This window comes from Luteimonas pelagia (assembly GCF_054776035.1).
This window is the reverse complement of sequence record NZ_BAAHCG010000003.1, coordinates 166,498-277,448: the sequence shown is the minus strand read 5'-3', so window position 1 is coordinate 277,448 and position 110,951 is coordinate 166,498. Positions and strand designations below refer to the sequence as shown.

The 110,951-nt window shown below is 73.2% G+C and carries 114 protein-coding genes and 1 tRNA gene (2 of these 115 only partly in view); 52 read left to right on the top strand and 63 right to left on the bottom strand.

Annotated elements, in window-relative coordinates; genetic code table 11:
- The 37 genes from flhA to ACYU7H_RS10050 all read right to left on the bottom strand — a co-directional run.
- Positions 1-1,629 carry the 5' portion of a flagellar biosynthesis protein FlhA gene (flhA, locus tag ACYU7H_RS10230; RefSeq protein WP_460814451.1) on the bottom strand. The gene continues 456 nt to the left of window position 1, outside the view, so 1,629 of the gene's 2,085 nt are visible here — the first part of the coding sequence; it begins with the start codon at positions 1,627-1,629; its stop codon lies off the left edge, out of view.
- On the bottom strand, positions 1,626-2,783 hold the full coding sequence (gene flhB, locus ACYU7H_RS10225; RefSeq protein WP_460814449.1) for a flagellar biosynthesis protein FlhB: 1,158 nt from the start codon (positions 2,781-2,783) through the stop codon (positions 1,626-1,628). The genes flhA and flhB overlap by 4 nt, the downstream gene beginning before the upstream one ends.
- 16 nt (positions 2,784-2,799) lie before the next feature.
- On the bottom strand, positions 2,800-3,588 hold the full coding sequence (fliR, locus tag ACYU7H_RS10220; protein WP_460814448.1) for a flagellar biosynthetic protein FliR: 789 nt from the start codon (positions 3,586-3,588) through the stop codon (positions 2,800-2,802).
- Between the two features lie 10 nt (positions 3,589-3,598).
- Positions 3,599-3,868, bottom strand: a complete 270-nt coding sequence (locus tag ACYU7H_RS10215) for a flagellar biosynthetic protein FliQ (protein WP_460814446.1) — start codon at positions 3,866-3,868, stop codon at positions 3,599-3,601.
- Positions 3,869-3,872: 4 nt separating this feature from the next.
- A complete protein-coding gene (gene fliP, locus ACYU7H_RS10210; protein WP_460814444.1) occupies positions 3,873-4,691 on the bottom strand; it encodes a flagellar type III secretion system pore protein FliP in 819 nt (272 codons plus the stop codon).
- Entirely contained in the window at positions 4,688-5,326 is a 639-nt protein-coding gene (fliO, locus tag ACYU7H_RS10205; protein ID WP_460814443.1) for a flagellar biosynthetic protein FliO, read from the bottom strand. Before fliO ends, fliP begins: the two co-directional genes overlap by 4 nt.
- The gene (fliN, locus tag ACYU7H_RS10200) at positions 5,323-5,652 is read right to left on the bottom strand and encodes a flagellar motor switch protein FliN (protein ID WP_460814441.1); all 330 of its coding nucleotides are present in this window, start codon (positions 5,650-5,652) and stop codon (positions 5,323-5,325) included. The genes fliO and fliN overlap by 4 nt, the downstream gene beginning before the upstream one ends.
- Positions 5,649-6,647, bottom strand: coding sequence for a flagellar motor switch protein FliM (gene fliM, locus ACYU7H_RS10195; RefSeq protein ID WP_460814440.1), 999 nt, complete (start codon positions 6,645-6,647; stop codon positions 5,649-5,651). The genes fliN and fliM overlap by 4 nt, the downstream gene beginning before the upstream one ends.
- Before the next feature lie 10 nt (positions 6,648-6,657).
- Positions 6,658-7,173, bottom strand: coding sequence for a flagellar basal body-associated FliL family protein (locus ACYU7H_RS10190; RefSeq protein ID WP_460814438.1), 516 nt, complete (start codon positions 7,171-7,173; stop codon positions 6,658-6,660).
- Between the two features lie 108 nt (positions 7,174-7,281).
- A complete protein-coding gene (locus ACYU7H_RS10185) occupies positions 7,282-8,385 on the bottom strand; it encodes a flagellar hook-length control protein FliK (RefSeq protein WP_460814436.1) in 1,104 nt (367 codons plus the stop codon).
- Complete coding sequence (gene fliJ, locus ACYU7H_RS10180; RefSeq protein WP_460814435.1) at positions 8,385-8,846, bottom strand: flagellar export protein FliJ; 462 nt, start codon at positions 8,844-8,846, stop codon at positions 8,385-8,387. Before fliJ ends, ACYU7H_RS10185 begins: the two co-directional genes overlap by 1 nt.
- Positions 8,843-10,231, bottom strand: a complete 1,389-nt coding sequence (locus ACYU7H_RS10175; RefSeq protein ID WP_460814433.1) for a FliI/YscN family ATPase — start codon at positions 10,229-10,231, stop codon at positions 8,843-8,845. The genes fliJ and ACYU7H_RS10175 overlap by 4 nt, the downstream gene beginning before the upstream one ends.
- Positions 10,228-10,818 carry a FliH/SctL family protein gene (locus tag ACYU7H_RS10170; RefSeq protein WP_460814431.1) on the bottom strand — a complete coding sequence of 197 codons (591 nt, stop codon included), beginning with the start codon at positions 10,816-10,818 and terminating at the stop codon, positions 10,228-10,230. The genes ACYU7H_RS10175 and ACYU7H_RS10170 overlap by 4 nt, the downstream gene beginning before the upstream one ends.
- Entirely contained in the window at positions 10,815-11,822 is a 1,008-nt protein-coding gene (gene fliG, locus ACYU7H_RS10165; protein ID WP_460814430.1) for a flagellar motor switch protein FliG, read from the bottom strand. The genes ACYU7H_RS10170 and fliG overlap by 4 nt, the downstream gene beginning before the upstream one ends.
- Entirely contained in the window at positions 11,815-13,542 is a 1,728-nt protein-coding gene (gene fliF, locus ACYU7H_RS10160) for a flagellar basal-body MS-ring/collar protein FliF (RefSeq protein ID WP_460814428.1), read from the bottom strand. The genes fliG and fliF overlap by 8 nt, the downstream gene beginning before the upstream one ends.
- A 64-nt stretch (positions 13,543-13,606) precedes the next feature.
- The gene (gene fliE, locus ACYU7H_RS10155) at positions 13,607-13,984 is read right to left on the bottom strand and encodes a flagellar hook-basal body complex protein FliE (protein WP_460814426.1); all 378 of its coding nucleotides are present in this window, start codon (positions 13,982-13,984) and stop codon (positions 13,607-13,609) included.
- 78 nt (positions 13,985-14,062) lie between these two features.
- Positions 14,063-15,520, bottom strand: a complete 1,458-nt coding sequence (locus ACYU7H_RS10150; RefSeq protein ID WP_460814425.1) for a sigma-54 dependent transcriptional regulator — start codon at positions 15,518-15,520, stop codon at positions 14,063-14,065.
- Positions 15,517-15,897, bottom strand: coding sequence for a response regulator (locus ACYU7H_RS10145; protein ID WP_460814424.1), 381 nt, complete (start codon positions 15,895-15,897; stop codon positions 15,517-15,519). Before ACYU7H_RS10145 ends, ACYU7H_RS10150 begins: the two co-directional genes overlap by 4 nt.
- A 9-nt stretch (positions 15,898-15,906) precedes the next feature.
- Entirely contained in the window at positions 15,907-17,307 is a 1,401-nt protein-coding gene (rpoN, locus tag ACYU7H_RS10140) for an RNA polymerase factor sigma-54 (protein ID WP_460814422.1), read from the bottom strand.
- 182 nt (positions 17,308-17,489) lie between these two features.
- Positions 17,490-18,116 (bottom strand): response regulator, encoded by a 627-nt coding sequence (locus ACYU7H_RS10135; RefSeq protein ID WP_460814421.1) that lies wholly within the window; start codon positions 18,114-18,116, stop codon positions 17,490-17,492.
- A 70-nt stretch (positions 18,117-18,186) separates the two neighbouring features.
- Positions 18,187-18,777 carry a PilZ domain-containing protein gene (locus ACYU7H_RS10130; protein ID WP_460814419.1) on the bottom strand — a complete coding sequence of 197 codons (591 nt, stop codon included), beginning with the start codon at positions 18,775-18,777 and terminating at the stop codon, positions 18,187-18,189.
- Positions 18,774-19,058 (bottom strand): hypothetical protein, encoded by a 285-nt coding sequence (locus ACYU7H_RS10125; RefSeq protein ID WP_460814418.1) that lies wholly within the window; start codon positions 19,056-19,058, stop codon positions 18,774-18,776. The genes ACYU7H_RS10130 and ACYU7H_RS10125 overlap by 4 nt, the downstream gene beginning before the upstream one ends.
- The gene (gene fliS, locus ACYU7H_RS10120) at positions 19,055-19,453 is read right to left on the bottom strand and encodes a flagellar export chaperone FliS (RefSeq protein WP_460814416.1); all 399 of its coding nucleotides are present in this window, start codon (positions 19,451-19,453) and stop codon (positions 19,055-19,057) included. The genes ACYU7H_RS10125 and fliS overlap by 4 nt, the downstream gene beginning before the upstream one ends.
- A 7-nt stretch (positions 19,454-19,460) precedes the next feature.
- The gene (fliD, locus tag ACYU7H_RS10115; protein WP_460814415.1) at positions 19,461-20,792 is read right to left on the bottom strand and encodes a flagellar filament capping protein FliD; all 1,332 of its coding nucleotides are present in this window, start codon (positions 20,790-20,792) and stop codon (positions 19,461-19,463) included.
- 302 nt (positions 20,793-21,094) lie between these two features.
- The gene (locus ACYU7H_RS10110; RefSeq protein ID WP_460814413.1) at positions 21,095-22,327 is read right to left on the bottom strand and encodes a flagellin; all 1,233 of its coding nucleotides are present in this window, start codon (positions 22,325-22,327) and stop codon (positions 21,095-21,097) included.
- 163 nt (positions 22,328-22,490) lie between these two features.
- On the bottom strand, positions 22,491-23,693 hold the full coding sequence (gene flgL, locus ACYU7H_RS10105) for a flagellar hook-associated protein FlgL (RefSeq protein WP_460814411.1): 1,203 nt from the start codon (positions 23,691-23,693) through the stop codon (positions 22,491-22,493).
- A complete protein-coding gene (gene flgK, locus ACYU7H_RS10100) occupies positions 23,690-25,567 on the bottom strand; it encodes a flagellar hook-associated protein FlgK (protein WP_460814409.1) in 1,878 nt (625 codons plus the stop codon). Before flgK ends, flgL begins: the two co-directional genes overlap by 4 nt.
- The gene (flgJ, locus tag ACYU7H_RS10095) at positions 25,567-26,649 is read right to left on the bottom strand and encodes a flagellar assembly peptidoglycan hydrolase FlgJ (RefSeq protein ID WP_460814407.1); all 1,083 of its coding nucleotides are present in this window, start codon (positions 26,647-26,649) and stop codon (positions 25,567-25,569) included. The genes flgK and flgJ overlap by 1 nt, the downstream gene beginning before the upstream one ends.
- A gap of 25 nt (positions 26,650-26,674) precedes the next feature.
- On the bottom strand, positions 26,675-27,784 hold the full coding sequence (locus tag ACYU7H_RS10090; RefSeq protein WP_460814406.1) for a flagellar basal body P-ring protein FlgI: 1,110 nt from the start codon (positions 27,782-27,784) through the stop codon (positions 26,675-26,677).
- Positions 27,785-27,794: 10 nt separating this feature from the next.
- A complete protein-coding gene (locus tag ACYU7H_RS10085; RefSeq protein WP_460814404.1) occupies positions 27,795-28,550 on the bottom strand; it encodes a flagellar basal body L-ring protein FlgH in 756 nt (251 codons plus the stop codon).
- Between the two features lie 8 nt (positions 28,551-28,558).
- A complete protein-coding gene (gene flgG, locus ACYU7H_RS10080; protein ID WP_460814403.1) occupies positions 28,559-29,344 on the bottom strand; it encodes a flagellar basal-body rod protein FlgG in 786 nt (261 codons plus the stop codon).
- Between the two features lie 49 nt (positions 29,345-29,393).
- Complete coding sequence (locus ACYU7H_RS10075; protein ID WP_460814401.1) at positions 29,394-30,140, bottom strand: flagellar basal body rod protein FlgF; 747 nt, start codon at positions 30,138-30,140, stop codon at positions 29,394-29,396.
- Positions 30,141-30,210: 70 nt separating this feature from the next.
- The gene (gene flgE / locus ACYU7H_RS10070; RefSeq protein WP_460814400.1) at positions 30,211-31,431 is read right to left on the bottom strand and encodes a flagellar hook protein FlgE; all 1,221 of its coding nucleotides are present in this window, start codon (positions 31,429-31,431) and stop codon (positions 30,211-30,213) included.
- Positions 31,432-31,460: 29 nt separating this feature from the next.
- The gene (locus ACYU7H_RS10065) at positions 31,461-32,135 is read right to left on the bottom strand and encodes a flagellar hook assembly protein FlgD (protein WP_460814398.1); all 675 of its coding nucleotides are present in this window, start codon (positions 32,133-32,135) and stop codon (positions 31,461-31,463) included.
- Between the two features lies 1 nt (position 32,136).
- Positions 32,137-32,544, bottom strand: a complete 408-nt coding sequence (gene flgC / locus ACYU7H_RS10060) for a flagellar basal body rod protein FlgC (protein WP_460814396.1) — start codon at positions 32,542-32,544, stop codon at positions 32,137-32,139.
- An 11-nt stretch (positions 32,545-32,555) separates the two neighbouring features.
- Complete coding sequence (gene flgB, locus ACYU7H_RS10055) at positions 32,556-32,951, bottom strand: flagellar basal body rod protein FlgB (RefSeq protein ID WP_460814395.1); 396 nt, start codon at positions 32,949-32,951, stop codon at positions 32,556-32,558.
- 79 nt (positions 32,952-33,030) lie between these two features.
- Complete coding sequence (locus ACYU7H_RS10050) at positions 33,031-33,951, bottom strand: chemotaxis protein (protein WP_460814393.1); 921 nt, start codon at positions 33,949-33,951, stop codon at positions 33,031-33,033.
- A gap of 91 nt (positions 33,952-34,042) precedes the next feature.
- On the opposite strand from ACYU7H_RS10050, the gene flgA reads away from it, so the two are divergent.
- From flgA to ACYU7H_RS10030, 4 genes are all read left to right on the top strand, one after another.
- Positions 34,043-34,714, top strand: a complete 672-nt coding sequence (gene flgA / locus ACYU7H_RS10045) for a flagellar basal body P-ring formation chaperone FlgA (RefSeq protein ID WP_460814392.1) — start codon at positions 34,043-34,045, stop codon at positions 34,712-34,714.
- Between the two features lie 82 nt (positions 34,715-34,796).
- Positions 34,797-35,105 (top strand): flagellar biosynthesis anti-sigma factor FlgM, encoded by a 309-nt coding sequence (flgM, locus tag ACYU7H_RS10040; protein WP_460814390.1) that lies wholly within the window; start codon positions 34,797-34,799, stop codon positions 35,103-35,105.
- A gap of 10 nt (positions 35,106-35,115) precedes the next feature.
- Entirely contained in the window at positions 35,116-35,445 is a 330-nt protein-coding gene (locus tag ACYU7H_RS10035) for a flagellar protein FlgN (RefSeq protein ID WP_460814389.1), read from the top strand.
- Positions 35,442-36,656 carry an ATP-binding protein gene (locus ACYU7H_RS10030; RefSeq protein WP_460814387.1) on the top strand — a complete coding sequence of 405 codons (1,215 nt, stop codon included), beginning with the start codon at positions 35,442-35,444 and terminating at the stop codon, positions 36,654-36,656. Before ACYU7H_RS10035 ends, ACYU7H_RS10030 begins: the two co-directional genes overlap by 4 nt.
- 1 nt (position 36,657) lies before the next feature.
- Here ACYU7H_RS10030 and ACYU7H_RS10025 read toward each other — a convergent pair whose 3' ends face one another.
- A complete protein-coding gene (locus ACYU7H_RS10025; RefSeq protein ID WP_460814386.1) occupies positions 36,658-38,385 on the bottom strand; it encodes an EAL domain-containing protein in 1,728 nt (575 codons plus the stop codon).
- A gap of 81 nt (positions 38,386-38,466) precedes the next feature.
- Here ACYU7H_RS10025 and ACYU7H_RS10020 point away from each other — a divergent pair.
- Positions 38,467-38,542 (top strand) — tRNA-Ile (locus ACYU7H_RS10020).
- Here the strand turns inward: ACYU7H_RS10020 and ACYU7H_RS10015 are convergent.
- Positions 38,543-38,791, bottom strand: a complete 249-nt coding sequence (locus ACYU7H_RS10015) for a hypothetical protein (RefSeq protein WP_460814384.1) — start codon at positions 38,789-38,791, stop codon at positions 38,543-38,545. It lies immediately after the preceding tRNA gene.
- A gap of 182 nt (positions 38,792-38,973) precedes the next feature.
- Between ACYU7H_RS10015 and ACYU7H_RS10010 the strand changes: the two genes are divergently transcribed.
- The 4 genes from ACYU7H_RS10010 (at position 38,974) to hemC (ending at position 42,537) form a co-directional block, all read left to right on the top strand.
- Positions 38,974-39,666: an alpha/beta hydrolase gene (locus ACYU7H_RS10010; RefSeq protein ID WP_460814382.1), complete on the top strand. Its 693-nt coding sequence runs from the start codon at positions 38,974-38,976 to the stop codon at positions 39,664-39,666.
- Between the two features lie 2 nt (positions 39,667-39,668).
- Positions 39,669-40,754: a histidine kinase gene (locus ACYU7H_RS10005; RefSeq protein ID WP_460814381.1), complete on the top strand. Its 1,086-nt coding sequence runs from the start codon at positions 39,669-39,671 to the stop codon at positions 40,752-40,754.
- Positions 40,751-41,470: a LytR/AlgR family response regulator transcription factor gene (locus tag ACYU7H_RS10000; RefSeq protein ID WP_460814379.1), complete on the top strand. Its 720-nt coding sequence runs from the start codon at positions 40,751-40,753 to the stop codon at positions 41,468-41,470. Before ACYU7H_RS10005 ends, ACYU7H_RS10000 begins: the two co-directional genes overlap by 4 nt.
- Positions 41,471-41,619: 149 nt before the next feature.
- Entirely contained in the window at positions 41,620-42,537 is a 918-nt protein-coding gene (hemC, locus tag ACYU7H_RS09995; protein WP_460814377.1) for a hydroxymethylbilane synthase, read from the top strand.
- On the opposite strand, the gene ACYU7H_RS09990 is transcribed toward hemC, so the two are convergent.
- The 5 genes from ACYU7H_RS09990 to ACYU7H_RS09970 form a co-directional block, all read right to left on the bottom strand.
- Positions 42,531-43,484, bottom strand: coding sequence for a dimethyl sulfoxide reductase anchor subunit family protein (locus ACYU7H_RS09990; protein ID WP_460814375.1), 954 nt, complete (start codon positions 43,482-43,484; stop codon positions 42,531-42,533). The genes hemC and ACYU7H_RS09990 overlap by 7 nt on opposite strands.
- A gap of 147 nt (positions 43,485-43,631) precedes the next feature.
- Positions 43,632-44,429, bottom strand: a complete 798-nt coding sequence (locus ACYU7H_RS09985) for a 4Fe-4S dicluster domain-containing protein (RefSeq protein WP_460814373.1) — start codon at positions 44,427-44,429, stop codon at positions 43,632-43,634.
- A gap of 10 nt (positions 44,430-44,439) precedes the next feature.
- Complete coding sequence (locus ACYU7H_RS09980) at positions 44,440-46,344, bottom strand: SLC13 family permease (RefSeq protein ID WP_460814371.1); 1,905 nt, start codon at positions 46,342-46,344, stop codon at positions 44,440-44,442.
- Positions 46,345-46,351: 7 nt separating this feature from the next.
- Positions 46,352-49,417: a molybdopterin oxidoreductase family protein gene (locus ACYU7H_RS09975; RefSeq protein WP_460814369.1), complete on the bottom strand. Its 3,066-nt coding sequence runs from the start codon at positions 49,415-49,417 to the stop codon at positions 46,352-46,354.
- Between the two features lie 48 nt (positions 49,418-49,465).
- Complete coding sequence (locus tag ACYU7H_RS09970; RefSeq protein ID WP_460814368.1) at positions 49,466-50,179, bottom strand: LolA-like protein; 714 nt, start codon at positions 50,177-50,179, stop codon at positions 49,466-49,468.
- A gap of 78 nt (positions 50,180-50,257) precedes the next feature.
- Here ACYU7H_RS09970 and ACYU7H_RS09965 point away from each other — a divergent pair, with 78 nt between their 5' ends.
- Both ACYU7H_RS09965 and ACYU7H_RS09960 read left to right on the top strand, forming a co-directional pair.
- On the top strand, positions 50,258-51,229 hold the full coding sequence (locus tag ACYU7H_RS09965; RefSeq protein WP_460814366.1) for a helix-turn-helix transcriptional regulator: 972 nt from the start codon (positions 50,258-50,260) through the stop codon (positions 51,227-51,229).
- Positions 51,230-51,231: 2 nt separating this feature from the next.
- On the top strand, positions 51,232-52,128 hold the full coding sequence (locus ACYU7H_RS09960; protein ID WP_460814365.1) for a patatin-like phospholipase family protein: 897 nt from the start codon (positions 51,232-51,234) through the stop codon (positions 52,126-52,128).
- Positions 52,129-52,132: 4 nt separating this feature from the next.
- On the opposite strand, the gene ACYU7H_RS09955 is transcribed toward ACYU7H_RS09960, so the two are convergent.
- Positions 52,133-52,732 (bottom strand): lipocalin family protein, encoded by a 600-nt coding sequence (locus ACYU7H_RS09955; RefSeq protein WP_460814363.1) that lies wholly within the window; start codon positions 52,730-52,732, stop codon positions 52,133-52,135.
- A gap of 96 nt (positions 52,733-52,828) precedes the next feature.
- Between ACYU7H_RS09955 and ACYU7H_RS09950 the strand changes: the two genes are divergently transcribed.
- From ACYU7H_RS09950 to ACYU7H_RS09890, 13 genes are all read left to right on the top strand, one after another.
- Positions 52,829-53,176 carry a hypothetical protein gene (locus ACYU7H_RS09950; protein ID WP_460814362.1) on the top strand — a complete coding sequence of 116 codons (348 nt, stop codon included), beginning with the start codon at positions 52,829-52,831 and terminating at the stop codon, positions 53,174-53,176.
- A 74-nt stretch (positions 53,177-53,250) separates the two neighbouring features.
- Positions 53,251-55,413 (top strand): prolyl oligopeptidase family serine peptidase, encoded by a 2,163-nt coding sequence (locus tag ACYU7H_RS09945; RefSeq protein ID WP_460814361.1) that lies wholly within the window; start codon positions 53,251-53,253, stop codon positions 55,411-55,413.
- Positions 55,414-55,568: 155 nt separating this feature from the next.
- Positions 55,569-57,752 (top strand): S9 family peptidase, encoded by a 2,184-nt coding sequence (locus tag ACYU7H_RS09940; protein WP_460814359.1) that lies wholly within the window; start codon positions 55,569-55,571, stop codon positions 57,750-57,752.
- Positions 57,753-57,828: 76 nt separating this feature from the next.
- Entirely contained in the window at positions 57,829-58,071 is a 243-nt protein-coding gene (lptM, locus tag ACYU7H_RS09935) for an LPS translocon maturation chaperone LptM (RefSeq protein WP_460814358.1), read from the top strand.
- Positions 58,064-58,924, top strand: coding sequence for a diaminopimelate epimerase (dapF, locus tag ACYU7H_RS09930; RefSeq protein ID WP_460814356.1), 861 nt, complete (start codon positions 58,064-58,066; stop codon positions 58,922-58,924). Before lptM ends, dapF begins: the two co-directional genes overlap by 8 nt.
- Positions 58,921-59,595, top strand: coding sequence for a DUF484 family protein (locus tag ACYU7H_RS09925; protein WP_460814355.1), 675 nt, complete (start codon positions 58,921-58,923; stop codon positions 59,593-59,595). The genes dapF and ACYU7H_RS09925 overlap by 4 nt, the downstream gene beginning before the upstream one ends.
- 29 nt (positions 59,596-59,624) lie before the next feature.
- A complete protein-coding gene (gene xerC / locus ACYU7H_RS09920) occupies positions 59,625-60,515 on the top strand; it encodes a tyrosine recombinase XerC (protein ID WP_460814353.1) in 891 nt (296 codons plus the stop codon).
- 240 nt (positions 60,516-60,755) lie between these two features.
- On the top strand, positions 60,756-61,307 hold the full coding sequence (hslV, locus tag ACYU7H_RS09915; protein WP_460814352.1) for an ATP-dependent protease subunit HslV: 552 nt from the start codon (positions 60,756-60,758) through the stop codon (positions 61,305-61,307).
- A 169-nt stretch (positions 61,308-61,476) separates the two neighbouring features.
- A complete protein-coding gene (hslU, locus tag ACYU7H_RS09910; RefSeq protein ID WP_460815038.1) occupies positions 61,477-62,835 on the top strand; it encodes an ATP-dependent protease ATPase subunit HslU in 1,359 nt (452 codons plus the stop codon).
- 29 nt (positions 62,836-62,864) lie between these two features.
- A complete protein-coding gene (ubiE, locus tag ACYU7H_RS09905; RefSeq protein ID WP_460814350.1) occupies positions 62,865-63,629 on the top strand; it encodes a bifunctional demethylmenaquinone methyltransferase/2-methoxy-6-polyprenyl-1,4-benzoquinol methylase UbiE in 765 nt (254 codons plus the stop codon).
- A gap of 65 nt (positions 63,630-63,694) precedes the next feature.
- Positions 63,695-65,680 (top strand): M1 family metallopeptidase, encoded by a 1,986-nt coding sequence (locus tag ACYU7H_RS09900; protein WP_460814349.1) that lies wholly within the window; start codon positions 63,695-63,697, stop codon positions 65,678-65,680.
- Entirely contained in the window at positions 65,664-66,389 is a 726-nt protein-coding gene (locus tag ACYU7H_RS09895; RefSeq protein ID WP_460814347.1) for a hypothetical protein, read from the top strand. The genes ACYU7H_RS09900 and ACYU7H_RS09895 overlap by 17 nt, the downstream gene beginning before the upstream one ends.
- A gap of 183 nt (positions 66,390-66,572) precedes the next feature.
- Entirely contained in the window at positions 66,573-67,040 is a 468-nt protein-coding gene (locus tag ACYU7H_RS09890; protein WP_460814346.1) for an aminoacyl-tRNA deacylase, read from the top strand.
- A gap of 33 nt (positions 67,041-67,073) precedes the next feature.
- Here the strand turns inward: ACYU7H_RS09890 and ACYU7H_RS09885 are convergent, their stop codons facing one another.
- The gene (locus ACYU7H_RS09885; RefSeq protein WP_460814344.1) at positions 67,074-68,006 is read right to left on the bottom strand and encodes a carbohydrate kinase family protein; all 933 of its coding nucleotides are present in this window, start codon (positions 68,004-68,006) and stop codon (positions 67,074-67,076) included.
- 280 nt (positions 68,007-68,286) lie between these two features.
- Here ACYU7H_RS09885 and ACYU7H_RS09880 point away from each other — a divergent pair, with 280 nt between their 5' ends.
- From ACYU7H_RS09880 to yedA, 13 genes are all read left to right on the top strand, one after another.
- Entirely contained in the window at positions 68,287-69,330 is a 1,044-nt protein-coding gene (locus tag ACYU7H_RS09880) for a rod shape-determining protein (RefSeq protein ID WP_460814342.1), read from the top strand.
- A gap of 102 nt (positions 69,331-69,432) precedes the next feature.
- The gene (gene mreC / locus ACYU7H_RS09875) at positions 69,433-70,410 is read left to right on the top strand and encodes a rod shape-determining protein MreC (RefSeq protein ID WP_460814340.1); all 978 of its coding nucleotides are present in this window, start codon (positions 69,433-69,435) and stop codon (positions 70,408-70,410) included.
- A 23-nt stretch (positions 70,411-70,433) separates the two neighbouring features.
- Complete coding sequence (gene mreD, locus ACYU7H_RS09870) at positions 70,434-70,889, top strand: rod shape-determining protein MreD (RefSeq protein ID WP_460815036.1); 456 nt, start codon at positions 70,434-70,436, stop codon at positions 70,887-70,889.
- A gap of 12 nt (positions 70,890-70,901) precedes the next feature.
- On the top strand, positions 70,902-72,869 hold the full coding sequence (mrdA, locus tag ACYU7H_RS09865) for a penicillin-binding protein 2 (protein ID WP_460814339.1): 1,968 nt from the start codon (positions 70,902-70,904) through the stop codon (positions 72,867-72,869).
- Entirely contained in the window at positions 72,866-73,975 is a 1,110-nt protein-coding gene (gene rodA / locus ACYU7H_RS09860) for a rod shape-determining protein RodA (protein WP_460814338.1), read from the top strand. The genes mrdA and rodA overlap by 4 nt, the downstream gene beginning before the upstream one ends.
- 96 nt (positions 73,976-74,071) lie before the next feature.
- The gene (gene mltB / locus ACYU7H_RS09855) at positions 74,072-75,211 is read left to right on the top strand and encodes a lytic murein transglycosylase B (protein ID WP_460814337.1); all 1,140 of its coding nucleotides are present in this window, start codon (positions 74,072-74,074) and stop codon (positions 75,209-75,211) included.
- Positions 75,208-76,449, top strand: coding sequence for a septal ring lytic transglycosylase RlpA family protein (locus tag ACYU7H_RS09850; RefSeq protein ID WP_460814335.1), 1,242 nt, complete (start codon positions 75,208-75,210; stop codon positions 76,447-76,449). The genes mltB and ACYU7H_RS09850 overlap by 4 nt, the downstream gene beginning before the upstream one ends.
- Before the next feature lie 106 nt (positions 76,450-76,555).
- Entirely contained in the window at positions 76,556-77,788 is a 1,233-nt protein-coding gene (locus ACYU7H_RS09845) for a D-alanyl-D-alanine carboxypeptidase family protein (RefSeq protein WP_460814333.1), read from the top strand.
- A gap of 55 nt (positions 77,789-77,843) precedes the next feature.
- Positions 77,844-78,122 (top strand): DUF493 family protein, encoded by a 279-nt coding sequence (locus tag ACYU7H_RS09840; protein WP_460814331.1) that lies wholly within the window; start codon positions 77,844-77,846, stop codon positions 78,120-78,122.
- Between the two features lie 17 nt (positions 78,123-78,139).
- Positions 78,140-78,790, top strand: coding sequence for a lipoyl(octanoyl) transferase LipB (gene lipB / locus ACYU7H_RS09835; protein ID WP_460815034.1), 651 nt, complete (start codon positions 78,140-78,142; stop codon positions 78,788-78,790).
- A gap of 55 nt (positions 78,791-78,845) precedes the next feature.
- A complete protein-coding gene (gene lipA / locus ACYU7H_RS09830) occupies positions 78,846-79,862 on the top strand; it encodes a lipoyl synthase (protein WP_460814329.1) in 1,017 nt (338 codons plus the stop codon).
- 164 nt (positions 79,863-80,026) lie between these two features.
- Positions 80,027-82,192, top strand: a complete 2,166-nt coding sequence (locus ACYU7H_RS09825) for a carboxy terminal-processing peptidase (RefSeq protein ID WP_460814328.1) — start codon at positions 80,027-80,029, stop codon at positions 82,190-82,192.
- Positions 82,193-82,353: 161 nt separating this feature from the next.
- Positions 82,354-83,283: a drug/metabolite exporter YedA gene (yedA, locus tag ACYU7H_RS09820; protein ID WP_460814326.1), complete on the top strand. Its 930-nt coding sequence runs from the start codon at positions 82,354-82,356 to the stop codon at positions 83,281-83,283.
- A 7-nt stretch (positions 83,284-83,290) separates the two neighbouring features.
- Here the strand turns inward: yedA and ACYU7H_RS09815 are convergent, their stop codons facing one another.
- The 14 genes from ACYU7H_RS09815 to ACYU7H_RS09750 all read right to left on the bottom strand — a co-directional run bounded on the left by ACYU7H_RS09815 (position 83,291) and on the right by ACYU7H_RS09750 (position 95,722).
- Positions 83,291-84,607: an ABC transporter permease gene (locus ACYU7H_RS09815; protein WP_460814324.1), complete on the bottom strand. Its 1,317-nt coding sequence runs from the start codon at positions 84,605-84,607 to the stop codon at positions 83,291-83,293.
- Positions 84,608-84,644: 37 nt separating this feature from the next.
- On the bottom strand, positions 84,645-85,802 hold the full coding sequence (locus ACYU7H_RS09810; RefSeq protein WP_460814322.1) for an ABC transporter permease: 1,158 nt from the start codon (positions 85,800-85,802) through the stop codon (positions 84,645-84,647).
- 10 nt (positions 85,803-85,812) lie between these two features.
- A complete protein-coding gene (locus tag ACYU7H_RS09805; protein WP_460814321.1) occupies positions 85,813-86,502 on the bottom strand; it encodes an ABC transporter ATP-binding protein in 690 nt (229 codons plus the stop codon).
- 67 nt (positions 86,503-86,569) lie between these two features.
- Positions 86,570-87,832, bottom strand: a complete 1,263-nt coding sequence (locus tag ACYU7H_RS09800; RefSeq protein ID WP_460814319.1) for an efflux RND transporter periplasmic adaptor subunit — start codon at positions 87,830-87,832, stop codon at positions 86,570-86,572.
- A gap of 76 nt (positions 87,833-87,908) precedes the next feature.
- Entirely contained in the window at positions 87,909-88,208 is a 300-nt protein-coding gene (locus ACYU7H_RS09795; RefSeq protein WP_460814317.1) for a transcriptional regulator, read from the bottom strand.
- Positions 88,205-88,780 carry a hypothetical protein gene (locus tag ACYU7H_RS09790; protein ID WP_460814316.1) on the bottom strand — a complete coding sequence of 192 codons (576 nt, stop codon included), beginning with the start codon at positions 88,778-88,780 and terminating at the stop codon, positions 88,205-88,207. The genes ACYU7H_RS09795 and ACYU7H_RS09790 overlap by 4 nt, the downstream gene beginning before the upstream one ends.
- 91 nt (positions 88,781-88,871) lie before the next feature.
- A complete protein-coding gene (locus ACYU7H_RS09785) occupies positions 88,872-90,272 on the bottom strand; it encodes a leucyl aminopeptidase family protein (RefSeq protein WP_460814315.1) in 1,401 nt (466 codons plus the stop codon).
- Positions 90,269-91,021, bottom strand: coding sequence for an HAD-IA family hydrolase (locus ACYU7H_RS09780; protein ID WP_460814313.1), 753 nt, complete (start codon positions 91,019-91,021; stop codon positions 90,269-90,271). The genes ACYU7H_RS09785 and ACYU7H_RS09780 overlap by 4 nt, the downstream gene beginning before the upstream one ends.
- Positions 91,022-91,045: 24 nt before the next feature.
- Complete coding sequence (locus ACYU7H_RS09775; protein WP_460814312.1) at positions 91,046-92,176, bottom strand: AI-2E family transporter; 1,131 nt, start codon at positions 92,174-92,176, stop codon at positions 91,046-91,048.
- On the bottom strand, positions 92,173-92,565 hold the full coding sequence (locus ACYU7H_RS09770; protein WP_460814310.1) for a hypothetical protein: 393 nt from the start codon (positions 92,563-92,565) through the stop codon (positions 92,173-92,175). The genes ACYU7H_RS09775 and ACYU7H_RS09770 overlap by 4 nt, the downstream gene beginning before the upstream one ends.
- A gap of 47 nt (positions 92,566-92,612) precedes the next feature.
- The gene (locus ACYU7H_RS09765; protein WP_460814309.1) at positions 92,613-93,230 is read right to left on the bottom strand and encodes a phage holin family protein; all 618 of its coding nucleotides are present in this window, start codon (positions 93,228-93,230) and stop codon (positions 92,613-92,615) included.
- Positions 93,231-93,233: 3 nt separating this feature from the next.
- Positions 93,234-93,638, bottom strand: coding sequence for a hypothetical protein (locus ACYU7H_RS09760; RefSeq protein WP_460814307.1), 405 nt, complete (start codon positions 93,636-93,638; stop codon positions 93,234-93,236).
- A 43-nt stretch (positions 93,639-93,681) separates the two neighbouring features.
- A complete protein-coding gene (locus ACYU7H_RS09755) occupies positions 93,682-95,127 on the bottom strand; it encodes a trypsin-like peptidase domain-containing protein (RefSeq protein ID WP_460814305.1) in 1,446 nt (481 codons plus the stop codon).
- A gap of 97 nt (positions 95,128-95,224) precedes the next feature.
- Complete coding sequence (locus ACYU7H_RS09750) at positions 95,225-95,722, bottom strand: hypothetical protein (RefSeq protein ID WP_460814303.1); 498 nt, start codon at positions 95,720-95,722, stop codon at positions 95,225-95,227.
- Between the two features lie 108 nt (positions 95,723-95,830).
- Between ACYU7H_RS09750 and ACYU7H_RS09745 the strand changes: the two genes are divergently transcribed.
- The 4 genes from ACYU7H_RS09745 to ACYU7H_RS09730 all read left to right on the top strand — a co-directional run bounded on the left by ACYU7H_RS09745 (position 95,831) and on the right by ACYU7H_RS09730 (position 102,119).
- Complete coding sequence (locus ACYU7H_RS09745; protein WP_460814302.1) at positions 95,831-97,750, top strand: winged helix-turn-helix domain-containing tetratricopeptide repeat protein; 1,920 nt, start codon at positions 95,831-95,833, stop codon at positions 97,748-97,750.
- A 353-nt stretch (positions 97,751-98,103) separates the two neighbouring features.
- Positions 98,104-100,266: an adenosylcobalamin-dependent ribonucleoside-diphosphate reductase gene (locus tag ACYU7H_RS09740; protein ID WP_460814300.1), complete on the top strand. Its 2,163-nt coding sequence runs from the start codon at positions 98,104-98,106 to the stop codon at positions 100,264-100,266.
- Positions 100,267-100,534: 268 nt separating this feature from the next.
- The gene (locus ACYU7H_RS09735) at positions 100,535-101,200 is read left to right on the top strand and encodes a hypothetical protein (RefSeq protein ID WP_460814298.1); all 666 of its coding nucleotides are present in this window, start codon (positions 100,535-100,537) and stop codon (positions 101,198-101,200) included.
- Between the two features lie 112 nt (positions 101,201-101,312).
- The gene (locus tag ACYU7H_RS09730; RefSeq protein ID WP_460814296.1) at positions 101,313-102,119 is read left to right on the top strand and encodes a TSCPD domain-containing protein; all 807 of its coding nucleotides are present in this window, start codon (positions 101,313-101,315) and stop codon (positions 102,117-102,119) included.
- Between the two features lie 45 nt (positions 102,120-102,164).
- On the opposite strand, the gene ACYU7H_RS09725 is transcribed toward ACYU7H_RS09730, so the two are convergent.
- Positions 102,165-102,497 (bottom strand): hypothetical protein, encoded by a 333-nt coding sequence (locus ACYU7H_RS09725; protein ID WP_460814294.1) that lies wholly within the window; start codon positions 102,495-102,497, stop codon positions 102,165-102,167.
- Positions 102,498-102,993: 496 nt separating this feature from the next.
- Between ACYU7H_RS09725 and ACYU7H_RS09720 the strand changes: the two genes are divergently transcribed.
- Together ACYU7H_RS09720 and ACYU7H_RS09715 are read left to right on the top strand one after the other, a co-directional pair.
- Positions 102,994-103,872 carry a L,D-transpeptidase family protein gene (locus ACYU7H_RS09720; protein ID WP_460815032.1) on the top strand — a complete coding sequence of 293 codons (879 nt, stop codon included), beginning with the start codon at positions 102,994-102,996 and terminating at the stop codon, positions 103,870-103,872.
- Positions 103,869-104,192: a thioredoxin family protein gene (locus ACYU7H_RS09715; RefSeq protein ID WP_460814293.1), complete on the top strand. Its 324-nt coding sequence runs from the start codon at positions 103,869-103,871 to the stop codon at positions 104,190-104,192. The genes ACYU7H_RS09720 and ACYU7H_RS09715 overlap by 4 nt, the downstream gene beginning before the upstream one ends.
- A 22-nt stretch (positions 104,193-104,214) precedes the next feature.
- Here the strand turns inward: ACYU7H_RS09715 and ACYU7H_RS09710 are convergent, their stop codons facing one another.
- A complete protein-coding gene (locus ACYU7H_RS09710; RefSeq protein WP_460814292.1) occupies positions 104,215-104,430 on the bottom strand; it encodes a hypothetical protein in 216 nt (71 codons plus the stop codon).
- Between the two features lie 100 nt (positions 104,431-104,530).
- Between ACYU7H_RS09710 and ACYU7H_RS09705 the strand changes: the two genes are divergently transcribed.
- Both ACYU7H_RS09705 and ACYU7H_RS09700 read left to right on the top strand, forming a co-directional pair.
- The gene (locus ACYU7H_RS09705; RefSeq protein WP_460814290.1) at positions 104,531-105,253 is read left to right on the top strand and encodes an HAD family hydrolase; all 723 of its coding nucleotides are present in this window, start codon (positions 104,531-104,533) and stop codon (positions 105,251-105,253) included.
- 130 nt (positions 105,254-105,383) lie between these two features.
- Entirely contained in the window at positions 105,384-105,848 is a 465-nt protein-coding gene (locus ACYU7H_RS09700) for a hypothetical protein (protein ID WP_460814289.1), read from the top strand.
- A gap of 129 nt (positions 105,849-105,977) precedes the next feature.
- Here ACYU7H_RS09700 and ACYU7H_RS09695 read toward each other — a convergent pair whose 3' ends face one another.
- Positions 105,978-106,313 (bottom strand): hypothetical protein, encoded by a 336-nt coding sequence (locus ACYU7H_RS09695; RefSeq protein ID WP_460814287.1) that lies wholly within the window; start codon positions 106,311-106,313, stop codon positions 105,978-105,980.
- Positions 106,314-106,345: 32 nt separating this feature from the next.
- Here ACYU7H_RS09695 and ACYU7H_RS09690 point away from each other — a divergent pair, with 32 nt between their 5' ends.
- The 7 genes from ACYU7H_RS09690 to ACYU7H_RS09660 all read left to right on the top strand — a co-directional run.
- Complete coding sequence (locus ACYU7H_RS09690) at positions 106,346-106,777, top strand: copper resistance protein NlpE N-terminal domain-containing protein (protein WP_460814286.1); 432 nt, start codon at positions 106,346-106,348, stop codon at positions 106,775-106,777.
- Between the two features lie 42 nt (positions 106,778-106,819).
- The gene (locus ACYU7H_RS09685; protein WP_460814284.1) at positions 106,820-107,227 is read left to right on the top strand and encodes a GFA family protein; all 408 of its coding nucleotides are present in this window, start codon (positions 106,820-106,822) and stop codon (positions 107,225-107,227) included.
- Entirely contained in the window at positions 107,224-107,736 is a 513-nt protein-coding gene (locus tag ACYU7H_RS09680; protein WP_460814283.1) for a GNAT family N-acetyltransferase, read from the top strand. The genes ACYU7H_RS09685 and ACYU7H_RS09680 overlap by 4 nt, the downstream gene beginning before the upstream one ends.
- Before the next feature lie 156 nt (positions 107,737-107,892).
- Positions 107,893-108,843, top strand: a complete 951-nt coding sequence (gene dusA, locus ACYU7H_RS09675; protein WP_460815030.1) for a tRNA dihydrouridine(20/20a) synthase DusA — start codon at positions 107,893-107,895, stop codon at positions 108,841-108,843.
- Positions 108,812-109,774, top strand: coding sequence for an arginine deiminase-related protein (locus ACYU7H_RS09670; protein WP_460814282.1), 963 nt, complete (start codon positions 108,812-108,814; stop codon positions 109,772-109,774). The genes dusA and ACYU7H_RS09670 overlap by 32 nt, the downstream gene beginning before the upstream one ends.
- 163 nt (positions 109,775-109,937) lie before the next feature.
- Entirely contained in the window at positions 109,938-110,336 is a 399-nt protein-coding gene (locus ACYU7H_RS09665) for a PepSY domain-containing protein (RefSeq protein WP_460814280.1), read from the top strand.
- 42 nt (positions 110,337-110,378) lie between these two features.
- Positions 110,379-110,951, top strand: the 5' portion of a protein-coding gene (locus tag ACYU7H_RS09660) for a response regulator transcription factor (RefSeq protein ID WP_460814278.1). The gene runs 117 nt beyond the window's last position; only the first 573 of its 690 coding nucleotides appear in the window; the start codon lies at positions 110,379-110,381; its stop codon lies off the right edge, out of view.

Here is a 110,951-nt window from a genome sequence, read left to right as displayed (position 1 = left end):
CACGCGCACGACCACCGACAGCGGCAGCAGCTTGGGCGTCAAATCCTCGACGAGCTTCGGCGTCGCCTTGCCGACGCTGGCCAGCAGCTGCTGGACCTCGTCGTGGCCGAGCAGCTCGCTGGCGCGCTCGCGTACCAGGTGGGAGAGGTGGGTGGCGACCACGGTCGAGGGGTCGACCACCGTGTAGCCCAGCGATTCGGCGTGCGCGCGCTGCGGCGCGGCGATCCACACCGCGTCCAGGCCGAAGGCCGGGTCCTTGCCCGGCAGGCCTTCCAGCGGGCCGAACACGCGGCCCGGATCCAGCGCCAGCAGCCGATCGGCGTGCAGTTCGCCGGTGGCGATGGGCACGCCGTGGAGCAGGACGCGGTACTGGCCCGGGGCGAGTTCCAGGTTGTCGCGGACGTGCACCGCGGGGATCAGGAAGCCGAGGTCCTGGGTCAGCTTCCGGCGCACGCCCTTGAGCCTCGCCAGCATCTCGCCGCCCTGGCTGCGGTCGACCAGGCCGATCAGCCGGTAGCCGACCTCCAGCCCGAGCGGCTCGACCGGCTGCAGCGCGTCCCAGCCCAGCTCGGCGGTCGCCGCGGGCGCGGCCTCGGCCGTGGCGTCGTCCGGGGCGGCCGCGGCCGCCTGCGCGCGCCGGTGCAGCGTCCACGCGGCATAGGCGAACACCGCGCCGAGGGCCAGGAACGGCACGTTGGGCATGCCCGGCACCATGCCGACCACCAGCAGCAGCACCGCGGCGACCGCCAGCGCGCGCTGCTGGCCGAAGACCTGCGCGCCGACCGCCGCGCCCATCTCCTGCGAGCGCGTGGCCCGGGTGACCAGCATCGCCACCGCGGTGGAGATCAGCAGCGCGGGCAGCTGCGCCACCAGGCCGTCGCCGATCGCCAGCAGGGTGTAGACCTGCGTGGACTCGCCGAAGCCCATGTCGTGCTGGAGCACGCCGATCAGGATGCCGCCGACCAGGTTGATGGCCAGGATCAGCAGGCCGGCGATCGCGTCGCCGCGCACGAACTTGCTCGCGCCGTCCATCGAGCCGTAGAAGTCCGCCTCCTCGCGCACCTCCTCGCGGCGGGCCCTGGCGTCCTCGCGGGTGAGCAGGCCGGCGTTGAGGTCGGCGTCGATCGCCATCTGCTTGCCGGGCAGGGCGTCGAGGATGAAGCGCGCCGAGACCTCCGAGATGCGCCCCGAGCCCTTGGTGACGACCACGAAGTTGATGACGGTCAGGATCGCGAACACCACGATGCCGACCGCGTAGCTGCCGCCGATCACGAACTGGCCGAACGACTCGATGACGTGCCCGGCGGCGGCCGGGCCCTCGTGGCCGTGCAGCAGCACCACGCGGGTGGAGGCGACGTTCAGCGCCAGGCGCAGCAGCGTCACCATCAGCAGCACCGACGGGAACACCGAGAAGTCGAGCGGGCGCTTCACGTAGACCACGGCCAGCAGCACCACCAGCGACAGCGCGATGTTGAGCGTGAACATCACGTCCAGCACCAGCGGCGCCATCGGCACCACCACCATCGCCAGCAGCGCGAGGACGACCAGCGGCGCGGCGGCGCCCGCGCGCACCGCGCCGGCGACCGCGCCCAGACCGCCCTGCGGGGCCTGCGTGCCCTGCGCGCTCATCGCGGCGTGCCCCCGGCCGGCGGCACGTCGTCGGCGAGCGCGGCGTCGACCGGCAGTTCACCCAGGGCGGGCATCGGCCCGCGCGACGGATGCCAGCGCTTGAGCTGGTAGATGTAGGACAGCACCTGCGCGACGGCCGCGTACAGCGCCGACGGGATCTCCCGGTCCACCTGTGCGTGCCGGTAGAGCGCGCGCGCCAGCGGCGGCGCCTCCACGATGCCGACGCGGTGCGCGGCACCGACCTTGCGGATCTGCAGCGCCAGTTCGTCCACGCCCTTGGCCACGACGGTCGGCGCGCGCATGCGTCCGGCGTCGTAGCGCAGCGCGACCGCGTAGTGGGTCGGGTTGGTGACGATCACGTCGGCGGTCGGGACCGCCTCCATCATCCGGCGCTGCGACATCTGGCGCGCGACCTGGCGCACGCGCGCCTTGAGTTCCGGGTTGCCCTCGGTTTCCTTGAGTTCGTCGCGCAGCTCCTGCTTGGTCATCTTCAGCTTGCTGCGCCAGTTCCAGTGCTGCCAGGGCACGTCGATCGCGGCGAGCACCGCGAGCGACCCGGCCATCGCCAGCAGCGCGATCATCACCGTGCGCGCGCTCGCGGCGGTGGCCACCGCCAGGTCCATGCGCGGCAACGCCACGAGCGTCGAGAACCCCTGGTGGATCACCAGCGCGCCCGCGCCGCACACCAGTCCCACGCGCAGCAGCGAGCGCAGCAGTTCGACCAGCGCCTCGCGGCCGTAGACGCGGGCCAGGCCCTTGATCGGATCGAGCCGCTTGAAGTCGGGCTGAAGTGCCTTGGTGGCGAAGCGCAGGCCGCCCATCGCCGCAGGAGCGACCAGGCACGCGAGCAGGGTGGCGGCGAACAGCGGCAGCAGCGGCAGCATGAGGCCGCCGGCGAGCGCGGCCGCGTGCGGCAGCAGTTGCGCCGGATCGCCGAGCAGCGCCCGGTCGAACCGAAGTGCGTCGCGCAGCCACGCCTGTGACGCGCGCCCGACCGCCGGCGCGGTGGCCAGCAGCACGATCGCCGCGACGCCGAGCACGGCCACGTTGCCCAGCTCCTTCGAGCGCGGGACGTCGCCCTTCTCCCGCGCCTGGCGCAGGCGTTTCGGGGTGGGGGCCTCGGTGCGGTCCTGGCGGTCTGCGGTCTCGCTCATCGCTCGCTGCGTCGGGTCATCCGGTCACGGCCCGCATGGCCGCGAAGGCCTGCTCGAACAGGCCCTGCACCGGCCCCTGCAAGTGGCGTACCAGCAGAGAGAGCAGCAACAGGCCGACCAGCAGCGCCACCGGCAGGCCGATCTGGATCGGGTTGAGCTGGGCGGCCGCGCGCGCGAGCACGCCGAAGGCGAGGTTCACCGCCAGCAGCGCCATCATCACCGGCAGCGCCAGCAGCACGCCGGCGCGCAGCACCGTGGCGAAGAACAGCGGGACCGTGGCCAGCATGGCGTGCGTGTCCGGCAACGCCGTGCCTACCGGCAGCGCGTGGTAGCTGTCGAGCAGCACGTGCACCAGCGCCAGGTGCCCGTCCAGGGTGAAGAACACCAGGCCGAACACCAGGAAGAACCACTGCGACAGCACCGGCGAGGACGCGTTGCTGAGCGGGTCGGCCATCGTCGCGAAGGACAGGCCCATGCCCTGCGAGGCCAGTTCGCCGGCCAGCCGGCCGGCCTCGAACGCCAGCCGCAGCATCAGCCCCATCGCCACGCCCACCGCGAACTCGCGCACGACGGCCAGCGCGGTGGCGGCGTCGACCGCCGCGGCGGGCGGTGCCGGCAGCAGGCCCGACAGCGTCGCGGCCAGGGCCAGCGCGAGGATCAGCCGGACGCGGGCCGGCAGCGTCCGTCCGCCCACCATCGGCAGCACCTGCAGCACGGCGCCGATCCGGATCACGTGCCAGAGCACCGTGCCCAGCATCCCGAACAGGTCCACGCCGGTGGCGGTGGCGAGCGTGACCGCGTCCATCCGCCGCGTCCTAGCCGACCAGGTGCGGGATGCGCTGGAACAGGTCCGTGGTGAACGACACCAGCCGCCCGAGCAGGAAGTGCCCGGTCAGCGCGATCGCCCCGACCAGCGCGATCGCCTTGGCCACGAACGCGATGGTGGGTTCGTTGATCTGCGTGGCGGCCTGGATCACGCCGACGACCACGCCGACCGCCAGCACCGCCAGCAGCGGCGGCGCGCCCATCATCAGCGCCATCTGCAGGCCGCGCGCGATCTCGGTGAGGGCGGTCTCCGGCGTCATCGCGCTACAACGGGTTGAAGCTGGCCGCGAGCGAGCCCACCACCAGCACCCAGCCGTCGACGAGCACGAACAGCAGGATCTTGAACGGCGCCGACACCAGCATCGGCGAGAGCATCATCATGCCCATCGACATCAGCACGCTGGCCACCACCAGGTCGATGATCACGAACGGGATGTAGACCAGGAACGCGATCTCGAACGCGGTCTTCAGCTCGCTGGTCAGGAACGAGGCGGCGAGCACGCCGAACGGCACGTCCTGCGGCGTCGCGTACGGCCCGCTGTTGGACAGGCCGGCGAAGGTCATCAGGTCGCTCTCGCGGACCTGCGCGAGCATGAACGCGCGGAACGGTTCCATCGTCGCCGCCAGCGCGGCGCGGAATTCCATGGTGCCGTCGAGGTAGGGCGCGATGCCGCCCGCCCAGGCCTGGTCGAACACCGGCATCATCACCATCGCGGTGAGGAACAGCGCCAGCGCGAGCAGGACCTGGTTGCCCGGCGTCTGGCCGGTGCCCAGCGCCTGCCGCAGCAGGCCGAGCACGATGATGATGCGGGTGAACGCGGTGATCCCGAGCAGCGCCGCCGGCAGCAGCGTGATCGTGGTCATCAGCAGGAGGACCTGCAGCGGCATGCTCACCGGCTCGTCGCCGATGCTGCCGACCTTGACCGCCGGCAGCGCGCGCGCGGGCGCGGCGGCGGCGCCCACCGGGTCGGGCGGGGTCGGTGCCGACTGGGCCAGCGCCTGCCCGGCGAACAGGAGCAGCAGCGCGAGCAGGCAGGCGCGGGCGACGGCGCGCGTGCGCGCGCGGAGTGCGGTGGTGCTCATGCGGAGGCGGTTCCGGCGGCGGGCTCGAGGCCGACCGATCGGCGGAGCTGGCGGGAGAGCAGTTGCGCGAACGCCGGGCTCGCGGGCGGCGCCTCCGGGAGCGGCGCGTCGAGCGTGTGCAGCGTGCGCGTGCCCTGGGCGCCGGTGGACAGCAGCAGCTGCGTGCCGCCGACGTCGACGACCACGATGCGCTCGCGCGGCCCGAGCGACAGCGAGCCGACCACGCGCAGCGCGGCATGGCTGCCGCCCGCCACGCCGGGCAGGCGCCGGGCGAAGCGGCCGAGGACGAGGATCAGCGCGACGACCAGCAGCAGCGCGGCGACGGTGCCGCCGATGGCGCCGCCGGCGCCGCCATCGGCGGGGGCGAACTTCGCCGGCGGGACGGTCGTGGTGGACAGCGTCGTCGCTTCGGCCGTCGTCGCCGGGTCGGCAGGCGACCCGGCGGTCGGGACGGGGTCCGGCTGCACCGGGTTGGCAACCTCGGTCGCATCCGCCGCGGGCGGCGCGGTGGCGACCGCGGTGGCGGGCGCCACGACCGGCACGCCGGCCTCGGGCAGCGGCGCGGCCGCGACCATCGCGCCGGCCGGCACCGGCCAGGTGGTCACGCCGGAGGCATGGTGCAGCGGGGTGTTCATCGCAGGCGCTTGATCCGCTCGGACGGGCTGACCACGTCGGTCAGGCGCACGCCGAAGCGGTCGTTGACCACGACCACCTCGCCCTGCGCGATCAGGGTGCCGTTCACGTACACGTCCAGCGGTTCGCCGGCGGCGCGCTCGAGCTCGACGACCGACCCCTGGTTGAGCTGCAGCAGGTTGCGGATCGGGATGCGCGTGCGGCCGACCTCCAGCGAAAGCGACACCGGCACGTCGAGGATGACGTCCAGGTTGAGGTCGGCGCCGAGCCCGGGCTCGGCGGTCAGCGGGTCGAATGCGGCGGGCGCCGCGGCTTCGGGAGCGGTCATGGCGTCGTGAGGTCCAGGGAAGGAGCGGTGCGCGGCAGGTGCACTTCTGAGACCTTGAAGGCGTTCCTGCCGTTGTGGATCCCGAACTCGCCGGAGAACAGGGGCATCTGCTCCACCTGCAGCGAGACGGTGCGGGACAGTTCGATCGGGATGATGTCGCCCACCTTCAGCCGCGAAAGCTCGCGCAGGCTGATGCGGCGGGTGGCGATGGCGCTGCTGAGCTCGAGCTCGGCGTCCTGCAGCTGCGTGCGCAGCGCGCGGATCCAGCCCTCGTCCTTCTCGATGCGGTCGCTCTGCATGCCGGCGTCGAGCAGTTCGCGGATCGGCTCGAGCATCGCGTAGGGCAACGCCACGTGGACCTCGCCGCCGCCGCCGTCGAGCTCGACGTTGAAGCGGCAGACCACGATGTAGTCGCGTGGGCTGATGATGTTGGCGAAGTGCGGGTTGACCTCCGAGTTCACGTACTCGAACTCGACCGGCATCACCGGTGCCCAGGCCTCGGCCAGGTCGGCGAAGGTCTGCCGGAGCATCAGCTGGATGACGCGCATCTCGGTCGGGGTGAACTCGCGGCCCTCGATGCGCGTGTGGTACTTGCCGTTGCCGCCGAAGAAGTTGTCGACCACGGTGAACACCAGCCGCGGCTCGAACACGACCAGCGCGGTGCCGCGCAGCGGCTTCATCTTCACCAGGTTGAGGTTGCTGGGCACCTGCAGCGAGTGCATGTACTCGCCGAAGCGCAGCAGGTCGATGCCGCGCACCGACAGGTCGGCGGAGCGGCGCAGCAGGTTGAACAGCCCGATCCGCCAGGTGCGCGCGAAGCGCTCGTTGATCATCTCCAGCGTGGGCAGCTTGCCGCGGACGATGCGGTCCTGGCTGGCGAAGTCGTAGGCGCGCGCCTCGCCCGGCGCGGGCGGCGGCTCGGTCTCCACCGCGCCGCTGTCCACGCCGTGCAGCAGCGCGTCGATCTCGTCCTGGGACAGCAGGTCGGCACTCATCGCGCGGGCCTCACTGGGTGACCAGGCTGGTGAAGTAGACGGCCTCGATGCCGTCCGGCGCCTGCTCGGCGGCGAGCGCCGCGCGCACCTCGGCCAGCGCCAGCGCCTGCAGGGTTTCCTTGCCGCGTCGCGCGGACAGCGTGCGCGCGGTCTGCTGCCCGAACAGCAGCAGCAGCCGGTTGCGCACCGCCGGGGCGTGCTGCTCGAGCGCCGCCAGGGTGGCGGCGTCGCGGGTCATCACCTGCAGTTCCGCCTGCAGGTAGCGCACCGCGTCCTCGTCGGCGAGGTTGACCACGAAGGCCGGCTCGAGGGCGAAGTACAGCGCCTTGCCGCGGGTGGGCGCCTTCGCTTCCTCGGGCGCGGGTTCCGCGTCCGGCGTCGCGAACCAGACCCAGCCGCCGACCGCGGCCGCGACGAGGACGAGCGCCGCGCCGGCCGCGATCAGCAGCGTGCGCCTGCCCGGCCGACGCTTGGGCGTCGGCGCGGCGGGCGCGGGGTCCTGCGGGGTGGGGTCTGCGACGGGCACGGGGCTCTCCAGCGAAGCGATGCCCCACCCGTGCAAGCCGCGTGCCGCGGCCCTGGCCTTCCGGCGACGGTGGATTGACGCCGCGTCGCGCCGGCGGGACGTCGCCGGTCAGGCGTACTCGTCGAGCAGCCCGCGCACCGTGCGGGCGGGGCCCGGCGCCGGGCGGTCGCCCGTGGCGAGCGTTCCGTCCGCATCCGGGGATGCGCCTTCGCCACGTCCCGAACCGCCCTGCCGCGCCTCGTGCTGCTGGCGCGCACCGACGTCGGCCTGGGCGAGCTGCAGGCCGTGCTGGCCGAGCAGGTCGCGCAGGCGCGGGAGCGTGGCTTCCAGCGCCTGGCGCACGTCGGCCTGCGCGCTGTGGAACTCGGCGTGCACGCGGTCGCCCTCCAGCCGCATGCGCACCTCGACCGGACCGAGGTGCTCCGGATTCAGGCGCAGCTCGGCGTGGCCGATGCGCCGTTCCGCCATCCACGCCAGGTTGGCGCCGATGCCGTCGTCGAAGCCCGCCCCGGGATCGGCGGGCTGGGCAAGCGGGAGGGGCAGGGTGGCCGGCTGCGGGCGGGGCGGCTCGCCGGGGGCGGACAATGCGGGCGGGGCGATGGGGAGCGGGGTGGCATCGACCGGCGCCGATGCCACGGACGCGGTGGCGGCCGGCTCGATGTCGGGCGTGGCGGTCCTGGGCATGGCGAACGCGACCGGCGCGATCGGCAGGGCGGCGCCGGCCAGCGGCGCGGTCGACGCCGTCGCCGGCGGCAGGGCGTGCGCGGCCGCGACGGGCGCGCGCGGTGGCATGCCATCCGGTGCGGGGGCCAACGCGACATCGACCTGGCGGGCCGGCGGCGCCGCCGGCGATCCACCGTCGTGGCTGCCGCCGACGCGCTGCAGTCCGAGCATCGCGAGCAGCTGCGCGGGCAACGTGGCGGCGCCCGAACCATCCCGCGGCGCGTCGACACCGATCGTGCGCGGTCCGCCCGCGGCGGCGTCAGCGGGCGGTGGCGGTACAGGGGCCGGTGGCGGCGGCACGGGCATGTCCATCAGCAGGGCGAAGGCGCCGCCGCCGTCCGGTGTCGTTCCGTCCGCGGGGTTGGACGACGCGCCGGCCGCGTCCGGACCGGCGGGCGCCGCGCCGGACGGGGCACCGTCGGCACCGCGACCGCGCGGCGCCTCGGGCGCCGCGGGCGGTGCCGTGGGCGGACGCGCGACGGGCGGCATCACGCGCCGTCACCCGGGGCATCGGACGCCCTGCGCGCCCGCGCGCGGCGGGCGCCGAGGTCGTCGAGTTCGCGCTGCACGCGCTGTTCCGCGACGCGGGTCTCCTCGGCGCGGTAGCTCGCCGCCAGCTGGTCCAGCACCTTGGCGTCGCGGCTGGCGAGCAGCAGGCGCGCGCGCTCCACGTCCGCCAGCTGGCGGTTGTCGTCGACGATGCGCGACTGCTGCGCCACCGCCGCGTCGAGCTTGGCGCGGAACGCCAGCCGGTTGGCGAGCAGGGCCGGCGCGATGGTGGTGGCGGTGTCCGGCGGGGCTGAATACTCGGCCGCGTAGCGCTGCAGCGCCTCCAGCCGGAGCGTGTGCTCGGCGAGGGTGCGGTCGCGTTCGGCCAGGCCGCGCGCGGCGTCGTCCTGGCGCTCCCGGGCCATGCGCTTGAGCGGGTCGAGGCGTTGCGAACGGGTCATGCGGGCTCCGGGACGGGCGGGGTCTTGGGATCGTCGAGCAGTGCGGCGAGGGCGTCGCGGCTCGCGGCGACATCGGCCGCCTCGGCCACGTCCTGGCCGAGGAAGTCGAGGATCGCCGGCCAGCGCGCCAGCGCCTCGTCGACCAGCGGGTCGTTGCCGCGCTGGTAGGCGCCGATGGCGATCAGGTCGCGCTGCGCGTTGTAGGCGGCCATCAGCTGCTTGAGGCGGCGGATCCGCGCGCGCCACGGCGCGTCGGTGATGTCCTGCATCACGCGGCTGACCGAGACCTCGACGTCGATGGCCGGGTACAGGCCCGCGTCGGCGATCCGCCGCGACAGCACGATGTGGCCGTCGAGGATCGCGCGCGCCGCGTCGGCGATCGGTTCCTGCTGGTCGTCGCCTTCGGTCAGCACGGTGTAGAAGGCGGTGATCGACCCGCGCCCGTCGGGGCCGTTGCCGGCACGCTCGACCAGCGCGGGCAGGCGGGCGAACACCGACGGCGGGTAGCCGCGGGTGGTCGGCGGCTCGCCCACCGACAGGCCGATCTCGCGCTGCGCCTGCGCGAAGCGGGTGAGCGAATCCATGAGCAGCAGCACGTGCAGGCCCTGGTCGCGGAACCATTCGGCGATGGCGGTCGCGCGCAGGGCGCCGTGCAGGCGCGCCAGCGGTGGCCGGTCGGCCGGGGTGGCGACGACCACGGAGCGGCGCAGTCCTTCCGGGCCGAGGGTGGTCTCGACGAAGTCGCGCACCTCGCGCCCGCGCTCGCCGATCAGCCCGACCACGATCACGTCGGCCGCGGTATGCCGGGTCATCATCCCCAGCAGCGTCGACTTGCCGACGCCGGAGCCGGCGAACAGGCCGACGCGCTGGCCGCGCCCGATCGGCAGCAACGCATTGATCGACCGCACGCCCACGTCCAGCGAATGGCTGATCGGCTCGCGCATCAGCGGGTTGATCGCCGTGCCCGCGAGGCCGACGCGTCCTTCCGGGCGGACCGGCCCGCGGCCGTCGAGCGGCGCGCCGTCGCTGTCGATCACCCGGCCGAGCAGGCCTTCGCCGACCGCCACCTCGCCGCGGCGGCGGCTGCCCACCACGCGTGCGTTCGGCAGCAGGCCCTCGAGGTCCGCGGTCGGCATCAGGTAGGTGCGGTCGCCGGCGAAGCCGACGACCTCGGCGTCGATCCAGTGCCCGCCGGCGGTCTCCACGCGGCAGCGCGCGCCCATCGGCGCGCTGCAGCCCGAGGCCTCCAGCGTCAGCCCGACGGCGCGCCGCAGCACGCCCTCGCGCGACAGGCCCAGCGCATCCGGGCGCGGGTCCGCCCCGGCCAGGCGCGCGGCCAGGCGCAGGTTGCGTGCCTCGCGCCAGTGTTCGGCGGGCACGCTCACGGCGCCGCCTCGTGCTGTTCCAGGATCGACTGCAGGCACGCGTGCAGCCGCGCCGACAGCGTGCCGTCGATGCGCACGCTCTCGCCGTGCAGGCGCAGTTCGCCGCGCGCCAGGGTGCCGTCGCCGGCCAGGCGCACGCCGTCGAGCGCGGCCAGGTGTGGCGCCAGCACGCCGAGGTCGTCGGGATGCAGGCGCAGCTCCACGTCGCGGGTGGTGGCGCCCATCGCGTCGAGCGCGCCGTGCACCAGGTCCGCCATCAGCGCGGGGTCGGCGACGTAGGCCCGGCCGAGCAGCGCGCCGGCGACGCGCACGGCGAGCGCGGCGAGCGCGTCGCCCACCTCGGCGTCGAGCCGCGCGAGCGGGCGGGTGAAGCCGTCGAGGATGCCCTCCATCTGCGCCACCATCCGGCGCACCTCGGCCTGGCCGCTGGCCAGGCCTTCGGCGTGACCGCGCGCGTAGCCCTCCTCGCGCGCGGCGCGCTCGATCGCCTGCAGCGACTCGACGCTGGGTCGCGGCTCGGCGGTGGACGGCGGGGGCGCGTCCAGCCCCGGCGCGGTCCAGCGCAGCACGTCGGGCGCCGCGTTCAAACGAACGCCTCGGCCTTGGCCGACAGCACGATCTCGCCGCTCTCGGCCATCTTGCGCACGATCGCTAGGATCTCCTTCTGCGCGGCCTCGACCTCGGCCAGGCGCACCGGGCCGCGCGCCTCCATGTCCTCCACCAGGATCTCGGCCGCGCGCTGCGACATGTTGCCGGTGATCTTCTCGCGCACCTTCGCGTCCGCCCCGCGCAGGGCGATCGCCAGCTTGTCCGAAGGCACGTCGCGCAACACCGACTGCATCGCGCGGTCGTCGAGCTCGGCGAGGTTGTCGAACACGAACATCTCGTCGCGGATGCTGGTGCCCAGCAGCTCGTCCACCTCGCCGATGGCGCCCAGGATCGTCTCGTCCTGGCCGCCGTCCATGAAGTTGAGGATGTTGGCGGCGACCTTCACCCCGCCGACCGACGAGGACTTGATGTTCTGCGCGCCGGCGAACTGGCGCGCCATGACGTCGTTGAGCTCGTTGAGCGCGTGCGGCGGGATGCCGTCGAGCGTGGCGATGCGCACCAGCACGTCCGCGCGCGCGCGGTCGGGCAGGCACTTGAGCACCTCCGCGGCCTGGTCCGGGTCCAGGTGCGACAGCACGATCGCGATGATCTGCGGGTGCTCGTTGCGGACCAGGTCCGAGATCGCGCGCGGCTCCATCCACTTGAGCGAATCCAGCCCGGAGGTGTTCCGCCCGAGCAGGATGCGGTCGATCAGGCTGCTGGCGCGGTCCTCGCCCAGCGCCTGCACCAGCACGGCGCGCACGTAGTCGTCCGCGCCCGAGCCGCCGAGCGCACCGGGCTGCGACAGCACGTCGACGAAGTCGTCGAACACCCGGGCCACCGCGTCGCGCGGGATGCCGCCGACCGAGGTCATGGCCACGCCGAGCTTCTGCACTTCCTTGGCGCTCATGTGCTTGAGCACCTCGGCCGCCTGCTGCTCGCCGAGCGAGAGCAGGACCACCGCGGCGCGCTGCACGCCGGTGAGCGGAGTGGGCTCAGGCATCGGCGTCCACCCAGTCGCGCACGACCTGCGCGACCCGCTTGGAATCGGTGCTCACCGCGTTGCGCGCCACCTGCAGCTTCTCGTCGAAGCTCAGCACCGGCGCCACGCCGCCCTGCACGGGGCCGGCACCCGCGCCGGCCCCGGCCCCCGCGCCCGCGGCGCTGGGGGTGGCGACCACGACGGGCACGTCCTCGTCGACCACCTGCGCCGGCGCGGCCGCGCGGCCGCGCGGCTGCAGCAACTGGCGGAAGGCGGGCCGCAGCACGAACCAGACCACCAGCAGCACGGCGATGCCGCCCAGCGCGATGCGCAGCAGTTCGCGCGCGCGCGGATCCTGCCAGGCCGGCGGGCCGGCGACGCCGTCTTCGGCCGTGGCCCCGGTGCGCGCGAAGGGCGCGTTGACGACCGAGACCGTGTCGCCACGCGCGGCGTCGAAGCCGATCGCCTGCTGCACGAGCGTCTCCACGTGGCGGACCTCGGCCTCGGTGAGCGGGCGCGAGGCCGCCTTGCCGTCGGTGCCGGCTTCGGCCGCGACGTGGTCGACCAGCACCGCGGCGGTGATCCGGCGGATGCGGCCGGTCGCCTGGCGGGTGTGGGTGAGCGTGCGGTCGATCTCGTAGTTGCGCACGGCGCTGCGCGAGGTCGGCCCGGTCATCGTGGTCCCGGCCGCGGCGTCGGCGGCGGCCGTCGTGGCCGCCTCGCCGGTCCCGGCCGCGGCGTCGGGCGCGTTGCTCGCGCTGCCCGGGACGCCCTGCGCGACCGCGCCGGCGCCGGCGCCCGCGGTCGCGCCGCCGGCCGAAGCCACCGCCGTGCCCGACTCGGACACCTGCTCGCTGCGGACGACGCCGCCCTGCGGCGCGTAGACCTCGCGCGCCTGCTCGGTCTGGTCGAAGTCCATGTCCACGCTGACCTGCGCGCTGACCCGGCCCGGGCCGGTCATCGGCGCGAGCAGGTCCTGGATGCGCTGCACGTAGACCGCCTCCTGGCGGCGCTGCTGCTCGAAGCGCTCGGCGCCCGCCTCGGCCTCGCCGCCCTTGCCGCTGGCCGACAGCAGCCGGCCGAACTGGTCGACGACGGTGACCCGCTCCGGCGCGAGGTCGGGGATGCTGGAGGCGACCAGGCGGACGATCGCGTCGACCTGCTGCTGCTCGAGCGACGCACCGCCCAGCAACTGCAGGACGACCGAGGCGCTGGCCGGTTCACGGGCGCGGGTGAACGCGCTCGGCTTGGGCAGCGCCAGGTGCACGCGGGCCTCGCGCACCGGGCGGAGGTTAGCGATGGTGCGGGCGAGCTCGACCTCCAGCGCGTGCTGGTAGCGCGCGCTTTCCACGAACTGGCTGGTGCCGAAGCCCTGGTCGCCCTCGATGGTCGCGAAGCCGCCGCCGGTGGAGCCGGTCAGGCCGGCGCCGGCGAGCGCCAGGCGGGCCTCGCCCGCGCGGTCGGCGGGCACCGCGAGCACGCCGCTGCCCGGCTCGACGCGGAACGGGATGTCGCGTGCGCGCAGCAGGTCGGACGCCTCGCCGGTGGACTTCGCGTCCAGCCCGGCCTGCAGCGGCACGAAGGCCGGTGCCTGGGTCCAGAAGAACAGCCACAGGCCGAGCGCGATCGCCGCGGCGGCCACGCCCAGCAGCGCCAGTTGCCTGACCGCGGGGATGTCCTGCAGGCGGCCGAGGTCCTTGAGGGAGGCGCCTGCGGATTTGGGGAGGGCGATGACGCTCATCGGTGGGGTCGGCTGCGTGGAATTGGCGGAGGGGGTCGTGCGGCAGGTGCGGTGGCGTCCGGCGTCAGACCGGCATGTTCATCACGTCCTGGTAGGCCTGGACGAGCCGGTTGCGGACCTCGACGGTGGCGCGGAACGCGACTTGCGACTGCTGCATCGCGACCATCACCCGGGCGAGGTCGGCGCGCGGGTCGCCCAGTTCGAAGGCCTGCTGCAGGTCGGCCGAGGCGCGCTGGGTGCGGCTGACGCCGTCGATCGCCTTGGACAGGGCCTGCTGGAAGCCGCCCCCGGCACCGGTCTCCGACACGCCGCCGACGCCACCCGCGGGGCCACCACCGAGCGGTCCGATCGCGTTGCCCGGGGCCGCGTCGCCGGCGACCGCCTGGGCGCGCGACTCGTAGGCGCGGATCTGGCTGAGGATGGAGGAGATGGCGTCGGTCATCGCGGCTTCGCCCCGGGCTGGCGCCCCGGTTCGATCGGGGACTGACGGGGATCAGGCAAGCGCCGTGCCAGCGCGCCGTCAGCTTTCCGCCGCGACCGCCTCGAGCTGGTCGCGCTCGATGCCGTACTTGCGCAGCTTCTCCACCAGCGTGGTCCGGCGCAGGCCGAGCAGGGGCGCGGCGTGCGCCACCACGCCACCGGCCTGGGCCAGCGCGGCGCGGATCAGATCCAGCTCGATGCCCGCCATGTGGCCGCGCAGGTCGATGCCCTGCGGCGGCAGCGACGTGGTGGGCGAAAGGGTCGACGGGTCCGGGCCCGCGTTGGCGGCCGGCGCCGCGTCGGCGGCGATGGAGGGGGCGGGCGCCGCGTCGTCGTTCGCGGGCGCGTTGGCGCGGTAGCGCGCCGGCAGGTCCGCCGCGCGGACCAGTGCGCCCGGGTGGAGCACGGCCAGGCGCTCGAGCAGGTTGGCGAGCTCGCGTACGTTGCCGGGCCAGGCGTAGTGCGCCAGCGTGGCCACCGCGTCGGCCGCCAGGCGCACTTCGCCGCGGCCGGACTCGGCCAGCTGGCGGCCGATCGCCGCCACCAGTTCCGGCAGGTCCTCGGCGCGCTCGCGCAGCGCCGGCATCTCCACCGGGAACACGTTGAGGCGGTAGAACAGGTCCTCGCGGAACCGGCCGTCGGCGATGTGCGCCTCCAGGTCGCGGTGCGTCGCGGCGATGACGCGCACGTCGCAGTCGATCGGCTGGTTGCCGCCCACGCGCTCGAAGCGGCGTTCCTGCAGCACGCGCAGCAGCTTGACCTGCATCGCCATCGGCATGTCGCCGATCTCGTCGAGCAGCAGGGTGCCGCCCTCGGCCATCTCGAAGCGGCCCTTGCGCTGGGTCAGCGCGCCGGTGAACGCGCCCTTCTCGTGGCCGAACAGTTCGCTTTCGAGCAGGTCGGCGGGGATCGCGCCGCAGTTGATCGCCACGAACGGCTTGCCGGCGCGCCGGGACCGTTCGTGGATGGCGCGCGCGGCGACCTCCTTGCCGGTGCCGGACTCGCCGAGGATCAGCACGGTGGTGTCGAACGGCGCGACCTGGTCGAGCATGCGCGACAGGCGCAGGGTCGCCGCGCTGCGGCCGGTCGGGCCGGGCGTGGCGGGGGCGCCGCGCGCGTCCTCGTCGATGCGCTTGAGGCTGGCGCGGCGCAGGCACTCCTGCAGCTGCGCGCGGCGCACCGGCCAGGCCAGCGGCCAGACCGCGTCCGGGTGCACGTTCGCGCGCCAGGCCGCGTCGGCGTCGTGCCCGGGCAGTTCAAGCACCGGCGGATGCAGCGCCTGCGCCGCCAGCCAGTCGGTGAACGCCGGCCAGCGCGGGTCGTCCTGGATGTCCCCGGCGACCACCGCGACCCAGTCGCCGGCGCGCGCGCGCGACAGGTCCACGTCGGCGAGGTCGTCGACGATGCGCGGGGTGAAGTCCATGAACTCCAGCAGCGTCGCGAGGCGCTCGGCGCGCGTCGCGTCCCGGTCCAGCAGCAGGATGCGCGACTCACTCACTGGCCGTCCTCCCCGGCGAGCCGCTCCAGGATCGGCAGCACGTCGTGCAGGTAGGCGAGCTTGCTGACGAACGCGTCGGCGCCGGAGCGCAGCGCGTGCTCGCGGTGCTCGGCGTCATCGAAGTGGCTGGCGATGACCACGAACGGGGGCGCGTCCTGGGCCTTGATCAGGCGCGTGGCCTGCAGGCCGCCCATCTCGGGCATGGCCAGGTCCATCAGCACGACGTCCGGGCGCAGCACCTCGCACTGGGTGATCGCCTCGATGCCGTTGCCGGCGGTGCCTGCAACGGTGATCCAGTCGAGCCGGCGCAGGTGGCGCAGGGCGGCGTTGATGAAGCCCGGGTGGTCGTCGACCAGCAGCAGGGACAGCGTCTTCATGTCGATTCCTCAGGCCGTGGCGGCCAGGCGTGCGGCGCGCCGTGCGGCGGCGGGCCCGATGTGGAGCTGGTCGCGGTACTTGGCGACGGTGCGCCGCGCGATGCGCACGCCCTGGCGGGCGAGCATCCCGGCGATGACGTCGTCGGCGAGCGGCGCGTTCGCCGGCTCGGTTTCGATCAGGCGGCGGACCATCGCCTTGACCGCGACCGCGCCGATCTGCGCGCCCTCCAGGCGCACCGCGAAGAAGCGCTTGAGCTCGAGCGTCCCACGCGGCGTCTGGATGTACTTGCCGGAGGTGATCCGCGAGACGGTGGACTCGTGCATGCCGATGGCGTCGGCGACTTCCTTCAGGGTGAGCGGCGCCATCGCCTCCTCGCCGCGCTCGAGGAACGCCGCCTGGCGCTCGACGAGCACGCGGGCGGTGCGCAGCAGGGTGTCGTTGCGCATCGCCACCCCGCGGACCAGCCAGCGGGCCTCGTCGAGCAGCCCGCGCAGCGCGGCGTGCTGCCCCGGGGCGTCGGCCAGCGCGCGCTCGCAGTGCGCGACGATCCGCACCCGCGACAGCGCGCGGTCGTCGAGGACCACGTGCCAGCGGCCGTCGGCCTTCCAGGCCACCACGTCCGGAACGAGGTGCGGTTCGGGCGCGCGGGCCTCGTCGAACGGGTGGGCGCGCAGCGTGAGCACCAGGGCGAGCGCCGTGGCCACCGCGTCCGGCTCGGCGTCGAGCGCGGCGGCGAGGCCCGGCAGGTCGTGCGCGGCCAGCAGGTCGAGGTGCCCGAGGACGATCCGCCGCGCCAGCGTGGTCGCGGCGTCGCCGGGCAGCGCGTCGAGCTGCGCGGCCAGGCATTCGCGCGGGTCGGCCGCGGCGACGCCCGGCCAGTCCGCGGCCAGCAGGCGCTCGCGCACGGCGAGCAGCTCGCCGGCGGTGACGTCCAGCGCCGCCGCGCCGTCGGCCGCCAGCGCCGCGGGCGCGCCTTCCAGGTAGCCGCGGTCGTCGGTGTGGTCCAGCCACCAGGCGGCCAGGGCGCGGTCGCGTGCCGGCCAGCCGCCCTGGTCGAGCAGGGCCAGCAGCGCCAGTCGCGGGTCGCTCGGGCCGCCGTCCACGATGCGCGCGGCGCGGTCCTCGCCGCCGTCCGCGGCATGGCCGCCGCCGGACAGGAACGCCGGGTCGGGCAGTTCGTCCCAGGCCGCGGCCTCGAGCGTGGCGGCGTCCGTCGCCTCGAGGGCCTCGTCTTCCGCTTCGGCCTCGTCGAGCTCGATCAGCGGGTTGCGGTCCAGCGCCTGGCGCAGTTCGAGTTCCAGCTGCGGGGCGGTGAGCTGCAGCAGGCGGATCGTCTGCAGCAGTTGCGGCGTGAGGTTGAGGCCCTGCTGCAGTTGCGGGCGCAGGGCGGCCCGTGGCGTGGCGTTCACTGGTGGACCCTCCCCGGTCGCGCAGTGGGAGGCCAGCATGAAGGCCGCGTGACGGAATCCGAATCGGGGTTTCCCCGCTTGCGGCTGGGGGTGGACCCCACCGGTGTCGGGGTTGCCCCGACAGCGCGACGGCGAACCGTCACCGGCGTCACGTTTTGGGGGAGGTCCCGCCCCGGCCGGGGTCAGGGACCGTCGTGCAGCCGGACCGCCACGCGCAGCAGTTCGACCGCGTTGCGGCAGCCCAGCGCTTCCATGATCCGCGCCCGGTGGGTCTCGACCGTCTTGATGCTGATCCCCAGGTCGGCGGCGATCTGCTTGCTGGTCCGACCCGCGCCGAGCGCGCCGAGGATCTCGCGCTGGCGCGGGGAGAGGGCCTCCGTCGTGCCGCGCCGCGGACGGTGGTTGGCCTGCAACTGCGGGCCGGAGACCTGCGGGCTGAGGAAGGTGCGGCCGCTGGTGGCGGCGCGCAGCGCGATCTCGAGCTCGGCCGGGGCCGCGTCCTTGACCACGAAGCCGCGCGCGCCGCGCTCGAGCGCCGCGCGCACGTGCTGCGGGTCGTCGTGCATCGACATCATCACCACCGCGCTGCCCGGCACGGTGCGGCGCAGTTCGTCCAGCGCGTCGAGCCCGCCACGGCCGGGCATCGACAGGTCCAGGAGGATCGCGTCGGGGTGGTGCGCCTGTGCCTTGACCACGGCCTCGTCGGCGCTCGAGGCCTCGGCCACGACCTCCAGGTCGGCGAACCCCTCGAGCAGGCGCCGCAGGCCGGCGCGCACGAGGGTGTGGTCGTCACAGATGAGTATTCGCACGGGCGCCGCCGGCCACGGGTGTCCGTCGGCACCTTAACGGACCGTCCGGGGCCCGCCAAACCCCCGCGCGTCAGCGGGCGCGCCGCCGGTCGGCGACCGCGCGCCGGTGGATGCGGAACAGGTGGCGTTCGAGCGCGCTCTCCACGCCGGGCGTGAGCCCCTCGAAGCGCACCCAGGCGGCCAGCGCGCCGGCCTCGTCCTCGCGGCAGGCCACCACGCGCGCCGGCAGCCGCAGGGCCTGGCACAGGGCGTCGGCGGGCAGCACCCGCAGCACGCCCGCGGTGCCCGGGGCGAGTGGTGCGTCGACCGGCAGGCACGCCCCGCGCGCGGACCAGCGCAGGCGCCGCGCCGGATCGGCGCCGCCGCCCGGCAGGACCTGCCCGAGCTGCATCGCGAGCAGGTCCAGGCGGGCCTCGATCCGGTCCAGCGCCAGCGCCAGCGGCCCGTGCTCGTCAGGATCCTCGCCGCGGCGGTCCTCGATGACGGCCAGGGCGTGGAGGAAGGTTTCCGCGCGCAGCAGGTCCGCCTGGAGCTCGGCGGGTGGCGGCGTGCCGGGCAGGAAGGTCGCCGGGCGCAGTTCGGTGCACGCGAGCACGTCGCCGAAGAGGATGCACTCCGCCTCGTCGTGGAGCGTGGCGCCGTGGCCCGCGAGCGCGGTCATCCGCCCGCCCCCGCGAGGTAGGCGAGCGCGACGCGGCGGCCCTGCCCCAGGTCGCCGAGGCGGCGCGAGGCCTCGGCGCGCCGCTCCTCGAGTTCGGACGCGAGCGCGCACTGCGCGACCAGCAGCCGGCTCCAGCCGGCCGGGTCCGCGGCGACCGCGCCGTCGCGCGACAGGGCCGCGCGGACTTCGCGCTCGTGCGCCAGCAGCAGGGCGTCGGCGCCCGCCCAGTCGTCCCCGTCCACGGCGGCGCGGATCGCTTCGACGGGCAGGCGCGGGATCATGCCGGCGCCGCCCCGGGCGCGATCGCCCGCCAGGCCGTCTCGATCTCGCCGAGCAGTTCGTCGACCTCGTGCAGCGGCGCGGCGTCGTTGCCGGCGTTGGCCTCCACCAGCCGGCGCTGCGCGTAGTCGTACAGCGCCGACAAGCCGCCGGCGATGTCGCCGCCGGCCTGGTGGTCCAGCGCGCCGTTGAGGCCGGCAACAATCGCGCTGGCATCGGTGATGGCCTGCGCCTTGCGCGGCACGTCGCCGCGTTCCAGGCAGGCGATGGCGAGCCGGGCGCGTTCGCGCGCGCCGGACAGCATCAGGGTGACGAGGCGATGCGGATCGGCGTCCAGCACGGCGCTGGCCAGGCCGGTCTGGCGGTATTGCTGGGCGGTGGAGAACGCGCTGTACATGTCGACCTCAGGACGGAAGGTTCGCGAGCTGCTGGGCGATGAAGCTGCTGGTGGACTGCATGCGGGAAACGAGAACGTCGAGCGCGGTGAACTGGGCGCGGTAGCGGGACTCGACGTCCGCCATGCGCCGGTCGAGCGCCGCGCGCTGGTCGTCGATGCGCTTGTCGCGGGCCTTCAGCCCCGCGTCGCGCCCGTCGAGCAGGCCGTCGTCGTCGAGCAGTCCGGCCAGGGTGGACTCGAGCCGGCCGGTGAGGCTGCCGCCTCCCTCCCCGAACAGGCGCGCGGCGACCGCCGGGTCGGCGGCGAGTGCCGCGTCGAACGCGGTCTCGTCGAGCGACAGCCGGCCCTTGTCGTCGATGGCGATGCCGAGCGCGTCGAGGTCGGCGACCGATGCGCTGATCGCGCCGCGCAGGTCGCGCGCGGTGCCGCGCACCATCGCGTCGCCGTTGAGGGCGGCGGCGATGTTCGCCTCGGCGTTGTAGCTGGTGGCCTTGTCGATCGCGTCGCGCGCGCGGTTGTAGGCGCCGACGAAGGATTTCGCCGCGCCGCGCAGCACCGACGGGTCGCTGGACACGGTGAGGGTGGACACCGTGCCGGGCGCGGCCGTCTTGAGGGTGAGGGTCACGCCTTCCAGCAGGTCGGAGACGGTGTTGCCGGCCGAGGTGCGCAGCAGGCCGTCGACCATGACGCGCGCATCCGCCGCTGCGGCGAGTTCCGACAGCGCGGGGTCGGCGATCGCGGCAAGCCCGCCGTCGCCGCCGCTGGCGGTGACCGACAGCGCGTTGGCCGCGCCGGTCTCCGTCGCCGACAGCACCAGGTGGGCGCCGTCGTCGGCGTTGACGATCGTCGCGACCACGCCCTTGCCGCCGGCCTGCACGTTGATCGCGTCGCGGATGCCCGAGAGCGTGGCCTCGCCTTCGCCGACGACCACCTCGATGGTCGTCTCGCCGGAGGAAATGGTGAGCGTGCCGGTGCCCACGCGCGACGTCGCGTCGGCATGGGCCGCGGAGGACACCTTGTGCGCGGATGCGAGCGCGAGGACTTCGACCTGCACGCTGCCGACGGCGGCGCCGGCCGACGCGCTCGCGGAGAAGCCGGCGCCCTCGCCGACGGTCGCCCGGCGCGCCTGCGCGGCGTCGCCGGCGCCGAGCTTGCCGACCGCGTCGCGCAGCGCCGCGAAGGCACCGCGCAGGCTGCCGAGCGCGGACACCTGGGCATCGACGCGGCGCTGGTCGCGGTCCAGCCGCGCCGTCGCGGGCGCGCGTTCGGCGGCCACGAGCTGGGCCACGATCGAGCCGACGTCCAGCCCGCTGCCGATGCCGGCGCTGCTCATCGCCATGGCGCGGCCTCCCCGGCGGGCGGCGCGGACGGCCTGGATCGATCGGCGCGGAGGGTCATGGACGGTCTCGTGGACGGCGGATCGGGCGGAGCCCGACGCCACGCGGCGCCGGGGGTCGAGGGTTCTATCGGCCGCGGGAACGCGACCTTGAGCACGGAACCGGTGCCGGGTGCGTCGGTGCGCGCGAAGGGCGCAGGTCGACGTCGGGCGCGCGGGAAAAAGTCGGGGCGAAAAAAAAGTGGCGCGACCGGAGTCGCGCCACCCTGGGTTGGACGGGACGGGGAGCGTCCCGCCCGGGGTCGTCAGCGCAGGAGGCTGAGCACGCCCTGCGGGGCCTGGTTGGCCTGCGCCAGCATCGCGGTGCCGGCCTGCTGCAGGATCTGGTTGCGCGTCAGCTGCGCCGTTTCCTTGGCGAAGTCGGCGTCCTGGATCCGGCTGCGGGCGGCCGACAGGTTCTCGGAGGTCGTGGAGAGGTTGGCGACGACCGAGCTGAAGCGGTTCTGGATCGCACCCATCTTGGCGCGGGCGCTGTTGATGGCGGTCAGCGCGGCGTCCATCGCCAGCATCGCGTTGTCGGCGCCGGTGGCCGAGGAGATGTCCAGCGAGGAGAAGCCGGTCTGCGCGGTGCCGGCGATCGTCGCCGCCGCCGTCGTGCCGTCGCTCAGGCCCGAGGTCGCGGCCGTCGCGCCGGAGACGACCAGGTCGGCGCCGTTGCTGCTGATGGTCAGCTCGCCGGTGCCGCTGTCGTAGGCAGCCGACACGCCGGCGGCGGCCAGGTTGGCGTTGCCGTTGATCGCCGTGGCGATGTCGGACATGCGCGTGGCTTCCGCGGTGGCGGCGTCGGTCTGCTCGGCGAGGGCGCCGTAGTTGATCGTCTCGCCGTTCAGCGTGAACGAACCGGAGGCGAAGTCGACGCCGGTCGCGGTGTCGGCATCGCCGTCGAGGTCGTCGCCGTCGGTCGGGTCGGTGAGGTCGGAGGCGTCGATGGTGATCGAGGCGCCCGTGGTGTCCACCGCGGTCCAGCTGCCCAGCGACGAGGACGAGGCATTGACGATGTCGTCGATGCTGATCGTCTCGCCCTGGTTGGCGCCGACCTGGAACACCTGGTCGGCGAACGAGCCGTCGAGCAGCTGCACGCCGTTGAAGGCGGTCTTGGAGGCGACGCGGTCGATCTCGGCCTTCAGCTGCTGGGCTTCGGCGTCGAGCGCGGCGCGGTCGGTGTCGGAGTTGGTGGCGTTGCGCGACTGGACGGCCAGCTCGCGGATGCGCTGCAGGTTGTTGGCGATCTCGCCCATCGCGCCTTCGGCGGTCTGCGCCAGCGAGATGCCGTCGTTCGCGTTGCGGGCGGCCTGGTCCATGCCGCGGATCTGGGTGGTGAAGCGCTCGGAGATGGCCATGCCGGCGGCATCGTCCTTGGCGCTGTTGATGCGCAGGCCCGAGGACAGGCGCTGCAGGCTGGTCGCGAGGTCGGAACCGGACGTCGACAGGTTGCGCTGGGCATTGAGCGACATCACGTTGGTGTTGATGACTTGCATCGTTGCGGTCTCCTGGAAGTGGTGGTCCGGCACGGCGAGGCCTGGGCCGGAATTCGCAGGGTGTTGCCGTTGGGCCTCGCCGCTGCTGTGGGTAGTAACGGCGGGTGGCTGTCAAGCTTTAGGGCGTCCGGGAAAAACCTCCGGCGACGCCGCGGGCGGCGACTCAGCCCAGCTTGTCGAACAGCGACAGGCCCTGGATGCGCAGCATCGTGCGCTGGGCCGCCTCGAGCGCGGTGAGTTCCAGGCCCAGGCGCGAGGCGGCCTCGGCGTAGTCCACGTCGCGCAACGCCGAGAGCGACGCCTGCATGGACGTATCGAGGGCCATGCGCGTGTCGTCCGCCCCGTCGATCGCCGCCAAGCGCATGCCCGTGCCCGAGCGCAGGCGCAGCAGGTGGTCCTGGGCGGTGGACAGGTCGGCGATGGCGCCGCCGAGCGTGTTCGTCTGTGCCGCGCGCTGCGCGGGCGTGGCGACCGGCGCGGCGAGCGCGTCGGCCAAGGACTGCAGGGTGGCGAAGATGTCGCGGTTCGGCGCCGGCGCGAGCGCGAAGCCGTCGCCGGGGGCGGGCGTGCCGTCGAATTGCATCCGCAGGCCGGCGGCGTCGATCGTGTCGCCGGGTGCGTAGGCGCCGCTCGCCAGCACGGTGCCGCCGGCATCGAGCATGCGCCAGGCATCGGCCGCGGTGAACTCCAGGCGCAGCGGCGCGGCCGGCCATGCGGCGGCGTCGGCCACGGCGGCGGTCTGCAGCACCGCGGTGCCGCCGTTGCCCGCGAGCGCGCTGCCACGCAGCTGGCCGTCGCCGGTGCGCACGCGCAGGAACACGCTGCTGCCCGGGTCGCTGTCGGCCAGCGCGAGGTCGGGGGCGACGTCGACCTGGTTGCGGCCGTCGTCGCCGGCATAGCTGACGCCGCCCGCGGCATCGGTGAACGGCACCACGCCGTCGCGCGTGCCGGCGAACAGGGCGCGGCCGTTGCCGTCCACGCGGTTGGCGACGGCGAGCAGTTGCTGGCGCAGCTGGCGGACCTCGTTGCCGAGCGCCTGGCGGTCGGACTGCGACAGCGTCGGCGTGTTCGCCTGCAGGGCCAGTTCGCGGGCGCGGGCGAGCACGTCGCCCGAATCGACCAGCGCTTCCTCCTGCAGGTGCAGGCGGTGGCCGAGCGCGCCGGCGTTCTCGCCGAAGCGCACGAGTTCGGCCAGCGCATGGTCCAGCCGCTGGGCCTGCGCGGCGGCTGACGGATTGTCCGCCGCCGTCGCGAGCTTGTTGCCGGTGACCAGCTGCCGCTGCACGTCGGCGAGCGACGACTGCCGCTGGAGCAGGGCGGCCAGGCCCTGCGCGTGCAGGCTCGCGGTGGACAGGCGCAGGGTCATCGTCGCACCGCCCCGAGCAGCGACTGGAACATCGAGTCGGCGGTGGCGATCACCTGTGCCGCGGCCTGGTAGGCCTGCTGGAAGCGCAGCAGGTCGGCGGCCTCCTCGTCGAGGTTCACGCCCGACAGCGATTCGCGTTCGGCGACCACCTGGTCGTGGATGGCCTGCTGGGCCTCCAGCGACATGCGGGCATGGCGGGCCTCGCCGCCCGCGCGCGCGGTGAGCTGCGACAGGCCGGTGGTCAGGCTGGTGGTGCCGCCGTCGAGCAGCGCGAGGTCGTCGAGCGCCGCCAGGTCGCGCGCATTGCCGTTGTCGGACGACCGTGGCGGCGTCCGCGCCAGGGTGAACACGTCGCCCGCCGCCGGCGTGCCCGACAGGGGCAGCGACCAGCCGGTGCCGGCGATCGGGGTCCCGGCCGTGTAGGCGAAGGGCCCGTTGCCGTCGATCGTGTACTGGTCGGCGTCGATGAATTCGACCGTCGCGCCGGCGAACGACGCGAAGGCCGCCGGGTCGGTGACGGTCGCCGCGCCCGGCGCGGCATCGCCGAGGTTCGCGGTCGCCGCGCGGGCCTGCAGCGGACGCGCCGCCGCGATGCCGTTGGGATCCGCGAGCGCGACCTGCAGGCCACCTGCGGCGCCGCTGGTCGGCGCCAGCGCGAAGCGGTCGCCCGCCGCGGGCGCGCCCGAGACCACGAGCGCGATGCCCGCCACGCGGAGCGGGTCGGCGGCGTTGCCGGTGCCGGCGACCGGCACCGCGGTGCCGTCCGGCCGAGACGCGGTCCACGCGGCACCGTCGAAGCGCAGGCGCAGGTCGTGGTCCTGCAGCGCACCGACGTCCGCCACGCCGGCGGCCAGCGTCGCACTGCCGGCATTGCCCGAATGCGCGGCCACGCGCGGGGCCGGCACGTCGAACAGCGGTGCCCCGGGGTTGCCCGCGGCATCCACGCCGGCGGCCTGGATGGCGTTGGCCTGCAGCGCGACCGCGGTCGCGACCCGGCCGAGCGCGGCGCGTGCGGGGTCGAGCACGCGCTCGCGGAATTCCAGCAGTCCGCCGACTTCGCCCGACACCATGTGCGCGCCCAGCGGGACCGCGCCGGCGGGCCCGTCGATGGCCAGCCGCACGCGCTCCGGACGGTACGGGTCCGGGGTCGCCGTCAGGGCGTGGCCACGCTGCCCCAGGACCAGCGCCTGGCCACCGGTGGTGAACACGTTGAGCGCGCCGTCGTCCTGCGCGAGGGTCTCCACGCCGACCAGCGTGGCCAGCTGGTCGACGCGCAGCGCGCGCGCGTCGAGCAGGTCGGGGGTCGCGTTGCCGCCGGCGGCGACGATGTCGCGGTTGAGGTTGGCGATCTCGCGGACCAGGCGGTTGGCGTCGGCCACGGTGGACGACAGCTGGCGGTCGACGTCGGCGTCCAGCCCGGCCAGTTGCGCGTCCTGCGCGCGGAAGCGCTGCGCGAGCTGCCCTGCGTCGGCCAGCAGCTGGCTGCGCGCGATGCCGGACGTGGGATCGGTCGCCACGCCCTGCGCGGCGGCGAAGAACGCGGACCAGGGGCCGGACATCGACGTGGCCGGATCGCTCGCCAGCGCGTCGATGCGCGAGGACAGCGCGGCGACGCGCGACAGGCGACCGAGTTCGCCGCTGCTGTCGACCTGGCGGGCGAACACCAGCCCGTCGGCCAGGCGTTGCAGGCGCGCGACCTCCACGCCCGCGCCCACGTAGCCGCGGCCGACGGCCTCGCCCGGGCGCGCGGCCAGTTCGACGCGCTGGCGGCTGTAGCCGGGGGTGGTCGCGTTGGCGACGTTGTGGCCGATCGTGCCCAGCGCACGCTGGAAGGCGAGCAGGCCGGACGTGCCGGTGGAGAGCATGTCGCCCATCAGTACCTCCCGGTGGCCAGGGCGGCCGAGGCGACCGCGGTCGCCGGCGGGGCGACCGGAGCCGTTTCGAGGCCGGCGAGCGCGCGGCGCAGCGTCGGGCCGTTGGCGATCGCGGTGATCTTGTCGGCGTAGCGCGGGTCGGTGGCGTAGCCGGCCCGCTGCAGCGCGCTGGCGAACCGGTGCACGTCCTGGCCGGTGCCGCGCGCCGCGGCGTAGCGGTCGCGGCCGATCAGGCGCACGTAGTCGGCGAAGCTGTCGCCGGCCGAGTCGTAGGCGCGGAACTCGGCGTTCTGGCCGACGCGCACGCCGCCGACGAATTCATGGGTGGCCGACGCCACGCGCGCGCCGCGCCAGCCGCCGCTCGCCTTGATCCCGAACAGATTGTGCGAGTCGCCGCCGCCGACCAGGCGCTTGCCCCAGCCGGTCTCCAGTGCCGCCTGCGCGACCAGCGCACGGGCGGGCACCCCGAGTTCCGCCGCGGCCTTGCGCGCATGCGGCCAGACGGAGCGCGCGAACGCCTCGGGCGAACTGCAGTCGATCGGGCCGGCGTCCCCGCAGGCGGCCGGGTCCGCGGCGGCGGGCGCCGGCAACGGCGACGCGGGCGACGCCTGCAGCGACACGCCGCTCGAGCTGGGCAAAAGCGCGAGGGCATCGCCTTGCAGCCCCGCCGGCAGCGGCAGGCCGGACGGCAGGCCGGACGGCATGCCGGCGCCCAGCGGCAGCGCGGATGGGGCGGTGGCGGGCGCGAGCGGCAGGAAGCCCGGGGCGCGTTGCAGCGGCATCGGCCCGGCCGGCGCCGCCGGCGTGGCCCCGGTCCCGCGCTGCTCGAGCTGGCGCACGATCATCGGCGCGAAGCCCAGGCCGCGGCCGCGCGTGAGTTCGCGCGCGAGCTGGCGGTCGTGCATCTCGCGGTAGGTGGTGTTGTCGCCCAGCAGCGGGTCGCCCATCGAGGCGCTGCGCATCGACTTGATGAGCAGGTGGGCGAACTGCGCCTCCAGCTCGCGCGCGGCATGCTCCATCCGCGCACGGGTCGGCGCGGGGTCAGTCTGCAGCGGGATCGCGGTGGCGTCGGGCAGTCGCATGTGTGGGTGCAGGCAAGCCGCGTGCCTAGATCACCTCGAGCGAGGCGCGCAGCGCGCCCGCCTGCTTGAGGGCCTCGAGGATCGCGACGATGTCGCCCGGCGCCGCGCCCACGGCATTCACCGCGCGCACGATGTCACCGAGCGAGGTGCCGCCCTCGAACAGGAACATGCGGCTGCCGTCGTCGGAGGCGGTCACGGTGGACACCGGCGCCACGACCGTGTCACCGCGGCCGAACGCGCCGGGCTGGCTGATCGCCGCGTCCTCGGAGATGGTCACGGTGAGCGAACCATGGGCGACGGCGGCCGGCAGCACGGTCACCTGGCCGCCCATCACCACCGTGCCCGTGCGGGCGTTGACGATGACCTTCGCCGCGGCCGCGCCCGGCGTGACGTCCAATGATTCGAGCCGGGCCAGGAACGCGATGCGGTCGCCCGGCGGCGGCAGCACCTGGATGGTCACCGCGTCGATGGCGTGCGCGCGGCCGGGGCCGAACGCCGAATCGATCGCCGAGACGATCCGCGCGGCGGTGGTGAAGTCCGCCTCGCGCAGGTTGAGCGTCACGTTGCCCGCCGGGGCCGCGCCGGGGACCGCGCGCTCCACGATCGCGCCGTTGGGGATGCTGCCGCCGTTGGGCGCGTTGACCGAGATCCGCGAGCCGTCGCGCCCGGAGGCGCCGAAGCCCGAGACCACCAGGTTGCCCTGGGCGATGGCGTACACCTGCCCGTCGGCGCCCTTGAGCGGGGTCATCAGCAGGCTGCCGCCACGCAGCGAGCCGGCGTTGCCGATCGAGGAGACCGACACGTCGATCGTCTGGCCCGGCTTGGCGAACGCGGGCAGTTCCGCGTGCACCGCCACCGCGGCGACGTTCTTGAGCTGCGGGTTGACGCCCGGCGGCAGGGTGACGCCGAGCTGCGAGAGCAGCGTCTTCAGGCTCTGCACCGTGAAGGGCGTCTGGCTGGTGCGGTCGCCGCTGCCGTCCAGGCCCACGACCAGGCCGTAGCCGACCAGCGGGTTGCCGCGCACGCCGGCGACCTGCGCGAGGTCCTTGATGCGCTCGGCGCGCGCGTCCGGCGCGGCACCCAGGGCGAACACCACGCAGGACAGCAACGCGAAGGGGAGGAATGCACGATGCACGGCGGCCACCTCAGAACGGGAACAGCGCGGAGTTGAAGAACCGGCCGAGCCAGCCCATCGCGTTGGAGCGCGCGAGGGTGCCGCGGCCGCCATAGACGATCTGCGCATCGCCCACCCGGTCGGAGGTGATCCGGTTGTCCGGACCGATATCGGCCGTGCGCACGATCCCTTGAACCTGCACGAGCTCGTCGCCCTGGTTGAGGCGCAGCTGCTTGCTGCCGCGCACCAGCAGGTTGCCGTTGCCCAGGTCCTGGATGACCGTGGCGGTGACCGTGCCGGCGAGCTGGTTGCTCTGGGTGGAGTCCCCGCTGCCGCCGAACTTGCGGCCGGCGTCCACCTCGGCCTGCAGCAGCGGGTTGCCGTTGTAGGTCACGCCCATCCCGCCGATCGTCGGCGCGCCGATGCCGATGCTGTTGTCCTTGGTGACCGCGGTCTTGGCGGCCGACCGCGCGGCGGTGCTTTCCACCAGGACGATGGTCAGCAGGTCGCCGACCGCGCGCGCCTTGTCGTCCTCGAACAGGCGGATGCCGTGGCCGCCCTGGCCGGCGGCGTAGATGGAGCCGCCGCCGTCGCCGGCGACCGGGACGGCGTGGTGCGGTGCCGGCATGGCGGCAGCCACGGGCGCGCCCGGCCCGGCGACGGTGCCGGCCGGCGCCCCGATCGGCGCGAAGGGGCGCACGTCGCCGCTCAGCGTGTTGACCGTTCCGCAGCCGGCCAGCGCGAGGCTGGCGGCGCACAGCGCGGCGATCCCGGGCAGTCGCGTCATGGGGGCGCTCACAGGTTGTTGTTGAGGTAGGCGAGCATCCCGTCGGTGGTCGAGATCGCCTTCGCGTTGGTTTCGTACGCGCGCTGCGTCTCGATCATCGACACGAGCTCCTCGACCACGTTGACGTTGGAGCCCTCCAGCGCGCCCTGCACCAGCAGGCCGGCGCCGCCCTGGCCGGGCGCGCCGCTCTGCGCCGGGCCGCTGGCGCCGGTCTCCAGGTACAGGTTCTCGCCGCGCGCCTGCAGGCCCGCCGGGTTCACGAAGTCCGACAGGGTGAGCTGGCCGACCTGGATCGCCTCGGCCTGGCCGGGCACCTGCGCGCTCACCGTGCCGTCGGCGCCGATGGTCACGCTCTGGGTGCCTTCCGGGAACTGCAGGCCGGGCTGCACCGGGAAGCCCGCCGCGGTGACCAGCGCGCCCTCCGCGTTGACCTGGAAGCTGCCGTCGCGGGTGTAGGCGGTGCTGCCGTCGGGCATCAGCACCTCGAAGAAGCCGCGGCCGTTGATCGCCACGTCCAGCGCGTTGCCGGTCTGGTTCATCGCGCCCTGGGCGAACTGCTTGGCGGTCGCGGCCACGCGCACGCCGGTGCCGACCTGGGTGCCGGAGGGCAGCAGGGTCTGCTCGGAGCTCGCGCCGCCGGGCTGGCGCACGGTCTGGTACAGCAGGTCCTCGAAGCTGGCGCGGTCGCGCTTGAAGCCGGTGGTGTTGGTGTTGGCGAGGTTGTTCGAGATCACCGCCATGCGCGTCTGCTGCGCGTCGAGGCCGGTCTTGGCGATCCAAAGTGCCTGGGTCATGGCGGGTCTCCGGTGCGATCGGGTTGCGGGTGGCGCGGGGTGCCCGGGGTCAGCGCGGCGACAGCAGCGCGTTGGCCGTGCGGGCGTTCTCGTCCACCCCATGCAAGAGGCGTACCTGCATCTCGAACTGGCGCGCGTGCTGGATCATCGACACCAGCATCGCGGTCGCGTCGACGTTGCTGCCCTCGACGGCGCCGGGCACCAGCGCGTCGCCCTGCGCGCGCGGCAGCTCGCGGCCGGGCGCGGCGCGCATCAGGCCGTCCGCGCCGCGCACCAGTTCCGCCTGCGTGGCGGACACCAGCTGCAGCCGGCCGGCCTCGGACACTGTGTTCGGGGCTTGGCCCAAGGGGACGATCGAGATCGTGCCGTCGGCGGCCACGGTCGCGGACTGGTGCGGCGGGATCGCCAGGGGCGCGCCGTCCGCGCCCAGCACGGGCAGGCCGGTGGCGGTGGTGAGCAGGCCGTTGGGCGTCATGCGCAGGTCGCCCGCGCGGGTGAAGGCGGTGCCGCCGTCGGCGGCCTGCACGGCGAGCCAGCGGTCGGCGTGCAGCGCGACGTCGAAGGTGCCGCCGGTCTGCTGGATGGCGCCCCGGGCGTCGCTGGTGCCGAGCACCTGGTGCCGGGCGGCGACCCGCGTGCCCGCGCCGTCGCCGGCCAGCGGCGCGGCCACGGTGCCGTCGAGCGTGGCCTGGAAGCCGACCGTGTCGGCGTTCGCGAGGTTGTGCGACACCGAGGCCTGCGCGCGCAGGCTGGCGCTGGCACCGGTCATCGCGACGTAGAGCGCGCGGTCGGTCATGGTGGTGGTCCCCCGGCGGGCCGTGGCCCGCCGTCAAGCGAGGGCGGGCGGGCGCCAGGCCCGCCGGCCGTCAGCGGATGTTGATCACCGTCTGGGTGATCTGGTCCTGGGTCTGGATCATCTGCGCGTTCGCCTGGAAGTTGCGCTGCGCGGTGATCATGTTCACGAGTTGCTCGGTGAGGTCGACGTTCGACGCTTCCAGCGCGCCGCCCTGGACCGCGCCGAACCCGGACGTGCCGGCCTGGCCGCGACGCGGCTGGCCGGACTCGAACGTCTCGGCCCAGGCGTTGTCGCCCAGCGGCTGGAGGCCCTGCGGGTTGGCGAAGCCGGTCAGCGCGACCTGGCCCAGCGGCGTGGACACGCCGTTGGTGTAGCGCGCGTTGACCACGCCCTCGGGCGAGATCTCGATGCCGGTGAGCCGGCCCGTCGCGTGGCCGTCCTGGCTCAGTTCGGCGAGGCTGAAGCCGTCGCCGTACTGGGTCGAGTCGCCCAGGTCCATGGTCAGCGCCATCGGCGCGGCGCCGGTCGCGGGCGTGTACGCCGGGAGCGTGAACTGGCCGGTGGCCGGCGACACCAGCGCGCCGGTGGCCTCGTACTGGATGGTCTGCGCGCCGCCGACGGCCACGCCGTCGATGGTGGCGTGCATCTGCCACTCGTTCGGGTTGGCGGTCTTGACGAAGTACAGCGTCTGGCTGTGCGTGGCGCCCAGCGAGTCGTACACCGTCAGCGAGGTGGTGTGGTTGTAGGTCTCGGGGTCGTTCGGGTCGAACGGCGACAGCACCGGCGGCGCGGCGTTGGCCGGCAGGTTGCTCTGCACGTCGACCGCCGAGGTGGCGCGCGGCGCGGAATCGCCGGTGGTCAGCTGCAGGTCGCCGAGGCGGCCCATGTCGAAGCCGGTGCCGCTGGCGTTCGGCTGGTAGACCTGCAGGCGCTGCCCGGCCGGGTTGACGACGTAGCCCTCGCGGTCCGCCCCGAAGTTACCGGCGCGCGAGTACACGGTCGCGCCACCGTCGGAGAGGGTGAAGAAGCCCTGCCCGGAGAGCGCCAGGTCCAGGTTGCGCCCGGTGAAGTCGACGTTGCCCTGGCCGAACTGCTGCGCGACCGCCGCCAGCCGGACGCCGGCGCCGATGGCGTTGCGCGACAGGCCGTAGGCGGACGCCGCGAACACGTCGCCGAACTCGGCGCGCGACTGCTTGAAGCCGGTGGTGTTGGCGTTGGCGATGTTGTTGGAGGTGACATTCAGGTCGGCCGAGGCCGCGTTCATGCCGCTGAGCGAGATGCGGAAACTCATGTTGGGCTCCTGGTGTTCGTCTTGTGGCGTCAGCCGATGCGGCGGACCGCCGACAGCGGCACGCTGCCCAGGCCCGCGAGGTTGAGGACGAGGCCGGTGGCCTCGATCGAGACGCTGTCCACGCGCGCGGCGACGCGCACGTCGAGCGCCTGTGCGTTGCTGCCGGTGCCGCTGGCCGCGCGCAGCGCGTAGTGGCCCGAGGGCGCGGTCGCGCCGGCGTCGTCCAGGCCGTCCCACGCGAAGGGCACGGGGCCGGCCGCCGGGGCCTCGACGGTCATCCGGCGCACGACCGCGCCGCTGGCGTCGACGACCTCGACCTGGATCGGCCCGGCATGCGCGGCGGTGATCTCGCCGCGCACGCCGCTGCCGGCGGCGACGTCGAGGCCGCCCGCGTCCACCAGTGCCTCGTGGCCGACGAGCGCCGCCGCGCGCAGTGCCTGGTCCGACTCCATGACGCCGGCCATCAGGTTCATCGCGCCCTGCATCTGCTCGATGCCCTGCACGGTGGAGAACTGGGCGAGCTGGCCGAGGAACTGGGTGTTGTCCAGCGGCTTGAGCGGGTCCTGGTTCTTGAGCTGCTCGGTCATCAGGTGCAGGAAGTCGGCCTGCCCGAGCCCCGTCTTCCGCGCGGGCGCCTCGACGCCCAGGCCCGTGCCGCCCCAGGGATTCGCGCCGGTGCTGCCGGTGGTCGCGCCGATGCCCATGTCACTTGCCCATGCCGAGGGTGGCCACCGCGAGTTCGCGCGCGGTGTTGAAGACCTCGACGCTGGCCTGGTAGCTGCGCGAGGCGGAGATCATGTCGACCATCTGTTCGACCGGGTCGACGTCGGGCGCGTACACGTAGCCCTGGCCGTCGGCGAGCGGATGGCCCGGCTCGTAGCGGCGGAGCGGGGCCGCGTCGCTCTCCAGCACCGCGGTCACGCGCACGCCGGCCAGCGAGGGGTCGCCGGCCACCGCCTCGGCCGTGAACACCGGCTGGCGGGCGCGGTACGCCTCTTCGGGCGACCCGGCCACGCTCTCGGCGTTGGCCAGGTTGCTGGCGACGGTGTTCAGTCGCATCGACTGCGCGCCCATGGCGCTGCCGGCGACGTCGAAGATGGGCAGGTTGCTCATGCGGGCGGCGCCTACTGGCCGGTGATCGCGGTCAGCATCGACCGGACCTTGGATTCGACGAACGAGAGCGAGGCGCGGTATTCCAGCGCCGCGCGGGCGAACGCCGCCTTTTCCCGCTCGCCCTCGACGGTGTTGCCGTCGGCACTGGGCTGCAGCGGGACGCGTTCGTAGGTCGCGGCCCGGAGCGCGCCGGTGACCGCGTCGCCGCCGGCGGCGCCCGCGGCCGGCTGCATCGCCGCGGCCAGCGCCGCGTTGAAGTCCAGGTCGCGCGCCTTGAAGCCCGGCGTGTCGGCATTGGCGAGGTTGGAGGCGAGCAGCTGCATCCGCTGCTCGCGCAGCGCCAGTGCGGTGCCGTGGATCCCGAGGAAGGCCCCGTCGTGGAGCCCGTTGCTGGTCAGGCCGGCCATCGCCGCCTCCGTGGAAAAACGTCCACGGGGGCCTAGGCAAGCGGCGTGCCACGGCCGCCGCGGGGCCGCGCCCCGGCCGCTACGCCAGCGCCGCCACCCGGGCCGCGATCCGTTCCGCCAGCTCGTGCTCGGAGTACTTGGGCACGAAGTCGTCCGCGCCCACGCGCTCGACCATCGCCTGGTTGAACACGCCCGACAGCGAGGTGTGCAGCAGCACGAACAGGCCCTCCAGGCCCGGCGTGCGCCGGATTTCCGTCGTCAGCGTATAGCCGTCCATCGAGGGCATCTCGATGTCGGAGATCACCATCGCGTAGCGGCGCCGGGGGTCGTGGCCTGCCGCGAGCAGCTGGCGCAGGTGGTCGAGCGCCTGGCGGCCGTCGGAGAGCAGGGTCGCCTCCAGGCCCAGCTGGTCGAGCACGCCGCGGATCTGGTTGCGGGCCACGCGCGAGTCGTCCACCACCAGCACGCCGCGCGGCGCGGCGTCGGGCACCGCGACCGGCGCGATCGGCGCCTCGTCGCGCTGCCGTGGGGCGGACTCGGCCAGCACGCTCTCCACGTCGATCAGCTGGATCAGCTCGCCCTGGTGGCGGGTCATGCCGGTGAGGTAGTTGCCTTCCGCGCCGAACTCGGGGGGCGCCTGGATGTCCTCGACCGCGATGTTGACGATCCGCTCCACGCCCGCCACCAGGAAGCCCTGGACGGTGCGGTTGAACTCGGTCACCACCAGGTAGCGCGGCTCGCCGCCGCCGTGGTCGTGGCCGATCGCGCGGGCCAGGTCCAGCACCGGCACGGTGCGACCGCGCACGTCGGCGGCGCCGGCGAAGGCGCGCGGCAGCTGCGGCAGGCGGAACAGCGGCGGCCGGGGCAGCACTTCCTGCACCTTGAACACGTTCACGCCAAAAAGCTGACGCGTCCCCAGGCGGAACAGCAGCAGCGCCAGCCGGTTGTGGCCGGCCAGGCGGATGCGCTGGTCGATGCGGTCGAGGAGGTCGCGGCTCATGGCCGGGTTGTCGGCGCGGCGGCGGGAAGCTTGAGCGCCGCCGGCGGCACGGGGTTTGCACGGCCGGGGCGAACCGAATGGAACCGGACCCGTGAAGCCGTCGATCCGCCCCTGCCCCCCGGCCTGCCTGCTTGCGCTGCTCCTCGCCGTGGCGCCCGCGGCGGGCGGGGCGTGGCAGCCCGCCGCCGACATCCGCGCGGCCGCCATCGCCGCGCTGGGGGCCGATCCGGCGCAGGCGGAGGCGAGCGTGTCGCCGGCACTGCGGCTCGCGGCCTGCGGCGCGCCGCTGGAGGCGGTGGCTACCAGTGCGCGCACCGCGCAGGTCCGCTGCCCGGACGATCCGGGCTGGAAGGTCTACGTGCCGGTGGACGTGCGTCGCGAGGCCGCGGTCGTGGTGCTGCGCGAGCCCGTGCGCGCGGGCGAACCCATCGATCCGGCGCAGCTGGTGGTCCAGCACCGCGCGCTCGGGCCCGGCGAGTCGATGCCGGTCGCCGACCCCGCCGCGGTAGCCGGGCTCAGCCCGGCGCGGGCGATGGCCGCCGGCACGCCGCTGATGGCGGGCGACCTGGTCGACGGTCCCGTCCTGCGCCGGGGCGACCCGGTGGTGCTGGTCACCCGGGTGGGCGGGGTCGAGGTGCGCGTCGGCGGCCGCGCCCTCGGTGCGCCGGGGCCGGGGGGCCTGGTACGGGCCGAGAACGTGGAATCGCGCCGGATCGTGCGGGGGCGGGTCGCCGGGCCGGGGATCGTGGAGGTCCTGCAGTAGCGCCGCGCGGCCAGCGGGGGGCGCTGCTAAAGTCGCGGCCCGCCCGGCCGATACCGGCTTCGACCGGACCCGAGGACCCGCCATGACCCACAAGATCGACAGCGGCGCACCGCCGCCGCGACCGCTGGACACCGTCGCCGCGACCGGCGCGCAGCGCGCCGGCGCCGCGCGCGGACAGCCGGTGGCCGCCACGCCGCCCGCCGACACCCTGCGCCTGACCGGCGAGGCCGCGGGCCTGCAGGCGATCGAGCGCCGGCTCGCCGGCCCGGCGGGCATCGACCTCGCGCGGGTGCACGCGATCCGTTCGGCGATCGCCGACGGCAGCTACCGCGTCGATCCGCAGGCGATCGCCGGGCGCCTGCAGGCGCTCGAGAAGGACCTCGGCGGCTGAGGCCCGCGCCATGGCGGACGCCCTGACCGCACTCGAACAGGCGCTGGAGGCCGAACGGCGCGCGCTGCTCGACCATGACGTCGAGGCGCTGCTGCGCTCGACCGAGCGCAAGGTCGCCGCGGTCCGCGTGCTCCAGGGCATGCCGCCCGCGCAGCTGCCGGCCGAGCGCGTGGGCGCGCTGTCCGAATTCAACCAGGCCAACCACGTGCTGCTGGCCCGTCGGCGCCGCGAGGTGTCGTGGACCCTGCGCCACCTCGGGCGCATGGACGCCACGGGCGTTTACGATGCTTCCGGACAGTCCGGCGCCCGCCCGCAGGCGCGCTGTCTGGGAGCGGCATGAACCAGGCGACGTCCGAGGCCACCACCCCGACCCGCTGGAGCAACGACCTGCTCCGGGCGCTGTCGCTGCTCGACCATCCGGTCGTCCTGCTCGACGACACGCACCGCGCCGCGCACGCCAACGACGCCGCCCGGGCCCTGGCCGAGCGCGCGGGCGGCATCGGCGTGGACGGCCTGTGCGCGCTGGTGCCCCCCGAGGCGTGGGCGACCGCGGCGCGCGAAGGCAAGTGGACCGGCGGCAGCCACGACGCCGACGGGGGCCCGCTGCTGGAGATCGAGCTCTATCCCGCCGCCCACGCGGGCCTGCCGCACGACCTGCTGCTGCTGCACGACGTGAGCGCGCGCGCCGGGCGCGAGCGCGAGCTCCGGCGCCGCAACCAGGAACTCGAGGACGCGTACCGGCACCTGGCCAGCACGCAGGAGCAACTGCTGCAGTCGGAGAAGATGGCCTCGATCGGCCAGCTCGCCGCCGGCATCGCGCACGAGATCAACAACCCCATCGGCTACGTGCACTCCAACCTCGGCACGCTGCGCGACTACGCCGCGGCGCTGGCCGCGCTGATCGACGCCTACGCGACCGAGCTGCAGGCCGACGGCGCCGAGCGTCCCGCGCTCGACCAGCTGCGCGGACGGCTGGACATCGACTTCATCCTCGGCGACCTGCCGAACCTGCTGGACGAATCACGAGAGGGCATCGAGCGCGTCACCCGCATCGTGCAGGACCTCAAGGAGTTCTCGCACGTCGGCCGCGACGAACGGCCCCGCCGCGTGGACCTGCACCGCGGACTGGACTCGACGATCAACATCGTCTGGAACGACCTCAAGTACAAGGTGCGACTCGAGAAGCACTACGGCACGCTTCCGCCGGTCGAATGCCACCCGTCGGAGATCAACCAGGTCTTCATGAACCTGCTGATCAACGCCGGCCAGGCGATCGACGACCGCGGCACGATCACGATCACGACGGGCGTGGATGGGGCCTGCGCCTGGGTGGCGATCGCCGACAGCGGCTGCGGCATGCCGGAGGACGTCGTCCAGCGCATCTTCGAGCCGTTCTACACGACCAAGCCGGTCGGCCGGGGCACCGGGCTGGGACTGGCGATTTCCTATCGCATCGTCGCCAAGCACGGCGGCCGCATCGAGGTGCAGAGCCGGCCGGGCGCGGGCAGCACCTTCCGCGTGCTGCTGCCCGTCGCGCAGGGCGCGGACTGAGTCAGTAGTCCGCTTCGCCCGCGGCCCGGCGCTCGTGCGCGCGGAACGCGGCGCGGATGTGCTCGCGCAACTCGTCGTCGTCCCACGGCTTGGTCAGGAACCGGTAGATCGCGCCGCGGTTGATCGCCTCCGTGATCGTCGCCAGGTCCGTGTAGCCGGACAGCACCATGCGGATCGTGTCGGGGTACAGGTCGCGGACGCGGGTGAGGAACTCGGTGCCGCTCATGTCGCCCATCCGCTGGTCCGACACGATCACCTGGACGTTCTGGCTGGCCAGCAGGTGGAAGGCCTCGCGCACGCTGTTCGCGGTCAGGACCTGGTAGCCGTCGCGGCGGAACAGCCGGACGAGGGACCGCAGCACGTTCTCCTCGTCGTCGAGCAGCAGCAGCGTGCGCTCCGGGCTGGTGGCGGCGAAGGCCTGCGGCAGCAGGAAGCGGCGCTCGATCAGCGGCGACAGTTCGTCCGCCGGCAGCGGCGCGGAGAACAGGTAGCCCTGGAACAGGTCGCAGTGGTTGCGGCGCAGGAAGCCGAGTTCCGCCTCGGTCTCCACGCCGCGCGCGACCAGCTTCATGCCGAGCCGGTGGCCCATCGCGATGATGCCGCGCACGATCGCCGCGTTGCGCGGGTCGCTGGCCACGTTGCGGATGAAGCGGCGGTCGATCTTCAGGCGGTCGATCGGGTACTGGATCAGCGCGGCGAAGCTGGAGCCGCCGAGGCCGAAGTCGCGCACCGTGAGCGTCCCGCCCAGCGCGCGCAGGGCCGCGAGCGTCTCCTGCACGGGGCGCGCGTCCAGCGCGAGCATGTGCTCGGACACCTCGAACACGAAGCCGCGGCCCGGCACGCCGTGGCGCCGCAGCACGTCGGCCATGCGCGTGGCGCAGTCGGGGGCGGCCAGCATCGCGCCGGCCAGGTGCACGGACACGGCGATGTCGTCCAGCCCCGCTTCGCGCCACCGCGCCAGCTGCGCGGCGGCCGCGTCGACCACCCACCAGCCCAGCCGCGCGGCCAGGCCGACGCGTTCCACCGAGTCCATGAACGCGTTGGGGCGCAACATGGCGTTCTGTCCGGTGTGCCAGCGCAGCAGCGCGCTGAACCCCGTGATCGCGCCGTCGTGCGCGCTGACCTGTGGCTGGAACACGAGCCGGAATTCGTCGTGTTCAAGAGCCTGCACCACCCGCTCGCCGATCTCGTGCGCGGCGGCGCGTCCCTGGGGTTCGGCGCCGTACTGCGCGACGCCGTCCAGGCCCGCGCCCTTGATCCGGCGCAGGGCGTGCTCGGCCTTGGCCAGCAGGCTGGCCGCGTCCGGCGCGTGGTCGGGGAACACTGCCACGCCGATCGAGAGCGTGAGCGGCAGCGTGTAGGGCGGGACGGCCAGCGGCGCCTCGAAGGCGTCGCGCAGGCGCTCGGCCAGCGCGGCACCGTCGGGCTCGCCCGGCCCGTACGCGAACCCGGCGATGAACTCGTCGCTGCCCAGCCGCCACACCCAGCCGTGCTCCGGCATCGCGTTGCGCAGGCGCTGCGCGGCCGCGGCCAGCGCCTGGTCGCCGACTTCCTCGCCCATGTTGGCGTTGATCGTGCCGAACATGTCCAGGTCGACGTGCAGCAGCGCGAAGCGCCGCCGCGTCGCGTCCGCCTGCGCCAGCGCCGCGACCAGGCCGGGCTCGCCCGCGCCGGCGCGGTGCAGCCCGCTCAGTGGATCGGCGGCGACGGGGAAGGGGTCGAGTGGCATCCGCACAGCGTACCGGTTCGGTCGCGCGCGGGCGCCGCCGCCGCGCCGCGGCGGCCGCGCGCCGCTACCATGGCCGCCGCGGGGCCCATAGCTCAATGGTCAGAGCAGAGGACTCATAATCCTTCGGTTCCAGGTTCGAGTCCTGGTGGGCCCACCATCACGCCGCCCGGCTGCAGGCCTCGATCGCCGGCGGGGTGACGTCGCCCGCGGCGAGCAACGCGAAGCCGTCGATGTCCAGGTCGGCGCGAAGGCCGTGCAGGGCCGCCGGCGCGACGCAACCGGGTTCCGCGGTCCAGCCGAAGCGCGGCCAGCCGAGCGCTTCGGCGACCGCCGGCGGCAGCGACGCGTTCGCGGGCAGGGCGAGCCAGGCCTCGGCCTCGCCGACGACGTAGAAGTCAAGGTGCATGGGGTTCCTTCGCTCGGATCCGCGGCGTCCGGCGCCGCGGCGGCGCGCATGATGCGCAGCGCGATGCGTCCGTCCGGTGAAGGCGCCATTGCGCGCGCATGACCGCGCGGGGGTGGCCGCATGCGTGGTCGCCAGCGGTGCCGGCCGGTTGACCGCGATGCCGTGGGCCGCACAATGCGGAAATGGACAGCCCCGCCCTGCTCGACGCCGTCGAACGCACCACCGGCGATGCCCCGCGCTGGAGCATCGTCTGGCTCCACGGCCTCGGCGCCGACGGCCACGACTTCGCCCCGATCGTCCCCGAACTGCTGCGCCCCGGCTGGCCGGCGCTGCGCTTCGTGTTCCCGCATGCCCCGGTGCGGCCGGTGACGATCAACAACGGCATGCGCATGCGGGCGTGGTACGACATCGTGGAATTCAGCTTCGAAGGCACCGCGGGCGACCGCGCGGACGCCGAAGGGGTCGAAGCGTCCGTGGCGCAGGTGGAAGCGTTGCTGGCACGCGAGGCCGAGCGGGGCATCCCGCCGGAGCGCACGATCCTCGCCGGCTTCTCGCAGGGCGGCGCGATCGCGCTGGCCGCCGCGCTGCGCCGGAAGACGCCGCTCGCGGGCATCGTCGCGCTGTCGACCTACCTGCCGCAGGCGCGGCGCGCGCGGGAACTGCTCGCGCCCGGCGCGGCGCGCCCGCCGGTGTTCATGGCCCACGGCACCCAGGATCCGGTCGTGCCGTTCCAGGCGGGCGAACGCAGCGCGGCCCTGCTCGGCGAACTGGGCTTCCCGGTCGAATGGCACGCCTATCCGATGGCGCACCAGGTCTGCGCGCCGCAGGTCGCCGACCTGTCGGACTGGCTGTCGCGCCGCTGGCGGGCCGACTGAGCATGCGGCGCCGGACGCAGGCGGCGCCGGCCTTCCCGGACCTGTGCCGGCTCCCGCGGATCGCCCTGGTGCTGGGCGTGTCGGAACTGGTGGTCGCGGTGGTGGCCCTGGCGCCGGGCGGCGCGGACTGGTCGCCCGGCCGGTTCGTCTCGGCGAGCGTGTTCGCGCTGTGGGTCGGGCTGACGGTCGCCGTGCTCCTGTGCGTGGCGCGCGGCCGGCTGGCGCGGCTGCCGCGCGCGGGCGGCGTACTCGCCGCGGTGGCGGGGGCCGCGGCGGTCGCCGCGCTCGGCGCGGTGCTGGTGCGCGCGGTCGACGCGAACCTCGGCCTGGGCCTGGCGCCCGCCGACGCGGGCACGCTGCGGTTCGCCCTGGGCACGGCCGCCATCACCGCGCTGATCACCGCGGTGCTGCTGCGCTACCTGCAGGCGATCGACGGCTGGCAGGCGCAGGTGCGCGCCAGCGCGCGCGCCGAGGCCGACGCGCTGCAGGCGCGCATCCGTCCGCATTTCCTCTTCAACAGCATGAACACCATCGCCAGCCTGGTCCGCCGCGACGCGGAACTGGCCGAGCGCGCGGTGCTCGACCTGTCGGACCTGTTCCGCGCCGCGCTCGGGGCCGGCGAGGGCAGTTCGACGCTGCGCGACGAGGTCGCGCTGGCCGAGCGCTACCTGGCCATCGAGGCCCTGCGGCTGGGGCCCCGCCTGCAGGTGGCGTGGACGCGCCAGGAACCGCTGCCCTGGGACATGCCGCTGCCGCCGCTGGTGCTGCAGCCGCTGCTGGAGAACGCGGTCCTGCATGGCGTGTCGCGCCTTCCCGCCGGCGGAACGATCGAGGTGTCGCTCCGCGCCGACGCCGACTGGCTCCACGTGGAGGTCGCCAACCCGGCGCCGCCGCCGGCGGATGCCGGCGATGGCGAAGGCGCGCGCCACGCGCGGCGCAGCATCGGCCACCGGCTCGGCTTCGCCTTCGGCGACGGCACCCGGATGACGGGCGGGTGGGACGATGGCTACTATCGGACCGGGTTCCGGGTCCCGCTCGCCCGCGCGCGGCGCACCTGGCCGGCCACGGACGAAGGGGACGCGCCGTGAACACGATCATCGTCGACGACGAAGCCCTGGCGCGCGACCGGCTGCGCACCCTGCTGTCCGCCCACGCGGACGTCACCGTGGTCGCCGAGGCCGGGGACGGCCTGCAGGCGCTGGAGGCGGTGGCCGAACACCACCCCGACCTCGTGCTGCTGGACATCGCGATGCCCGGGATCGACGGCCTGGAGGTCGCCCGCCACCTGGCTGCCTTCGAGCCCCGCCCGGCGATCGTGTTCTGCACCGCCTACGACGCGCATGCGCTGTCCGCGTTCGACGCGCAGGCGATCGACTACCTGGTCAAACCGGTGCGCGCCGAGCGCCTTGCGGACGCGCTCGAGCGCGTGCGCGCCTTCACCGCCGGGCGCGGCACCGCGGCCGCCTCGGGCAGGCGCGCGCACCTGTGCGCGCGGCTGCGCGGCACGCTGCGGCTGATCCCGCTCGACGAGGTCCGCTACCTGCAGGCCGAGGAGAAGTACGTGGTCGTGCACCACGCGCGGGGCGAGGACCTGATCGAGGAATCGCTCAAGTCGCTGGAGGAGGAGTTCGGCGACCGGTTCGTGCGCATCCACCGCAACTGCCTGGTGGCGCGCCACGAGCTGGCCGAGCTCAAGCGCGCGCCCGACGGCCACGTGCAGGCGGTCCTGCGGCACGGCGACCACCCGCTGGAAGTGAGCCGCCGCTGCGTGGCCGGGCTGCGCGAGACGCTCAAGCACCTCTAGCAAGCCGCCCACGCAACCCTGTCGTCCCGAGCGCAGCGAGGGACCTGCTTCTGCTGTTCCTGCTTCGGATGGCGAAAAGCTGGTCCCTCGCTCCGCTCGGGACGACGGCGGTCATGGGCCGGCCGTCGCGTCCGGGCGATAATGCGCGCATGCCGACGCTCCGCATCGCCACCCGCAAGAGCCCGCTCGCCCTCTGGCAGAGCGAGCACGTCGCCGACCGCCTGCGCGCCGCGCACCCCGGCATCGAGGTCGCGCTGGTGCCGCTGTCGACGAAGGGCGACGAGGTGCTGGACCGCTCGTTGGCGGCGATCGGCGGCAAGGGCCTGTTCCTGAAGGAGCTCGAGGTCGCGATGCTGCGCGGCGAGGCCGATTGCGCGGTGCATTCGCTCAAGGACGTGCCGATGGACCTGGAGCCGGGTTTCGCGCTGCCGGCGGTGCTGGCGCGCGCGGACCATGCCGATGCGTTCGTGAGCAACCGCTTCGCGGGCATCGACGCGCTGCCCGCGGGCGCGCGCGTCGGCACGTCGTCGCTGCGTCGCCAGGCGCAACTGCGTGCGCGCCGGCCGGACCTGGCGTTGTCGGACCTTCGCGGCAACGTGAACACCCGGCTCGCGCGGCTGGACGACGGCCAGTACGACGCGATCGTGCTGGCCTGCGCGGGGCTGCAGCGCCTCGGCTTCGACGCGCGCATCCGCGCCCGGCTCGACGCGCCCGACTGGCTGCCCGCGCCGGCGCAGGGGGCGATCGCCATCGAGTGCCGCGACGACGACGGCGCCACGCAGGCGCTGTGCGCGGCGCTCGACGACGGCGACACCCGCCTGCGCGTCCGCGCGGAGCGGGCGATGAACCGTGCGCTGCACGGCAGCTGCCACGTCCCCGTGGCCGCGTTCGCGGTCCTGGAGGGCACGCGGCTGCGGCTCGCGGGCATGGTGGGCGATGCGGCGTCCGGGGACCTGGTCCGCGCCGATGCCGCGGGCGAGGCCAGCCAAGCGGAGGCGCTCGGCGCGCGCGTCGCGCGCGCGCTGCTGGAGGGCGGCGCCGGCGCGTTCCTGCCGCCGCGTCAGTAGTACAGCGTCACCAGGTGGCGCGCCTGGGCGAAGAAGAGCCAGCGCTCGAGCAGCGCGCCGGCGAGAGACGACAGCGCCGCGAGCACGCACCAGGGCCAGGGCGTCCAGCCCCACTGCCACGCCGGCAGCAGCAACACGATCGGCAGGACCGCGAGGAACGCCAGCGACAGCGTGCGCAGGCGCTGCGCGTGCGCGCGGGCGACCACGAAGGCCATCTCGCGCGTGACGTAGCTGGCCTCGGTCGACGGACGCTCGAACACGGTGGCGTCGCGGCCGGGCAGGCCGAGCGCGTCGCCGCGCGTCGCCGGCAGCGGCGTGGCGTCGATCTCGCGCCAGTAGCGGAGTTTCAGCGCGCCGAGCAGGGCGGACAGGCCCATCGCCGCGGGCGCCGCCGCGGTCGCGAGGTCCGGGCGCACGGGCGCGGCGATCGCGAGCAGCAGCAGGCCCCCGGTCGCCAGCGCCGCGAGCAGGTAGACCGGCACCACCAGCCCGTGCCGCCACGCCGGGATCGGCTTGAGCGAGGCGTAGATCATCGCGGTGCAGCCGACCGTCACCAGCGCCATCGCGATGCTGGCGACCGCCGCGACGCCGCCGCCGGGACCCAGCGCGGGCACCGTGCCCGCGGCATCGGCGGCCAGCATCCCGGGCAGCAGCGCGAGGTCGAGCGCGACCGCCGGCACGTAGGTCGCGGTGGCCGCCACGCCCTCGCGCGACAGCCACGAGGTGCGCCACTGGCTGAAGGCGCGCCAGGCGCGGCCCGGCTTGCCCAGGTGCGCCAGCGAGCTCAGCAGGCCGATCGTCACCAGCACGAGCGCGAGCGCGACCGACACGAGCAGCGGCCGCGTCGGCAGCGCGCCAGTGAGCGCAGCGAGGGCGGCCCAGGCCAGCAGGCCGTAGCCCGCGCCCGAGAGCGTGGTGAAGACGATGACCGAGAAGGCAGGGTGCATGGCGGTTCCGGATCTAGCTGTCGTCCCGAGCGCAGCGAGGGACCTGCTTCTGCTTTCCATGCTTCCGTTAGGGAAAAGCAGGTCCCTCGCTGCGCTCGGGACGACAGGTGGCGTGTCGGCGAGGGTTCGTATCAGCGAGGGTTCGCGTCAGCGTGAGAGGGCGCGGTCGAGCCAGCGCAGGACGGGGGGCAGCGATGCGCGGTCGATCGGGGCGTCGGCGGGCTCGCGCGGCGCGGTCGTGGGCAGCGGCGCCGCGGGCGCACCCGCCGTGTCGCCCGCGCGCCGGGGCCGCGGCGGCAGGTAGCGGTTGACCGGGCCGTAGCCCAGTTCCGGCATCAGCTTCACGCCACCGCGTTCGGCCACCAGCTTGGACACGGCCGATTCCGGGTCGCCCAGGTCGCCGAAGTGGCGTGCGCGGGTGGGGCAGGCCTGCACGCAGGCCGGCTGTCGCTCGGATTCCGGCAGGTGCCGGTTGTCGATGCGGTCGACGCACAGGGTGCACTTCTTCATCACGCCCTCGACCGCGCTGTACTCGCGCGCGCCGTACGGGCAGGCCCAGCTGCACAGCTTGCAGCCGATGCACTTGTCCTCGTCGACCAGCACGATGCCGTCCTCGGCGCGCTTGTAGCTCGCGCCGGTGGGGCACACGGTCACGCAGGCCGGCGTCTCGCAGTGCAGGCACGAGCGCGGGAAGTGCAGCGTCATCGCCGGCTGCGCGGGCGCTTCGCTGCTGGCCGGCGTCGCGGCCAGTTCGTAGCTGTGCACGCGGTTGAACCACACGCCACTGGGCGCCTTGCCGTAGGGCTGCTCGTCGGTGAGCGGCCCGGCGATGCCGCCGGCGTTCCATTCCTTGCAGCTCACCGCGCAGGCGTGGCAGCCGACGCAGGTGTCCAGGTCGATCACCAGGCCGAGCTTCTTCTTCGACGGGGGCGGCAGGTCGGTCACGGCGGTCGCGTCAGAACGGGAAGTAGCGGGGGATCAGCAGCGTGGCCATCGCCCAGAAGATCAGGTTGAGCGGCACGCCGATGCGCGTGAAGTCGGTGAACCGGTAGCCGCCGGCGGCGTACACCATCGCATTGGTCTGGTAGCCGACGGGCGTGGCGAAGCTGGTGGAGGCCGCGAACGCCACCGCGACCAGGAACGGCTTGGCGTCCACGCCCAGCGACTCCGCCGCGGCGATGGCCACCGGCACCACCAGCACCGCGGCCGCATTGTTGCTCATCACCTCGGTGAGCACCGCGGTCAGCAGGTAGATGACGGACAGGGTGACCACCGGGCCGAACTGGGAGAACAGGCCGATGGCGTTCTGCGCCATCCAGTCCGCGCCGCCGCTGCGCTCCAGCGCGATGCCCAGCGGCAGCACGCCGGCCAGCAGCATGACCACGCGCCAGTCGACCGCCTCGTAGGCCTCCTCGGGATCCAGGCAGCGCAGCACGACCAGCGCGATGCAGCCGAGGATGGCCGCCGCCACGATCGGCATCCAGCCGCTCGCGGCGGCCAGGATCACCGAGGCCAGCACGCCGGCCGAGACCAGCGCGCGGCGCACGTCGACCCGCTGCTGCGCGCGCTCGCCCAGCACGACCAGCCCGGGGAGCTTGCGCAGCGAGGCCAGCATCTCCTCGGAGGCGTCGACCATCAGGATGTCGCCGATCGACAGCTCGACCTTGTCCACCGGCCCGCGCAACGGGGCGCGCTGCCGGTGCAGCCCGCGCACCCGCACGCCATGGGTATGGGCGAACCGCACCTCGGCGATCGTGTGGCCGATCAGCGGCGAACCCGGGGCGACCATCACCTCGGCGTGCAGGCGCTCGTCCTCGCCATCGGATTCCAGGTCGGCCGCGACATGGTCGTAGTCGAGGCGGTGGCGCTTGCGCAGCGAGTCGATCTGGTGCCATTCGCCGCGCAGCAGCAGCCGGTCGCCGGTGCGCAGTGGCGTGACCGAGGCGGGCGTGGTCTTGCCGCCCTTGCGGATAACGTCGACCAGCTCGAGCGGCTCCGGGGTGGCCGGCTCGCGGGCGAGGAACGGGAAATGGCGCGGCGCAGGCGACCTTGCCGCCGCCTCGCCGGCGTCGCCGGCGTCGCCGGTGTCGCCGGTGTCGCGCTGCGTCCCCGCCGTCGACGGCTCCCCGGCGCCCGTCTTCGAAGCGGGTGGCCGGAGCAGTTGCCCGGCCGGCTCGCCGAGGGCGGGCGACTTCTCCGGGACGACGAGTTCGACGAGGTACCTGCCCCCATGCCCGTCCTGGTCGATCTCGGCCATGCCGAGGTCCGGCAGCAGGAAGCGCCGCGCGAGCATCAGGTACACGAGGCCCACGCCCACGAAAAGGATGCCCAGCGGCGCGAACTCGAACAGGCCGAAGCCCTCGCGGCCGGACTGGATCGCCAGCGAATGCACCAGCAGGTTGGTCGAGGTGCCGATCAGCGTGCACACCCCGCCGAACTGCGCGGCGAACGACAGCGGGATCAGGTACTTCGAGGCCGGCTGGCGATTGGCCGCGGTCGCGGCCATCACCAGCGGGATGAACACGGCCACCGCCGCCGTGTTGTTGATGAAGCCCGACAGGCCCGCGGACAGGCCCATCATCACCAGCGCGAACAGCCAGGGAGAGCGGATCCGCGCCATCATCTCGGCGACGCCCTGCAGCGCGCCGCTGCGCTGCAGGCCGGCGCTGAGCACGAACATGGCCGCGACGGTGATGGTGGCCTGGCTGGAGAAGCCGGACAGCGCCTCGCCCGGCGTCACCAGGCCGAGCACCAGCACGCTCGCCAGCACCAGCAGCGCGACCACGTCGACCGGCAGCTTCTCGGTGACGAACAGGTACACCGCGCCCGCCAGCACGGCCAGCGTCAGCCACAGGTCCATGCCCACGTCAGCGGCGCTCCGCCCGCGCGCGCAGGTCGGCGCCATAGCGCAGGGGCGCGTCGCCGTGGTGGCGCGCCGCGCCCGGGCCATCCAACGGCGCGAACGCAGGCGACAGTGCGTCGGTTTCGGCGGGACGGATCGAGACACGCAGGTCGAACCACGCCGCCTGGCCGGTGACCGGATCGGCATTGGCGTGGTCGCCGCGCGGGGTGAGGTCGGAGATCAGGTGGTTGAGCAGGAAGCCCTTGCGTCCCTCGGGCGCCTCCTTGTCGAGCGCCCACGCGCCCCGCCGCTTGCCGATCGCGTTCCAGGTCCAGACGGTGTCCGGCTGCACGTTCGCGGCGAACTTCGCCTGCACGGTGATCTCGCCGTGGTGGGAGGCGACCGTGATCCAGTCCTCGTCGGCGATGCCGAAGCGTGCACCGGTGTCCGGATGCAGGTACAGCCAGTTGCGCGTGGCGATCTGCCGCAGCCACGCGTTCTGCGAACCCCACGCGTGGTACATGAACATCGGCCGCTGGGTCACCGCCGACAGCGGGAAGCGCGTCGCCGAGTCCGTCGCCTGCGCGCCCTCGAACGGCTCGTACCAGATCGGCAGCGGGTCGAAGTAGGTGTCGACGCGCTCGCGTTCGGTCGGGGGCGGCACGTGCGCACCGTGCCCGCGCGCGGCGAGGCGGAACTTCTGCAGCGTCTCCGAGTACAGCTGCAGCACCACCGGCGCGTCGCTGGCGACGAAGCCCATCGCCTTCGCCCACCGCAGGTAGTCGCGGTTGGACATCTTGAAATAGCGCGCCGACCCGGGCACCGGGGCGTGCCAGAAGCCGCCGTGGTCGATGTAGCGGTCGAGCTGGCCGGGGTTGGGCGCGCCCTTCGCTTCGGCCTCGCCCTGCGCGCCGCGCCAGCCCGCGAGCAGGCCGACGCCCGGCGCGCGCTGGTGGCGGATGATGTAGTCGGCGTAGTCGCGGTACGCCGGCGCGCCGTCGTCGCCGACCATGCCGGGCAGGCCGAGCCGCGCGCCGAGGACCAGCAGCACGGACTGGAAGCCGCGCACGTCGCGCGGGCGACCGTCGGCGTCGGGCTGCGTGGCGGGGTCGAAGATCGGGTGGCGGATCGCGTCCGCGGCGCCGTCGGCGTCGGAGATCGGCCGGTCGAGCAGGCTGATCGCGTCGAAGCGCTCCAGGTACGTGGTGTCCGGCAGCACGAGGTCCGCGTACGCGACCATCTCCGAGGCGTACGCGTCGGAGTAGATGATCCGCGGGATGCGGTAGTTGCCCTCGGCGTCGCGATCGGTGAGCCAGCCGATCGTCTCGGCGGTGTTCATCGCCGAGTTCCACCCCATGTTCGCCATGAACATCATCAGCGTGTCGATGCGGTACGGGTCGCCCGCCCACGCGTTGCGGATGACGGTGTGCATCATCCCGTGCGCGGCGAGCGGGTAGGCCCAGGAGTAGGCGTGGTCGATGCGGCGCGGGCGGCCGTCGTCGTCGACCAGCAGGTCCTCCGGGCCGTGCACGAAGCCGAGCGGCGCGGCGTCGAGGCCGCCGTCGGGCCGGCGCGCCTTGCCCGGCCGGTTCGCGGGCGGGATCGGGCGCGGGAACGGCGGCTGGTAGCGGAACGACCCCGGCGCATCGACCGCGCCGAGCAGCATCTGCAGCACGTGCAGCGCGCGGCAGGTGTGGAAGCCGTTGCTGTGCGCGCTGATGCCGCGCATGGCGTGCATGGCGACGGGGCGGCCGACCATCGTCTCGTGGCGCGTGCCGTTCGTGTCGGTCCACGGGATCGGCAGTTCCAGCCCGCTCTCGAACGCGGCGTCCGCGAGCTCGCGCGCGATGCGGCGGATGGTGTCGGCGGGGATGCCGCAGCGTTCCGCGACGGCGTCCGGTGCATGCTCGGGTGCGAGGTACCGCTCGGCCAGCAGCTGGAACACCGGCACGGCGCGCCGGCCGTCCGGCAACGTGTATTCGCCGACGACGGCGGGTGAAATGCCCGTCGCGTCCGCGGGCGAAAGCACCCCCTCCCGGCCTCCCCCTGCATCCGCAGGGGGAGGAGCGGATGCGGTCCCGCCACTCCCTGCGCCAGCAGGTGCAGTGGCTCCCTCCCCTGCGCCGGCAGGGGAGGGTCGGGGAGGGGTGCTCTTCGCCGGCGCGGACGGAGCGACCCCCTCCCGGCCTCCCCTTCCAGTCGCAGCGGCCGGGGTCGTGCGTGACCAGCACAGCGGGCGGCCGTCGGCGTCGCGGGCGAACAGGCCGTCGTCGGCCGCGCCCGGGTCGCGGACCACCAGCCAGTGCGCGTTCGCGTGGCGCACCAGGAAGTCGAGGTCGATGCGGTCCGAGCGCAGCAGCTCGTGGATCAGCGCGAACGCGAACAGCCCGTCGGTGCCCGGCCGGATGCCGATCCACTCGTCGGCGATCGCCCCGTAGCCCGTGCGCACCGGATTCACGGCGACGATCTTCGCGCCGCGCGCCTTCAGCTTGCCGAGGCCGAGCTTGATCGGGTTGGAGTCGTGGTCCTCGGCCACGCCCCACAGCATCAGGTAGCGCGCGTGTTCCCAGTCGGGTTCGCCGAACTCCCAGAAGCTGCCGCCGAGCGTGTACAGCCCGCCCGCGGCCATGTTCACCGAGCAGAAGCCGCCGTGCGCCGCGTAGTTGACGGTGCCGAACTGCTGCGCCCACCAGCCGGTGAGCGCCTGCGACTGGTCCCGGCCGGTGAAGAAGGCCAGTTCGTCGGGATTGCGCTCGCGGATCGGCGCGAGCCACGACGTCGCCAGCGCGAGCGCCTCGTCCCAGGAGATCTCGCGGAACTCGCCGCTGCCGCGTTCGCCCGTGCGCAGCAGCGGTCGCGACAGCCGGGCGGGCGAGTAGTGCTGCATGATCCCGGCCGAGCCCTTGGCGCACAGCACGCCGCGGTTCACCGGGTGGTCCGGGTTGCCCTGGATGTAGCGGATCCGCCCGTCCTTGAGCCACACGCGGATGCCGCAGCGGCACGCGCACATGTAGCAGGTGGTGTCGCGGACCGCGTCACCGGGCGAGGGCGAGGTGTCGAGGTCGGGCTGCGGCGGCGCCGGCGCTGGCATCCGGGCATTGTGCCTGCGCGGTCGCGGCCCGGCGAGGGCGCGCCGCGGTCAGGACGGAGGATCGATCCGGATGCCGGGGTCGTTGAACCGGGAATAGCGGATGGTCGTGGTGGTGGCGCGCCCTTCCATCTCGCCCTCGACCACCGCCCGGACGGGCAGGCCGTCGTCGCCGATCCACACCGTGACCTCGGAAGGCTCGGGTTCGGACTGCCGCAGCCGGTACCGGCGCGTCGGCCGGCCGTCGAGCGCGTCCACGCCCAGGAACTCCGCGGTCATCGTCTCCTGGCCACGCGCGACGAGGTCCTGCCACTGGTCCATGCTGCCGGGCGGCATGGTGGTCTTCTGCAGCCGGCCGCCCATGTCCATCCACACCTCGTCGCCGATCCGCACGGTGCGCAGTGCCTGCCCGCCGGCCTGCATGTCCATCCGCCACCGGTCGGGATGGACGAACTGCATCTCCGTGGTGACGGTGCCCTGCGGCCCGCCCTCGACCCGCATGTCGGCATGGAAGCTGCGCACGTCGCGGAACGCCGCGAGCGCGTCGAGCACGGTCTCCCGCGGGGACGGTTCCGTTGCAACGGCGGATGCATCCAAGCCGGCGGTGCCGGCCGCTTCGGCGGACGGTGCCGCGGCATCCGCCGACGCGGTGCCGCCCTCCGGCGCCCGGTCCGGTGCGCAGGCCGCGAGCAGCAGCAGGAGGGCCGCCGACGCGCATGGCGGGCGACGGTCGGCGCGTCTTGCAGCGGCGTGCATCACGGTCATCTGGGGCGCTCCCGGGCTGGCGGCGCGCGCCGCCGCGATGCACTCTAAAGCGGCATTCCCGCGCCGGACAGGCCATCGATGGACCGATACGAACGCATCCTCGCCCTGCACCGCATCCTGAAGTCCGCCCGCTACCCGGTGAAGGTGCCGCGGCTGCAGGAGGAACTCGGCTGTTCGCGGGCGACGGTGTACCGCGACATCGCGTTCCTGCGCGACGGGTTGATGGCGCCGGTGATCGACGATGGCGAGGCCGGGTTCCGCTACGACCCGGAGGAAGGCGGGCGTTTCGAGATGCCCGGCCTGTGGCTGAGTTCCGAGGAGCTGCATGCGCTGCTCGCCGCGCAGCAACTCCTGGCCCGGACGGGCGGTGGCGTGCTGTCGACCGCGCTGGCGCCCCTGCAGCAACGCATCGAGAAGCTGCTCGACGCGCATTCCACCGGCACGCGCTGGCCGGTCGAGCGCGTGCGCGTGGTGCCGCACCGGACCCGGCGCATGGACGAGGCCGCGTTCCGCACCGTCGCCTCGGCGGTGCTCGAGCGCCGCCGGCTGGCGTTCGACTACCGGGCCAGGACCACCGACGAGAAGACGCGCCGCACCGTGTCGCCGCAGCGCATCACCCACTACCGCGACAACTGGTACCTGGATGCCTTCGACCATGACCGCGACGCGCTGCGCAGCTTCTCGGTCGACCGCGTGACCGCCGCGCGCCTGCTCGATGCCCCCGCGCGCGACATCGACGAGTCCGAGCTCAACGCGCACCTGGCCGGCAGCTACGGCATCTTCGCCGGGCCGCCGAAGGGCTGGGCGACGATCGTGTTCAGCGCCCGCGCCGCGCGCTGGGTCGCCGACGAGCACTGGCACTCGCAGCAGCAGGGCCGTTTCCTGCCGGACGGGCGCTACGAGCTCAAGGTGCCGTACGGCGCGTCGCGCGAACTGCTGATGGACGTGCTGCACTACGGGTCGGACGCCGAGATCGTGGAGCCGAAGGCGCTGCGCGAGCAGGCGCGCGCGCTGCTGCAGTTGTCGCTGTCCAACTACGACCGCGGCTGAGCGTGGCCACCGGCGCGGACCCACCGAAGATCGCGCGCGACGAAAAGGTCGCGCTGGTGCTGGGCGCGGGCGGCGCGCGCGGTCTGGCGCAGATCGGCGTGATCGAGGCGCTGGAGGCGCGCGGGTTGCGGATCGTCGCGGTGGCCGGTTCGTCGAGCGGCGCGCTGGTGGGCGGCATCCACGCGGCCGGCCGGCTCGCCGAGTTCCGCGAACAGATGGTGCGGCTCACGCGCAGCCGCTTCGTGCGGCTGCTCGACCCGGTGGTCGGGCGGGGCGGCCTGCTGCGCGGGCAGCGGCTGGTCGATGCCATGCGCGAGGTCGTCGGCAACCCGCTGATCGAAACGCTGCCGTTGCGGTTCACCGCGGTGGCGGTCGACCTGCAGCGACAGCGCGAGGTGTGGCTGCAGCGCGGGCCGCTGTGGGACGCGATCCGCGCCTCGTTCGCGATCCCGGGGCTGTTCACCCCGCACCCGCTGCACGGGCGCGACCTGGTCGACGGCGGCCTGCTCGCGCCGTTGCCGATCGCCGCCACGCGCCTGTCCGACGCGCACCGGCTGGTCGCGGTCGACATGCACGGCTGGCCGGCGCGCCCCCCCGGGGAACCCGCGCGCGAGAACGGCGTGGCGCCCTCGTTCGGCGACCGCTTCGGCGGCTGGGTCGAACGGCGGCTCGGCCTGTCGGGCAGCGACGAGGTCATCGGCATGACCGAGGCGATGGCGCGCGCGCTCGACACGATGCAGGCGCAGATCGCCCGCGTGCAGCTGGCGCTCGACCCGCCCGAGCTGGTGATCCGGATCCCGCGCGACGCGTGCCTGTTCTACGAGTTCTGGCGCGCGGCCGAGCTGATCGACGTGGGACGCGCGGAGGCGGAGAAGGCGCTGGACGCGGCGGGTTACTGAGCCGTCAGGGCTTCGACGGCGCCGCGAACCCGGGTTTCCCCAGCTGCGCCGGCACCTGCGGCACGCGCACCAGCTTCGCGGTGTCCACGCCGTGCCCGCGCATGCGGACGACCAGGTCCGCGTACAGGGCGTCGTCCATCACCGGCGTGCGCCCGAACACCCACGCCAGGTCGCGGCCCGGGTAGCCGATCAGCGCCCACGAATCGTCCGGGGCCACCTCGAGGATCCGGTACTTCGTGGGGATGACCCCGAAGAACCACGTCGTCCAGTCGCGGTTGCCGGTGCCGTCCTTCACCGTGGCGCGCGAGTCGAAGGTCTTCTCCGGTTCGCCGAAGCCCTTGCGGTAGGCGTAGCGCACGGCGATGCCTCCATCGTCCCGGAGCGTGTAGGTGTCGCTGCTGGCGACGTGGCCGCGCTCGGCGAAATAGGGCACGTGCGCGATGACGTGCCAGCGGCCCATGAAGCGCGCGAGGTCCACCGGGTCGGCGGCGAGGCCGGACGGGATCGGGCCGGAGGCGCAGGCCGCGAGGAGCAGCAGGCCCAGGCCGGCGGTGGCGGCGACGCGGCCGGCCCGGCGCGGGCGGCCGGTGGGGGTCGAAGGCATGGGCGGCTCCACTGCTGGGGACCCCGGACCCTACGTCGCAATCGGTGAGAAGGATGCGCGGGAGGCTGCACGCACACACCCGAAGGAGTCCGCGCCATGCCCCGCCTCGAAGCCGTCCGACTGCTCCCCGACCGCGCCCGCCCGGCCAACGACGCGCTGCCACGTCTGTTCGGCCAGCTGGCCCTGGCCGGCCTGGTGCTGGTGCTGGCCTGGCCGGCCGCGCGCGGGCACAGCCTCGCCTTCGGCTGGCTGCCGATGTGGCTGGTCGCGATGCCGGCCTGCGCGGCCTGGGTGCTGCACGGCTGCCCGGTGCCGCGCCGGGGGCGTGCGCCGGTGCCGACCTGGATCGGCGCCGGCTCCGCGGCCGTGCCGGCGCGCCGGGGCCGCGTCGTCCAGGCCCGGCGCCGCACGCGCCATGCGCCGGGGGCCGCCCGCGCGGCCTGACCTCCGGCACGGGGGGCGCCCGGACCCCCGTGCTAGCGTTCCCGGCTTCCCTCGGAACCGCCCGGAACGCGCCCATGCCGAAGTCCCCGACACGCCGCCGCCTCGCCACCACGCTCGCCGCCGTCCTTGGCGCCAGCACCGCCGCGGGCGCCGCCGCGCAGGCCGCCGACGAGGGCCAGGACGAGCCGGCCACGGCCGCCGTGCAGGCCGACACCTGGCTGTGGCTGGAGGACGTCGAGGGCGAGCGCGCGCTCGACTGGGTGCGCGCCCGCAACGCCAAGGCGGAGGCCGAACTGGCCGCCACGGCGGAGTTCAAGGCGCTCGAGGCCGACATCCGCGCGATCCTCGACTCGCAGGACAAGATCCCCTACGTCGAGAAGATCGGCGACCACTACTACAACTTCTGGAAGGACGCGACGCACGAGCGCGGCATCTGGCGCCGCACCACGCTCGAGGAATACCGAAAGCCGTCGCCCGCGTGGGAGACCGTGATCGACCTGGATGCGCTGAACGCGGCCGAGGGCGAGAACTGGGTCTGGCACGGCGCCGACTGCCTGCGCCCGGCGTACGAGCGCTGCCTGGTCGCACTGTCGCGCGGCGGCGCGGATGCGGACGTCACCCGCGAGTTCGACCTGGCGACGATGGACTGGGTCGACGGCGGCTTCTTCCGCCCGGAGGCCAAGGGCGGCCTGGGCTGGATCGATCGCGACACGGTGTACGCGTACACCGACTTCGGCGACGGCACGATGACCGAGTCGGGCTACCCCCGCATCGTCAAGTCCTGGCGCCGCGGCACGCCGATGGCCGAGGCCACCGTGGTCTACGAGGGCCGCGACGACGACATGTACATCGCCGCCGGCCACGACCACACGCCGGGCTTCGCGCGCGACTTCGTGTACCGCACGCTAGCCTTCTACAACGACGAGCTGTACCTGCGCACCGACGAGGGCGAGCTGCGCAAGGTCGACGCGCCGAACTCCGCCAACAAGGCCGTGCACCGCGAATGGCTGGCGCTGGAGCTGCGCGAGCCGTGGACCGTCGGCGGCCGCACGTATCCGGCCGGGTCGCTGCTGGCGGCGCGGTTCGACGATTTCATGGCCGGCGAGCGCGAATTCGACGTGCTGTTCGAGCCGACCGACACCACCTCTCTGGTCGGCGCGACGTGGACGCGCGACCACGTCGTCCTGAACGTGCTCGACGACGTGCGCAACACGCTCAGCGTGCTCACGCCCCCGGCGGACGCGGGCGGCGACTGGACGCGCGGCGCGTTCCCGGGCGCGCCCGACTTCGGCAACATCAGCGTGTCCGCGGTCGATTCCGACACCTCCAACGATGTCTGGCTGACGGTCACCGACTACCTGACCCCGAGCACGCTCTCGCTGGCCACCGTCGGCGGCGGCGAGGCGCCCGAGGCGCTGAAGTCGATGCCGGAGTTCTTCGACGGATCGACCCACGAGATCGCCCAGCACTTCGCCACCAGCGCCGACGGCACCCGCGTGCCGTACTTCATCGTCCGGCCGAAGGGCCTCGCGCTGGACGGCACCACGCCGACGCTGCTCTACGGCTACGGCGGCTTCGAGGTCCCGATGCTGCCGGGCTACTCCGGCGGCGTGGGCAAGGGCTGGCTGGAGAAGGGCGGCGTGTACGTGGTCGCCAACATCCGCGGCGGCGGCGAGTACGGCCCGCGCTGGCACCAGGCCGCGCTCAAGGCCAACCGCCACAAGGCCTACGAGGACTTCGCCGCGGTCGCGAAGGACCTGGTGGCGCGCGGCGTGACCACGCCGGAGCGCCTGGGCATCCAGGGCGGCAGCAACGGCGGCCTGCTGATGGGCAACATGCTCACCCAGTACCCGGAGCTGTTCGGCGCGGTGGTGGTGCAGGTGCCGCTGCTCGACATGCAGCGCTACCACGAGCTGCTGGCCGGCGCGTCCTGGATGGCCGAGTACGGCGACCCGGACAAGCCGGAGGAGTGGGCCTTCATCCGCACCTTCTCGCCGTACCACCTGGTGCGCGAGGACGCGAAGTACCCGCCGACGCTGTTCATGACCTCGACCCGCGACGACCGCGTCCACCCGGGCCATGCGCGCAAGATGATGGCGCGCATGGAGGCGATGGGGCACGACGTGCGCTACTACGAGAACATCGAGGGCGGCCACGGCGGCGCGGCGAACAACAGGCAGGCCGCGCACATGGCGGCGCTGGCCTACACGTTCCTCTGGCAGCAGCTCAACGACTGATCGCCCGCACCGAAGGACCGCCATCCCCGCCGAAGACCCGTCATCCCCGCGCAGGCGGGGATCCCCGAACGGTATCGTCATCCCCGCGCAGGCGGGGATCCCCAAGCGGTATCGTCATCCCCGCGCAGGCGGGGATCCACCCCGGATACCCACGCATGAAGCCCGCCATCCTCCTCGCCTCGCTCCTGATGACCACCGCCACCCCCGCCCCCGCCGCCGACCTCCCGCCGCCCCCCGACGCCGCCCGCAAGCCGCACGTCGTCCGCGCCCCGCATGGCGCGGAGCGCAGCGACCCGTACTACTGGCTGCGCGACGACAAGCGCGAGGCGAAGGACGTCATCGCCTACCTGGAGGCCGAGAACGCCTACACCGACGCGGTGATGGCGCCTCTGAAGCCGCTGCAGGACGCGCTGTACGAGGAGATCGTCGGCCGCATCAAGCAGGACGACAGCTCGGTGCCGTACCGCGAGCGCGGCTGGTGGTACTACGCCCGCTTCGAGACCGGCAAGGACTACCCGGTGCACGGGCGCCGCCGCGACGCGGCCGGCGTCGACGCGCTGTCGATCCAGCGCGCCAACGACGCGGGCGATTTCGACGGCGAGCAGGTCCTGCTCGACGTCAACGCGCTGGCCGACGGCAAGGACTACTACAACGTCGGCGACTACGAGACCACGCAGGACAACCGCCTGCTCGCCTACGCCGAGGACACCAGCGGCCGGCGCCAGTACACGATCCGCTTCAAGGACCTCGACACCGGCGAGGTCCTTCCCGACACGATCGCCGGCGTATCGCCGAACCTGGTCTGGGCCGACGACAACCGCACCCTGTTCTACGTCGAGAACGATCCGGAGACCCTGCTGACCAAGCGGGTGAAGAAGCACGTGCTCGGCACCGACCCGGCCGCCGACCCTGTGGTGTACGAGGAGGCCGACGACAGCTTCTACATGGGCATCTCGCGCACGCGCGACGACCGCTTCATCTGCATCGGCGTGTCGAGCACGGTGTCCGACGAGCTGCGCTGCACCCCGGCCGCGGCGCCCGGCGAATTCACCGTGCTGGCGCCCCGCCAGCGCGACGTCGAGTACGACGCCGACCACCACGACGGCCGCTGGGTCATCCGCACCAATGCCGACGGCGCGCGCAACTTCAAGGTGATGACCGCGCCGAGCGGCGCCACCGCCCGCGACCAGTGGCGCGAGTGGATCGCGCACGACGAGGCGGTGCTGCTCGAGGGCGTGGAGCTGTTCGACGGGTTCACCGCGATCGCCGAGCGCTCGAACGGCCTGGAGCGCCTGCGCGTGGTGCGCGGCGTGCCGGGCGAATCCGACCCGGCCGGCGAGCCGGTGGCCGCCGACGAACCCGCGTATTCGATGGGCCTGTCGGTCAACGCCGAACCGGAGAGCGCGTGGCTGCGCTATTCGTACACCTCGCTCACGACGCCGGCGACCACCTACGAACTCAACGTCGCCACCGGCGAGCGCCGCACCCTCAAGCAGCAACCGGTGATCGGCTACGACCCGTCGAAGTACGTCACCGAGCGCACCTGGGCCACCGCCCGCGACGGCACGAGGATCCCGGTGTCGATCGTGCATCGCAGGGGCGTGGCGAAGGACGGCACCGCGCCGCTGCTGCAGTACGGCTACGGCAGCTACGGCGCGTCGATGGACCCGAACTTCAACCTCCCGGTGGTCAGCCTGCTCGACCGGGGCGTGGTCTACGCGATCGCGCACATCCGCGGCGGGCAGGAGATGGGCCGCGCCTGGTACGACGCCGGCAAGCTGATGGCGAAGAAGAACACCTTCACCGACTTCATCGACGTCACCGACCACCTGGTCGCGGAAGGCTACGCGGCGAAGGACCGCGTCGCCGCCTACGGCGGCAGCGCGGGCGGCCTGCTGGTCGGCGCGATCGCCAACATGGCGCCGGAGAAGTACGCGGTGATCCTGTCGCAGGTGCCGTTCGTGGATGTCGTGACGACCATGCTCGACGCGACGATCCCGCTGACGACCAACGAGTACGACGAATGGGGCAACCCGGAGGCCAGCGCGGACGCCTATGCGTACATGCTGTCCTACTCGCCCTACGACAACCTCGAGGCGAAGGCCTACCCGGCGATGTTCGTCGGCACCGGCCTGTGGGACTCGCAGGTCCAGTACTGGGAGCCGGCGAAGTACGTCGCCCGCCTGCGCGACCTGAACACGTCCGACGCCACGGTGGTGTTCCGCACGAACATGGATGCCGGCCACGGCGGCAAGTCGGGGCGGTTCCGCCGCTATCGCGAACAGGCGGAGATGTACGCGTTCCTGCTCGACCGCCTCGGCGTGCAGTCCACGCCGTAACGGCCCGGCGAGGGTCGGGCCGCCGCCGGGTCCGCGGCGGCTTCGCACCCGTGCGCGCGGCCGCTACACTGCGCCCATGGACACACGCGCCGCCCTGCCCGCCGCCATCGCGCTCACGCTGCTGCTCGCCGCCTGCGGCAACAAGGGGCCGCTGGTCCGGGTCGCCCCCGACCCGGCGCCCGTGCCGGCCGAGTCGGTGCCGGCGATGGACGATGCCACCGAGGCCGGCGAGCCGGACGGGATCCTGCAACCGCCGGCGGACCCGCCGACCTCGCAGGAGCCGGAGATCCCGCCGCCCGACGGGGACGGGGATGGCTGAGGCGGACGCCGCCCGCGGACCCGCCCCGCTGCGCTTCACCAAGATGCACGGGGCCGGCAACGACTTCGTGGTGATCGACCTGCGCGACGGCACGCCCCCGCCGACGCCTTCGCAATGCCGCCGCCTGGCGGACCGCCGGAAGGGCGTGGGCTGCGACCAGGTCCTGACGATCGAGGGATCGGACGCGGACGGCGTGGTGGCCGCCTACCGGATCTGGAACAGCGACGGCTCGCCGGCCGCCCAGTGCGGCAACGGCGCGCGCTGCGTGGCGGCCTGGCTGGCGCGCGACGGCGTGGACGCCGACCGCTTCGAGCTGGAGAGCCCCGCCGGCCGCCACCAGGTGGAGCGCCTCGGCGAGGGGCGCTGGCGCATCGCGATGGGCGTGCCGGACTTCGAGCCGGCGCGCATCCCGATGGTGGGCTTCGACGCGCCGCGCGAGGAATACGTCATCGCCTGCGGCGGATCGATCCTTCCCGTCGGCGCGGTGTCGATGGGCAATCCGCACGCGGTGGTGGAAGTGGACGACGTGGCCACCGCGCAGGTCGCCGAGCTCGGCCCGATGCTGCAGGCGTGCGGCACCTTCCCGGACTCGGCCAACGTGGGCTTCGCGCAGGTCGTCTCGCGCGACACGGTGCGCCTGCGCGTGCACGAGCGCGGCGCCGGCGAGACGCTGGCCTGCGGCAGCGGCGCGTGCGCGGCGGTCGCGGTGCTGGCACGCCGCGGCCGGATCGACCGCGAGGTCGACGTCGTGCTGCCGGGCGGGACGCTGCGCGTGGCCTGGCCGCGCGACGATGCACCGATGACCATGGCCGGACCGGCCGAATTCGTGTTCGAGGGGATGCTGGAACCATGAGCGAATCGATCGAGAAGCTGGGCGCGCACGAGGTGGCGGCGTGGCTGCGCCGCCACCCGCGCTTCCTGCAGCAGTTCCCCGACCTGGCGCTGAGCCTGGTGGTGCCGCGCGAGTCGGGCAGCACCGCGTCGCTGGCCAGCTACCAGCTCGAGGTGCTGCGCGACAAGAACCGCGAGCTCAACCGCCGCCTGCACGAGCTGTTCGGCAATGCCGAGGAGAACGAACGGTTGGCGGTGCGCACGCACCAGCTCACGCTCGCGCTCTTGCGCGAACCGGACGCCGCGGGTGTCGCGCAGGCGATGGCGGCCACGCTGGCCGAGGACTTCGCCGGCGACCTGGTGCGCATCGTGTTCTTCGCGCCGGTCGAGGGGCTGGAGGACGCCGACTGGTGGCGCGTGGTCCCGCAGGACGACCCGGGCATGTCGCCGTTCCACGACGCGCTCGTCGGCGGCGAGCCGATCTGCGGGCGGCTCAATCCCGACAAGCACGCGTTCCTGTACGGGGCGCGCGCCGACGAAGTGCAGTCGAGCGCGTTGCTCGCGCTGCCGGGCACGGGCCTGGTCGCCGTCGGCAGCCGCGACGCGAACCGGTTCTATCCGGGCATGGGCACGCTGTTCCTGCGGATGATGGGCGAGGCGTTCGCCGTCGCGCTCGCGCGCGATGGCCGCTGACGGCCACCGGGTGCACTGAGGCGGCCGCGATGGCCGGTCCGCCGATCGAGGCCTACCTGGCGCACCTGGCGCTGGAGCGCCGGATGTCGGCGCACACGGTCGACGCCTATCGGCGCGACCTCGAGGCGCTGGCGCAGTGGTCCGGGGCGCAGGCGCGCGTGCCGCTCGCGCTGTCGCCCGCCGACATCCGTGCGTTCGTCGCCGCCGAGCACCGCCGCGGCCTTTCACCGAAGAGCCTGCAGCGCCGCCTCTCGGCCTGCCGCAGCTTCTTCCGCTGGCACCTGAAGCAGGGCGCCATCGCCGCCAATCCCGCCGACGGCATCCGTGCGCCGAAGGCGCCGCGCAAGCTGCCGCAGGTGCTCGACCCCGACGAGGCCGCGCGCCTGGTCGAGGTCCCCACCGACGCGCCGCTCGGCCTGCGCGACCGCGCGCTGCTCGAACTGTTCTATTCCTCCGGCCTGCGCCTGTCGGAACTGTGCGGCCTGCGCTGGCGCGACCTGGACCTCGACGGCGGCCTGGTCACGGTCCTGGGCAAGGGCAGCAAGCAGCGCCGCGTCCCCGTCGGCTCCCACGCACGCCGCGCGCTGTCCGAATGGCGCGCCGACCAGCAGGCCGCCGACGACGCGCCGGTCTTCCCCGGCCGTGGCGGCAGGCCCATCAGTCCGCGCGCCGTGCAATCGCGCCTGCGCACGCTCGCCCAGCGCCAGGGCCTGTTCAAGCGCGTGCATCCGCACCTGCTGCGCCACAGCTTCGCCAGCCACGTGCTCGAGTCGTCCGGCGACCTGCGCGGCGTGCAGGAGCTCCTCGGCCACGCCGACATCGCCACCACCCAGATCTACACCCACCTCGACTTCCAGCACCTGGCCAAGGTCTACGACGCCACCCACCCGCGCGCCAAGCGCAAGCCCTCTTCCAAGTAACCCGGGTTCGAGAAGCGCGAAGAGATGCGGCTTGCGGTGGGACGCCCCGGCTTGGTGGCGGGGCATCGCTCGTCCCTCGGTCAGGGCATCCTGCCCTGATCGAGGGACAAGCAAGACCCGGCCGCCGGGCCGTGGCGTCCGTCCGCAAGCCCGCGAAACCCGCTCTCCGATCGACTCGCAGAGCGGCTTGAAGCGAAGGGCGATGCCCCCATCTCTCGGGTTCGCAGACCGGAGCGGGCCATGGATCCCAGCCGCAATCCCGACGTGTTCCACGCCACCACGATCGTGTCCGTCCGCCGCGGCGGGCAGGTGGCGGTGGCCGGCGACGGCCAAGTGACGCTCGGCAACACCGTCATGAAGTCGAACGCGCGCAAGGTGCGGCGACTCGGGCGCGACGGCCAGGTGCTGGCCGGCTTCGCCGGCGCCGCCGCCGACGCGTTCACCCTGTTCGAACTGTTCGAGGCCAAGCTCGAGAAGCACGGCCAGCTGGTGCGCGCCGCGGTGGAACTGGCGAAGGACTGGCGCACGGAGCGGCGGCTCGGGAAGCTCGAGGCGTTGCTGGCGGTGGCCGACCGCGAGACCTCGCTGATCGTGTCGGGCACGGGCGACGTCATCGAGCCGGAGGACGGCCTGGTCGCGATCGGCTCCGGTGGGCCGTACGCCCTGTCCGCGGCCCGCGCGCTGCTCGCCCATACGGCGCTGGACGCCAAGACGATCGCGACCGAGGCGCTGAACATCGCCGGCGACGTGTGCATCTACACCAACCGCAACATCGTCGTCGAAACGCTCTGACCCGCCACGCCTGTCGTCCCGGGCGCAGCGAGGGACCTGCTTCACCTGCTTTCCCGGAAACGTCGCGAAGAAGCAGGTCCCTCGCTTCGCTCGGGACGACAACGTGGGTCGGACCGACATCGAGAACTGACACCGCATGAACGACCGCAACGACAGCAACATCCCGACCATGACACCGCGCGAGATCGTGCAGGCGCTCGACCGGCACATCGTGGGGCAGCACGAGGCCAAGCGCGCGGTCGCCATCGCCCTGCGCAACCGCTGGCGCCGGCAGCAGCTCGAGCCCGGGCTGCGCGACGAGGTGATGCCGAAGAACATCCTGATGATCGGCCCGACCGGCGTCGGCAAGACCGAGATCGCGCGGCGGCTGGCGACGCTGGCGAACGCGCCGTTCGTGAAGGTCGAGGCGACCCGGTTCACCGAGGTCGGCTACGTCGGCAAGGACGTCGAGCAGATCATCCGAGACCTCGCCGACAGCGCGGTCAAGCTGTTCCGCGAGCAGGCCAAGCAGCGCGTGCGCACCCGCGCCGAGGAGCGCGCCGAGGACCGCATCCTCGACGCGCTCCTGCCGCGCCGCGAGCAGCGCCCGTCGGGCTTCGGCTTCGGTGCCGACCAGGCCACCGTGGACATCGGCGCGGAGCCTTCGGCCCAGGAGTCGGACACGCGCGCCAAGCTGCGCCGCCAGTTGCGGGCGGGCGAGCTGGACGCGCGCGAGATCGACATCGAGACCGCGGTGAACGTCGGCGTGGACATCATGGCGCCGCCGGGCATGGAGGAGATGGGACAGCAACTGCGCCAGATGTTCTCGCAGATCGGCGGCGGCAAGACCCAGAAGCGCACCATGCGCATCGACGCGGCGCGCGCGCAGCTGGTCGAGGACGAGGCCGGCAAGCTGGTCAACGAGGAGGAGGTCCGCGCCGCGGCCATCGAGGCCTGCGAGCAGCACGGCATCGTCTTCATCGACGAGATCGACAAGGTCGCCAAGCGCAGCGAGGGGATGGGCGCCGACGTCTCGCGCGAGGGCGTGCAGCGCGACCTGCTGCCGCTGGTCGAAGGCTCGACGGTCAGCACCAAATACGGCGTGGTCAGGACCGACCACATCCTGTTCATCGCCTCGGGTGCGTTCCACCTGGCCAAGCCGTCGGACCTGATCCCGGAGATGCAGGGCCGGTTCCCGATCCGCGTGGAACTCTCGTCGCTGGGCAAGGACGACTTCGTGCGCATCCTCACCGAGCCGAAGGCGTCGCTGACCGAGCAGTACGTGGCGCTGATGCGGACCGAGGGCGTGGCGCTGTCGTTCTCGGATGACGCGGTCGAGCGCCTGGCCGACATCGCGGCGCAGGTCAACGAACGCCAGGAGAACATCGGCGCCCGTCGCCTGCACACCGTGATGGAGCGGCTGCTCGAGACCCTCAGCTACGAGGCGCCCGACCGGGGAGGGACGACGGTCGCGGTCGACCGCGCCTACGTGGACGCCCACCTGGGCGAACTGGTCCAGGACCCGGACCTCTCGCGCTACATCCTCTGAAGCCGGGAGGCGATGCGATAATCCCGCGCATGGACCGCCACGACGACGACACCCCCGGCACCACCCACTTCGGCTACCGCGAGGTGCCGGTCGGCGACAAGCGGCGGCTGGTCGGCGAGGTGTTCTCGTCGGTGGCGGGCCGGTACGACCTGATGAACGACGCGATGTCGCTCGGCATCCACCGGCTGTGGAAGCGGCACTTCGTCGCCACCGCGCCGGTCGCCAAGGGCGACCGCGTGCTCGACCTGGCCGGCGGCACGGGCGACATCGCCGCGCTGCTGGCGCCGCGCGTGGGCGAGCCGGGCGAGGTGGTGGTCGGCGACATCAACGGCGACATGCTGCGGGTGGGCCGCGACCGGATGACCGACCGTGGCCTGGTGCGCGGCCTGCGCTGGGTCGAATGCAACGCCGAGGCCCTGCCGTTCCCGGACGCGAGCTTCGACCTGGTCACGATCGCCTTCGGCCTGCGCAACGTCACCGACAAGGACGCGGCCCTGCGCGAGATGCTGCGCGTGCTGAAGGTCGGCGGGCAGGCGCGGATCCTGGAGTTCTCGCACGTGCGCGCGGACTGGTTCCGGCCCCTGTACGACTTCCACTCCTTCCAGGTACTGCCGAAGCTGGGGCGCCTGTTCGCCGGGGACGAGGACAGCTACCGCTACCTGGCCGAGAGCATCCGCAGGCACCCGCCGCAGGCGGAACTGCAGGCGATGATGGAACGCGCGGGCTTCGAGCGCTGCCGGTACCGCGACCTGTCCGGCGGGATCGTCGCCATCCACAGCGGCCACCGCGCCTGAACGCGGCCGCGCCCCGCCAACGGGCGCGGCGGTACACTCGGCGGCCCCCCAAGCCCGGGACCGCCATGCGCTTCTCCACGCACCCCCGCCGCGCGCCGTTCGCGCGCTACGCCCTGGTCGCCTGCGCCGCGCTGCTCGCCGCCGCCTGCGGCCGCGATGCCGCACCGACGAACGCGTCCGCGCCACCCGCCGCCGACACGCAGGAGGCCGCCGTGCCCGACCGGGACCAGCATTCCTACGCCGAGCCGGACAAGGTCCGGATCAAGGACATCGCCCTCGACCTGGCGATGGATTTCGACGCGAAGACGCTGTCCGGCACCGCCACCTACACGCTCGACTGGCGGGACCCGCAGGCCACGCAGCTGGTGCTCGACACGCGCGAGCTGACCATCCAGTCGGTCGAGGCAGAGGGTGCGGACGGCCAGTGGGCGCCGCTCCAGCACGTGCTCGCCGACGCGGACCCGCTGCTGGGCAGCAAGCTCACGATCGAGGTGCCGGAGCGCAACGAACACGTGCGCGTCGCGTACCACACCGCCCCCACCGCCTCGGGCCTGCAGTGGCTCACCCCGGCGATGACCGACGGCGGCAAGACGCCGTACATGTTCAGCCAGTCGCAGCAGATCCACGCGCGCTCGTGGGTGCCGCTGCAGGACACGCCGCGCGTGCGCTTCACCTACAGCGCCGACGTGACCGCGCCGGACGACGTGATGGTGCTGATGAGCGCCGACAACGATCCGCAGGCCGCGCGCGACGGCGAGTACAGCTTCAGCATGCCGCAGCCGATCCCGTCGTACCTGCTGGCGATCGCCGCGGGCGACCTCGTGTTCAAGCCGATCAGCGAGCGCTCGGGCGTGTGGTCGGAGCCGGGCATGGTCGACGCGGCGGTGGCCGAGTTCGCCGACACCGAGAAGATGATCCAGGTCGCCGAAGGCCTGTACGGCGAATACCGCTGGGGGCGCTACGACATGCTGGTGCTGCCGCCCTCGTTCCCGTACGGCGGCATGGAGAACCCGCGGCTGAGCTTCATCACCCCGACCGTGATCGTCGGCGACAAGTCGCTGGTGGCCCTCATCGCCCACGAGCTGGCGCACAGCTGGTCCGGCAACCTGGTCACCTTCGCGACCTCGAACGACGCCTGGCTCAACGAGGGCTTCACCTCGTACGTCGAGAACCGCATCGTCGAGGCGATCTACGGCAAGCCGCAGGCCGACATGGAGAACGTGATCTCGCGGAACGAACTGCGCGAGGAGTTCACTGCCGAAAACACCGCACTGCAGCGCTTGGCGGTGCGCCCGGAGGACCTGGCCGATCCGGACGAGAACCTGACCGGCACCGTCTACACCAAGGGCGCGTGGATGCTGCAGTGGCTGGAGCAGCAGTACGGCCGCGAGGCGTTCGACGCGTTCCTGCGCGGCTACTTCGACCACTTCGCGTTCCAGTCCATCGACACCGAGACGTTCCTGGACTACGCGAAGGAGCACCTGCTCGCGAAGCACCCCGGCAAGGTCACCGAGGAACAACTCGCGGCGTGGATCCACGCGCCGGGCATCCCGGACGACGCCCCGGCGACCGAGTCCGCGCGCTTCGACGCGGTCGATGCCGCCCGCGCGGCGTTCCTGGCCGACGGCACGCTGCCCGACAAGGCGATGACCGACCAGTGGATCACCCAGGAGTGGGTCCACTTCGTCGAGGGCATGCCCGACACGCTGGAGACCGCGCAGCTCGAGGCGCTCGACGCCGCGTACGGCTTCACCGGCACCGCCAACGGCGAGATCGCGCAGCGCTGGTATCCGCTGGCGGTGCGCAGCGGCTATACCGCCGCGAACGACGAGATCGCCGCGTTCCTGCAGCGCATCGGCCGCCGCAAGCTGATCATGCCGACCTACGAGGCGCTGGTGGCCACGCCCGAAGGGCTGGCACTGGCCAAGTCGGTCTTCGAGAAGGCGCGCCCGGGCTACCACCCGATCACCACCGGCTCGGTCGAGGCCGCGATCCGCGAGGCGGAAGCGTCGACCGGGGCGCCGGAGGCGGACGATGCCGCGGCGGGCTGACCGCCGCGCGATGGCGATCGCGGCCGCGCTCGCGCTGGCCGCCTGCCAGCCGGGCGCGGACCCGGCGGAGGCGGCGGCGCAACAGGCCGCCGCGGACGAGGCGGCGGCCGAGCAGGCCGCGAAGCAGTTCGACGCCGCCGTCGCCGAAGGCAACTGGGCGCTCGCCAAGGCCCAGGGCGACGTCCTGCTCGCCGACTACCCGGGCACGAAGGCGGCCGAACGCATCCGGCCGCTGCATGCCGACGCCGCCGGGAAGGCGACGGCCGAGCGCGAGGACTACCGGCTGGCGTCGCTCTGGAGCTACCAGTCGATCCCGGCCGGTGGCGGCCGGCAGCGCTCCGCGCAGATCACCGCGCGCGAGCCGGTCGACGTCGACGGCAGCGGCCCGGGCCCGGTGCAGTTGATCTTCCGCGAGCACCCCGAATGGGGCCGCAGCAGCTACCTGGTGCTGAAGGCCGGCGACTTCGACTGTTACGGCGGCTGCCGTGTCGAGGTCACGGTGGATGGCGAGGCGCGCCGGATGGCCGCGTCGCGCCCCGACACCGACGAGGCGATCGCCATGTTCATCGAGGACGAGGCGGCGCTCTGGAAGCTGGCGTCCGGGGCGCAGGTGATCGAGGTCGCGTTCCCGGTGAAGGCCGGCGGCACGCGCACCGCGGTGTTCGAGGTGGGCGGGCTCGACACGGACAAGCTGCCGGCCTGGAACTGAATGCGTCGGCGCGCCCGGGCGCGCGCCGATGCTCACGGAACGGGAATGTTTCCCGCGCTAGCGTGCATGCACGACGCGTGGTGTCCGCGCGCGTCCCACGCGCCGCGCCAGGGAGGCCCGCGCGACATCCACGAGCGGCGCCGCGCCGAAAAGGACGGCGGGCGACGCCTTGCGGAGGCGCCCATGCTCTCGCCACGCCTGCACCAGTTCCTCGACGCGCGCGGCAGCGACTACACCACCCTGGTCCACGACCGCACGGTCACCGCGCAGCAGACCGCCAACGCCGCGCACGTCGGCAACCGCCGCTTCGCCAAGACCGTCGTGCTGAAGGTCGACGGCAAGCTCGCGATGCTGGTGATGCCCGCGGCCTACCGGGTCGACGTGACCCGCCTGTCCCGCGCGCTGGGCGGCCCCGAGGTCGAGCTCGCCACCGAGGAGGAATTCGCCGACGCGTTCGCCGACTGCGAGGTCGGCGCGATGCCGCCGTTCGGAAACCTCTACGGCATGCCCGTGTACGTCGATGCGCGGATGGCCGACCGCGGGGAAGTCGTGTTCAACGCGGGATCGCACACCGACCTGGTGCGCATGCCGTACAGCGAGTTCGAACGACTCGCCGAACCCAGGCTGCTGTACCTCGACGAAGTGATGTGACCGCGGCGGCGCGCGCCGCGTGCCGCCGGCGCGTCAGATCGCGTAGCCGAACTGGTCCTTGAACTCGGCCGCGAACTCGTCGCGCGTGAAGCGCTGGTTCTGGGTGCCGTGGTGTTCGACCTTGAGCGCGCCCATCAGCGACGCCATGCGCCCGCAGGTGGGCAGGTCCATGTCGCGCATCAGGCCGTGGATCAGCCCGGCGCGGTAGGCGTCGCCGCAGCCGGTCGGGTCGACGACCCGGCGTTCGCGCGCGGGCGGCACGTGGAGGGTCTCGCCGCCGGTGAAGATCTCCGAGCCGCGCGGGCCCCGCGTCACGATGTAGGCGCGCACCTTCGATGCGATCTCGTCCGCCTCCCACCCGGTGCGCGTCTGCAGCAGGTTCGATTCGTAGTCGTTGACGACCACGTAGTCGGCCTGCTCGATGAAGTGGCGGAACTCGTCGCCGTTGAACAGCGGCATCGCCTGGCCGGGGTCGAAGATGAAGGGGATGCCGAGTTCGGCGAATTCCGCCGCGTTCTGCAGCATCGCCTCCCGGCCGTCCGGCGCCACGATGCCGAAGCTCACGCCGTCGACGTCGCGCACGTGGTTGCGGTGGCTCTCCATCATCGCGCCCGGGTGGAAGGCGGTGATCTGGTTGTTGTCCAGGTCCGTGGTCATGAACGCCTGGGCGGTGAAGCAGTCGTCCAGCTCGCGCACCTGGTCCAGGCGGATGCCCATGCCCTCGAACCACTCGCGGTAGGGGCCGAAATCCTGGCCCACGGTCGCCATCGGCACGGGGTCGTCGCCGAGCAGCTTGAGGTTGTAGGCGATGTTGCCCGCGCAGCCGCCGAACTCGCGCCGCATCTGCGGGACGAGGAACGACACGTTCAGGATGTGCACCTTGTCCGGGAGGATGTGGTTCTTGAACTGGTCCTGGAAGACCATGATCGAGTCGTAGGCGAGGGAGCCGCAGATCAGGGCGGACATGGCGCAGCCTCGTGTCGGCGCGGCCGCCGGGGCGGGCGCTGGGCGGGTCGTGGCGGGGTGCCGGGGCGGGCACGGCGGGCGCATAGGGTAGCCGCTGGCGCCGCGACGGGCGAGGCGGCAAGGGACCGGCGCGCGCGTGAAGGCAGCGCGCCGGCCGGGGCGCTGCCGCCGTTTGCGCCGGAAACGTGCGCCATGCCCGGGGTGCTTTGTTGCCGGGGTTGGGGGCCGTTGCTAGGCTAGCCGGCCCGGTTTCACCCCACCTCGACGGCGCCCCCACCCGATGTTCAAGAAGTTCCGAGGCATCTTTTCCAGCGACCTGTCGATCGACCTCGGCACCGCGAACACGCTCATCTACGTCCGTGGCCAGGGCATCGTCCTGAACGAGCCTTCGGTGGTCGCCGTGCGCCAGGACCGCCTCGGCGGCCACAAGGCGGTGGCGGCGGTGGGCAGCGAGGCCAAGCAGATGCTCGGCCGCACCCCGGGCCACATCACCACGCATCGCCCGATGAAGGACGGCGTCATCGCCGACTTCACCTATACCGAGGAGATGCTCAAGTACTTCATCCGCAAGGTGCACAAGAGCCGCTTCCTGCGGCCGAGCCCGCGGGTGCTGGTGTGCGTGCCGTGCGGCTCGACCCAGGTCGAGCGCCGCGCCATCAAGGAATCGGCCGAGGAGGCCGGCGCGCGCGAGGTGTACCTGATCGAGGAGCCGATGGCCGCCGCGATCGGCGCCGGCATGCCGGTGACCGAGGCCCGCGGCTCGATGGTCGTGGACATCGGCGGCGGCACCACCGAGGTCGCGGTGATCGCGCTCAACGGCATCGTGTACTCGCAGTCGGTGCGCATCGGCGGCGACCGCTTCGACGAGGCGATCATCGCCTACGTCCGCCGCCAGCACGGCATGCTGATCGGCGACGCGACGGCCGAGCGCATCAAGCTGGAGATCGGCTGCGCCTACCCGCAGAAGGACGTGCGCGACATCGAGGTGTCCGGCCGCCACCTCGCCGAGGGCGTGCCGAAGATGATCAGCATCGACTCCAACGAGGTGCTCGAGGCGCTGCGCGAACCGCTGTCGGGCATCGTCGCCGCCGTGCGCCAGGCGCTGGAGCAGACCCCGCCGGAACTGTGCGCCGACGTCGCCGAGCGCGGCATCGTGCTGACCGGCGGCGGCGCGCTGCTGCGCGACCTCGACCGCCTGCTGAGCGAGGAGACCGGCCTGCACGTGCAGGTCGCCGACGACCCGCTGACCTGCGTCGCCCGCGGCGGCGGCCGGGCGCTGGAACTGGTCGACATGCACGGCAACGACTTCTTCGCGCCCGAATAAGGCGCGACCCCGCGGCGCGCGGACCGGGCGCGCCGCCCGCGGGCCGCGTCCCGCGGGACCGCACGCCGCCCACCCGCCACCCGCCGCCGACCGACCGACGACGTGCCCTATTCGCCCACATCCGCTTCCCGTGCCGGCGACGTCGCCGGAACGTTGCGGTTGCTGGCGTACCTGGCGCTCGCGGTCGCGCTGATGGCGCTCGACCACCGCGGTGGCTGGATGTCGGCGCTGCGCGACAAGGCCGACCTCCTGGTCCAGCCGCTCTGGGCGGTCGCGGGCTGGCCGGGCCGGGTGGCGCGCACGCTCGACGAGAACGTGGCCACCCGCGGGCAGCTGGTCGAGGAGAACGCGCGCCTGCGCAACGAGATGCTGGTCACCGGCGCGCGCCTGGCGCGGCTGCGTTCCGCCGCGAGCGAGAACACCCGGTTGCGCGAACTGCTCGGCGCGGTCGAGCGCGGCGGGCTGGACGTGCAGCTGGCGCCGATCCTCGACATCGACCTGGACCCCGCGCGCCAGCGGCTCGTCCTTTCGGCCGGCGCGAACGACGGCGTGCACGTCGGCCAGGCCGTGCTCGACGCCGGCGGGCTGGTCGGGCAGGTGATCGAGGTCGCGCCCGGGCAGTCGATCGCGCTGCTTCTCACCGACCCCGACCACGCCGTGCCGGTCGAGGTGTCGCGCACCGGCGTGCGGCTCGTGGCCTACGGCGACGGGCGGAGCGACCGCCTGCGCGTCACCAACATCCCGCTCTCGGCCGATGTGCGCGTCGGCGACCTGCTGGTCACCTCCGGCCTGGGCGAGCGGTTCCCGGCCGGCTTCCCCGTCGGCCACGTGCTGGACCTCGCGCCCGACCAGAGCCGGGCGTTCCTCGTGGCCGAACTCCGTCCGGCCGCGCAACTGGATCGCGGTCGCGACGTGCTGCTCCTGCGCCGGCTGGGCGCGCAGGACCGCCCGGTCCGGCCCGACCGGTCCCCGGGCCCCCCGGCCACCGGGCCAGCGGGCACGGCGCCGCCGCGCGACGCGGCACCGGACGGCGCGGGCGGGGACGCGGACGCGACCGGACCGCGGGAGCCGGCCCCGTGAGCCGCCTGCACAGACCCTGGGCGATGCCGGCGAGCATCGTCGTCGCGCTGGTGCTCGGGCTGCTGCCGCTGCCCGCGGAGATCCAGGCGCTGCGGCCGTACTGGCTCGGCCTGGTGATGGCCTACTGGGTTCTCGAGGCGCCGGACCGCGCCGGCCTGGGCTTCGCGTTCCTGGTCGGCCTGCTTGCGGACCTGGCCTTCGGCAACCTGCTCGGCGAGCAGGCGCTGCGGCTGGTGGTGATGACCTTCATCCTCCAGCGGTTCCGCGCCCGGCTGCGGTTCTTCCCGCTGTCGCAGCAGGCCTTCGCGGTGGGTGCCCTGCTGCTCAACGACCGGGTGCTGGTCGCGGTGACGCACCTGCTGCTGGGCGCCCAGGCGCCGGCATGGCCGTTCTGGCTGTCGCCGGTGGTGGGCGCGGTCTTGTGGCCGGTCGTGCACCTGGGGCTGGACGCGCTGCGGCTCGGCCGCGCGCGGCGCTGAGGCGGCGTCCGCGTGTTCCGGCCCCGCCGCCGACTGCTGAAGAACGCCGCCGCGGAGGCCGCGCAGTTCAGGCGGCGCGCGCTGCTCGCGTTCCTGCTCGTGCTCGGCGGACTGTTCGTGCTGGCCGGCTGGTACTTCAGCCTGCAGGTCCTGCAGCACAGCGACTACGCGACGCGCTCGGAGGACAACCGCATCAAGCTGCAGCCGGTCGTGCCCGGCCGCGGCCTGGTGTACGACCGGAAGGGACGGATCCTCGCCGACAACGTGCCGGCCTTCCGCCTCGAGGTGGTGCCCGAGCAGGCCGGCGACCCGGCGCGCTGGCTGCCGGCGCTGCAGGCGGTCGTGGCGCTGGCGCCGGACGACATCGCCGTGTTCCACGAGGCGCGGCGCGCGCAGCGCGGGTTCCGCGCCATCGTGCTCAAGCCGCGGGTGGAACCGGACGAGGCGGCGCGCTTTGCCGTCGACCGCTGGCGATTCCCCGGCGTGGAGCTCGTGTCCTACCTCAACCGGCGCTATCCGCACGACGCGCTGTTCGCGCACGTGGTCGGCTACGTCGGCCGCGTCGACGAGGACGACCTGGCCTCGCTCGGCGAGGCGGGCCTGGCCTTCAGCCACGCGGGCAAGACGGGCCTGGAGCGCTACTACGAGGACGCGCTGCGCGGCGCGCTCGGGCAGCAGCAGGTCGAGACGAACGTGGAGGGGCGCGCGCTCGACACCGTCGGCCGCGTGCCGGCCACGCCGGGCGCGGACCTGCGCTTGTCGGTGGACCTGGACCTGCAGCGCGCGATGGTCGAGGCCTTCGGCGAGGCGGAGGGCGCGGCCGTCGCCATCGACCCGTCGACCGGCCAGGTGCTGGCGATGGTCAGCCTGCCGTCCTACGACCCGAACCTGTTCGTCAACGGCATCTCCCACGCCGACTACCGCGCGCTGATGGACAACCCGTCGCGGCCGCTGTTCAACCGCAACGTGCTCGGCGGCGGCCCGCCGGGGTCGACGATCAAACCGCTGGTGGCGCTGGCCGGCCTGGACAGCGGCCTGCGCACGCCGGCCGACCGCGTGTTCTCGACCGGCGAGTTCTTCATCCCGGGCCAGCGGCGCGGCTACCGCGACGCGCACGGGGGCGGCGGCTGGGTGGACCTGCGCGATTCGATCTCGCGCTCGGTCAACTACTACTACTACGACCTCGCCTACGACATGGGGATCGACCGGTTCTCCACCTACATGGACCGCTACGGATTCGGCAGGACGACGGGCCTGGACATGGTCGGCGAGAACGACGGCATCGTGCCCTCGATCGACTACAAGCGCGGCATCGGCAGCGAACCCTGGTACCCGGGCGAGACGGTCATCGCCGGCATCGGCCAGGGCTACTGGATCGCCACGACGCTGCAGCTGGCGCGTGCGACCGGTGCCATCGCGAACGGCGGCACGCTGCACAGGCTCCGCCTGGTCGAAGCGCGCCGTGACGGCTACAGGGCGCCCTGGCGGCAGCTTCCGCCGGGGCGGACGTCGCGCATCACGGACGATCCCGGGCACCTGCGCGCCGTGCAGGAAGGAATGATCGACACCATCCACGGCCCGCGCGGCACCGCGCGCGCGATGGCGATCGGCGCGCCGTACACGATGGCGGGCAAGACGGGCACGGCGCAGCGGTCGAGCCGGCGCGGCAACCGCAGCGTCGATCCGCGCGACCTGCCGTACCACCTCCGGCACACCGCGCTGTTCGTGGGCTACGCGCCGGCGGAGAACCCGACGATCGCGGTGGCCGTGATGGTCGAGCACGGCGGCTACGGCGGCTCCGCCGCGGCGCCGATCGCGCGCAAGGTGTTCGATGCCTGGCTGCTGGGCACGCCGCCGGAGGTGGCGCCGGATGCGTCGGTCGCCGGCGCGCCGGGCGCGGCAGCGGTTCCGGCGGCGACCGCGCCGCCGGCGGGCGATGCCGGCGCCGCGCCCGCTGCGCGTCGGGGGACGCGCGAATGAGCACGATCCTCCGCTGGCTGTTCGACCTGCTGCTGCGCCTGCTGCGCACGGTCGACCTGCCGCTGCTCGCCGCGCTGCTCGCGCTGATGGGCATCGGCCTGGCGGTGCTGTACAGCGCCGGGCAGAGCGTCGCGCTGGTGCAGGCGCAGGCGGCGCGCTTCGTCGTCGGCCTGGGAGGCATGTGGCTGCTTTCGCGCCTGCCGCCGCCGCAATTGCGCAACTGGACGCCGGGCGTGTTCGGCGCCTCGCTCGTGCCGCTGGTGCTGGTGCTGTTCCTGGGCACCGGCGAGCACGGGGCGCACTGGCTCGACCTGGGGGTGTTCTATTTCCAGCCCTCGGAACTGCTCAAGCTGACGCTGCCGATGATGGCGGCCTGGTACCTCTCGCGGCAGCCGTTGCCGCCGCGCTGGCCGGTGGTGCTCCAGGCGGGCGCGCTGGTCGCGCTGCCGACGGGACTGATCCTGCTGCAGCCCGACTTCGGCACCGGGATGCTCGTGGCCGCGAGCGGCGCGTTCGTGCTGTACCTGGCGGGGCTGTCGTGGTGGTGGTTCGCGGCGGCGTTCGCGGGCGTGGCCGCGGCCGCGCCGGCCGCGTGGTTCTGGCTGCTTCGGCCGTACCAGAAGGACCGCATCCTCACGTTCCTCGACCCGGAGTCGGATCCGCTCGGCACCGGCTGGAACATCATCCAGTCGAAGATCGCGATCGGATCGGGCGGCCTGTCCGGCAAGGGCTGGGGCGAAGGCTCGCAGTCGCACCTGAACTACATCCCCGAACACACCACGGACTTCATCTTCGCGGTGCTCGCCGAGGAGTTCGGCTGGCTCGGCGTGGTCGCCACGCTCGCGCTGTACCTGTTCATCGTCGGCCGCTGCCTGTGGATCGCGTCGGACGCACGCGACGGCTACGCACGGCTGCTGGCGGGCGCGCTCGGCCTGGCGCTGTTCGTGTACGTGCTGGTGAACGCGGGGATGATCTCCGGCCTGCTGCCCGTGGTGGGCGTGCCGATGCCGCTGCTCAGCTTCGGCGGCACCTACGCGGTCTCGCTGCTGGCGGGCATGGGCGTGGTGATGGCGGTCAGCGCGCACCGGCCCGTGCACGTGCGCTGAGGCGGACAGGGGATTCCGCGAGGCTGAACGGAACGCGAATCCGACCGGCCGGGAGGTCATCCGGGACCGCCGGGAACGCGTGCTACCCTCGCGCCGATGCAGACGCCGACGACCCGCAAACCCGCAGCCGCCCTTGCGTTCGCGCTGTCGCTCGCGCTTGCCGCGTGCGCCTCGCAGGCGCCGCCCGAGCCGCCCGCGCCGACGCCCGCCGCGCCCATGCCGACGCCGGCCGACCCGTCGCCCCCGGCGACGCCGATGGGCGGCCAGCCCACGTCGGACGTCGCGGACCTCGCGACGATGCGTTCGGCCTTCGTGCGCGACACCGCTGCCCGCTTCGGCATCGAACCGGCACGTGTGCAGGCGGTGCTCGACGGCGCGACCATGCAGTCGTCGATCATCGCGGCGATGTCGCGCCCGGCCGAGCGCAGCAAGGTCTGGCACGAATACCGCCCGATCTTCATCGCGGATGCCCGCATCGCCGGCGGCCGTGCCTTCCTCGCCGAGCACCGCGCCGCCCTGGCGCGCGCCGAGGCCCGGACCGGCGTGCCGGCCGAGGTCATCGTCGCGATCATCGGCGTGGAAACGAACTTCGGCCGCAACATGGGCAGCCATCGGGTGGTGGATGCGCTGTACACGCTGGCCTTCGCCTATCCGCGCAGCGGCGACCCGACCCAGGTGGAGCGCGAGCGTCGCCGCGAGCTGTTCTTCCGCGACGAACTGGCGCAGCTGTTCGCGCTGGCCGACGAGCAGCGCCTGGACATGGCGTCGCTGCGCGGCAGCTACGCCGGCGCGATGGGCTGGGGCCAGTTCATGCCGTCCAGCTACCGCGACTTCGCGGTGGACGGCGACGGCGACGGCCGCGTGGACCTGTTCGGCAACCTCGACGACGTGTTCGCCTCGATCGCCAACTACTTCGTCGAGAAGGGCGGCTGGACCCGCGGTGGACCGGTGATGGTGCGCGCCCAGCGCGCCACCGGCGCGGTCGAGTACAACGCCGAGGACACCGACGACCCGTTCCTCAGCCAGGCCGAACTCGCGGCCCGGGGCTACCGCGCGGCGACGCCGGTGCCGACCGAACTGCCGGCGACGGTGATCCGCCTCGACGCCGAATCCGGCCCCGAGTACTGGATGATCTTCGAGAACTTCCGCGCCATCACCCGCTACAACAACTCGCGGATGTACGCGACCGCGGTGTGGCAGCTGGCGCAGGAAATCGCGGGGCGCCCGCCCGCATGAGGCACCTGGCGCTGCCCGCGCTCGCGGTGCTGATGGCCGCCTGCAGTGGCGCGCCGAAGAAGTCCGACCCGCCGCCCCCCGCCGAGACGGCGCGGGCGCCGGCGACGCGTCCCGCGCCGCCGCGCCGTTCGCCCTACCCGCCGGCGCAGGAGGACCCGTCCAAGCGCGGCGACTACGTGGCCGGTGGCCTGTACGCACCGGGCGTCAAGGACAGCGCGCCGTCGGAGCTGCCCGAGGTCGACCTGATCCCCGAACCCGAGGTCGTCGACGAACCCCGCTCGCGCTACGGCAACCGCTCGCCCTACACCGTGCTCGGCCGGAGCTACCGCGTGATGGACGACACGCGCGGCTACAGCGAGGAGGGGCGCGCCTCGTACTACGGCAGGAAATTCCACGGGCGACGCACCTCGAACCTCGAGGTGTACGACATGTACGCGTTCACCGCGGCGCACAAGACGCTGCCGCTGCCGAGCTTCGCGCGGGTGACCAACCTCGACAACGGGCGCTCGGTGATCGTGCGCGTGAACGACCGCGGGCCGTTCCACGAGGGCCGCGTGATCGACCTGAGCTGGGCGGCCGCGGTGAAGCTCGACATGCACCAGGCGGGCACCGCGCGCGTGCGCGTCGAGGCGTTGGCGCCCGGCGCGGAGGGCGCGTTCGCCACCGCGCCCCCGCCGGCGACGGCGACGCCGCACGCACCGACCGCGATGGACGCGCTGGTGGCGGAACTCCCGGAAGGCGGGGTTGCGACGCCCGCCGCGGAGGCGGAGCAGGCCTGGCGCTTCGAGATGCAGCGCGACGGCCAGGTCCGGGCCGCGGATGCCTTCGATGCGTGGATGGCCGAGCGCGGTGCCCGCGTGGCCACCGGCCGGCCCGCCGCGCCGACGGCGGCCCGCCGGGGCACGCAGGCGCCGTCCGCGGCCACGGTCGCGGCGACCGAAACGGTGACGCTCGTGCAGCCCGCTGCACCGTTGCCGGCGGCAGGCCGCGGCGGCGTGGGCACGCCATCCGTCCAGCTGCAGGTCGCGAGCTTCGCGGCGCGCGGCAATGCCGATCGCGTCCTCGCGCAGCTTCGCGGCGCGGGGATCGAGCAGGCGCGCGTGGAGTCGGGCACGTCCTCCGGCCGGCCGGTCTGGCGCGTGCGCATCGGGCCGGTCGCCGAGGCGGCCATCGCGTCGCTGGCCGAACGCGTCGCCGGCCTTGGACTGGGCACGCCGCACGTGGTCCGCGGGCAATAGCCGGCGCTGCCCTACAATCGATCGTTCGCCCGCCGGCCCGGAAGGCCGGAATCCGCCGCAGGACGCGCAGAACCGCCGGCAGCGCCGCCGGCCCGCAGGAGTCGTGATGTCCCCCGCCCGAACCCCTTCCCGTCCGTTCCGCGCGCTGGCGCGGATCGCCCTGGCCGCTTCCGCCACCGCGGCGATCGGCCTGGCCGTCGCCCAGTCGCGTCCGACGCCCGCGGCACCGGCCGCCGCCGGCGTCGACATGCCGGTGCCGCCGGCGCCGGAAGTCGTGGGCGAGGCGTGGCTGGTGATGGATGCGGCAACCGGCCGCGTGCTCGCCGGCGAGAACATCCACGAGCGCCGCGAGCCGGCCAGCCTCACCAAGGTGATGACCAGCTATGTCGTCGCCGCCGAGATGGAAGCGGGCAAGGTCAAGCCCGACGACCAGGTGATGATGAGCGAGTACGCCTGGCGCACCGGCGGCGCCGGCACCGACGGCAGCTACTCCGGCTTCGAGGTCAACCAGACCGCGCCGCTGATCGAGATGGAAAAGGGCATGGTGGTGCAGTCGGGCAACGACGCCGCCATCGCGCTGGCCGAGCACATCGCCGGCAGCGTCGACGCGTTCGCCGCCCTGATGAACGCCTACGCCGAGCGGCTGGGGATGGAGAACAGCCGCTTCGTGAATCCGCACGGCCTGCCGGCCGAGGGCCACTACTCCAGCGCCTACGACCTGGCGCTGCTGGGCCGCGCGATGGAGCGCGACTACCCGCAGCACTACGCCTACAACAAGATCCGCGAGTACACGGTCGGCGACATCACCCAGCGCAACCGCAACCTGCTGCTGTGGCGCGATCCGTCGGTGGACGGCATCAAGACCGGGCACACGTCCGGCGCCGGCTACTGCCTGATGACCTCCGCCGAGCGCAACGGCCAGCGCCTGGTCACGGTCGTGATGGGCTCGACCGGCGAGAAGCAGCGCGCCGACGACAGCCAGGCCCTGCTCAACTGGGGCTTCCGCTTCTTCGAGACCCACCCGATCTTCGAGGCCGGCAAGGCCGTGTCCACCCAGAAGGTCTGGAAGGGCGAGGCCGACGAGGTCGCGCTCGGCCTGGCGGCGCCGCTGCTGGTCACGATCCAGCGCGGCAAGTACGACCAGCTCAAGCCGACGATGGACGTCCCCAGGACGCTGGTCGCGCCGATCGGGAAGGGCCAGCGCATCGGCACCGTCAAGGTCACGCTGGACGGCGAGGTCGTGGCCGAGCGCCCGCTGGTGGCGCTGCAGGCGGTCCCGGAAGGCGGCTTCTTCAAGCGCCTGTGGGACGGCTTCTGGCTCTGGTGGGAGTCGGTCTGAGGCCCTGGCGGCCGGCCGGGTTGAGAGCGCCGGCCCGCGGACCCATGATCGGGTGATGGAACTCAAGTCCGACAATCCCGAGCACGGCTTCCAGTTCCCCGGCACCTTCGAGCTGAGCGCGATGGGCACCGCCGGGGCCGACCTGGAGACCGAGCTGCCCCGGCTGCTGATGGACGCCGGCATTCCGGTCGTCGAGGAGAAGGTGACCTTCCGCCACTCCTCGAACGGCCGCTACGTCTCGGTCCGGATCAGCTTCCGCGCCGAGACCCGCGAGCAGTACGAGGCCGCCCACGCCGCGCTGCGGTCGCACCCCGAGGTGAAGTGGACGCTCTAGCCTGCTCCGGCGCACCGCTGCCGCCGCGCCTGGGCCGGCCCTGCCTGGTGCGCGAACTCGGCCGCCGTGCCTACGAGCCGGTCTGGCGCGCGATGCAGGATTTCACCGACGCGCGCGACGACGACACGCCCGACGAACTGTGGCTGGTCGAGCACGACCCGGTGTTCACCCTCGGCCAGGCCGGGCGCCCCGAGCACGTGCTCGCGCCGGGCGACATCCCCGTCCTGCAGGTCGACCGCGGCGGCCAGGTGACCTACCACGGCCCGGGCCAGATCGTGGCCTACCCGCTGCTGGACCTGCGCCGGCTGAAGATCGGCGTGCGCGACTACGTCTGCCGCATCGAGCAGGCGGTGATCGACACGCTGGCGGACTGGAACATCGAGGGCCGGCGCCGCGACGGCGCGCCCGGCGTGTACGTGAACGGCGCCAAGGTCGCGGCGCTGGGCATCCGGGTCCGCCGCGGCTGCACCTTCCATGGCCTGGCCTTCAACATCGCCATGGACACCGAGCCGTTCCGCCGCATCAATCCCTGTGGTTTCGAGGGGTTGCAGGTCGTGTCGATGCTAGACTTGGGCGGCCCCGCGAGCCCCGACGCCGTCAAGCCGGCGCTGGTCTCGCACCTCGCCGACCAGTTCGGGCTGGCCATGTCGGCCGCCGACCCGTCCTGAGGCCCGCTCCGCCCCCGCCCACCCGCACCGCGCCGCCGCGCCACGGAACGCATCGATGAACGACGCGCCTTCCCGCTCGATCCCGCTCGCGGTCGTCGCCGACGGCCCCGCGCCGCTGCGCGAGGGCGTCAAGCAGGTCGCCGGCGACAAGATCGCGCGCTCGCCGGTGCAATTCGCCGACGCGCCGGTGCTGCGCAAGCCGTCGTGGATCCGCGTGCGGATCCCGTCGGACAACTCGGTCGCCCGCCTGAAGGCGAAGCTGCGCGAGAACCGCCTGGTCACCGTGTGCGAGGAGGCCAGTTGCCCGAACATCCACGAGTGCTTCGGGCACGGCACCGCGACCTTCATGATCCTCGGCGAGGTCTGCACCCGCCGCTGCAGCTTCTGCGACGTCGCCCACGGCCGGCCGAAGCCGCCCGACGCGGACGAGCCGCTCAACCTCGCGCGCACCGTCGCGGACATGGGCCTGAAGTACGTGGTGGTCACCAGCGTCGACCGCGACGACCTGCGCGACGGCGGCGCCGGCCACTTCGTCGACTGCATCGCGGCCATCCGCGAACACAGCCCGGGCACCCGCATCGAGATCCTGACCCCGGACTTCCGCGGCAAGGGCCGCATGGACCGCGCGCTGGAGATCCTGGCCGGGAACCCGCCGGACGTGTTCAACCACAACCTCGAGACGGTGCCGGACCTGTACCGGAACGTCCGGCCCGGCGCCGACTACCAGTGGTCGCTGGACCTGCTGAAGCGGTTCAAGGCCGCCCACCCGGGGGTGCCGACCAAGTCCGGGATCATGCTCGGCCTCGGCGAGACCATGGCGCAGGTGCAGCAGACCCTGCGCGACCTGCGCGCGCACGACGTCGAGATGGTCACCATCGGCCAGTACCTGCAGCCGAGCGCGCACCACCATCCGGTCCTGCGCTACTGGACGCCGGACGAGTTCAAGGCGCTCGAGGTGTTCGGCCTGTCGCTGGGCTTCACCCATGTCGCCTCCGGCCCGCTGGTGCGCTCGTCGTACCACGCCGACCAGCAGGCGGCCGAGGCCGCGCGCGCCACGGCAGGCGCGGCCTGAACGACGGCCGTCACGGCCACCGCACCGGCTGACGATTTGTTCACAACCGCGCCCCGGGGCGTGGTTACAGTGCCCTGGCCGCCGTCCACTGCAACTTCCGGCACTGGCCGGCGGTCGAACGCCTCCCGCACGCTGCGAACGGCCACCCCACGGCCGCCGAGACCATGACCAATCCCCGCCCCCTCCTGATCGCCCTCGTCCTGTGCCTGCCGGCGCTGCTGGCCGCGCGCGCCGACACCGGCCTGGCGCAGGGCCCGACCGAGGCCCAGGCGACCACCTCGCAGCTGGTGCACGGCCTGTTGTCGGACAGCCGCTACGCCTACCGCCCGCGCCCCCTCGACGATGCGCTGTCGGCGGACGTGTTCAAGCGGTTCCTCGAATCGCTCGACGGCAACAAGGTGTTCCTCACTTCGGAGGACATCGGGAAGTTCGCCGCCTATCGCACGCGGCTCGACGACGCGATCAAGGGCGGTGATCCGGCGCCGGCATGGGCGATGTTCGCGGTGTACCGCCAGCGTGTCGACCAGCGCACGGCGTTCGCGCGCAAGCTGCTGGACGGCGGCTTCGACCTGTCGATGGAGGAGCGCTGGCACTACGACCGGGAGGACGCGGACTGGGCGACCGCCGCCGAACTCGACGAGATCTGGCGCAAGTCGGTGAAGAACGACTGGCTGCGGCTGAAGCTGGCCGGCAAGACGGACGCGGAGATCCGCGCGACGCTCGGCAAGCGCTACCGGAACCTGGCGACGCGGGTCGCCGAACTGGATGGCGACGACGTCTTCCAGACCTTCCTCAACGCCTACACCGCGGCGATCGACCCGCACACCAACTACTTCAACCCGCGCAGCGCGGAGCTGTTCAACCAGAGCATGTCGCTGTCGCTGGAGGGCATCGGCGCGCAGCTGCAGAAGCAGGACGACGTGGTGGTCGTGCGCGAGGTGATCGCCGGCGGGCCGGCGGCGATCGACGGCCGGCTGCAGCCGGGCGACCGCATCGTCGGCGTCGGCCAGGACGGCAGCGGCGCGATGGAGGACGTGGTCGGGTGGCCCATCGACGAGGTCGTCGACCTCATCAAGGGCGCGAAGGGCACGGACGTGCGCCTGGACGTGGTGCCGGCGGCGATGGCGCTCGACGCGCCGCCCAGCCGCATCCAGCTGACGCGCGCGCGCATCCGCCTGGAGGAACAGGCCGCCAAGGGCGAGGTGCTGACGCTTCCGGTCGAGGGTGCCGAGTCGCAGCGCATCGGCGTGATCGAGCTGCCGACCTTCTACCAGGACTTCGAGGGCCGCCGGAAGAACAACGGCGACTACGCGTCGGCCACGCGCGACGTCGCGCGCCTGCTGCGCGGCTTCAAGCAGTCCGGCGTCGATGGCGTGGTGCTGGACCTGCGCAACAACGGCGGCGGCTCGCTCAACGAGGCAATCGAACTCACCGGCCTGTTCATCGACGAGGGCCCGGTGGTGCAGGTGCGCAGCTCGGGCGGCCGGGTCAACGTCGAGGGCGACCGCGACGACGGCGTCGCGTGGGACGGCCCGCTGGCGGTGCTGGTCAACCGGGGCTCGGCCTCCGCGTCGGAGATCTTCGCCGGCGCCATCCAGGACTACGGCCGCGGCCTGGTGATCGGCGAGACGACCTTCGGCAAGGGCACGGTGCAGAACCTGTTCGACCTGGACCGCTGGCCGGCGGGCGAGGGCAACCGCTTCGGGCAGGTGAAGTTCACCATGGCGCAGTTCTTCCGCGTCAGCGGCGGCAGCACCCAGCACAAGGGCGTGGTGCCGGACATCGCGTTCCCGGTCACGGTCGACGCGACCGAGTTCGGCGAGAGCACCTACGACAACGCGATCCCGTGGACCCGCATCGCCCCGGTCGACCATCGCCGCTACGGCAACTTCGAACCGATGCTCGACGCGCTGCGGACGCGCCACCAGGCGCGGATCGACGGCGACGCAGAGTTCAAGTGGTGGATGGAGGACGTCGCCCGCTTCCGCGAGGAGCAGGACAAGGGCTGGATCTCGCTCCGGCTGGCCGACCGCGAAGCCGAGCGCGACGCCGACGACGCGCGCCGCACCGCCCGCCAGGCCGAGCGCAAGCGCCTCGGGCTGCCGCTGGACCCGCTGGCCGGCGATCCGCTCGACGACGGGCTGCAGGCGAACGAGCGCGACGTGATCGAGGACGTGGCCCGCGAGGACGCGGCCGAGGAGCGGCCGGACCCGCTGCTGCAGGCCTCCGCGGCGATCCTGGCCGACGCGATCGTGCTGCTGCAGCGCGATGGCCAGCTCGCCTCCCGCGTGCTGCCCGGTTCGTCGGTCGCGGGCCACTGGACGGACTGAGGCCACGCCGGAAGCGTGACCCGACGCCCCGCTCCGGCGGGGCGTTTGCGTTCCGGCGCCCCGGGCGCCACCGGCCGGCGTAACATGCGCGCCGGCCCGCCGCGCGCGGGCCGGCCAGGCGCGGGACCCGCGCCGCTTCCCGACGCGAGCGCGCGCCGCCCGTGAACACCCCGCTCCCCTCCCTCCCGCCGCCCGCGCTGCCGGTGCGCGGGCTCGCCGTCGCCGGCGCGCTCGCCGCGGTCTACGTGCTGTGGGGTTCGACCTACCTGGCCATCCGCTTCGCGCTGGAGAGCTACCCGCCGTTCCTGCTCGGCGCCTTCCGCATGGCGACCGCCGGTGCGCTGATGTACGCCGTGCTGCGCTGGCGCGGCGTGGCGCCGCCGACCCGGCGCCAGTGGTGGACGCTGGTGCACCTGTCGATCTTCATGGTGCTGCTGTCGAACGGGCTGGTGAACCTGGCCGAGACCGAGGTCGGGTCCGGCATGGCCGCGATCGCGGTGGCGTCGATGCCGCTGTTCGCCGCGCTGTTCGCCTGGCTGCGCGGGCGCACGCCGACCCGGCGCGAGTGGGCGGGCCTGGCGGTCGGGTTCGCCGGCGTGGCCTGGCTCAACCTGGGCAGCGACCTGTCGGCGTCGCCGCTCGGGCTGGCGTGCCTGGTGGTCGCGCCGATCGCCTGGGCCTGGGGCTCGATCTGGAGCCGCGACCAGGACCTGCCCGGGCCCTTCATGTCGGCGGCGGGCCAGATGATCGCCGGCAGCGGCTGGATGCTGCTCGCCGCGCTGCTGCACGGCGAGCGGATGACCGCGATGCCGACGCTGGACGCGACCCTCGCGCTCGGCTGGCTCGTGGTCGCCGGCTCGATCTTCGGCTTCACCGCCTACATCTGGCTGCTGCACCACGTGCGGCCGGCGGTGGCCACCAGCTACGCCTACGTGAATCCGCCGATCGCGGTGATGTTCGGCGCGCTGCTGGCCGGCGAGACCTTCGGCCCGTCGGATCTCGGGGCGATGGCGGTGATCCTCGCGGGCGTGGCGACGATCACCCTCGCGCGCACCCGTCCACCCAGGGCGCCCGCCGAGCCGGCGGCCTGACGCCCGGTCAGGCCGCGCGGAGCGCCTCGCTCACCGGCAGCCGCGCGGCGCGCAGGGCGGGGAACAGGCCGCCGACCAGGCCGATGCCGAGCGCCCACTTCAGGCCGCTCCACAGCAGGTCGGGGCCGACGCGGAACTCGAACATGACCTGGCTGAAGTTCCCGCTCAGCGTCGATGCCGTGTAGCCGTTGAAGACCAGCCAGGCGACCGCGGCGCCGAGCAGGCCGCCCAGCAGCGCCAGCAGCATCGTCTCCAGCATCACCGCCACCACCACCGGCAGGCCGCGGAAACCGAGCGCGCGCAGCGTCGCGATCTCGCGCGCGCGGGTGGCCACTGCCGCGTACATCGTGTTGAGCGCGCCGAACACCGCGCCGATCGCCATGATCGCGCCGACCACCGTTCCGAGGATCTCGATCACCTTGGTCAGGCCCTCGGACTGCTTGTTGTAGTAGTCGCGGGTGGTGCTGGCGTCGAGCTTCAGGCGCGGATCGGCCGCGAGCGACGCCTTCAGGCGGTCGAAGCCGCCCTCGCCGTCGAGCTTGGCGGTCACCGACTGGTAGGAGGTGCGCTGGTAGGTCGTGCCCAGCACTTCGGCATCGGCCCACAGTTCCGACTCGTGGGAGTCGCCGGATGCGAAATGGCCGACGACGGTCCAAGGCTGGTTCGCCAGCTCGATGGTGCTGCCCACGTCGAGGCCCACGTACTGGCGCGCCGCGCCGACGCCGACCACGAGCTCGCGCCGCCCGCCCTCGAAGCGGCGGCCCTCGACGACCTCGACCTGCGGCCGCAGCGCCCACGCGCCCGGTCCCACGCCGCGCAGTTGCGCGTTCGCGTCGAGGTTGTCGCCGCGGGTGACCAGGCTGACCACCTGCGACATCTCCGGCGAAACCACCGGCCGGCCCTGCGCATCGCGCGCGATGCCGTCGAGCTGCCCGATCAGCGGCACCTGGTCGCGCATGATCACCGAGTTGGTCTCGGCCATCGAACCGCCGCGCAGCACGATCACGCTGGTCTCGTTGCCGGTCCGGTTGAGCGTCGCCTCGAAGCCGGCGGCCATCGCCAGCATCGCCACCAGCACGCCGACCACGCCGGCGATGCCGATGATGATCACGCTCGATGCGCCCCAGCGCCGGGGCAGGGTGGCCACGCCCACGCCGGCCACCGCCAGTGCCTGGCGGCCGCGCCGGGTGAGCACCAGCCACAGTGCCAGCACAACGGCCGCGGCGAGCACGCCCCACCAGGGCAGCAGGATCCAGCCGACCAGCGCCGCGGCCAGCAGCAGCACGGTGCCGGCGTTCGCGAACCACTTCCCGAGTCGTTTCATGTCGGTTGCCCTTTCCCGTCCCCGTTCGCGCGCGGCCTCAGCGGTCCGCGAGCGCGTCCACGATGTCCAGCCGCATCGCGCGCACCGCGGGGATCAGCCCCACCACCGCGCCGATGGCCAGCATCAGTCCAATCCCCATCGCCCAGGTCGCGGGCGGCATCGATCCGAGCTGGATCGCGCCGCCGCTCGTCGCGCTCACCGCCGGCATCGCGACCGCCGCCAGCGCCATGCCGACCAGCCCGCCGATCACCAGCAGCAGCATCGACTCGGCCAGCACCAGCCCCAGCACCGTGCGGTCGGTGAAGCCGATGGTCTTGAGCACGGCGAGTTCCGGCACGCGTTCGCGCACCGCCTGGACCATGGTGTTGCCCGTGAGGATGACCAGGGTGAAGAACACCGCGCCGACGATCGCGGTCACGATCATCCCCACGTCCGCGAACTGCTTGATGAAGCTCTGGTTGAACGCCTGCTCGGACTGGGTCTTGGTCTCGTGGTCGGAGTTCTCGCTCAGCCGGTCGATCGCCTGCGCGACGGCATCCGCCCGGGTGGGATCGTCGAGGGTGACCATCCACCAGCCCACGCGATCCTTGACGAAATCGTTGGCCTCGTTGAAGTAATCCCAGCGGAAGTACAGGGCGTTCTCCTCGCCCTTGCGCTTGGCGTCGGCCAGTTCGAACGTGCCGACCAGGCGGAACTGCCAGTCGTTGCCGCCCCGGGTCGGGAAGATCGTCGCCTGCAGCGGGATCACGTCGCCGATCTCCCAGCCGTAGCGTTCGGCCAGCGACGCGCCCACCACCGCGCCGTCGCGCGTGGCCTCGAACGCCGCCTTGTGTTCGTCGGAGATCACGTACTCGGGGTACACGTCGAAGAAGCCCGAGCCGACCGACATGTTCGGGAAGAAGTTGCGCTGGTCGCGGTAGATGCCGCCGAACCACGCCGCGCGCACGGCGCGCTCCACGCCCGGGACCGTTTCGATCCGGCGCTCGAGGCTGAGCGGCAGCATCTGGGTGATCGACAGGCGCGAGGCGACCACCATGCGGTCGTAACCGGCCAGGTTGGTGCTGGCGTTGAACGCCTGGCGCACCGAGTCCAGCAGCCCGAACAGCAGGAAGGCGGTGACCACCGACAGCAGCGTGAGCAGCGTCCGGGTCTTGCTGCGCATCAGCGCCGCCCAGATCAGGTGCAGGTATTTCATGGCGGACTCCTCAGGCGGCGTGCGCGGCCTGTTCGACCAGCGTGCCCTTGTCGAGGTGCAGCGTGTGGCTGGCGTGCTCGGCCGCCTTCGGATCGTGGGTGACCATCACGATCGTCTTGCCGTGCTCGCGGTTGAGCCGCTGCAGCAGCCCCAGGATCTCCTCGGCGGACTGGCGGTCGAGGTCGCCGGTGGGCTCGTCGCAGATCAGCAGCGTCGGGTCGGAGACGATCGCGCGCGCGATCGCCACGCGCTGCTGCTGGCCGCCCGACAGTTCGGACGGGCGGTGCTTGCCGCGCTCGTGCAGGCCGACGAGCTTCAGGGCGATTTCCGCGTTGCGCTTGCGTTGCGCGCCCCCGAGCTTGGTCAGCAGCAGCGGCAGTTCCACGTTGCGCTGCGCGGTGAGCGTCGGCATCAGGTTGTAGAACTGGAACACGAAGCCAACGTTCTCGCTGCGCCAGTGCGACAGCTGGCCGGCGCCGAGCGTGTCGATGCGCTGGCCGTCGACCTCGATCTGCCCGGCACTGGGCGAATCCAGGCCGCCGATGAGGTTGAGCAGCGTGGTCTTGCCCGAGCCGGACGGGCCCATCAGCGCGACGAAGTCGCCCTTGGCGATGTCCAGGTCGATGCCGTGCAGCACGTCCACCTTTTCCGGACCGCGCTGGTAGGTCTTGTGCAGGTTACGGATCGAAACCAGTGCCATGTCAGTTCCCCGTTGCGTTGACGTGCCGCGTCATTCCGTCGTTCCCGCGAAGGCGGGAACCCACCCTTCAATTCCCCCCGGTCCCCGCGACCCGCACGTCCGCGCCGTCCTCCAGCGCCTCCGGCGGATCCAGCACCACGGTGTCGCCCCCCGACAGTCCCGCGGTGACCTCGCGGTCGTCGCCGAGCGTCCGCCCGATCGTGACCTCGCGCCGCGCGACCGTGCCGCGGCCGTCCTCGACGCCGCGCACGACGAACGCGACCTGCGCGCCGTCGCGCGTGGCGATCGCCGCCGCCGGGACCAGCACGCCGGGCGGCGGTGCCTCGGCACCGGGCGCCGGCGCCGCCTCGAGGAAGCTCACGCGCACGCCCATGTCGGGCACGATGCGCGCGTCGCGTTCCTTCAGCGCGATGCGGACCTTGACCGTCGCCTTGCCGCGGTCGGCGGCCGGCACGATCGCGATGACTTCGGCCGGGATCTTCCAGTCCGGGTAGGCGTTGAGCGTCGCCTCGACCGGCATCCTCGGCGACACCCGGTTGATGTAGCTCTCGCCGACATCGACCTCGACCTCGAGCGAATCCATGTCCACGATCGTGCCGATGCCGGTGCGGGTGAACCCGCCGCCGGCCGACAGCGGCGAGATCATCTCGCCCGGCTGCGCCGCCTTCGCGATCACGACGCCGGAGAACGGCGCCCGGACCACGGTGTTGTCCACGCCGTTGTCGGCGATCGCCAGCTGGTCGGCGGCGACCTCCACGTTGCGGCGCGCGGTGGCCAGTTGCGCCTGGAGCGCCTCGCGCTCGGCGACCGCCTGGTCGTACTGTGCGCGGGACACCAGCTGCTGGCCGGCGAGGCCCTGCAGGCGCGCCGCGTTCGCGCGCGCCTCGTCGTACCGGGCCTGCACGCCGGCGACCTGGCTGCGGGCGGCGGACAGCTGCGCGGCGGCGAGTTCGCGGCCGGCGAGGGCGTCGACCGGGTCGAGCGTGGCCATCACGTCGCCGGCTTCCACGCGCTGGCCTTCCTCGATGAGCACCTCGCGCACCTTGCCGGTGACCTTCGCCGACACCGTCGCCATCCGGCGCGCGACCACGTAGCCCGTGGCGTCGAGCACCGACGCGGCGGCGCCGCCCGGCCCGCCGATGGCGACCGCCTGCGCGGTGCGCACCTCGGGCGCCTCGCCGCGCGCGAACAGCCACCAGCCGGCGGCCGTGAGCACCAGCAGCAGCGCGACCGCGCCGCCGGCGATCCATGCGGCGCGGGGGACGCCCTCGCTGGGCGGGCTGCTCCGGTCGATGCGCAGGTCGTTGAGCAGGTCACGGGAATCGCTCATCGGTGGGTCGCGGTCGGTCGTGGCATGCGGGCCGACAGTGTGAAGGCAGTCGCGTTGCCCCGCCACCGCCCGCCGCTCACGCGCCGGCGACCGAGATGACGTCCTGCAACGCGCGCAGGTGCCGGTCGAGTGCCTTGCGGCCCGGTGCCGTCAGCCGGTACCAGGTGACCGGCCGCCGATCGACGAAGTCGCGCCGCAGCGCGACGTAGCCCGCATCCTCGAGTCGCCGCAGTTGCGCGCCGAGGTTGCCGTCGGTGAGCTCGAGCTGTTCCTTGAACCGCGCGAAGCTCACCTCGCCATGCCGTGCCAGCAGGACCCCGATCGCCAGCCGCGCCCGGTGCTCGAGCGCGGGGTCGAGGCCGTCGAGCGCCTTCATTGGACGGCGCCCGGATTCCGCGCCCGCATCGCCGACAGGCCGGACCAGGCCAGCGCCGCGGCGAGCACCGCGCCGGTCGCCGGCCAGGCGTAGGGCGGAGAGAACAGGACCAGCACGGCGTACGCCGCGAGCATGAGCAGGCCGCTCCACAGCAGCGGGCGTTCCAGGTGCACGCCGGCCAGCGCGTAGGCCAGGCCCGCGACGAGGAGGAAGCCGGCGGCGCCCAAGCCGGGCTCGACCAGGCCCGTCGCCATCGGCAGCGCGGAGAGGACGAAGCCGGCGCCGGCCACCAGCCAGTGCAGGCCGTGGCGGCGGCCGAGTTCGGCGTCGATCGCGCCGTGCCGGCGCGCATCCCGGTCGCCCAGCCACCAGCTGAGCAGGCCGCCGCCGATGCCCGCCACGAGCCAGAACGGCCCCGCCAGGCCCGGTGCGAACTGCGGCAGCGCGAATCCGACCAGGACGATCCCGGCCCAGAGGAAATAGATCGCGGGCACGCCGACCGGCCGGTCGCGCCGGCGGACGGCGCTGGCGACGTAGTCGAGGTCCTGCTGGATGCGGTCTGCAGCGGTCATGTCGGGGTCCTCCGGGAGTGTGTTGGCAAAGTACTCTGCAAAATAGAGTAAGTCAACGGCGCACTCCCGGGGCATGGCCCCGCCCCATCGGTCAGCTGCGGGCGAAGCGCCCCGCGAGCATCGCCCAGGCCGCGCGCAGGCCCTGTGCTTCGCCGCCGGCTGGGCGCCCCGGGCGGTCGGCATCGTTCCAGGCGTACACGTCCAGGTGCGCCCACTTCTGGTTCGCGGGCACGAACCGCTCCAGGAACAGCGCGGCAGTGATGCTGCCACCCATCTTCGACGGCCCGGAGTTGGCGATGTCGGCGATGCCGCTGGTGAGGTAGCGCAGGTACGGCCGCCACAGCGGCAGGCGCCAGACGGGATCGCGAACGGCCATGCCGGCGTCGAGCCATTCGCCGGCCAGCGCGTCGTCGTTCGCGTAGAGCGCCGGCAGGTCGGGTCCGAGCGCGACCCGCGCGGCGCCGGTCAGCGTGGCGAAATCGACCAGCAGGTCCGGCCGCTGCTCGCCTGCGAACGTCAATGCATCGCACAGCACCAGGCGGCCCTCCGCATCGGTGTTGTCGACCTCGACGCTCGCGCCGCTGCGCGTGGCCAGCACCTCGCCCGGACGGAACGCATCGGGGCCGATCGCGTTCTCGACCGCCGGAACGAGCAGCGTCAGCCGCACGGGCAGGGCCCGCGCCATCACCAGCCCGGCGAGCGCGATCGCGTGCGCCGCGCCGCCCATGTCCTTCTTCATCCAGCGCATGCCGTCGGCCGCCTTCAGGTCCAGGCCGCCGGTGTCGAAGCACACGCCCTTGCCCACGAGGGTGAGCTGCGGCGCCTTCGCGTCGCCCCAGCGCAGGACGAGCAGGCGGGGCGCGCGATGCGAGGCGCGCCCGACCGCATGGATGGCGGGGAAGTTGCGCTCCAGCAGGGCGGGTCCGGTGATCGCCTCGACTTCGGCACCGTGGGCCGCGCCGAGGGCGCGGACCGCCTGCTCGAGTTCGTCCGGCCCCATGTCCTGCGTCGGCGTGTTGACCAGGTCACGGGCGAGCAGGCACGCGGCGAGCACGTCGGCGGTGGCCGGGTCGATCCCGCCGGCGAGGGTCGCGGGCTTGCGCGGCGGCGTCTTGTAGCGGTCGAAGCGGTACGCCCCCAGTCCCCAGCCGAGGGCCAGCGCGTCGCGCTCGGCCGGTGCCGGGTCGCCGGCCACGCGCCACGCGCGGGCGGGCAGCGCAAACGGTGCATGGGCGTAGGCGTACGGGTCGAGCGGGTCGCCGACCCCCAGCACGGCACCGGCGGGCGCCCCGGCGGCGCCGGGCAGCAGCAGCGCGCTGCCGGGCGAGGCGTCGAACCCGCTCGCGTCCAGCCACGCCAGCGTGCCGGCGTCCTGTTGCTGGCGCCACGCCGCGAGGGTGTCGCGGCGCACGACGTGCAACGGCAGGGCGTCGCCCGCGTCGCCGGCAAAGGCGTGTGCGACGGCTGCGGGCAGGGAATCGGGAAGCGTCATGCGGCGGTCCTGTCGTGGGCGGCTGCGCGGGTGGCGGGTGCATCGGCCGCGTCCAGCCAGTCGGCGAGCGCATCGACGCCCCCGAACTCGAGGTCGGGTCGCCTGGAGGGCAGCGGCCATTCGCGCACGCGGCCATCGGCGCGGGGCGGGTTGATCCAGCAGGTCGAAAGACCCGCCGCGGCGGCGCCGGCGATGTCGGCCGCGGGATCGTCGCCGACGTGCAGCACCTCGGGCGGCGCGACGCCCAGGCGCTCGCACGCGGCATGGAAGATGCACGGCGAGGGCTTCGGCACGCCGTGGTCGCGCGCCGACAGCGCGAACCGGAAGTGCCGTGACAGTCCGATGGCACGCAGGTCCGCGTTGCCGTTGGTCAGGGCGGCGAGCGGCCACCGCGCCGCGAGCCGGCCGAGCGCGTCGATCGCGCCCGGGAAGCAGTCGACCCGGTTGCGCGCGGCGTGGAACGCATCGAACGCCGGCCCGGCCAGCGCGGCGTCGTCCCCGCTGTCCTCGAGCATCCGCGCGATGCACAGCCGGCGTTGCGCGGTGAAGTCGTGCGACAGGTCGGCGCGTTCGCTCGCGATCGCCTCGCGGAGCGCACGCACCTCGGCGGGCGGCCACCTGCGTGCCGTGGCCGGCGCGTTCTCGTGGAGCCACGACGCGAGCGCGTCCTCGGCCGCGGCGATCGCGGGCGCGATCGGCCACAGGGTGTCGTCGAGGTCGAACGTGATGGCCTTCGGGGGGGGAATCACCCGCGCATGGTACCCGCGCGGCGGCTACTCCAGCAGCTTCGCCCAGCCTTCGCCGCCCTCGAGCCGCTCGAGCACCAGCTTGAAGCACACCAGCAGCGGCACCGCCAGCAGCAGCCCGACGATGCCCCACATCCAGCCGAACACGGCCAGCGCCAGCATCAGGATGAGCGGCGACACCGACATCCGCGAGCCAACGACGATCGGCGTGATGAAGTTGCCTTCCAGCACCTGCAGCACGACGTAGATCCCCACCGGCCCGAGCGCCATCCAGGTCTGGCCGTACGCGATCAGCCCGACCAGTCCCATCACCACGAAGCCGATCAGCGGACCGACGTAGGGCGCGTAGTTGAGCAGCGCCACCATCGTCCCCCACAGCAGGACGTCGCCAAGCGGCATGTCCAGCAGGAAGAACAGGCTGGCGGCATAGGCCGCGCCGAGCACGAGGTTGATCGTGGTGATCGTCAGGACGTAGCGCGAGACTTCCTGCTCGATCGAATGGAGCAGGTCGACGGTGACGCGCTTCTGCTGGCGACTGGGCAGCATCGAGATCGCGCTGCGCTGGATGCGCCCGCCGTAGACCATGAAGAAGAGCGCCAGGATCGCGATCGCCAGCACCGAGATGATCGCCATCGGCGTCTGCAGCAGGCCCGCGTACGGACTCGCCTCCTCCGCGGGCACCACGGCGACCTTCTCGATCTTGTCGCCCTCGCCCGCGTCGGGGGCGGCGGCCCGGGCGATGTCTTCGGCGGCCTGGTTGGCCTCCTGCATCGGCCGGGTCATCTCGCGCAGCGTCGGGGCGAGCTCGCGCAGCTGGGCGGGCGCCTCCCGCAGCCATTCGCCGGCCGGTTCCATCAGCTGCACCCCGAGCGCCGCCACGCCGGCGAGCCCGGCAAGGACGACCAGCAGCGCGGCGAGGAAGCGGGGCAGCCACAGCCTCTCGAGCGCGCGGATGACCGGGTTGCCCACCAGCGCGAAGAACATCGCCAGCAGGACCGGCAACACCAGGTCCTGGGCCAGGTACAGGGTGTACGCGACGGCGAGCACGGCGAGCACCACCATCGCGGTGCTCGCACGGGGCCGGGGCGGGGGCGGGGGGCCCGGTTCGGCATCCGGGTGGGGCGCCGGGGCAGCGACGCCGTCCTGCGGGAGGCTCATGGCTCGTAGGCCTCGGCGGTCGCGGTGGGCTGGCGGGCGACGTCGTCGCGGGCCGCCTCGACCGGACCGCCGGTCACCGTCTCCTCCGCCTCGTGCGCGGCGTCCTCGGCTTCGTGCGCGGCTTCCTCGGCCTGCTCGCTCGCCTTGAGCGCCATCACCGAGGCGAGCAGGCGGATCACGGTGATCGCGGCATTCGTCGCCTTCTGCAGCGGCTCGGTGCGACCGACCAGGTAGCCCGTGGCCAGGCCGGCCACCACGATGCGCCCGGGCGTCCACGCGGCACGCCAGGAGCGCTTGAGCTGGCGCCAGTCGGCGGACATCCGCCGTTCCTGTGCTTCCAGGGTGCTCTCGGCCTGTTCGACCTTGCGTTGGAGTTTGGCGAAGCTCATCGGCAACGGGATCCCGGCGGTTTCGTGATGGTTCCCGGCAGCGGCGCTCACGGCGGCGTGAGATCGATGCCGGTCTTGTCCTTCAGGGGCTCGGTGACCTCCTCCTTGAGTTTCTCGGCGGCGTCGCGGCTGGATTCGCCGGAGCCGGCGCGCGGACCGAAGTCGGCGAGCTCGCCGATGCCCAGCCGCGCCAGCTGGCGGCGGGTGGCCTGCATGCGGGTGTGCTCGAAGTAGCGCATGCCGTAGTACACGGCGATGGCCGCGCCGACGAGGCTGACCGCCGCGCAGGCGAGCAGGGCGCCGGACCACGGGAAGCCGAACTGGCGCGTGAGCAGCAGCATGAGCGCCGCCATCAGGAGCAGCCAGCCCGACCCGCCGAAGACGATCGCCACGCCGGTCAGCGCGAGCGTCCGGCCGAACGCGCTGCGCGCGAGCGAGAAGTCCGCGAAGACCAGCGTGCGCAGCGAACGGAAGACGTCGCCGGTCGCCTCCCAGCCGGCGCGCCCGGCGTCGCCGACCTGGCGAAGCGATTCGAGGATGTCGGGCGGCGGCTGCGGCTGCTCGGCGGGATCGGGCGGCGGCCCCGCGTGCCCGGAGGCGCGCGGGCCGTCGTCGCCGGCGTCCCTTCCGGCATCCTCCGCAGGCACGTCCCGGTCCTGCGCCATGCCTTACTTGCCGCCGCTGCGGCCGAGGCGGGCGATGATCCAGCCGGTCGCGAAGGCCACGCCGAAGGACGCCAGCGGACGTTCGCGGATCAGCTCGGCGGCGCTCTCGACGAGGTCCTGGCCCTTTTCCATCAGGGCGTCGACCTGTTCGCGGGTCGCGGCGGGCATGCTCTCGGCGGCGGCGATGCCGGCGAGCGCGCTGTCGGCGAGGTCGGCCTTCAGGTTCGCCTTGCCCAGTCGCAGTTCGTCAGCCGCCGCGGCGCCGCCGTCGCGCAACGCGGAGCCGGCCGCGCTGCCGGCGCCCTTGATCGCGCTGCCCGTGTCGTGGGCGGCCTGCTTGAGGTGGCTGCCGGCCTCGCCCAGGTTGCTGCGGACCGCATCGCTGGCGGAAGGGGTGTTCGAGCTCATCGCGGTTCTCCTGTGGGGAAGGAAGGGGGTGCGGGCGTTCGTGTCACTGGAGCAGCAGGTTGCCCTGCCGCCCGTCGCGCAGGATGCGGAGCACCAGCGGCGGACCGGCATCGCCATCCGCGAAGCTGCCCCGGAAGCCGGAGAGGTCGTCGAACCGACCGCTGTTGGCGGCGAGGACCACGTCGTCGCGCCGCAGGCCGTTGCGGGCCGCCGCGCTGCCGGGTTCGACCGATTCGACCCAGACGCCCGCGGCACCGGCCTGTCGCAGGCGTTCGGGGAGGTCGGCGAAGACCGCGCCCTCGAGGCGCGGATCCAGCACGGCGCCCGGCACGTTGCGGGGCAGTTCCCGCAACGCGACCTGCACCTGGAGCGGTTGGCCGTCGCGGCGGATGTCCAGGTCCACGCGGCTGCCGACGATCTGCAGCCCTTCGAAGTTGTGCAGGTCCGCGGGGCCGTCGATGCGTTCACCGTTCGCGGCCACGACCACGTCCCCGGGGCGAAGCCCGGCGGCCTCGGCGCCCGATCCGGCGTGCACGCGCGTGACCACCGCGCCGCGCGCGGCGTCGACGCCCAGGCCCGCCGCCAGGCGCGCGTCGAGCGGCCGCGTGTCCACGCCGAGCGCGCCCCGGCGCACCACGCCCCCGTCCATGAGCTGGCCCAGGATGTTGCGCGCGAGGTTGCTGGGGATCGCGAAGCCGAGGCCGATGTTGCCCGCCGCGCTGCCCTGCGGGTTGAAGCTCGCGGTGTTGATGCCGACCAGTTCGCCGCGCAGGTTGACCAGCGCGCCGCCGGAGTTGCCGGGGTTGATCGACGCGTCGGTCTGGATGAAGTTCTGGAACCCGAGGCCGCGCAGGCCGCTGCGACCCACCGCCGAGACGATCCCCGAGGTCACGGTCTGGCCGATGCCGAAGGGGTTGCCCACGGCGACGACGAAGTCGCCGACCCGCAGCGAATCGGAGTCGGCCAGCCGGACCTCCGCGCCGTCGGCGATGGCATCCGGGGGGATCCGCATCAGCGCGACGTCGGTGTCCGGGTCGGAGCCGACGAACGTGGCGTCGACCGTGCGGCCGTCGGCGAGCGTGACCGACACCGCTTCCGCGCCCTCGATCACGTGGTGGTTGGTGAGCACCAGTCCCCGGCCGGCGTCGACGATCACGCCCGAACCCAGCGACCGGTTGATCCGTTCCTGGGTGAGTTCCGGGAACATCCGGCGGAAGTAGGGATCGTTGCCGAAGGGGCTCACCCGGATCCGCTGCTCGGTCTGCACGCTGACCACCGCGGGCGTGACCCGCTGCAGCATCGGTGCGAGCGACGGGAGCGGCTGCCCCTCCACGGCGGTGGGCAACGCGGCCGCCACCGGCGCGGCATCCGTCGACGGGGCGGCGCGCGCGGGCGGCTCGATCAGGCCGTCGCGGACCGCGGTCGCGGCGAAGCCGCCGAACGCGGCCGCGAGCGCGAGGGCAAGGAGTGTCTTGAGCGGAGCGGGCATCGGGTCGCGTGTCCAGGCCGTCCGGCCAGTGTGAACAGGCATCCTGCAATTGCCCGTGAAGGCCATGCAAGCGCCTCGATGCCCGCATGTCGCCCGGTCAGAGGCGGGTCGACTCCGCGACGCCGCACAGCTCGAGCAGTTTCTGCCCGGCGGCGTTATAGCGGGCGGTGCGCACCGGACCGGCGGCCGTCCGGCGGTTCGCGCTCAGCTGGAGCGTGCGCTCGACGACCTGGTAGCCGTGGTAGGCGTTGTCCACGTACCAGTCGAAGCGTTGCACCACGGTGTACTCGCGATTGGTGGCGTTGTAGCTCCAGGTGCCGATGCCGATGCTGCGCTGGTGGGTGCCGGCGATGCCCAGCAGGTTCGGCAGGCCCTGCGGCGGCATGCGTGCGTTGTCCAGGAACGTGCCGCCGCTGTTGAACACGAGGGTCTGGCGCTGTGCGTCGCCCGGCGTCCCGCCGCACGGGCCGACGAGGGCGACGTTCGACCACGTGCCGACGATGTGCGAGGCGGGGGACGCGAGCAGGCCGTTGGCGACGGCGGCGGGCGCGGCGGCGAGCAGGCCGGCGGCGGCGAGGATGCGGATGGTGTCCATGGTTGCCTCCAGTGGGTGGGCCCCGCGATGCGGGAGGACGAAGCTGCCCCGCCGTTGGCCGGTTCCGCCATCAAAAACCGCTGAAACAGCGTGAAAACTCCTGAAGCAATGGACGACGCGCAGCCCGGACCGCTCCGATTCGAGCCATTCCGCCTGGATCCGCGCAGCCGGGTGCTGCGCCGCGACGACGGCGGAGTGGTGCCGCTGACCGGCCGGGCGTTCGACACGCTCTGCTACCTGGTGCGACACCGCGACCGGGTCGTCGGCAAGGACGAGCTGTTCGCCGCGGTCTGGGCCGGGCGGGTGGTGGAGGAGAACAACCTCAGCCAGGCGGTGTCGGCCATCCGGCGGGCGCTGGGCACCGGCGCGCAGGACCACCGGTTCCTGGTCACCGTGCCCGGACGGGGCTACCGCTTCGTCGCGGAGGTCGCGGAGGTGGCGCTGGCCACGGCGGACGTCGCGCCGGCATCGGAGGGCGCGGCGCCGCCACCCGGAGCGCCTGCCCCCGAGCTGGCCGACCGGCGCGGTCCGCCGCTGGTCGCCTGGCTCGGGGCGGTGCTGTTCCTCGTCGCGCTGTTCGTCCTGGCCGCGTGGCATTTCCGCCCCGGCCCGGGCGCGGACGGGGCGACGGCCCCGACCGCACGGCCGGCGACCCTGGCCATCCTGCCGTTCCGGTCGCTCGCGCCGGGCGCGCCGGACGACGTGCTCGAACTGGGGCTCGCGGACACGCTGGTGACCCGCCTCGCGCGGGTCGACGGACTGCGGGTGCGCGCCCTGCCGTCGAGCCTGGCGGTCCCGCGCGGCATCGACGCGGTCGAGGCGGGGCGCCTGCTCGACGCCAATTACGTCGTCACCGGGTCCGCGCAACAGGCGGGCGGGCGCGTCCGCGTGAACGCCCGGCTGGTGTCGGTCGGGGACGGCCGGGTGATCTGGACGCAGACGATCGACACCGACGGGGCGCGCGTGTTCGCGGCGCAGGACAGGATCGCCGCCGCGATCGCGGAGCGGCTCTCGCTCCAGCCCGAGGCGATGCCCGTGCAGCCACCGAGCCCCTGCGACGGCGGCGACGTGTCGGCCTACCGCGCGGTGCTGCGGGCGCAGTACCGCCTGCACCGCCGCGACCCGTCGACGATCGGGACCTTCCACGAGGCGATCCGCCGGGATCCGACCTGCGCGCGCGCGTACGCCGGACTCGCGGTGTCCTACATGTTCCAGGCGCACAACGACGCGGCGCCGCTGGAGGTCTTCCCACTCGCGCGCGCGGCGATCGATCGCGCGCTCGCGCTCGACCCGGACGCGCCCGAGACGCTCCTCGCCCACGCGCGCTACCTGCAGTTGCACGCCTGGGACTGGGCGGGTTCCGAACGTGCCCTCCGCCGCGCGCTGGCGATCAACCCGAGCCTGGCGGACGGGCATTTCGCGCTCGCCCACCTCCTGGTGACCCATGGGCGTTTCGACGAGGGCCTTTCGCACGCGCGCCAGGCGCGCGAGCTCGATCCGCTTTCGCCGTTCATCAACGCGCTCGAGGCGGGGTTCCTCACGGCGGCCGGCGAGACCGCCGGCGCCCGCGTGCGCGTGGCGCGCGCGCTCGAACTGGAGCCGGACTTCTGGATCGCGCTGCTGGTGCGCGGGGGCATGGCGCTCGACGGCGGCGAACCCGACGCGGCGGTGCGGGACCTGGCACGGGCGGCCGAGGCATCCGGTGGCGCGAGCCAGGTGCTCGCGCTGCTGGCGATCGCGCACGCGGCGGCGGGCGACGACGCGGCGGCGGCCGCCATCCGCGACGAACTCGTGGCGCGGTCGGGGCGCGGGTACCTCCCCGGAACGAGCCTGGCCGCGGCGCACCTGGCCACGGGGGCGCCGGAGGCCGCGCTCGACGCCCTCGAACAGGCCCGGGCCGCCCGCGACATCCGGATCGTCTTCATGGGGGTGGACGCGCGCTGGAACCCGCTGCGCGACAGCCCGCGCTTCCGCGCGCTGGCGGGGTCGACCGGGCTGTCCGCGGACGCGGCGACGGGGCGGTTCTGATCGTTGACTTCCCCGGGGACCGGGCGTACGTTTGGTCCCCGCGCCGCCACAACATCTTGGGGTCGGCGCCATGAAGCGAGCCCAAGCATTGGGGATAAGCCTGTGGACAGCCGGGGCATGGCCGGTCCACGCAACGCCCCGTGCCACGTGGCCCGCCCGCCTGAGTTCGGCAACCTGCGGGGGGCAGGATGAGTCGGGACGAGGAGGCCTTCGCGGAGGCAACGCAAGCGCATTTCGGGCGCGACGGGGACGACCCCGGCGCGGCGACGCCGTCGGTCGGCCACACGCCGCCAGCGGACACGAGGAACGACGCGGGGTCCACTCCGCGCCAGGCAACGGGAGAAGGTGACAGGATGAGCAAGGGCAACACGCTTCGGGCGGTGGACGCGATGGCCGGCGGGACCGGGCGCGAGATTCCGATGCAGCCGGCGTCGGCCGACATCTGGGACAAGAAGTACCGGCTCAAGACCAAGGCGGGCGAGCCGGTCGACGCCGACATCGACGCCACCTACCAGCGCGTGGCGCGCGCGCTCGCCGACGCCGAGCCGACCGGCGAGCTGCGCCGCAAGTGGTACGACCGGTTCCTCTGGGCGTTGCGCCGCGGGGCGATCCCCGCCGGCCGCATCACGTCGAACGCCGGCGCGCTCGAGCACAAGCCGGCCACCAGCACCATCAACTGCACGGTCTCCGGCACCATCGAGGACTCGATGGACGGGATCCTCGAGAAGGTCCACGAGGCCGGCCTGACCCTCAAGGCGGGCTGCGGCATCGGCTACGAGTTCAGCACGCTGCGCCCGCGCGGCGCCTTCGTCGCGGGCGCCGGCGCGTACACGTCCGGGCCGATGTCCTTCATGGATATCTACGACAAGATGTGCTTCACCGTGTCGTCGGCCGGCGGTCGCCGGGGCGCGCAGATGGGCACCTTCGACGTGTCGCACCCGGACGTGAAGGACTTCATCCGCGCCAAGCGCGAGGACGGTCGCCTGCGCCAGTTCAACCTGTCGCTGCTGATCACCGACGGCTTCATGGAGGCGGTCGCCAACGACGCCGACTGGCCGCTGGTCTTCCCGATCAACGAGAAGGAGAAGGACGCGGTCGACTTCGCCGACGCGGACGCCGTCGTCTGGCGCGAGTGGCCCACGCACCGCGGCTATGTGTCGCGCGACGACGGCCTGGTGGCCTGCAGGGTCTACGGACACATCCGCGCGCGGCACCTGTGGGACATGATCATGGTCTCGACGTACGACTACGCCGAGCCGGGCTTCATCCTGATCGACCGCGTCAACGAGATGAACAACAACTGGTGGTGCGAGAACATCCGCGCCACCAACCCATGCGGCGAGCAGCCGCTGCCCCCGTACGGCGCCTGCCTGCTGGGCTCGGTGAACCTGACCGGCTTCGTCCGCGACCCGTTCACCGACCGCGCCGAGTTCGACTGGGAGGAGTACCGGGAGGTCGTGCGGGTGTTCACCCGCATGCTCGACAACGTGGTCGAGGTCAACGGCCTGCCGCTGCAGCAGCAGCGCGACGAGATCATGCGCAAGCGCCGCCACGGCATGGGCTTCCTCGGCCTGGGCAGCACGCTGGCGATGCTGCGCATGAAGTACGGCGAGGCGGATTCGTGCGAGTTCACCGAGCGCGTCGCCCGCGAGATGGCGCTGGCCGGCTGGGAGGTCGCCCTCGAGCTGGCGAAGGAGAAGGGCCCGGCGCCGATCATGGACGAGGCCTTCGAGGTGACGGCCGGCATGCTGCGCAAGCGGCCGGAGATGGCGCGCGACGGCTGGAAGGTCGGCGACACCATCCACGGCCGCGAGCTGCACGCCCGCTACAGCCGCTACATGCAGCGCGTGGCCTCGGTGGCGCCGGCGCTGGTCGACGCGCTGGCGGCGACCGGCGCGCGCTTCACCCACCACAGCTCCATCGCCCCGACCGGGACGATCTCGCTGTCGCTGGCCAACAACGCCAGCAACGGCATCGAGCCGTCGTTCGCCCACCATTACAGCCGCAACGTGATCCGCGAGGGACGCAAGACAAAGGAGAAGGTCGACGTCTTCAGCTTCGAGCTGCTGGCCTACCGCGCGCTGGTCAACCCCAAGGCGATGCCGTTCGCCGAGGACGACGTTGCCCGGCTGCCGGACTACTTCATCAGCGCCGACGACATCACCCCGAAGGCGCACGTCGACGTGCAGGCCGCGGCGCAGAAGTGGGTGGACAGCTCGATCTCCAAGACCGCCAACGTCCCGACCGACTACCCGTACGAGGACTTCAAGGACATCTACACCTACGCCCACGCGCAGGGGCTGAAGGGGTGCACCACCTTCCGCTTCAACCCGGCCGCGTTCCAGGGCGTGCTGGTCAAGGAGCGCGACCTCGAGAACACCACCTACCGCTTCGAGCTGGAGGACGGCACGGTGGTGGAGGCGAAGGGCAACGAGCAGGTCGAGTACGACGGCGAGATGCACACGGCCGCCAACCTCTTCGACGCCCTCAAGGAGGGGTACTACGGCAAGTTCTGAACCGGCGCGCCGCCCCCCTCGATTCCCGGCGCGGGTCGCGGCACACTCGCGTCGGGCGCGACCGGACACGGCGGTCGCGCGCCGGTCGAGGCGCCGGTCCATGGCGCAACGGTTGGGGGGCGGCCGGCTTCGTCCCCGGATGGCATCGCGGCCGGTTGCCATCGCCTGTCTCCGTCGGCCCCGCGCGCGTCGCGTTCACGGATCGCAACGCGCACGGCGGGTATAGCCAAGTTCGTTACAACAGCACGCGCCCATACGAGGAGGGCAAATGAGCAACGGCAACGGAGTAACGGCGACTCTTTCGCAGGCCGCCGGGAACATGAAGGACACCGCGAGCAACCTGGGCAGCGCGATCGCCTCCACCGCCAGCGGCGCCGCCGCCACGGTGCGCAAGCGCGCCAAGAAGGCCAGCAAGACGGTGAAGAAGTCGGTGAACAAGGCCAAGCGCAAGCTGGTGAGCGCGAGCGAAGCCGCCAAGAAGGAGTCGGCGGAGCTCAAGCGCAAGACCGCCGGCCGGAAGGGCGGCAAGGCGGCGGCCAAGAAGGCGACCACCAAGAAGGCGGCCGCGAAGAAGTCCACGCGCAAGGCGGCCAAGAAGACCACGGCCAGGAAGCCTGCGGCCAGGAAGGCCACGGCGAAGAAGACCGCACGCAAGACGACCGCCCGGAAGACCGCGACGAAGACGTCCGCACGCAAGTCGCCCGCGAAGAAGGCGACGGCGCGCAAGTCGCCGGCCCGCAAGGCCGCGGCGAAGAAGTCGACCCGCAAGTCGCCGGCGAAGAAGGCCGCGGCGCGCAAGTCGACCGCCCGCAAGGCGGCGAACGCGGTGCGCAAGTCCACCGCGAAGGCCGCGCGCAAGTCGGCCACGGTGAAGAAGGGGGCCGCCCGCAAGGCCGGCGCCCGCAAGGCCGCCGCCACCCGCGCGGGCGCCTGACCACGACGCGGCCCCCGCCCGACGGGCGGGGGCCGGCGTCTTCCGATGGCGCCCGCGCGCCGGACGCCATCGGAAGACGGACGCAACAGCAATACCGCGAGGAGCCGGGCCGATGGCCGTGAAGATCGACAGGAAAATCAAGGGGTACAGCGTGGTCGCGCCGGAGGACAAGGCGAAGGGCGCCAGGTCCGCGGCCGTGCCGGCCGAGCCGACCGACGTCGCCGCGACGCGCGACAACGTGATCCAGATGCACGAGAAGATCGAGCGCCCCGAGGTGCTCATCGGATCGACCTACAAGATCAAGTCGCCGCTGGTCGAGCACGCGATGTACGTGACGATCAACGACATCGTGCTCAACGCGGGGACCGAGCACGAATCGCGCCGGCCCTTCGAGGTGTTCATCAACTCCAAGTCGATGGAGCACTTCCAGTGGATCGTGGCGCTCACGCGCATCATGTCCGCCGTGTTCCGGAAGGGTGGCGACGTGACGTTCCTGGTGGAGGAGATGAAGGCCGTCTTCGATCCCAAGGGCGGCTACTTCAAGGCCGGTGGCGTCTACATGCCGTCGCTGGTCGCCGAACTGGGCAGCATCGTCGAAGACCACCTCAAGTCCATCGGGATGATCCACGACCCGGAGCTGAGCGACGCGCAGCGGGCGCTCATCGCCGAGAAGCGGGCGGCGTACGAGGCCACGCAAAAAAAAAACGCTGAGCCCGCGCTGACGGACGACGCGAGCGGCGAGCTGTTCCCCGAGCCGCGCGTGCGCGAGGCGCCCCGGCAGGAGGACGTCGCGGTGACCGGCGAGGGCGCCGCGTTCCCGCCCTCGGCCACGATGTGCCACAAGTGCTCGACCAAGGCCGTCGTCATCATGGACGGCTGCGCGACCTGCCTGAACTGCGGCTACAGCAAGTGCGGCTGACGCTGACGGGCCGCGGCGCGTGATCGCCGCGGCGGTGCCACCGCGCTAGCGCTTCGGTGGCCGCCGCCGGTGCAGTGGCGGCAGCGCGGGAAGCGCGTCGATCTCCTGCGTCACGCGGGGCCCCGACACCACGCCCCAGCGGATGCCGATGCGCCGAAGCCGCGCGCGCACCTCGTCCAGCCGGTCGGGGGGCGTGGCGGCCAGGATCGCGTCGTGGCGGTCCGCCCAGGCCGCGGCGATGCCGAACGAACCCGGATGGCGCGACTGCAGGTCCGCCATCTGCGCCTCGAGCTGGCTGACCAGGATGTCGATGGCGTCGCCATTCGACGCGCCGCGCGCGTCGTGTCCTCTCGACTCGTCCTGACCACTGGGCCCCATTCCGCGCACTCCTCGTCTCGCGACGACACGTTGGGTCGCGGCGCGTTCACTGCACGTGAGGGCACCGCCACGCCGGGCCTCCTGCTGAACCCCGCCGCTCCGGATGCGCCCGCGTTCACGCCGGCTCGCATCGCGCACCACGACGATGCGCCCCTACACGGACCTACGAGGGTGCAGAACGATGCGTGTTCGCCGCAGCTACCGAACCCCGCTTGCCCTGGCATGCATCGCGCTCGCGACGGCGGCGTGCGATGGCGGAACGTCCGTCGAGCCGGTGTCCGGCGCCACGAACGCATCGGCCGCGCGCGAGGACGCCACGGCCGATGCTGCCGATGCGGTGGATGCGGCGAACCGCGGGGCGGTGGCGGCGGGCAGCCGCATCGACCCCCAGGGTCCGGTGTCCGAATCCGGCTCGCCCGCGCCGGTCGCCGCCGGCGACGGCGGCCCGGAAGGCGCGTCGCCCGCGGCCGGGACCGCGGCGGCCGAACCGGCGCCGCTGCGCACCCCCGACGCCGCCGACGCGGATGCCTCGCTCGCCGAGGACGCCATCCTCCGCGCCCAGGTCCTGCTCGAGCGCGCGTTCTTCTCGCCGGGCGAGATCGATGGCCAGGGCGGCAGCAACACGCGGCGCGCGGTCGCCGCGTTCCAGTCCGCGAACGACCTCCCCGCCACGGGCGAACTCGATGCGGCCACGTGGAAGGCGCTGCGGGAGGACGACGCGCCCATCCTGGTCGAGCACACCCTGACCGAAGCCGACGTGGCGGGCCCGTTCCGCGCGACGCCCGACGACCCGGAGGCCATGGCCGAACTGGACGCGCTGCCGTTCGCCTCGGTGGAGGAGAAGGTCGCCGAGCAGTTCCACATCAGCCCGGCGCTGCTCGCGGAACTCAACCCCGGGACCCGCCTCGCCGCGGGCACCGCGATCACCGTGCCCTGGGTCGCCCCCGGCGAGCGCCTGCCCACGCCGTCGAGGGTGGTCGTCGACGAGTCCGACGCCGTGCTGCAGCTGCAGGACGACGCGGGCCGCGTGCTCGCGCAGTTCCCGGTGACGACCGGCAGCGCGCAGTTCCCGCTCCCGATCGGCGAATGGAAGATCAACGGCGTGGCCCAGGATCCGGTGTGGCACTACGACCCGGAACTCATCGCGGGGAGTGATCCCGACGACGAGAAGGCGGAGATCCCCGCCGGCCCGAACAACCCGGTGGGCACGGTCTGGATCGACCTGAGCAAGGAGCACTACGGCATCCACGGCACGCCCGAACCCGCCAAGATCGGCAAGACGGAGTCGAACGGATGCATCCGCCTCACCAACTGGAGCGCGCAGGCGGTCGCGCGCGTGGTGTCGCCGGGCATGGCGGCCCTCTTCCGCGAATGAACGACGCCGGCTACCGGCCCGAGCCGACGCGCGAGGCGCTCGACGCCCTGCCCGGCGACGTACTGCTCGAGTTCGGCACCGACTGGTGCGGCCACTGCATCGCGGCGCGCCCGCTCGTCGAGTCGGCGCTGTCGCGCCATCCGGGCGTCCGTCACGTGAAGGTCGAGGATGGTCGGGGGCGCCCGCTGGGGCGCGCGTTCCGCGTCAAGCTGTGGCCCACGCTGGTGCGCGTCCGCCAGGGCGAGGAACTTGCGCGCGCCGTCCGACCGGGCAGCGCGGAAGAGATCGAACGGCTGTTCGCGGAACCGCCGACGGCGTAGGCGCGGCGGTCGGATCGATTGGTCAGGTGTCGATCCCGGGCACGCTGCCCGGCGTGTGCACGTCCAGCGCGTGGCGGCCCGCCGGCGTCAGGCACGCGGCATCGTCCCCGCCGGCCAGCATGCCCTTCGCCGCCAATGCCTCGCGGGCTTCCGCGGGCACGGCATTCCCGTCGGCGCATGCGCGCAGGGCCTGGATCTCTTCCGTCGACAGCACGGTCTGCTGGGTGGACGTGGTCATGGCGGCACGGGCAGCGGGGGTTGCCCGCATGGTCGGACCGGACGCGTTGCGTGCCCGTGATCGGTGCCGGCGTCGCGCGTGCCTCGAATAGACTGCGGCGATGCAGACGAACGGACCTGCCGGCATCGAGCTCGTCGGCTTCGACGGCGACGACACCCTGTGGCGCAGCCAGGACTTCTACGACGAGGCTCAGGCCGAGTTCGAGGCGCTGGTCGGCCGCTACGTGGACCTGGCCGATGCACGCGTGCACGAGCGGCTGTACGCGGTGGAGAAGGGCAACCTGGCGCTGTTCGGCTATGGCGTGAAGGGCATGGTCCTGTCGATGATCGAGGCGGCGGTGGACATCACCGCGGGGCGGATCGCGGCGTCGGACCTGCATCGCGTGGTGCAGCTCGGCAAGTCGCTCCTGCGCCACCCCGTGGAGGTCCTGCCCGGCATCCGCGAGGCGGTGGAGGCGATCGGACGGACCCACCCGCTGGTCCTCATCACCAAGGGCGACCTGTTCCACCAGGAAGCGAAGGTGCGCGAGAGCGGCCTGGCGGACCTGTTCCGCCGCATCGAGATCGTCAGCGAGAAGGATCCGCCCACGTACCTGCGCCTGTTCGAGGAGTTCGGGGTTCCGCCGGCACGATTCGCCATGGTGGGCAATTCGCTGCGCTCGGACATCGCCCCGGTGGTCGCGCTCGGCGGATGGGGGGCGCACGTGCCCTACCACGCGACCTGGGTGCACGAAACCGCAGTCGACGCACCCGTGTCCGCGACGCGCCTGCGCACCGTGGCCGATGCCCGCGACCTCCCGGACGCCATCGCGTCGATGGGATGAACCGATGCCGGTCGCCGGCCTGAACCATGGCCTGGCGCCAGGGGTCGCGTTAAATGTCCGTTCAAGGGTGCGGCGACAGCCTGTCCCTCCGCGCCGCGACCTGTGGCGCAAGACCCGACAGGAGGATCCCATGGCCAATCCGACCCGATGGCTCGCCCCCGCCGTTCTCGCGGCCGCGCTGGGCGTTGGCAGCCTGGCCGTCCCGGCGCAGGCCCAGGCGCAGGATGCGCTCACCCGCGTGCTGGTCGACATCGCCGACGTGGTGCTTCGTGGTGGCCAGCCCTACTACCGCCACGGCTCCTACGGCTACGACGACCGCCTGATCGTCGAGCGCGACCGGTACGGCAACCCCGTCTACTACCGCCGAGTGCCGGCGGACCATTACCGGCGCAGCGGGCCGCCCTACGGCGTGGCCCACGGCTATTACCGCAACGGCCCGGGCAGCCGCGACGTCCGCCGCACGAAGTGCAACAAGCACGGCAAGTGCAAGGTGGAGTACTACGACCCGCGGTATGACCGGCGTTACGACAGGTACGGCCATTACGACCGGTATGACCGTCACGACCGCTACGACCGCGATCGCTGGGACGACTGATCGCCCGGTGCGTTGATTCCGTCCGATGAAGAAAAAGCCCGCGTCGACGACGCGGGCTTTTTCATGTGCGGTGATCCGTCCCCGGTGGCAGGCGGCGGCGGGGCCGCCGCGGGATACGGCCCTCCGCGTTCATTCCGCGCGGTGGGCGGTGTCCTGAACTGCGGGGGCGAGCTGCAGGGTGGCCTGCATGTCGTCCTGGAGGGCGTGGGCGAACCACACGAGTCCGAGGACGTAGAGGCCCAGGAACGCGCCGGCCACCGACAGGCCGATCGCCCAACGGCGGCGTCGCGGGGCGTGCGGCGCGGCGCCGTGGGTGGGCACGCGGGGCGCGGCGAGATGGGGAGCATGGATGGCGTTCATGTCGTTGCCCGGTTGCGGACGGCGTCCATCGCCGTCATTGGTTTGCAACGTACGCCCGAGCCCGTCACGGTCACGTGCATCGCCCGGTGGATTGTTGAAGCGCATCTGAACGCCCGAACGGGTGCAGAATCGGCGACATGCGGAAGACCGGCCTCCTCGTCGCGTGTTGCCTGCTGCTGGCCGCGTGCGGGCAACGCGACGCGCCGGCGCTCCCGCCATTGCCGCCACCGGCACCGTTCGATGCATCCACCGAACGGGTGTGGCAGGGGCGTCTGCCGTGCGCGGACTGCGCCGCGATCGACATGGCGTTGCGCCTGGGTCGCGACGCCGAAGGCGCGGCCCGGTACGAACTCCAGGAGGCGTACCACGCCGCGGATGGCGGCGATCGGTTCGTCGAGACGGGTCGATGGACGTTCGCGGAGGGCGTCCTCCTCCTGGAGGCGGAGGACGGCGGCGCGCGGCGCTTCGTGCTGGGGGAGGGGGGGCGGTTGCGTCCGTTCCCGCCCCGTGGCGACACCTGGCGGGACGCGGGCGCGCGCGACCTGCAGCCGGTCCTCCCCCTGCCCTGAGGCGCCGTCCCGGCGGACCCCGGGGGGCACTAGACTGCCGCGATGGAACCCGATGGAACCGATTGCGTGGACCACGCCGGCGGCTGCCACTGCGGGCGCGTCCGTTTCCAGGTGCGCGCCCCGGCGCATCCGCTGGTCCTGTCGTGCGACTGCTCGATCTGCACGATGACCGGCTTCCTCCACCTGGTCGTTCCCCGCAGCCGGTTCCGGCTCACGCGCGGCGAGGCGGCGCTGTCGGAATACCGCTTCGGTACGCGCACGGCACGGCACCTGTTCTGCCGGCACTGCGGAATCCGCAGCTTCTACGTCCCGCGAAGCCATCCGGACGGCTGGAGCGTCGACGTGCGCTGCATCGATCCGGGCACGTTGCGGGGCTGGGAGGTCCGGCCGTTCCACGACGCCGACCGCGACGCGGAAACCGCCGCGCTTGCGCATCTCTCCGGGCCGTGAGCGATCGCGTGGACGATGGCGCGCCGGCGTCGGCGGGCATCCGCATCGTCGACTTCGATGCCCGGTGGCGCGCCGACTTCATGCGGCTCAACGTGGAGTGGCTCGAGCGCTGGTTCGTGGTCGAGGACGTCGACAGGACGGTATTGTCCGACCCGGAGACCCACATCCTCGCGGACGGGGGGCGCATCCTGTTCGCGATCGACGACGCCGGCCGGGCCGTCGGCACCGTCGCGCTGCTGCACGAAGGCGGGGGCGTCTACGAACTGACGAAGATGGCGGTCGATCCGGCCATGCGCGGGCGGGGCGTGGGGCGCCTCCTGATGCAGGCCGCCCTGGCGCGCTGGCGGGCGCTCGGGGGGCGGGAGCTGTTCCTCGAGTCGAGCCTGCGCCTGGGGCCGGCGCTCGCCCTGTATGAAAGCGTGGGCTTCAGGCACCGTCCAGCGCCGAGGCCCGGCTCCCACTACGCGCGCGCGGACGTCTACATGGTCTACGAGCCGCCCGCGGACTGACCCGCGGCGACCCCGGCCACGCGCGCTCGCCTTGGGCAACGTGGCGGCATCGGGGACAATGCCGCGTCCGCCCTTCCGCCGTGCCCGCGCGCAAGCCACCAACCCGTGCCACCCGTCCCGCCACCGCCGGAGTCGATCCGCCTGTCCGTCGCCCCGATGATGGACTGGACCGATACGCATTGCCGCGTGTTCCATCGCGTGCTCGCGCCGACAGCCCGGCTCTACACCGAGATGGTGCATGCCAACGCCGTCATCCACGGCGATCGCGCGCGGCTGCTCGCGCTCGATCCGGTGGAGCACCCGGTCGCCCTCCAGCTGGGCGGAAGCGAGCCGGACCTCCTCGCGCGCGCCGCCGCCATCGGCGCGGACGCCGGCTTCGACGAGGTCAACCTCAACTGCGGTTGCCCGTCCGACCGGGTGCAGGCCGGCCGGTTCGGCGCCTGCCTGATGCGCGAGCCCGGGCTCGTGGCCGACAGCGTCGCCGCGATGGTCGCGGCGGTGCCGTCGACGCTGCCGGTGACCGTCAAGTGCCGGCTGGGCGTGGACGACGACCACGACTGGGACCGGTTCCGGGGCTTCGTCGACACGGTGGCCTCCGCGGGCTGCGGGGTGTTCGTCGTGCATGCGCGGAACGCCTGGCTCCAGGGACTGAGCCCGAAGGAGAACCGGGAAGTGCCGCCGCTGCGCTACGACTGGGCCTGGCGCCTGAAGCGCGAACGGCCGGACCTTGCGGTGGTGGTGAACGGCGGCATCGCGGACGCGAACGAAGCCGCGAGGCACCTGGCCCACGCGGATGGCGCCATGCTCGGGCGCGCGGCGTACCACACGCCCTACCTGCTGCACGAGATCGACAGCGCGTGGAGCGACCGGCCCGCCCGGCCGCGGGAAGACCTGCTGCGGGCGTACCGGCCCTACGTCGAGGCGCAACTGTCCCGTGGCGTGCAACTCAAGCACATCACCCGGCACGTCCTCGGCCTGTTCGCTTCGCAGCCGGGCGGACGGGCCTTCCGGCAGGTGCTGAGCGAAGGCGCGCATCGACCCGGCGCCGACTGGCGGCTCGTCGAGCGGGCACTCGATGCGACCCGCCGCCACGCCGACGCGGCCTGAGCCGGTGTTCACCCGCGACGTCGACGCGTTCTCCCGGTTCGCGCGGGATCTCCCCGCCGACTTCGGCGCGCCCGTCGCCCGCGGCGTGCTGCTGGTCTCGCCGGACGGGTTCGCGCGCGCCGACGACTCGGCGCGCGACAACCGGTACATGCAGGGTGCCGACCGGTTCGATGCGCGGGCCGCGATGCGCGAGCACCGCCTGCTGCACGAGGCCCTTGCCGCGGACCTGCCGGTTGCCTGTTTCCGCGGCGACGCCGCCGCGCCGGACGGCCTGTTCCCCAACAACGTGTTCGCGACGACGCGACGCCCGTCGGGCCGGGCGCGCGCGATCGTGGGGCGCATGCGCTACCCGGTGCGCCGCCTCGAGGCGGCGCGCGCGGACATCCGGGCATTCCTGGCCGCCCATGCGGATGGCGACCTGGTGGACCTGTCGCGGCAGCCCCACCCGTGCGAGTTGACCGGTTCGCTGGTGATCGACCGCGCGCGCGGCATCGGCTTCTGCGGACTTTCCGAGCGCTGCGACGGGGAAGGCGCGCGCCTCATGCACGACGCGTTCGGCCTGCGCGCGACACTGGCGTTCGACCTCGCGCCGGGCGAATACCACGCCAACGTGGTGCTGGCGATCCTGGCCGGGCGCGCCGCCGTCGTCGCGCCCGACGGATTCGCGGATCCGCGCGTGCCCCGGGCGATCGCCGCGCTGTATGCGCCGCATGCCTGCCTGCTTTCGCCCGGCGAACATGCGGCATTCGCGGCCAATGCGATTTCGCTCGCGACCGACGCGGTGTGGATGGCCCGTGGCGCCGAGCGCGCGCTGGCCGCACCCACGCGCGCGATGCTGGCGGAAGCCGGATTCTCCGTGCGTACCCTTCCGCTCGAGGCGATCGAGGCCGCGGGTGGATCGCTGCGCTGTTGCGTCGCCGAGCTCTTCTAGCGCTACCCTGTCCGACCCGGACCGCACCTGAAGACCGCGCGGCGACCCGGGAAAGTTCAGACCGGATTCACCGCGTCGTCACGAAAATCCCCGACGTGGCAATGACTTGCGTCATGTCCGCCCTTGGCGATGCCACGCTCCTTCCGCTCGTTCGAGCCCGACCATGCGCCGCACCCTCCGTCCCGCCATCGCCGCATCGCTGGTCGCCCTGTGGGCGGCCACCCTGGTCCCGGCCACCGCCGAGGCCCAGCGCGACCGTGGCCGGCAGGACCGTGGCCAGCAGGACCGGGCACGCGAGGCGCGGGCCGAGCCGCGCGACCGCGCGCACGGTGCGCAGCAGGACCACCGCGCGCTCGGCGACGCCGTGAGGCGCGTGGAACGCGCCACCCGCGGCCAGGTGCTGTCGGCCGAGCGCGTGCGCTACGACGGCCGCGAGATCAACCGGGTGAAGGTCATCGACGACCGGGGCCGCGTCCGGGTCTACTGGGACGATCCGCAGTCGTCCGGGAGCGACCGCGATCCCCGTTCACGTTCACGCGACGGTGGCGATCCCAACCTGTAGCGATCGTGGCCGCGACGGCCGCATGACGACACGGAGCAAGCGATGCGCATCCTGCTGGTGGAGGACGAGGCCCCCCTGCGCGAAACCCTCGCTGCGCGCCTGAAGCGCGAAGGGTACGCGGTCGACGCGGCCCAGGACGGCGAGGAAGGCCTGTACATGGGGCGAGAGGTGCCGTTCGACATCGGCATCATCGACCTCGGCCTGCCGAAGATGTCGGGCATGGAGCTGATCAAGGCCCTGCGCGACGAGGGCAAGAAGTTCCCGGTGCTCATCCTCACCGCGCGCTCGAGCTGGCAGGACAAGGTCGAGGGCCTGAAGACCGGCGCCGACGACTACCTGGTCAAGCCCTTCCACGTGGAGGAACTGCTCGCGCGCATCAACGCGCTCGTGCGGCGCGCGGCCGGCTGGAGCAAGCCGAGCCTGGAGTGCGGCCCGGTCACGCTGGACCTCGCCGCGCAGACCGTCAGCGTCAGCGGACAGAACGTCGACCTGACCAGCTACGAGTACAAGGTGCTCGAGTACCTGATGATGCACGCCGGCGAGCTGGTCTCGAAGGCGGACCTGACCGAGCACATCTACCAGCAGGACTTCGACCGCGATTCGAACGTGCTCGAG

Bases quoted from the DNA above. Each gene is read 5' to 3' on its own strand.
- flhB (WP_460814449.1), bottom strand. From the start codon at position 2,783: ATGAGCGAGACCGCAGACCGCCAGGACCGCACCGAGGCCCCCACCCCG.
- fliR (WP_460814448.1), bottom strand. From the start codon at position 3,588: ATGGACGCGGTCACGCTCGCCACCGCCACCGGCGTGGACCTGTTCGGG.
- ACYU7H_RS10215 (WP_460814446.1), bottom strand. From the start codon at position 3,868: ATGACGCCGGAGACCGCCCTCACCGAGATCGCGCGCGGCCTGCAGATG.
- fliP (WP_460814444.1), bottom strand. From the start codon at position 4,691: ATGAGCACCACCGCACTCCGCGCGCGCACGCGCGCCGTCGCCCGCGCC.
- fliO (WP_460814443.1), bottom strand. From the start codon at position 5,326: ATGAACACCCCGCTGCACCATGCCTCCGGCGTGACCACCTGGCCGGTG.
- fliN (WP_460814441.1), bottom strand. From the start codon at position 5,652: ATGACCGCTCCCGAAGCCGCGGCGCCCGCCGCATTCGACCCGCTGACC.
- fliM (WP_460814440.1), bottom strand. From the start codon at position 6,647: ATGAGTGCCGACCTGCTGTCCCAGGACGAGATCGACGCGCTGCTGCAC.
- ACYU7H_RS10185 (WP_460814436.1), bottom strand. From the start codon at position 8,385: ATGCCGCCCGTCGCGCGTCCGCCCACGGCACCGCCCGCGGCGCCCGAG.
- fliJ (WP_460814435.1), bottom strand. From the start codon at position 8,846: ATGACCCGTTCGCAACGCCTCGACCCGCTCAAGCGCATGGCCCGGGAG.
- fliG (WP_460814430.1), bottom strand. From the start codon at position 11,822: ATGCCTGAGCCCACTCCGCTCACCGGCGTGCAGCGCGCCGCGGTGGTC.
- fliF (WP_460814428.1), bottom strand. From the start codon at position 13,542: ATGAGCGTCATCGCCCTCCCCAAATCCGCAGGCGCCTCCCTCAAGGAC.
- fliE (WP_460814426.1), bottom strand. From the start codon at position 13,984: ATGACCGACGCCATCTCCTCCATCCTCAGCCAGATCCGCGCCTACGAG.
- ACYU7H_RS10145 (WP_460814424.1), bottom strand. From the start codon at position 15,897: ATGAAGACGCTGTCCCTGCTGCTGGTCGACGACCACCCGGGCTTCATC.
- ACYU7H_RS10130 (WP_460814419.1), bottom strand. From the start codon at position 18,777: ATGACCGCGCTCGCGGGCCACGGCGCCACGCTCCACGACGAGGCGGAG.
- ACYU7H_RS10125 (WP_460814418.1), bottom strand. From the start codon at position 19,058: ATGATCCCGCGCCTGCCCGTCGAAGCGATCCGCGCCGCCGTGGACGGG.
- fliS (WP_460814416.1), bottom strand. From the start codon at position 19,453: ATGTACAGCGCGTTCTCCACCGCCCAGCAATACCGCCAGACCGGCCTG.
- fliD (WP_460814415.1), bottom strand. From the start codon at position 20,792: ATGGCGATGAGCAGCGCCGGCATCGGCAGCGGGCTGGACGTCGGCTCG.
- ACYU7H_RS10110 (WP_460814413.1), bottom strand. From the start codon at position 22,327: ATGCAAGTCATCAACACCAACGTGATGTCGCTCAATGCCCAGCGCAAC.
- flgL (WP_460814411.1), bottom strand. From the start codon at position 23,693: ATGACCCTGCGCCTGTCCACCGCGAGCCTGCACGCGCAGGGCCTGGCC.
- flgK (WP_460814409.1), bottom strand. From the start codon at position 25,567: ATGGGCGACATGCTCTCCACCGGCACGTCCGGCCTGCTCGCCTTCCAG.
- flgJ (WP_460814407.1), bottom strand. From the start codon at position 26,649: ATGCGACTGCCCGACGCCACCGCGATCCCGCTGCAGACTGACCCCGCG.
- ACYU7H_RS10085 (WP_460814404.1), bottom strand. From the start codon at position 28,550: ATGACGCGACTGCCCGGGATCGCCGCGCTGTGCGCCGCCAGCCTCGCG.
- flgG (WP_460814403.1), bottom strand. From the start codon at position 29,344: ATGACCCAGGCACTTTGGATCGCCAAGACCGGCCTCGACGCGCAGCAG.
- ACYU7H_RS10075 (WP_460814401.1), bottom strand. From the start codon at position 30,140: ATGACCGACCGCGCGCTCTACGTCGCGATGACCGGTGCCAGCGCCAGC.
- flgE (WP_460814400.1), bottom strand. From the start codon at position 31,431: ATGAGTTTCCGCATCTCGCTCAGCGGCATGAACGCGGCCTCGGCCGAC.
- ACYU7H_RS10065 (WP_460814398.1), bottom strand. From the start codon at position 32,135: ATGGGCATCGGCGCGACCACCGGCAGCACCGGCGCGAATCCCTGGGGC.
- flgC (WP_460814396.1), bottom strand. From the start codon at position 32,544: ATGAGCAACCTGCCCATCTTCGACGTCGCCGGCAGCGCCATGGGCGCG.
- flgB (WP_460814395.1), bottom strand. From the start codon at position 32,951: ATGGCCGGCCTGACCAGCAACGGGCTCCACGACGGGGCCTTCCTCGGG.
- ACYU7H_RS10050 (WP_460814393.1), bottom strand. From the start codon at position 33,951: ATGAGCCGCGACCTCCTCGACCGCATCGACCAGCGCATCCGCCTGGCC.
- flgM (WP_460814390.1), top strand. From the start codon at position 34,797: ATGACCCACAAGATCGACAGCGGCGCACCGCCGCCGCGACCGCTGGAC.
- ACYU7H_RS10035 (WP_460814389.1), top strand. From the start codon at position 35,116: ATGGCGGACGCCCTGACCGCACTCGAACAGGCGCTGGAGGCCGAACGG.
- ACYU7H_RS10030 (WP_460814387.1), top strand. From the start codon at position 35,442: ATGAACCAGGCGACGTCCGAGGCCACCACCCCGACCCGCTGGAGCAAC.
- ACYU7H_RS10025 (WP_460814386.1), bottom strand. From the start codon at position 38,385: ATGCCACTCGACCCCTTCCCCGTCGCCGCCGATCCACTGAGCGGGCTG.
- ACYU7H_RS10015 (WP_460814384.1), bottom strand. From the start codon at position 38,791: ATGCACCTTGACTTCTACGTCGTCGGCGAGGCCGAGGCCTGGCTCGCC.
- ACYU7H_RS10010 (WP_460814382.1), top strand. From the start codon at position 38,974: ATGGACAGCCCCGCCCTGCTCGACGCCGTCGAACGCACCACCGGCGAT.
- ACYU7H_RS10005 (WP_460814381.1), top strand. From the start codon at position 39,669: ATGCGGCGCCGGACGCAGGCGGCGCCGGCCTTCCCGGACCTGTGCCGG.
- hemC (WP_460814377.1), top strand. From the start codon at position 41,620: ATGCCGACGCTCCGCATCGCCACCCGCAAGAGCCCGCTCGCCCTCTGG.
- ACYU7H_RS09990 (WP_460814375.1), bottom strand. From the start codon at position 43,484: ATGCACCCTGCCTTCTCGGTCATCGTCTTCACCACGCTCTCGGGCGCG.
- ACYU7H_RS09980 (WP_460814371.1), bottom strand. From the start codon at position 46,344: ATGGACCTGTGGCTGACGCTGGCCGTGCTGGCGGGCGCGGTGTACCTG.
- ACYU7H_RS09975 (WP_460814369.1), bottom strand. From the start codon at position 49,417: ATGCCAGCGCCGGCGCCGCCGCAGCCCGACCTCGACACCTCGCCCTCG.
- ACYU7H_RS09970 (WP_460814368.1), bottom strand. From the start codon at position 50,179: ATGACCGTGATGCACGCCGCTGCAAGACGCGCCGACCGTCGCCCGCCA.
- ACYU7H_RS09965 (WP_460814366.1), top strand. From the start codon at position 50,258: ATGGACCGATACGAACGCATCCTCGCCCTGCACCGCATCCTGAAGTCC.
- ACYU7H_RS09955 (WP_460814363.1), bottom strand. From the start codon at position 52,732: ATGCCTTCGACCCCCACCGGCCGCCCGCGCCGGGCCGGCCGCGTCGCC.
- ACYU7H_RS09950 (WP_460814362.1), top strand. From the start codon at position 52,829: ATGCCCCGCCTCGAAGCCGTCCGACTGCTCCCCGACCGCGCCCGCCCG.
- ACYU7H_RS09945 (WP_460814361.1), top strand. From the start codon at position 53,251: ATGCCGAAGTCCCCGACACGCCGCCGCCTCGCCACCACGCTCGCCGCC.
- ACYU7H_RS09940 (WP_460814359.1), top strand. From the start codon at position 55,569: ATGAAGCCCGCCATCCTCCTCGCCTCGCTCCTGATGACCACCGCCACC.
- lptM (WP_460814358.1), top strand. From the start codon at position 57,829: ATGGACACACGCGCCGCCCTGCCCGCCGCCATCGCGCTCACGCTGCTG.
- dapF (WP_460814356.1), top strand. From the start codon at position 58,064: ATGGCTGAGGCGGACGCCGCCCGCGGACCCGCCCCGCTGCGCTTCACC.
- ACYU7H_RS09925 (WP_460814355.1), top strand. From the start codon at position 58,921: ATGAGCGAATCGATCGAGAAGCTGGGCGCGCACGAGGTGGCGGCGTGG.
- xerC (WP_460814353.1), top strand. From the start codon at position 59,625: ATGGCCGGTCCGCCGATCGAGGCCTACCTGGCGCACCTGGCGCTGGAG.
- hslV (WP_460814352.1), top strand. From the start codon at position 60,756: ATGGATCCCAGCCGCAATCCCGACGTGTTCCACGCCACCACGATCGTG.
- hslU (WP_460815038.1), top strand. From the start codon at position 61,477: ATGACACCGCGCGAGATCGTGCAGGCGCTCGACCGGCACATCGTGGGG.
- ubiE (WP_460814350.1), top strand. From the start codon at position 62,865: ATGGACCGCCACGACGACGACACCCCCGGCACCACCCACTTCGGCTAC.
- ACYU7H_RS09900 (WP_460814349.1), top strand. From the start codon at position 63,695: ATGCGCTTCTCCACGCACCCCCGCCGCGCGCCGTTCGCGCGCTACGCC.
- ACYU7H_RS09895 (WP_460814347.1), top strand. From the start codon at position 65,664: ATGCCGCGGCGGGCTGACCGCCGCGCGATGGCGATCGCGGCCGCGCTC.
- ACYU7H_RS09890 (WP_460814346.1), top strand. From the start codon at position 66,573: ATGCTCTCGCCACGCCTGCACCAGTTCCTCGACGCGCGCGGCAGCGAC.
- ACYU7H_RS09885 (WP_460814344.1), bottom strand. From the start codon at position 68,006: ATGTCCGCCCTGATCTGCGGCTCCCTCGCCTACGACTCGATCATGGTC.
- ACYU7H_RS09880 (WP_460814342.1), top strand. From the start codon at position 68,287: ATGTTCAAGAAGTTCCGAGGCATCTTTTCCAGCGACCTGTCGATCGAC.
- mreD (WP_460815036.1), top strand. From the start codon at position 70,434: ATGCCGGCGAGCATCGTCGTCGCGCTGGTGCTCGGGCTGCTGCCGCTG.
- rodA (WP_460814338.1), top strand. From the start codon at position 72,866: ATGAGCACGATCCTCCGCTGGCTGTTCGACCTGCTGCTGCGCCTGCTG.
- mltB (WP_460814337.1), top strand. From the start codon at position 74,072: ATGCAGACGCCGACGACCCGCAAACCCGCAGCCGCCCTTGCGTTCGCG.
- ACYU7H_RS09850 (WP_460814335.1), top strand. From the start codon at position 75,208: ATGAGGCACCTGGCGCTGCCCGCGCTCGCGGTGCTGATGGCCGCCTGC.
- ACYU7H_RS09845 (WP_460814333.1), top strand. From the start codon at position 76,556: ATGTCCCCCGCCCGAACCCCTTCCCGTCCGTTCCGCGCGCTGGCGCGG.
- ACYU7H_RS09840 (WP_460814331.1), top strand. From the start codon at position 77,844: ATGGAACTCAAGTCCGACAATCCCGAGCACGGCTTCCAGTTCCCCGGC.
- lipA (WP_460814329.1), top strand. From the start codon at position 78,846: ATGAACGACGCGCCTTCCCGCTCGATCCCGCTCGCGGTCGTCGCCGAC.
- ACYU7H_RS09825 (WP_460814328.1), top strand. From the start codon at position 80,027: ATGACCAATCCCCGCCCCCTCCTGATCGCCCTCGTCCTGTGCCTGCCG.
- ACYU7H_RS09815 (WP_460814324.1), bottom strand. From the start codon at position 84,607: ATGAAACGACTCGGGAAGTGGTTCGCGAACGCCGGCACCGTGCTGCTG.
- ACYU7H_RS09810 (WP_460814322.1), bottom strand. From the start codon at position 85,802: ATGAAATACCTGCACCTGATCTGGGCGGCGCTGATGCGCAGCAAGACC.
- ACYU7H_RS09805 (WP_460814321.1), bottom strand. From the start codon at position 86,502: ATGGCACTGGTTTCGATCCGTAACCTGCACAAGACCTACCAGCGCGGT.
- ACYU7H_RS09800 (WP_460814319.1), bottom strand. From the start codon at position 87,832: ATGAGCGATTCCCGTGACCTGCTCAACGACCTGCGCATCGACCGGAGC.
- ACYU7H_RS09795 (WP_460814317.1), bottom strand. From the start codon at position 88,208: ATGAAGGCGCTCGACGGCCTCGACCCCGCGCTCGAGCACCGGGCGCGG.
- ACYU7H_RS09790 (WP_460814316.1), bottom strand. From the start codon at position 88,780: ATGACCGCTGCAGACCGCATCCAGCAGGACCTCGACTACGTCGCCAGC.
- ACYU7H_RS09785 (WP_460814315.1), bottom strand. From the start codon at position 90,272: ATGACGCTTCCCGATTCCCTGCCCGCAGCCGTCGCACACGCCTTTGCC.
- ACYU7H_RS09775 (WP_460814312.1), bottom strand. From the start codon at position 92,176: ATGAGCCTCCCGCAGGACGGCGTCGCTGCCCCGGCGCCCCACCCGGAT.
- ACYU7H_RS09770 (WP_460814310.1), bottom strand. From the start codon at position 92,565: ATGAGCTTCGCCAAACTCCAACGCAAGGTCGAACAGGCCGAGAGCACC.
- ACYU7H_RS09765 (WP_460814309.1), bottom strand. From the start codon at position 93,230: ATGGCGCAGGACCGGGACGTGCCTGCGGAGGATGCCGGAAGGGACGCC.
- ACYU7H_RS09760 (WP_460814307.1), bottom strand. From the start codon at position 93,638: ATGAGCTCGAACACCCCTTCCGCCAGCGATGCGGTCCGCAGCAACCTG.
- ACYU7H_RS09755 (WP_460814305.1), bottom strand. From the start codon at position 95,127: ATGCCCGCTCCGCTCAAGACACTCCTTGCCCTCGCGCTCGCGGCCGCG.
- ACYU7H_RS09750 (WP_460814303.1), bottom strand. From the start codon at position 95,722: ATGGACACCATCCGCATCCTCGCCGCCGCCGGCCTGCTCGCCGCCGCG.
- ACYU7H_RS09745 (WP_460814302.1), top strand. From the start codon at position 95,831: ATGGACGACGCGCAGCCCGGACCGCTCCGATTCGAGCCATTCCGCCTG.
- ACYU7H_RS09740 (WP_460814300.1), top strand. From the start codon at position 98,104: ATGAGCAAGGGCAACACGCTTCGGGCGGTGGACGCGATGGCCGGCGGG.
- ACYU7H_RS09735 (WP_460814298.1), top strand. From the start codon at position 100,535: ATGAGCAACGGCAACGGAGTAACGGCGACTCTTTCGCAGGCCGCCGGG.
- ACYU7H_RS09730 (WP_460814296.1), top strand. From the start codon at position 101,313: ATGGCCGTGAAGATCGACAGGAAAATCAAGGGGTACAGCGTGGTCGCG.
- ACYU7H_RS09725 (WP_460814294.1), bottom strand. From the start codon at position 102,497: ATGGGGCCCAGTGGTCAGGACGAGTCGAGAGGACACGACGCGCGCGGC.
- ACYU7H_RS09715 (WP_460814293.1), top strand. From the start codon at position 103,869: ATGAACGACGCCGGCTACCGGCCCGAGCCGACGCGCGAGGCGCTCGAC.
- ACYU7H_RS09710 (WP_460814292.1), bottom strand. From the start codon at position 104,430: ATGACCACGTCCACCCAGCAGACCGTGCTGTCGACGGAAGAGATCCAG.
- ACYU7H_RS09705 (WP_460814290.1), top strand. From the start codon at position 104,531: ATGCAGACGAACGGACCTGCCGGCATCGAGCTCGTCGGCTTCGACGGC.
- ACYU7H_RS09700 (WP_460814289.1), top strand. From the start codon at position 105,384: ATGGCCAATCCGACCCGATGGCTCGCCCCCGCCGTTCTCGCGGCCGCG.
- ACYU7H_RS09695 (WP_460814287.1), bottom strand. From the start codon at position 106,313: ATGCGCTTCAACAATCCACCGGGCGATGCACGTGACCGTGACGGGCTC.
- ACYU7H_RS09690 (WP_460814286.1), top strand. From the start codon at position 106,346: ATGCGGAAGACCGGCCTCCTCGTCGCGTGTTGCCTGCTGCTGGCCGCG.
- ACYU7H_RS09685 (WP_460814284.1), top strand. From the start codon at position 106,820: ATGGAACCCGATGGAACCGATTGCGTGGACCACGCCGGCGGCTGCCAC.
- dusA (WP_460815030.1), top strand. From the start codon at position 107,893: ATGATGGACTGGACCGATACGCATTGCCGCGTGTTCCATCGCGTGCTC.
- ACYU7H_RS09670 (WP_460814282.1), top strand. From the start codon at position 108,812: ATGCGACCCGCCGCCACGCCGACGCGGCCTGAGCCGGTGTTCACCCGC.
- ACYU7H_RS09665 (WP_460814280.1), top strand. From the start codon at position 109,938: ATGCGCCGCACCCTCCGTCCCGCCATCGCCGCATCGCTGGTCGCCCTG.